Genomic DNA, 114789 nt, shown 5'->3' with positions numbered 1-114789 from the left:
GAGAGCGAGGTCATCTCCAAGGTCCTCTACCCCAACGATCACTTCCAGGCGGGCAAGGAGCTGCGGCTGCGCCAGCAGTACTTCTTCGTGGCCTGCTCCATCGCGGACATCGTGCGCCGCTACCTCAAGAAGCACGACGGCTTCCGCGAGTTCCCCAAGAAGGTGGCCATCCAGCTCAACGACACGCACCCGGCCATCGGCGTGGCGGAGCTGATGCGCGTGCTGGTGGACGAGCAGCGGCTCGCGTGGGACGAGGCCTGGGGGCTCACGCAGCAGGTGTTCGGCTACACGAACCACACGCTGCTGGCCGAGGCGATGGAGAAGTGGCCCGCGTCCATCTTCGAGAAGCTGCTGCCGCGCCACCTGGAGATCATGTACGAGATCAACCACCGCTTCCTGCGGCAGGTGCAGATCAAGTACCCCTTCGACAACGAGCGGCTCGCGCGCATGAGCCTCGTGGAGGAGGGCCCCGAGAAGAAGATCCGCATGGCCCACCTGGCGGTGGTGGGCAGCCACAGCGTGAACGGCGTGGCGGCGCTTCACACCGACCTGCTGCGGCGCGACGTGCTCACCGACTTCGCGCAGATGTTCCCCGAGCGCTTCAACAACAAGACCAACGGTGTGACGCCGCGGCGCTGGCTCCTGTGGTGCAACCCGCGCCTCAGCCGCCTCATCTCCAGCCGCATCGGCGACGGGTGGGTGACGGACCTGGACCAGCTGGAGAAGCTCGCGCCGCTCGCCGAGGACGCGGCCTTCCGCAAGGCGTTCCGCGAGGTGAAGGCGCTCAACAAGCAGGACCTCGCCCAGCACGTGCAGGAGATCAGCAGCGTGGTGCTGGACCCGAAGGCCATCTTCGACGTGCAGATCAAGCGCCTGCACGAGTACAAGCGCCAGCTGCTCAACGCGCTGCACATCGTGACGCTGTGGGCGCGCGCGCGCAGAGACCCCTCGAGCATCGTGCACCCGCGCGCCTTCATGTTCGGCGCGAAGGCGGCCCCGGGCTACCACCTGGCCAAGCTCACCATCCGCCTCATCAACGGCATCGCCGAGGTGGTGAACAGCGACGCGGGGAGCACCGGCGTGCAGGTGGTGTTCCTTCCCAACTACCGGGTGAGCCTCGCCGAGCGCATCATCCCGGCGGCGGACGTGAGCGAGCAGATCTCCACTGCGGGCATGGAGGCGAGCGGCACCGGCAACATGAAGCTGATGCTCAACGGCGCGCTCACCCTGGGCACCCTGGACGGCGCGAACGTGGAGATCCGCCAGGCCGTGGGCGACGAGAACTTCTTCCTCTTCGGCCTCACCGCGGACGAGGTGATCGCGAAGAAGCGCGCGGGCTACAACCCGCGCGAGGTGTACGCGCAGAACCCCGACCTCAAGGAGGCGCTGGACCTCATCGCCGAGGGCTTCTTCTCGCCCGAGGACAAGGGCCTCTTCAAGCCGCTGGTGGACAGCCTGCTCGAGGAGGACCGCTACCTGGTGCTCGCCGACTTCGCCGCCTACGCGCAGAAGCAGGAGGAGGTGGCGCGCGCCTACTGCGACCCCGACGCCTGGACGAAGAAGGCCATCCTCAACGTGGCCCACGCGGGCCGCTTCTCCTCCGACCGCACCATCCAGCAGTACGCGGAGGAGATCTGGCGCCTGAAGCGGACCCCGGTGCTCTAGCCAGGGCTACTGCAGGTCGCCGAGCTCCGCGAAGACGCGGGTGTGGTAGGAGTCCACCAGGCGCGGTGCCTCGCACGCGAGGTACTGCCCCTGGCAGCGCTCGCGCAGCAGGGCGTTCGCCGTGAAGAAGGGATCCTTGGCGAGCCCTGCGGCATCCAGCAGCAGGCCGCCGAGCAGCGCGAGGTCCAGCGCCGGGTAGCGCAGGCCCTGCACCGGCCAGTGCAGGGCGCGCAGGTGGTAGTAGGTCGCGCGGCGCGCGTCCGGGACGCCCTCGTGCGGCGGCAGTGAGAGCCCCTCCAGCGCGCCTCCGAACGAGGGCTGGTGGTCGCCGAAGTGCAGCAGCAGCGTGGGCCTCCCGCTGCGCTCCAGCACGGACTCCAGCTCCGAGAGCGCTCGGTCCGAGTCCTCGAGCCGCGAGAGGTAGTCCGCGAGGGCGCGCTGCTGGCGCGCATCGAGCGGGCTGCGCTCGAGCGCGTGCGCGTAGGGAGGTGGGCGGTCGCCGTGGGCCTCCCCGTGCGGGCCGTGCTGGCGGATGGTGAGCAGGTAGAGGAACAGCGGCCGGCCACCGCCATGCGCGCGCTCCTGCGCCGCGATGCGCGCGAAGGCGCGGACGATCTCCGCGTCCGTGGAGGTCCAGCTCAGCCCGCTTGCCTCCCCGTCGTAGGAGGCGTCGAAGCCGTAGGCCGCGTAGGCCTGCGCCGCGTTGAGGTAGCTCGCCGGGGTCGGGTACACCGCGACCGTGCGGTAGCCCTGCGCCTCGAGCGCGCGCGGCAGCGAGAAGCGGATGCGCGGGGCGAGGTTGAAGGGCGCGTAGATGCCCGCCGGACCTAACGAGCTGTGCACGAGGCCCGTGAGGAAGGTGAACTCGCTCGTCCACGTGCCGCCGCCCCAGGTGTGCACGTTGAGCAGGCCCTCGGAGACGGTGCGCGCGTCGGGCTGGAACATGCGCCGCTCGCACACGGGCTCCGAGCAGAAGCCCAGGGTGCGCGGGTCGAAGGTGCTCTCCTCGAGCACCACGACGAGGTCGGGCAGGGGTCGCCTCGCGGGGGGCTGCCCGGGAGGCTGCGTCCAGGTGAAGGCCCCTGCGGCGTCCGGGGCGTAGGAGGGCGGCCGCGGCTGCATCGCGCGGAAGGAGATGGCGAAGCTGGCGAAGGGGCTGCGCTCCTGCATCAGGTCGTACGGGTCCTTCGCGTGCACCGAGGCGAACGGGCCCGTGGGCGAGAGCGCTTGCTGCAGCCCGAGCATCCCCAGGAGCGCCACGGCCGCGCGCAGCGGCGCGCGCCCGAAAGGGCGCCCTCGGTCGTGGCGCCAGAAGCCGGCGAGCACCCATGGCAGCGTCAGGAGCAGCGAGAGCCACAGCGTGAGCAGCGATGGGTAGTGCACCAGCGTGCGCAGCAGGTCCGCCCCCGCGAGGTAGCGCAGGTCGGGCGCGAGCAGCGGCAGGGCGAGGTACCTGTACTTGAGCCACGCGGCGAGCCCCAGCACCCCCATCAGGAGCGACGTGAAGGCGACCGCGAAGACGGCGCGGCCGGTGAGCGCGGCGAGGAGCAGCGCCAGGCTGACGCACAGCCCCGTGGCGAAGGCCTTGGCCTCGTGCGCAGGCTCCTGCAGCGGGCCGAGCCAGAGCGCCAGCGCGAAGAGGAGCAGCGCCGCGTACGCCATTCGTCTGTCGCCGCGCGGGGGCCGCTCCATGGGGGAGCGGCAGTAACCCGCGGGGCGAGGCGGCGTCAAACGGGGCACGGTGGGGCGGAGCTATCCCCACCCCGGCCCGGCGTCGACAGTGACCCGGCTTCGCCCAGCACCCTCACCCCGACCCTCTCCCAGAGGGAGAGGGAGGACGCGGGTCAGGCCGCGTTGAGCCAGGACTCGTAGGCGCGGAAGTCGTAGTCGCGGCCGAGGAAGTCCTTCACCAGGAGCGCCGCGTCCTTGCTGCCGCCCGGCTCGAGCACCGCACGGCGGTAGGCCTGCGCGGGCCCCGGCTCCATCAGCCCCTTGTCCTTGAAGACCGTGAAGAGGTCCTTCGCGATGACGAGGCTCCACATGTACGTGTAGTAGATGGCGCTGTAGCCATCCAGGTGGCCGAAGCTGAGGTGGAAGTACGTGCCCTCCAGGTACGGGAAGGGCGTGTACTTGCCCTGCAGCTCGCGCACCAGCGCGGTCGCATCCAGCCCCTTCGGGTCTCGCCGGTAGAGCTCGAGGCTGAGCGCCGCGTAGAACATCTGCTGGCGCACCCACAGCCCCTTGCCGAACTCGTCCGCGCGCTTCATGCGCTGCACCGTTTCCGCCGGGAGCGGCTCGTTCGTCTGGTAGTGGCGCGCGAAGGTCTGCAGGCTGCGCGCATCCCAGGCCCACTCCTCCAGCATCTGGCTCGGCGCCTCCACGAAGTCCCACTCCGTGCGCACGCCGGACAGGCCCGCCCACGGCGTGTGCCCCCCGAAGATGTGGTGCAGCAGGTGCCCGAACTCGTGGAAGAAGGTCTCCACGTCCGAGTGCTGCATCAGCGCGGGCTCCTTGCCCGGCTTGGGGAAGTTGCACATCAGCACCGCCTCGGGGAGGCGGCGCTGCGCCTTGCCCGTGGCCAGCGTGAACTGCGCCGCGTGCTTGTACTTGCCGTCCCGCGGGTGCATGTCGAGGTAGAAGCGGCCCAGGGGCTTGTCCCCCTGCAGCACGTCGTAGGCCTCCACGTCCGGGTGCCACACGGGCGCGTCCGCGAGCTTGCGCAGCTGCACGCCGAAGAGGCGCGAGGTGATGCCCAGCACGCCCTCCTTCACCCGCCCGTACTCGAAGTAGGGCCGCACGCTCTGGCTGTCGAAGCTGTACTGCTCGGCCTTCACCCGGTCGTCCAGGTAGGCCTGGTCCCAGGGGTCCACGCGCTCGGCGCCCGGGTCCTCCTGGCGCTTGCGCGCGAGCAGCGTCTCGTAGTCGCGCTGGCTGCGGGCGAGCGAGGCCTGGGAGATCTTCTCCACGAAGTCCGCTGCCGCCTTCTCGGTGCGGATCATCTTGTCCTCGGTCGCGTACGCCGCCCAGTTGGGGTAGCCCAGCAGCGTCGCGAGCTCGTGGCGCTTCTGCACCAGGCGCTGCAGCACCTCCTGGTTCTTGGGAAAACCGCGCTGGCGGTTCGCGCGCCAGAGCAGCTCGCGCGCCGTGTGCGAGCGCGCGTAGGTCATGAAGGGCACGAGGTCCGGGTAGTCCGTGGTGATGCGCACCGTGCTGCGCTCGCCCGGCTCGTGCGCGCGCACGTAGTCCTCCGGCAGCCCCTCGAGCTGCGCGGGCGTGAGCTCCACCGCGCGCACGTCCTCCTGGATGTTGCGGCTGAACTCCTGCCCGATGCGCACCAGCTCCTCGTTGAGTGCCTTCACGCGCGCGCGCGTGGCCTCGTCGCGGTCCACGCCCGCGCGCCGGAAGTCGCGCAGCAGGCGCTCCATGTACTTCTGCGTCGCGGCGTCCTCGCGCGAGACGTCGAGCGAGGCGAGCACGTCGTAGAGGCCCCGGTCCAGGGCGAGGTCGGTGGCCAGCGCCTCGAGCTCCTGCTCGGCGCCCTCGGCCGCGGTGCGCATGGCCTCGTCCGGGTGGCTGTGGCGCACCACGCTCGCGCGCGCAGAGGCGTCCGAGAGCGCCGCCACGGCCTCGTCGTAGAGCTCGAGCGCCTCGCGGGCCGCGCGCGGGGTGGGCAGCGCCTTGAAGCGCGCGATGCCCGTGCGGGTGGCCTCCATGGCCTCCTGGCTCGCGCGGGTGAACACGTCCGGCGGGCAGGTGACGAGGCGGGCGGCGTCGGCGGGGGCGGTCATGCGGTGGCTCCTCGGGCAGGGGTGGGCCGGCCGCGTAAAGCTAATGCGCGCGCGTCAGGTGGCACCCGGAAAAGGCGGGGCGCCCCCTGCGCATTGTTCTCCCGGACGAGGGGCGGGCGTGGATGCGCCGCCCCAGGGCAAGGGAGGACGCGGTTACATCCCCAGCGCCTGCATCATGGAGCCCGAACCCAGCAGCGACTGGCCGCCGTCGCAGACCATGATGGCGCCCGTCACGTAGGACGCCGCGGGCGAGGCGAGGAAGAGCGCGAGGTTCGCGATGTCCTCCTTCTTCCCGAAGCGCTGCAGCGGCAGCAGCGCGCGCAGCTTCTCGTGGCTCTCCTCGCTGGGAGCGAGCCGGCGCATGCCCTCGGTGTCGTCGATGGGGCCGGGGACGATGGAGTTCACGCGCACGCCGGTGCCGCCCCACTCGATGGCGAGCGTGCGGGTGATCATGTCCACGCCCGCCTTCGCCGCGCACACGTGCGCCTGCATCGCCATGGGCAGGTAGGCCTGGGGCGCGGAGATGTTCATCACGCTCGCGCCCGGCTTCTTCAGGTGCTCGAAGGCCGCGCGGCAGGCGTTGAAGGTGCCCAGCACGTCGATCTCCAGCACCGCGCGAAAGCCGTTGGAGGACATGCCCAGCGCGGGCGCGGGGAAGTTGCCCGCCGCACCGCACACGAGGATGTCCAGCTCGCCGTACGCATCGCGCGCGCTCTGGAAGGCCTTCTCCACCGCGGCGTAGTCGCGCACGTCCGCCGCCACGCCCATGGCCGTGCCGCCCAGCGCCTGCAGGCCCTTCACCGCAGCCTCGAGCTTCTCCACGTTGCGGCCGTTGATGACCACCTTCGCGCCGGCGCGCACGAAGGCCTCGGCAATGCCCAGGTTGATGCCGGAGGAGCCGCCGGTGACGAAGGCCACCTTGCCCTTCAGGAGGTCGCTGCGGAACACGCTGCTGCTGTCGCTCTGGCTCGTCTGGGTCTGGCTCATCGTGAGGTCACTTTCCCTGGAAGTTGCCGGGCCGGCGCTCCGCGAACGCGGCGAAGGCCTCGGCGAGGTCGTGCGACTGCAAGAAGGCGGCGTTCCACACCGCCACGTAGCGCAGGCCGTCCTGCACGGACTTGTCCGCGCCGTACTCGAGCACCTGCTTGATGCCCTGCACCACGAGGGGCGGGTTCGAGGCGATGGTGCGCGCCGTCTCGCGCGCGTGGGCGAGCAGCGCCTCGGGGCTCTCGTGCACGCTGTTGACGAGGCCCATCTGCAGCGCGCGCGCCGCATCGAAGTCGCCGCCGGTGTACGCGAGCTCGCGCGTGGCGCCCTCGCCGATGATGCGCGGCAGCCGCTGCAGCGCGCCGAGGTCCGCGGTGATGGCCACCTTCACCTCGCGCAGGCTGAAGCGCGCGTCCTTCGAGCAGATGCGGAAGTCGCACGCCGCGATGAGGTCCATGCCGCCGCCGATGCACCAGCCGTGCACCACGGCGATGACGGGCTTCTTCATCCGCGAGAGCCCCTCGGTGGACTGCTGCATGCGGCCGATGAGCTCGAGCAGGCGCGTGCGCTCGGCGGCCTGGTTCTCGCCGGAGAGCAGCGGGCCCAGCTCCTCCATCATGCCCAGCAGGTCCAGGCCGTAGGTGAAATGGGCGCCCTCCCCGCGCAAGAGCACGCAGCGCACGGCGGGGTCCGCGTCCAGGCTCGCGAGCGCCTGGGGCATCTCGCGCCAGAAGTCCGGCCCCAGGGCGTTGCCCTTGCCGGGGCCGCGCAGCACGAGCTCGGCCACGCCGTCCGCCCGGCCCTCCGAGCTCCGCTCCATCCGCAGTGAGGTGAAGCCTGCGTCGCCGCTGGTGCCCATCTGAGCCCTCCGCCGAAGAGGTGGGCGACTCGACCACAAACGACGCGGTGCGTCTATGACGCGAAACGGCCCGGCTCTCCCGAGGGAGAGACCGGGCCGCCCGCTGCTGCGTGAGGTTCTAGCGGCTCGCGCTGATGCGCAGCGCCTTGCGCGCGACAGCCTGGGTTCCGGTGTCGATGGAGCCCGGCGGGAAGAAGGCGAAGAAGCAGGCCTCACGCACCGTGACGTCGTCGCCCGGGTCGCAGGCGGCCAGGTCGGCGTCCGTGGGTCCGCCGTTGCTCTGGAGGTTGGAGCAGGTGAGCTTGCCGAAGGCGCAGTCGAGGACCTCGCCCACGATCTTGGCCTCGTCCTCGGTGCAGGCGGTCTTCGTGCGCGTCTCGCACGCCTTGTCGTCCACGAGCTCCTCCAGTTGGTCGTCCGAGGGCGTGACCGACCCCGGCTCGCACTTGGCCGCAAGCTTCACGGAGTCACGGAGGGCATCACCCGCCTGCTCACAGGGGCTGCTGCTGCCACAGCCCGTCACCAGGACCACTGCGGCGACCGCCCCGAACAACGTCTTCATCGACTTCATGTGTCTTGCCCCTCCACAAGGTCCGTTCCTGCCCGGGCGGACCGATGAGTGGCGGACAGTACACGCAAAGCGGCGGGACACGAAATCCCCGTAATCCTACAGGGGCGTACCTCGGGCAACAGGGCTCTCGGAGGCCCGGGCGCTTTGCGGTATGCAGCGGCTCCATGGCACGCGAGATCGTCATCTGGCCCCACAAGGTGCTCACCACCCCGACCCAGCCGGTCACCGACTTCGGCCCCGCGCTGGAGAAGCTGCTCGAGGAGATGGACGCCTCGATGCGCGAGGCGGAGGGCATCGGGATCGCGGCGAACCAGGTGGGCGTGCCGCTGCGCTGCGCGCTGGTGGGGCGCGAGGACGGCACCTTCTTCGAGATCGTGAACCCGCAGATCCTCTCGCGCGAGGGCGACGTGAAGTACGAGGAGGGCTGCCTCTCGGTCCCCGGCGAGTGGGAGAAGTGCCCGCGCAAGGAGCGGGTGAAGGTGAAGTACCAGGACAAGACGGGCGCCTGGCAGGAGCTGGAGGCGGAGGGGCGGCTCGCGCACGTGCTGCAGCACGAGATCGATCACCTGGACGGCCACGTCTTCGTGGACCACCTCTCCAGCCTCAAGCGCACCCTCATCCTCGAGCGCATGCGCAAGCTGCAGAAGCAGCAGGCGCGCAAGTAGACTGTTCCCCGGCTGACGCTTCGCCCCGGTAGAGTGGCGGCGCCACACGCTCGAGGGGGACGCGGGATGAGCTGGATACTGGGGCTGCTCGGAGCACTGCTGGGCTTCGCCCTTTCCGAGAACCACGACCTCGCCTCGGCCCTGCTGGGCTTCGGGGTGTGCTGGATGCTCGTCACCCTGTCCCGGGTGCGCGACCAGCTCGAGCACAGCGAGGAGGCGCACGAGCAGACCCGCAGGGAGCTGCGGGACCTGCGCGCCGCCCTGAAGCGCGCAACGGCGCTCGCGCCGTCCCCGGAGGCCGAGCCCGGCGCGCCGACGGCCGTCCCAGCCGCACCGCCGCCGGAGCGCGAGGTGCCGCTGCCGCCTGCGGGTGCAGCGCTCGCCCCGCCCACCACCGGAGCGCTGCCTCCGGCCGCGGCGCCGCTGGCCGCCGAGGCGCAGCCCCCTGCCCTGCCGCCCCGTGCGCCGGCGCCGCCCCCTGCCCCGCCGCCTCCGAGCGAGCCGGGCTGGGACGAGCGCGCGCTGAGGGCGGTGCAGGCCTGGTTCACCGAGGGCAACGTGCCGGTGAAGGTGGGCGTGCTGGTGCTCTTCGCGGGCGTGGCCGCGGCGCTGCGCTACGCGGCGGTGCAGGGCTACTACACCTTCCCCCTCGAGCTGCGGCTCGCGCTCATCGCCCTGGCGGCGCTCGTCGCGCTGGGCTTCGGCTGGCGCGAGCGGGTGCGGCGGCCCGCCTTCGGCCTGAGCCTGCAGGGCGGCGCGCTGGGCGTGCTGCTGCTCACGGTGTTCGCAGCGTTCCGCCTCTACGGGATGCTGCCCCCGGCGGCCACCTTCGCGATGGTGCTGGTGCTGGTGGCGGGCGCCGCGGCGCTCGCGGTGCTGCAGCACGCGCAGGCGCTTGCGGCGCTGGGCTTCCTCGGCGGCTACCTCGCCCCGGTGCTCATCTCCACGGGCAGCCACAACCACGTGGCGCTGTTCTCGTTCTACGCGGTGATGAACGCCGCCGTGCTGGCCATCTCCTGGCGCGAGAGCTGGCGCGCCCTCAACCTCATCGGCTTCGCCTTCACCTTCGGCGTGGGCGCGGCGTGGGGCGCGCGCTTCTACCGGCCCGAGCACTTCGCCACCGTCGAGCCCTTCCTCATCCTCTTCTTCGCCTTCTACGTGGGCATCGGGCTGCTCTACGTGCTGCGCCAGGCGAAGCACCCGCGCCCCTGGGTGGATGGCACGCTGGTGTTCGGCACGCCCCTGCTCGCCTTCCCGCTGCAGGCGGCGCTGCTCAAGGGCCAGCCGCTCGCGCTCGCCTTCAGCGCGCTCATCGTGGCGGTGCTCTACGCGGGGCTGGTGGTGCTGCTGCACCGCCGCCACTCCGAGCGCCTGCTCGCGGAGGCCTACGGCGCGCTCGCGCTGGGCTTCGCCACGCTCGCGGTGCCGCTCGCCTTCTCCACCAGCACCACCACCAGCCTCTGGGCGCTGGAGGGCGCGGGGGCCGCATGGCTGGGCCTGCGGCAGCGGCGCTGGGTACCGTGGCTGGGCGGGCTCGCGCTGCAGGCCTTCGCGGCCGTGGCCTTCTGGGTGAGCGTGCTCAACCCGCCCGTGGGGCCGGACTGGGCCGAGTACACGCAGCGCGACTCGACGCTGCTGCTCAACGGCCACTTCCTCGGCGCGGCGATGCTCGCGCTCGCAGGCTTCGTGCTCAGCCGGCTGCACGACCGGCACCGCCCCAACGCGCACCTCGGCCTGCCGCTGCTCCTGTGGGCCACGGCGTGGTGGCTGGGCGCGGGCGCGCACGAGGTGGACTCGGCCACGGCCTCCGTGGGCGGGTGGAACTTCGCGCTCGCCTTCCTGGGCTTCACGCTGCTCGCGGCGGCCGCGCTGCGCGGTCCCCTGGACTGGGTGCGCCTCGAGCTGCTCGCGGCGGTGGCGGCCGTGGGAGGCCTGCTCGCGGTGCCCATCGCGGCGCTCGCGCTGGGCGCGCCCTTCGACCGCTCCGCGCTCTGGGGCTGGAGCGCCTTTGGCGTGGCGAGCGTGGCAGCGCTGTGGCTGCTGCGTGCGCGCGCGGGCTGGGCCTCGCACCTCGTGCACCTCGCGCTGCTGTGGACGCTGGCGCTGGGGGCGGGGCTGCAGCTGCGGCACGAAGTGGCGCGGTCGCTCGCGCTCGGCAACGGGTGGCGCTTCGCCGCACTGGTGCTTCCGCTCGCATTGCTCACGCTCGCGCTGTGGCGCGCGCCCGGGGCCGCCGCCTGGCCGCGCGCGCCCCTCTTCCCGCGCTACCGCGCAGGCTGGTTCGCGCCGGCGCTCGGGCTCATCGCGCTCGCGTGGGGCGTGGGCCTCTTCCTCGAGGGCGCTGCCAGCCCCCTGCCCTACCTGCCGCTGCTCAACCCGCTGGAGCTCGCGCTGGTGGCGCTCTCGGCGCTCGCCGTGGCGTACGTGCATGCCGAGGGCGGCGCCGCGTGGCCTGCCCTGCGCCGCGCCCTGCCCTTCCTCGCCTTCGCGCTGGTGAGCCTCGCCACGCTGCGCGCGGTGCACCACCACCACGGCGAGCCCTGGGGCCCGGAGGTGCTGGACTCGGGCTTCGCGCAGACCTGCCTCACCGTGGTGTGGAGCCTCGCGGGGGTGGCGGCCTGCGTGCGCGCAAGCCGCCACCGCAACCGCCCGCTGTGGCTGGGGGGCGCGGTGCTGATGGGGCTGGTGCTGCTGAAGCTCGTCACCGTGGACCGCCGCTACATGGGCAACCTCGAGGGCATCATCTCCTTCCTCGCCGTCGGCCTGCTGCTGGTCGGGGTGGGCTACTTCGCGCCCTCGCCTCCGCGGCGCGAGAACCTGGACACGCCATGACCCGCCTCTCCGCCGTCCTGCTCCTCCTGGCCGCAGCGCTCGCACAGGCCTCCGAGCCGGAGGACTTCGCCCGCCAGTGGCCCGTCTCCGCGCAGGAGGAGGGGGCGTATGCGGTGGAGCTGACGCCGGAGGTGTATGCCCAGGCGCGCCAGCCGGACCTCTCGGACGTGGCCGCCTTCGACGCGAAGGGCGAGGCGCTCGCCTTCGGGCCCATGCCGGCCGCCTACGTCCCGCCGCGCGGCACCTGGCGCCCCGCGCGCTGGTTCCCCCTTCCGGCGCCGCGTCCCGGCTCGGGCTCGGGCTCGGGCTCGGACGATCTGCGCGTGCTGGTGAGGCGCTCGGCGCAGGGCGAGCTCACGCTGGACAGCTCGGTGCGGCGCGGGCGCGGCGAGGAGGCGGACGGCCGCGACCTGCTCATCGACGTGCAGGGTGGCGAGCAGCAGGTGGACGCGCTCGCGCTGGACTTCGCCCCGGATGCGCCCGCCTTCAGCGCCGAGGCGCGGGTGGAGGCGAGCGACGACCTGCGCAGCTGGCGCACCGTGGCGAGCGGCGTGCCGGTGGCACTGCTGCGCCAGGGAGACCAGACGCTGCTGCGGCGCCACGTGGAGCTCTCGCCCGGCCCGGCCACCTACCTGCGGGTGCGCGTGAGCGGCGAGGGCGCGGCGCCCGCCGTGCGCGGCGTCCAGCTGCGCCTGCGCGCCCCGGGCGCGGTGCCCCGGCCGCAGTGGCTGGAGGCGCGCTTCGTTCAGAAGGACGAGCGCGGCGGCTACGTGTACGCGCTGCCCGCGCGCGTCCCCGCCGAGCAACTGGACGTGCAGCTGGGCGCGGACAACGCCGTCGCGCACCTGAGCGTGCAGAGCCGCGAGGGCGAGGACGCACCGTGGCGCCCGCAGGCCGCGATGACCGCGTTCCGCCTGCGCGGCGCGGGGCTGGAGCTGGTGAACGAGCCCGCGGTGCTCGCCCCTACCCGCGAGCGGCAGTGGCGCCTGCAGTCCACGACGCCGCTCGCGCGGCCGCCGGTGCTGCGGCTCGCCTACGTGCCGGAGCGCTGGCTGCTGCTCACCCACGGCCCCGCGCCCTTCCGCGTGGTGGCCGGCAGCGAGCGCGCCCGCCGCGACGACTACCCGCTGGACGCGCTGGTGGCGCAGGTGCGCGCGAAGTACGGCCCCGAGTGGGAGCCGGTGCGGGCCACGCTCGGCGCCTCGGAAGCGGCGGGCGGAGAGGAGGCCCTGCGGCCCGTGCCCAAGGGCGGCGCGCGCACGTACGTGCTGTGGGGCGTGCTGGTGCTCGGGGCGCTGGCCGTGGTGGCGATGGTGCTGCAGCTGCTCAAGGCGCCGCCGCCGGCTCGCGGGTAACGCAGCGGGGAGGCCGCTTCCCTCACCCTTTCCCTCTCCCAGGGGGAGAGGGAAAGGGTGCGCTCACTGTGTTCGGCAAGAAGCTCAGCCGAGCTCGGCGACCTTCATCCCGAAGAGCTTGTCCACGGCGAGCAGCAGCTCGTCGCTCACCTGCACCTTGAGCGCGGTGGAGCCGATGAGCGCCTCGGCCTCGTTGGCGAAGAGCACGGTGACGGCGACGGGGGTCGCGCCCGCGTGCTGCTTGGCGAGGTTCGCGAGCTTCTCCAGGCGCGGCTCGGTGAGCAGGTCCGCGGGAATGCGCAGCTCGAGGCGCTTGGTGCGCTTCTCGCGCACGGCCTTGAGGCTCTGGATGTCGTCCACGATCAGCTCCGCCGTGGGCGTCTCCTCGTCGCGGTTGTTGATCTGCACGGTGCCGCTCACCAGGATGGGATCGTCGCTCTTGAGCAGCTCCTCCCACTGCTCGAAGCCGGGCTTGGGGCCCTGCTTGCCCCACTTGCCGTCCTTGCCCATCACGCTGCGGGTGCCATCCTTGCCGGGGAAGCACACCAGCTCGATGGAGCCAGAGAGGTCCTCGAGCGTCACCCAGGCCATGCGCTTGCCCGTCTTGGTGGGGCGCTCGCGCATCGCGGCGACGATGCCCGCCACGGTCATCTTCTCGTCGCGCCGGGCGCGCTGCACCGCGGTGATGGGGCGCGCGTAGCGCTTGAGCTCCTTGTCGTACTGGTGCAGCGGGTGGCCGGACACGTAGAAGCCGATCGCCTCCTTCTCGTAGGCGAGCCGCTCCTTCTCGGTCCACTCCTCCACCTGGGCGTAGTCGTTCTGCACGGCGGCCGCGGCGGCGCTGCCGCCCAGCATGCCGAAGAGGCTCACCTGGCCGGCGGCGCGGTCCTTCTGACTGCTGCTGCCGCGCGACATGGCGCGCTCGATGGTCTCGAAGAGCTGGCGGCGCGGGCGCTTCTCGAAGTCGAAGGCGCCGGCCTTCACCAGGGCCTCGAGCACCTTGCGGTTCACGCGCCGGCCGTCCACGCGCTCGCAGAAATCGAAGAGGTTCTTGAAGGGGCCGTTCTGGCGCGCCTCGAGGATGGACTCGATGGCGCCCTCGCCCACGCCCTTGATGGCGCCGAGGCCGAAGCGGATCTTCCCCTCGACCGCGCCGAAGGCGAGGTCCGAGAGGTTCACGTCCGGCGGCAGCACCTGGTGGCCTGCGGCGCGCGCCTCACCGATGTGCAGCACCACCTTGTCGGTGTTGTCCTTCTCGCTGGTGAGAAGGGCCGCCATGAACTCGACGGGGTAGTGCGCCTTGAGCCAGCCGGTGTGGATGGTGATGAGGCCGTAGGCGGCCGAGTGGCTCTTGTTGAAGCCGTACTCGGCGAACTTCTCCATCAGGTCGAAGATCTCGCCGGCCACCTTCAGGTCGACGTTGTTCTTCGCGCAGCCCTCGAGGAAGCCGGCCCGCTCGGCCTGCATGACCTCGGCCTTCTTCTTGCCCATCGCGCGGCGCAGCAGGTCCGCGCGGCCCAGGCTGTAGCCTCCCAGCACCTGGGAGATCTGCATCACCTGCTCCTGGTACACGATGACGCCGTACGTGTCCTTGAGCACCGGCTCGAGCGCGGGGTGCGGGTAGCTGACCCTCTCGCGCCCGTGCTTGCGGTTGATGAAGACGTCCACCATGCCGGAGTCCAGGGGACCCGGGCGGTAGAGCGCGCCGGCGGCGATGACATCCTCGAAGCAGCTGGGCTTGAGCTTCATCACCATCTCGGTGAAGCCGCTCGACTCCATCTGGAACACGCCCGCCGTCTCGCCGCGGGCCATCAGCTCGAAGGTCGGCTTGTCGTCCAGGGGGATCTGGTGGCGGAGGATCTTCTCCTCCTCCTTGCGCCCGCGGTTGATGAGATCCAGCGCGTGCTGGATGACGGTGAGCGTCTTGAGGCCGAGGAAGTCGAACTTCACGAGGCCGGCGGCCTCGACCTCGTCCTTGGCGAACTGGGTGATGAGCGTCTTCTCGCCCGGGGGCTGGTAGACGGGGACGAACTCCCAGAGGGGCTTGTCGGCGATGACCACGCCGGCCGCGTGCATGCCGGCCTGGCGGTGCAGGCCCTCGAGCGCGAGGGCGATCTCGAGCACGTCCTTGGTGGTGACGTCCTTGCCCTCGATCTGCGCGAGCGCCGCGGGCTTCTCGATCATCTCCTTGAGGCGAGGCTCCATCTCGATCGCCTCCTTCAGGGTGATGTTGAGCACCTCGGGGACCAGCTTCGCGATGCGGTCACCCTCGCTGAAGGGCAGGCCGAAGACGCGGCACACGTCGCGCAGCACGCTCTTCGCCTTGAGCGAGCCGAAGGTGATGATCTGCCCGACGTTCATCTCGCCGTACTTGCGGCCGACGTACTTGATCACCTCGTCGCGCCGGTCCTGGCAGAAGTCGATGTCGAAGTCCGGCATCGAGACGCGCTCGGGGTTGAGGAAGCGCTCGAAGAGGAGGTTGTACGGGATGGGGTCCAGGTCGGTGATGCGCAGCGCGTACGCGACGATGCTGCCCGCGCCCGAGCCGCGGCCCGGTCCCACCGGGATGTTCTGCTGCTTCGCCCAGTTGATGAAGTCCTGCACGATGAGGAAGTAGCCGCTGAACCCCATCTTCTGGATGACGCCGATCTCCAGGTTGAGGCGGGCGAGGTAGGCGTCGCGGTCCACCGGGTAGTTCAGCTCGTGGAAGCGCTCGTGCAGGCCCTTGAAGGCGAGCTCCGCCATGAAGCTGTCCGGGGTGTGGCCGTCCGGGACCTTGAAGGTGGGCAGCATCGGCTTGCCCAGCTTGAGCTCCACGTTGCACATCTCGGCGATGCGCTGGGTGTTGTGCACGGCCTCGGGCGTGTCCCGGAAGAACTCGAGCATCTCCTGGGGGCTCGTGACGTAGAGCTTGTCCGTGGAGTGGCGCATGCGCTTGCCGTCCGCGAGCGTCTTGCCGCTCGCGATGCACATGAGCAGCTCGTGCGCCTTGGCGTCCTCGCGCTTGATGTAGTGCGCGTCCGCGGTGGCCACGAGCGGCACGTCGATGTCGCGGCTGAGCTGCTTGAGGTTGGTGTTCGCCTTCTCCTGCTCCTCCATCCCGTTGCTCTGGATCTCGAGGAAGAAGGAGTCGGGCTCGAAGATCTCCTTGTACTCGAGCGCCGCGCGGCGGGCGTGGTCCATGTCCCCACGGAAGGCGGCGCTGGTCACCTCGCCGCCGAGGCACGCGGTGAGCCCCACCAGGCCCTTGGAGTGCTCCTTGAGCACCTGCTTGTCCAGGCGCGGGTGGTAGTAGAAGCCGTCCATGTACGCGGTGGACGAGAGGTAGCGCAGGTTCGCGTACCCCTCCGCGTTCTTGGCGAGCAGGATGAGGTGGTTGGCCACCTTCTCGGTGCGGTCGCCGCGGCCCTTGGGGCCTGCTACGTAGGCCTCGAGCCCGATGATGGGCTTGATGCCCGCATCCTTCGCCTTCTTGTAGAAGTCGATGGTGCCGAACATGTTGCCGTGATCCGTCACGGCCACGCTCGTCATCCCCTTCTCCTTCACCGTCTTGATGAGGTCCTTCATCCGGATCGCCCCGTCTAGGAGCGAGTAGAGGGTGTGAAGATGGAGGTGCGTAAAGCTCATGGTCGAAAGGTGAGGCGGCGAGGGAGGGTCCGCCACCCTAACGGCGGCGTCTGACCCCCGCAAATCGGCGTCCCGGGGGCTTCCGGGCAGGCGACGGCGGGTCGCGGAAGCTAACCTTCGGGGTGCCTGGGATCGAGCAGATCCCGCGCCTCCTTCACCCTGCGTCCCGCCCCTCCCGGCCCCTGCGTGTCCCCCTCCCTCCGCCCTCCCCTGCCGCTGCCCCGCGCGGCCCTGCTCGGCTGCAGGGCGGGGCTCTGCGCCCTGCTCGCGCTCTACACGGCCTGCGCGGTCTTCAACATGCGCCTGGGCTACCAGGGCAACGAGAGCGCGCTGCTCAATGCGCTCGTCTGGAACGAGTGGCGCTCCGTCGTGCTGTGGCAGGTGGGCCGGCTCCTGCTCGCCTACTCGCTCGTGGGGCTCGTGAGCGGCGCGCTGTTCGGCCTGGCCGTGGGGCTGCGCTGGCCGCGCCGTGGCGCGGTGCTCTGGGCGGGCGCGCTGGGGCCGCTGCTCCTGGACGCGCTGCTGGTGGCGGCGGACATGGCCCAGCACCCCCACCTCTACGCGGCGACGCTGTACGGGCGCGGCGGTGCGTGGGCGGCGCTCCTGCGGGGGCTGAGCGGAACGAACCCGTGGCTCTTCCGGGCGCCCGCGCTGCTGCTCGTGCTCGCGCCCCTCGTGGCCCTCGCGGGCGCAGCGCTGCGGCGGCTGCGGGTGGCGCCGCGGCCCGGGGTGGCGGCCGTCTCGGGCGCGCTCGCGCTCGGGGCGCTGCTCTTCGGCGTGCACGGAGCCGCGCAGCTGCGCACGGCGCAGGCCACGCGCGCGCCCGAGCGCCCCAACCTGCTCATCCTCGCCTCGGACGGACTGCGGCCGGACCACCTCTCGGGCAACGGCTACGCGCGCCCCACCTCGCCGAACCTGGACGCGCTGATGGCCCACGGCACGCGCTTCAGCGACGCGGTGGTGCAGCTGCCGCGCACCGCGCCCTCGTGGGCCACGCTGCTCACCTCGCGCTGGGCAGGCGCGCAGCCGGTGCGCCACACGCTGGTGGATGCCGCCGCGCGCGAGGCGCGGCTGCCCACGCTGGCCACGGCGCTGAGCGCCGCGGGCTACCGCACGGTGGCGCTCTCCGACTACGCGGGAGACCTCTTCAGCCGCTTCGCCTTCGGCTTCGACGAGGTGCAGGCGCCGGGCTTCGACTTCCCGGGCCTCATCCGCCAGCGCATGCTCATCACGCACGTGGCGCTGCTGCCCTTCACCGCGCTCGTGCCCTCGCTCTTTCCCGAGCGCGAGCAGTTCCCCGAGCTCACGGACCCCTCTCCCCTGCGCGCACGGGCCCTGGACGCGCTCGGGCGCCTCGATGCGCGGGGCGAGCCCTTCGCGCTGCTGCTCTTCGCCTCCACCACGCACTTCCCCTACGCCGCGCCCTGGCCCGAGGAGGGGCGCTTCGTGCCCGAGGGCTACCGCGGGCCCTGGCGCTTCGGGGCCACGCCGCAGATGGAGGTGGACCCGCAGCGCGCGCCCGCGGGCCCCGAGGACGTGGCCGCGCTGGTGGGCAACTACGACGCGGGCGTCGCCGCCTTCGACGCACTCGCCGGAGACGTGCTCGCGGCGCTCGAGCGGCGCGGGCTCGCCGGGCGCACGCTGGTGGTGCTGCTCTCGGACCACGGCGAGCACCTCATGGAGGTGCCGGGGCGCGGCCAGGGCCACGGCGAGCACCTGTGGGGCGCGGAGTCCCTGCGCATCCCCCTCGCACTGCGGCTGCCGGGGCGCGTGACGGAGGGGCGCACCGTCGCGCAGCGCGTGCGCTCGCTGGACGTGGCGCCCACGCTGCTCGCGCTCTTGGGCGTGGGCGCGCCGGCGAGCTTCCAGGGCCGCTCCCTCGCACCGCTGGTCGCGCCCGGTGCAGTGCAGGCGCTGCCGGATGCGCCCGCGCTGCTGGAGACCGACGTCTGGTTCTCCGACCGCGACGGCGAGCCCTACCAGCGGCTGCGGCTGCCCTACCCGTGGGTGTACGAGACGGCGCGCGTGGAGCCGCCCCGCGGCGACATCGCGCTGAAGCCCGCGTGGGAGGAGACGGTGGAGCGCGCGAAGCACCGCGGCCTGTACTGGGGCCGCTGGAAGCTGCTCGAGCTGCCCACGCCCGCGGGGCTGCAGCTGCAGCTCTACGACGTGCAGGCAGACCCCGAGGAGCGCGTGGACGTGGCGGGCGCGCACCCCGAGGTGGTGGCGCAGCTGCGCGCGCTGCTCGCCCGGGAGCGAGTGCGCGCGCAGCCCTCCGCGCCGTAGCGCCTACGCCTAGTTCTTCTCGGAGGAGCCCGAGTCGCGGTGCGGGGTCGCGCCCTGCGTGCCCGCGGCCGGCTGCGCGGAGCCGCCGGTGTCCATGCGCCACACGGGGCTCGCGGCCTGGTTCGAGCTGCCGGTCTGCTCCTGCAGCTGCTTCGCGGCGGGGCCGGCCATGGTGCCACTGCCCGGCACGGTGCCCGAGCCGCCGGTGCCGGGCGGCAGGACCTTGATCTCCTGCTGCAGCTTGCCGTCGCCGAAGCTCTCGAAGGGCTGCGCGTGCATCTGCGCGTGGCGACGGTCGTTCAGGCTGCCCCCCGCGTCCTCCTCGTGCTGCAAGCAGCCACTGCTCGCGACCCCCAGTGCGAGCAGTGCGCCCGTCCAGACCGTCCTGCGCTTCCCATGCGTGGCCACGTTCGCCTCCCGGGTTCGTGGGTCCGTTTCGCCCCTGTGACAGCGGCGGACCGCCTGCCTCCAGAGATGCGCACGGAGCACGCGTGCGTCCGACGGGTACCTCCGGGCCGAGTGGCACCCAGGCGAGCAGACGCGCGCAGGAGGTCGCACCTGCGCTGCGATGTTCCGCGCCATCACCGCTGCTCATCGCCGCGCGATCGATCCCATTTCTGCGATGCACTTTCCCAAGACTGCACACGCTTTCTTTGTTCAAAGAGGGGAATGCGGGCGGTCCGCAATTGTCTGTGCGCCGCGCCGTAAGTGTCTCGACGGCCGAGCCGGTATGTCCCCCGCGCAAGGCCGTTCATGCGGCACGAACCGCGGGGGTCACGAGCCTCTGCACCTTTCTTGCTTTGGAAGTCCCCAGTCGTCCCCAACTCCCTAGGAGCATCCACATGCGTCGCATCCTCGTTGCTGTTGCCGTTGCCGCGTCCTTCGCCACCGCCTGCGCTTCCGGTCCCCAGGTCTCCAGCTCGCGCGGTGGCAACGCCACCCTGCTCGGCGTGGTCGCCGTTCCCGAGTCCGCGCAGGGCCAGGCGAACGCGTGCGACGGCCTGGGCATCACGGCCGCTCTCGCCGAGGACAGCAACATCCTCGTGGGCCGCGCGGTGGTGCGTCAGAGCCGCGGCCGCTGCTCGTACCAGATCTCCGGCCTGCCCTCGGGCCAGGAGCTGAAGCTCAACGTCCAGGCCCCCGCGAGCTGGACCTGCGCGAACGGCTCGCAGGTCACCGTGGCCCCGAACGACACCGTGAAGCTGAGCAACATGGAGAGCCGCAACCGCGACCTGAGCGCGGCCTGCTCCGCGAGCTAGTCGTACCGGTCGTCTTCGCAGTCACTTCAGTGCCCTGAGCGCGCGTGCGCGGAGCGCCCCCGAGCGGGTGCTCCGCGCGTGCGCGCTCGCGTTTTTGCAACACGGTTGCGCCGCGTGCCGCGCGCGGGCTCCTCGCTGCCAGCGCCGCTGCCGACGTCCTCGCTCTCGGGAGGTTCCGGCACCTGCGGCGCGGCGGGCAGTCCCGCGGGGAGCCCCATGGGGCTGTAGTAGCGGCGCAGCCAGCGGCACAGCCCGTCCAGCCCCGGGAAGAGCACGCGCTCGGTGATGTTGGCCTGGTCCAGCTTGTCGCGGATCTCCGCCTTGAGGCGCGCGGGGATGAGCAGCTTGCGCACGCCCATCCGCTGGTGCGCGAGGAACTCGTCGATGCGCCAGGGTGCCCCGTTCATCACCGAGAAGAGCGCGAACTGGTTCACGATGCGCTCGTCGAGCGAGGGCGGCTCGAAGAAGAGCACGAAGGGCTTGCGGGTGAGCTGGTCGAAGCTCCCCAGGTCCGTGGCGGCCGCGTGCAGCATCTCGGCGGTGAACACGTCCGCGCCCTCGCGCTGCAGCTGGCGCTTGAGCGCCGCGGGCAGCGCCCTGTTCGTCACCCGGTAGTCCACGCACCACACGGCGCCCTCCACGTCGTACTGGGCCGGGTCCTCGGTGAGGAAGTGCAGCGCCACGTAGGGGCTGAAGGTCCAGTCCAGGAGCCGCGTGGGCAGGCCGTGGTGCTGCGCGAGCGCGAGCCAGTCCCACACCGAGTAGGAGCGGTCGTCGGCGCGGCCGCGCGCGTACTTGCGGAAGGCGCGCAGCAGGTCGCGCTCGTGGCGCGCGAAGTTGCCGCCCAGGCGCACCAGCGCGGTGGACAGGTCGTGCTCGCGGTCCGGCACGCCGCGGAAGGCGTAGCTCGGGCGGTAGCGCCCCAGGGCCTCGTTCCAGGAGCCTTCGAAGAGCTGCTCGTGCAGCTGGCCCCAGCTGTCCACCCGGATGGCGTCCACGCAGGCGAAGATGTGCAGTGCGGTGCCCCGGACGCACGAAGGGCCCGGGCGCAGGCGGGAAGCCTGTGCACGGGCCCTCGGGGTGCAGGCGGGCGGGTTGCGGGCGCTCGCTCAGGCGGCGGCGCGCGCCTCCACGTGCGGCTCGGGGTACACCGCACGCTGCGGGGTGGCGATCTCGATGAGGCGCGCGGCCGCGAGCACCTTCATCACCTGCCAGGTAGGATCCAGCTCCCAGCGGCGGGCGGCGAAGTTGGGGCTCATGCCGAACTTGTGGTGGTTGTTCTGGAAGAGCTCGCCCATGCAGAGCACGTCCATGGGCAGGGTGTTGCGCGACTTGTCGCCGTTGTCGAAGTTCTGGTAGCCGTACTTGTGCCCCGCCCAGTTGACGATGGCGCCGTGCACCGGGCCCATCACGAAGTGGATGGGCAGCAGCGCGAACTGCCACGCGGCCGTGTGGAAGTGCACGTAGAAGGCCGTGTACAGGCCGATCCAGACGAGGCGCATCACCCAGCTCTGGCCGAGGGTCTGGTCCACGAACTTCCACTCGGGGTAGCCCCCGAGGAAGCGTGCCTCGGGCTGCTTACGGCCGTAGGCGTAGTCGTCGTAGGTCTTCTTGGTGCGCAGCATCATGCGCAGCGCGTCCTTGTGGAACCAGGGCGAGTGCGGGTCGCGCTCGGTGTCGCTGAAGGCGTGGTGCTCGCGGTGCAGGATGGCGTAGCCGCGCGGCGACAGGTACGAGGAGCCCTGCACGAGGTACGTGAGCAGGTGCATCACCTTCTCGGTGCGCGGCCCCATCGTGTACATGCGGTGCGCCGCGTAGCGGTGCTGGAAGAAGCTCTGGAAGAAGACGCACAGGATCCAGTGCGCGACGAAGAACGTGAGGATGACGGCCATGGCGGTCTCTGGCTCCTGAGTCGAGGTGGCGAGAGAACCACTGCGCCGGTCATGGCATTGTCACGGGTGCGCACGTGAGCTCGCCTGCCTGCCCAGCTCCGCTTCAACCCCCGTTGCCTTTCTCATAAACCCGCGGAATGGCTCGGCGCGGCATCCTCCCGCGGGCGCCCGGCGTGGTTAGGGTGCAGGGGTGAACTACGACGTCTACGCCGAGCGCATGCGGGCGCACGCCCGCGAGGCCGAGGTCAGCGAGTACGGGCGGGTGCGGGAGCGGGGCCGCGACTATCCGCTCCTGCGGCTCACGGTGCCCGGGGAGCGCTGGCTCGTCATCACCTCGGGCTTCCACGGGGAGGAGCCGGCGGGGCCGCTCACCCTGCTCGAGCACTTCGCGGAGGTGGCGGCGTACGCGCGCGAGCGGCGCGTGGGGCTCAAGGTGTACCCCTGCATCAACCCCTCGGGCTTCGAGGCGGGCACGCGCTACAACGCGAGCGGCGAGAAGCCCAACAACGACTTCCTGCGCTACGAGGTGCAGCCGGGGGTGTGGAAGGGCGAGCTGTACGGCGCAGACCAGCCCCTGCGCCACGTGCTCTACGACGGCGGGCCCCAGGAGACGCGCGCGGTGCGCACGGAGATCGCGCGGCTGCCGGCGCCGGCGGCCGCGCTGGACATCCACCAGGACAACTACCTGGGCGGGGTCTGCACCTACGCGTACACCTTCGGGGACAAGGGGGCGTACCGGCCGCTGATGCGCGCCGCCAGCGCGCACGCGCGGGTGATGGGCGGCGAGCGCGTGGACGAGCACAACGTGGCGGACGCGGACGGGCTGGTGGAGTTCCACGACGGCAGCGTCACGGACTACTTCATGCGCCTGGGCGTGCCCTACGCGGCCGCGCTGGAGACCACCACCGCCACGCCCCTGGCCGCCTGTCATGCGGTGAACCTGGTGTGGATCCGCGGCTTCATCGACCTCGCGGCGCGGGGGGCAGGCTAGGCCCGGAGGCCCGGGGTGGACTAGAAACCCACCCATGGCCCCCTTCCTCCCCTCCCCGTCCCCGTCCGTGCCCCGGCGCCTCGCGAGCGCCCTGGGCGCCGCAGCGCTCGCGGCGGCGCTGGGCGCCTGCGCCTCGCACGCCCCCGCGCCGAGCACCCGCTACGCCCTGGGCGCCACGCGCGCCGAGTACCGCGACTACACGCGGCCCGGGCAGTCCATCTGCGACGCCGAGCCGCGCTGGCTGAGCGAGGAGCTGGGCGGGGTGAACACCCTGCTCTCGCGCTTCCTCGAGGCGACGGCGGAGCGCCCCGACGGCGCCGAGGCCCAGGAGGCCGAGCGCACCGCGCTGCTGGAGGAGGCGAGCCGCACGCTCGCGCCCGTGGTGGAGGTGCACGGCAAGAACCTGAAGGCGCTGCAGTCCTGCTCCTTCAAGGGCTCGGGGCTGTTCCCGGCCATTGCCCAGAAGGGCAACGAGCTGGTGCCGCAGGCGCAGCAGCGCCTCGCGGACGCGCCCAAGCTGCTCGCCGCCGCCGCCCTGCAGCGCGTGCGCGAGCGCTGGGTGCTGGAGGCCCCGCAGCGCGAGGCCACCGCGCGCCAGACGTGGTGCCCGCCCAAGCCGGTGGTGGGCACGACGGACCTCTTCTTCGCCCGCCGCTCGCTCGACGGGCGCACCGAGTGGCTGTTCTGCGACGGGCACATCGTGGAGCAGCTGCCCGGCGGCGAGCCCGCGCTGCACGCCCCCGAGGGCCTCAGCCGCCGGGCGCAGCGCAAGGTGCAGCCGGCGAAGTACCTGCAGGCCGCGCGCAACTTCCCCGAGACGGAGATGGACGTGCCTCCGACCTCGGTGCCCAAGACCGCGCCCTCCGCGCCGGCCGCCTCCGGCGCCTCCACGCCGTAGCGCCGAAGTCGCCCCGCGCGCCTGCCGGGCGAGCGTCCGGCGGCCGATGGCGCCACGGGATGTCGTCCCGCAGGGCTCCTGCCCTGAAGGCCAGCCCCGCGTCCCCCGGGCCCGGGCACTGCCTAGCCTTGGTGGATGGTGCGCCCGCCCCACCCCCGCGACGACGCGCCTGCGCCGCGCGGCGCGGGCGACGAGGCACCGGACGAAGAGGCGCTGGTGCACCTGTTCCCCGGGCTGGACCGCAAGGCGCTCGGGGCCTTCTTCACGCCAGCGCCGCTGGTGGAACGCACCCTCTCGCTCGCGCTGGCTCACGTAGGAGAGGGGGCAGGGCCGCTCGCGGTGGTGGACCCGGCCTGCGGCGCGGGCGCCTTCCTCGCGGCGGCCGCGCGCCGCCGCCCGGACGCGCTCCTGCTGGGCCTGGAGCTGAGCGAGCCGGTGGCGCGGGTGTGCCAGCGCCGCGTGCCCTCGGCGTGCATCCACGTGGGCGATGCGCTGCGCGAGGACCTGGACCGGCTGCTCGCGCAGGTGCCCGCGGGGGCGCGCGAGCTGTGGGTGACGAACCCGCCCTTCAACGGCACCTCCGCGCTGCTGCACGACCCCGAGGCCTACGCCCGCCTGCGCGCGCTGCTGCCGCGCGCCCTGCCCCCGGGTACCAGCCTGCGCGACGACTTCGCCTTCTTCCTGCTGCGCGCGGCGCACCGGCTCGCCACGCACGCGGGCGCGCTCGCCTTCATCACGCCCGCGAGCCTCCTGGACGCGTTCCTCTACGCCCCGGTGCGCGCCGCGCTGCTCGAGACGCTCACCCTGCGCGAGGTGGTGGACCTGGGCGCGAGCGCCTTCCACGACGTGCAGGTGCACACCTGCATCAGCGTGTGGACGAGCCCGCGCGAGCGCCTGCAGCCGCCGGTGCGCGGCGCCGGCGCGGGGGCGCTGCAGCCGCGGCCCCCCGAGTGGCTGCTCACCCCGGTGTCCGCCGATGCCGAGCAGCTCGAGCGGCACTGGCGCGCGGTGGGCGAGCCGCTCACGCAGCTGGTGCCGGTGAGCCTGCCGGGGGTGAAGACGCGCTTCGACGAGCTGCTCGTGGACGCGGACCCCCAGCGCCTGCTCGCGCGGCTCGAGGAGTTCGCGCGCACGCCGCCCGAGGGGCTCCCGGACTTCGCCGAGCGCCACGCGCTGCCCACTGCGCTCCTGCCCAAGCTGTGGGCGCTGCGCGCAGGGCCTCCGGTGCAGGTGGACCCGCGCCACCTGCGCCCCTTCTTCCGCTACCGCGGCGCGCACCACCGCGGCGAGGTTCCGCCCGGGGCACGCGCCTGGTGCTACCTGGACCGGCGCCTCATCCCGCGCGGGGACCACCGGCTGCGCGGGCCCTACGATCCGCACGCGGAGGCCGTGAAGCTGCTCTTCAACGTGCGCGAGCTGCCCCTGTCCGCGGCGCTGCTGGAGGAGGCGGGCTGCGTGCACGATCACCGCCACGCCCGCTTCGCCCCGCTGCAGGTGCCGCTCGCGGTGCGCGAGCGCGGCCTGAAGGTGACGCGCGGCGCGCTCGATGCGTCGGCGCTGGGGCCGCTGGTGCCCAACCTCTCGCCGCGCGGGCTCGCCTGGGCCGAGCGCCTGGGCGGCCCGCGCGAGGCGTTCCGCGCCATCGTCCGCTTCCTCAACGGCCCCGAGGTGCAGGAGCGCTGGGCTCCCGTCTTCGGGGCCACCCGCATCGTGCCGGTGCCCCTCGAGTGAGGGAGCGTGCGGCAGCAGACCCCACCGCGCGCAAGACAGTGGGGGCTTTCGCGCGCTTGCGCTAAGCGAGAGGCCGCATCCACACCCGCAGTCCCCGGAGGTCTCATGAAGACGCCTGCCCTGCTCTGTGCCACCGCCCTGCTCAGCTTCGCCGCGCCCGCGCTCGCCCAGTCCGCGGACGGCGGGACAGCCAGCACCTCGAAGGCCGACGAGGGCACCCGCGTGGAGCTGAAGGACGCGCAGGGCAAGAGCGTGGGCGAGGTGACGCTCACCCAGACGCCCTCGGGCCTCATGCTGCGCGGCAACCTCCAGGGCCTGCCCCCCGGCACGCACGCCATCCACTTCCACGAGGTGGGCAAGTGCGAGGCCCCCTTCACCAGCGCGGGCAGCCACTTCAACCCGACGAAGCACGAGCACGGCCTGATGAACAAGAAGGGCCACCACGCGGGCGACCTGCCCAACTTCACCGTGGGCTCGGACGGCAAGGCGCAGTTCGAGGCCGTCACGGATGCGCTCACCCTGGGCAAGGGCAAGAACAGCGTGATGGACAAGGACGGCACCGCGCTCGTCGTGCACGCCAAGGCGGACGATCACATGAGCGGCCCCGCGGGCAACGCGGGCGACCGCATCGCCTGCGGCGTCATCGAGTCGAAGTAGGCGACGCGAAGGAGCCGGCGCGAAGCCGCGCCGCCGCTACACGTAGCCGAAGCGGCGGCGCAGGAACCACTCGCCGCCCAGCAGCGCCACGAGCGCGGCCAGGTAGTACCAGCGGTCCCAGAGCGGGCGGTCCTTCGCGCGGCCCACCTCCACCACCGGAGGGTCCAGCAAGGGCAGCTCGGGCAGGCCGCCGGAGGGCAGGCTGAAGCTCTTGCCCCCGGTGGCCTCGGCCACGTCGCGCAGGAGCGCGGTGCGCACCGAGGCGTCCGAGAGCTCGGGGCCCACCGCGCGCACGGCCACCGCGTCCTCGCCCTTGCCCAGGTCCTGCTCGCCCTTCTTCGCGCTGGCCACGAGCTTGTAGGCGCCGGGCGCAGGCGGGGCGAACTCGAGGCGCACCCCGCCGTCCGGCCCGGTGGTGCCCGTCTGCACCGCCACGGCCTTCTGCGTGGCCACCGCGACGAGCTCCACGCGCACCTGCGCCCCTTCCGCGGGCTGGTAGTCCGGCAGCCGCGCCGCCACCACCACGCCCACGGGCTTGCCCGGCTCCACCGAGGGCGGGTCCGCGGTCACCTTGAGCGTGGTGAGGTCCGGGTCGCGCACCAGCCAGCGCAGGGCGTTGCCCCAGAAGCGATCGTAGGCGCGAGAGGGGCTGCCGTTGCGGTGCGCGGTGAAGCTCCAGTACCAGCTCGCGTCGGTGGCCACGGTGAGCGCGCGGCCGCGCCCGTAGTCCCAGACGGCGACGAGCGGCGCGTTCTTGCCGCCGGCCGTCTGGAAGGGGTGCTCGAGCAGCACCGTGGCGCCGCTCTTCGCGCGCGTGACGTTGGCGCCCGGGATGGGGGGCAGCTCGCCCCAGGCGCTCTCGGTGCTTGCGGCGCCACTTCCCAGGGCCGTCACCGGGTGGCGCAGGCCTTCCGGCGTGAGGCGCGGCTTGAAGGGCTCGGGGTTCGCGGGGCCCGCGGCCTCCACTGGCAGCACCTGGTTGAGCGTGGGGAAGCTCGCGCGCCCCTCGCCCAGCACGCTGTCGCCGCCGATCATCACGAAGGCGCCGCCGTCGTGCACGTAGCGCTCGAGGTTGCGCTCGTACAGCGCGATGGACAGCTGCGGGTCCACGTAGCCGAAGTTCTGGAAGATGACGACGTCGAAGGTGGAGAGCTTCGTGTCGAAGATCTCGTCCATGGGGAACGGGATGAGCGAGAGCTCGCGCTCCTGGTTCACCACGCCCGGGTCGTCCGAGACGGTGCGCAGGATGTAGAAGGATACGAGGTCCACGTTCGCGTCCTGGCGCAGGAGCGCGCGCAGGTAGCGCTCGTCCCACGAGGGGCGGCCCACCACCAGCAGCACGCGCACGCGGTCGCGGATGACCTTGAGCGTGAAGGAGCGGCTGTTGTTCTCGCTCACCACCTCGTCCGGGAAGGTGGGCACGGTGACGGTGTAGACGAAGCGGCCGGTCTGGTCCGGGGTGAAGGTGAAGGTGACGCTCTTCACGTCGTCCGGAGAGGTGAGGCGCACGGTCTTGCTCGCCACCGTCTTGCCCTCCTGGCTCAGCACCACCGGGATGTCCTTGCCGGAGAAGCCGCGGCCCCGCACGTCCACCTCCACGCTGAGCGAGTTGCGCACGAAGGCGAAGTCGTCCGCCTTCACCCGCTCCACCGCGAGGTCCTTGAGCGCCTCCTGCCCCACCGCCACCGTGGACACCGGCACGCCCAGGTCCTTGAGCGCCGCGCGCGCGCGGCCGTTCACCCCTTGCGCGAGCTCGGCGTTGTCCGCGCCGTCGCTCAAGAGCAGCACGCCGCCGAGCTTGCGCGAGCCCTGCGAGCCCGCCGCCGCGGCGCGCAGTGCGCCCAGCAGGTCCGTGCTCCCGCCGCGCGGCGGCTCGCGCCCCACCGCCTCCGCGCTGGTGGGGCTGAGCTCCGGGTCGAAGCCGTAGACCTCCACCGTGTAGCGATCCTGGAGCGCCTGCAGCCCGGGCGCCGCGCGCCGCAGGAAGGCGCTCGCGGCCTGCGCGCGCGTCTGCCCGCCGGGCTCCGCGGGAAAGCCCATGGAGGCCGAGCGGTCCACGAGCACCGCGAGCCGGTTCTTCATGCGCGCCACCTGCAGCTGGCGCACGCCGGGCTCGAGCAGGAAGAAGAGCGCGGCGAGCCCCGCCGCGAGCCGCAGCGCCCAGAGCGCCACGCGGCGCGCGCGGCTGGGCTCGCGGCGCACGCCCCACGCGGCGAGCCCCACGCCGAGCGCGAGCCCCAGGACGAGCAGCCCGAGCGCCCAGGCGGGCAGGGGCGAGAGGCTCACGAGCTTCCAGGCGTTGAAGGAGGGGGCGTTCATCGGGTGCGCGCGCGGGGGGCGGCGCTAGCGGCGCTTGTTGAGGATGAGGGGCAGGTGGACCGCGTCGTCCTTGTAGTCGAGGCAGAGCGCGTACATGCAGATGTTCACGCCGACGCGGAAGGCGAGCTCGCGCTGCGGCTCGCCGCCGGGGCTCACGTCGAACTCGTAGTCGCCGCCCTCGCTGCGGCTCCACGCGCCCGCGAGGTCGTTCTGCGAGTAGAGGACGGCGGCGCGCTTGCCCAGCTGCGCCGCCTCCAGCTGCGGCTTGTGCAGGAGCCGCCCGGGAGCGGCGTCCAGGAGGAAGAAGGACTTGAAGACCACGTGCTCGCCCGGAAGCGCGGCGAGCGGGCTCTGCGGGAGCACCCGGGCCATCTCGCGGCGGAAGGACGCGTCGAAGCCGTCCCCGTCGCTGCCGTCGTTCGCGTCCGCGAGCATGAAGCCGCCGAAGGTGAGGTAGCGGCGCAGGTTCTCCACCTCCGCGCCCGAGAGCGGCGGAAAGCCCCCCTCCCCTCCGAAGTAGAGGAAGGGGTACTCGAAGAGCTTGGGGCTGGAGAGCGCGAAGGGGCGCGCGTCCGTCACCACCTCCACCGAGGTGCGCCGCTGCAGCTCCCAGGCGAGGCGGCGCAGGCCGGAGAGCCGCGTGTCCCAGCGCCCGCCGTGCTGCGCGACGGCGGGGATGAAGCGGCTCGCGTCCCCGAAGGCGCGGGCGCGCAGGGGCGCGAGCGCCGCGAGCGCGGCGGAGCCGAGGAGCAGGTGTCTGCGGGAGAGGGGCCGCGCGCTCATGCGGGGTCTATATACCGTCCGCGCGCGGCTGCATTCCCCGAGTTCTCCGGGGGCCCCGCGCCGCCTGGCCACCGCCGGACACCGCGGCGCTCCCCTAGCCCTTGGGCTCGGCCACGAGGTCGAAGTCCGGGATCTGCTCGCGCATGTACTCGCGCATGCGCCCGATGAGCGCGGCCTCGATCTGCCGGGCCCGCTCGCGGCTCACCCCGTACTTGTCCCCGATGTCCTGCAGCGTGAGGGGCTCGTCCGCGGTGAGGCGCTTCTCGAAGATGAAGCGCTCCTTGCCCTCGAGCGTCTGGGCGAAGGCGGCGAGCTTCTCGCGAAACAGCGCCTTGAGCTCCTCGCCGCCGAGGCGCTCGTCCGCGGGCTGGGCGCTGGAGGGCAGGAGGCGGTCCGCGCGGGTGCCCTTCGCGTCGTCGCCCAGGGGCGCATCCAGGCTGAGCTCGTCGTTGCCCAGGCGCTGGTCCATCTCCACCACGTCCTGCTCGCTCACGCTGAGGCGCTCCGCGAGCAGCTTGGGGCTCGCTTCGAAGCCCTCGCGCAAGAGCTTCTCCTGCTCCTGGCGCAGCTTGAAGAAGAGCTTCCGCTGGGCCTCGGTGGTGCCCAGCTTCACCATCTTCCAGTTGTCCATGATGTAGCGGAGGATGTACGCGCGGATCCACCACGCGGCGTAGCTCGAGAGCTTCACGCCGCGCTCCGGGTCGTACTTCTTCACCGCCTGCATCAGCCCGATGTTTCCCTCCTGGATGAGGTCCAGGAGCGAGAGCGGGTTGCGGTGGTACTCGTGGGCGAGCTTCACCACCAGGCGCAGGTTCGAGGCCACCAGCCGGTAGGCCGCCTGCACGTCCCCCGTCGCGCGCAGGTGCCGCGCGAGCCGCAGCTCCTCGTCGCGGCTGAGCAGCGGGTGGCGCGTCACCTCCGCCATGTACGCCTGCAGCGGGTCCTTGCGGGTGAGCCCCGCCTCCGGCGCCCGGGCCAGCGCCGTCACCGGGGGGATGCTCAGGTCGCCCTCCAGCTCGGCCTCGGTCTCCTCCAGCTCCTCGGGCGCGGGCTCCAGCGCCTCCGGGTCCAGCGCCGCCCCGGTCTCCTCGCCGGTCTCGTCCGCGTCTGCCGCGGCGGCCCGCTCCCGCTCGGCGGCAGGGGCCTTCTTCGCCCGCGGCGCGCGCTTTCTGGGGGCCTTGGAAGGGGCCTGGGAAGTCGGGGTTTTGGTTCTCTTCCCTCCAATCGCCATGCGGGTTCCTTAGCGCAAAGTGTTGCCGTTGTTGCCAGAGGGTAGCGCGGAGGCTATGCCCCTGCCTGATGAGCGACATTCAAGATCCGACCCCTGGCGAGGGCGCCGACGGCGCGCCCTCCACCCGCCCCGCCGAGTACATCGCGGACATCTCCTTCGAGGAGATGAACCTCTCCGAGCCCCTGCGGCGCGCGATCGCCGAGGCCGGCTACACGAACCCCACCCCCGTGCAGTCCAAGGCCTTCGGCCCCGTGATGGCGGGGAGGGATCTCATCGTGCGCAGCAAGACGGGCACCGGCAAGACGGCCGCGTTCGGCCTGCCGCTGCTCGAGAAGATCTCCGCCGAGGACCGGGGCGTGCGCGCGCTCATCCTCTGCCCCACCCGCGAGCTGGCCATGCAGGTGGCCGAGGAGCTCACGCGGCTCGGGAAGTACAAGGGCGTGAAGGTGGCGGCCATCTACGGCGGCGCCTCCATGAAGCAGCAGGAGGACGCGCTCGAGGAGGGCACGCAGATCATCGTGGGCACCCCGGGCCGCGTGTTCGACCACATCGGGCGCGGCAACCTGAAGCTGGACGGCTGCCGCTTCGCGGTGCTGGACGAGGCCGACGAGATGCTCAACCAGGGCTTCTACGAGGAGGTCACGCGCATCCTCGACCGCTGCCCGAAGGACCGGCAGGTGCTGCTGTTCAGCGCCACGGTGCCCAACGACATCCAGCGCCTCATCGCGCGCTACACCACGGATGCGGAGACGCTGCTGCTCTCCGGTGACGTCTTCACCGTCGAGCACATCCACCACATCCGCTACAACATCAGCGAGGCCTTCCCCAAGCCGCGCAACCTCATCTACGTGCTGGAGAGCGAGGAGCCGCAGAACGCCATCATCTTCTGCAACACCCGCGACGACACGGCGCTGGTGACCGCGGTGCTCAACCGCAACGGCTTCGACGCGGAGCTGCTCAACGGCGACCTGCCGCAGAAGGAGCGCGAGCGGGTGATGGCCAAGATGAAGCGCGGCGAGGTCGCCTTCATGGTGGCCACGGACATCGCGGCGCGCGGCATCGACATCAGCGGCCTCGAGTACGTCATCAACTACTCGCTGCCCGAGGACGCGGCCGTCTACCTGCACCGCGTGGGGCGCACGGGGCGCATCGGCAACAAGGGCACCGCGATCAACCTGTACAGCGGCCGGGAGCTGGCGACCTACACCACGCTGGAGAAGAAGTTCGGCATCAAGTTCGAGCAGCGCACCATGCCGGCCCCCGAGGAGGCGATGCGCATGTGGAGCGAGCGTCACATCCGTGAGATCCGCGAGGCGGCCGGCGGCGCCGTGAGCGAGGGCTACTTCCCGCTCGCCTCCCAGCTCAAGACCCGGCCCGACGCGGACGACCTGGTGGCCTTCCTGCTCAAGTACTTCTTCAGCCACACGCGCATGGAGAAGGCCAAGGCGGCCGCCGAGGCCGAGGGCCGCCCGGCGCCGGAGCCCGGCTTCGTGCGCAGCGAGGGCCGCAAGGAGCGCGAGCGCCCCGGCCGCGGCGAGCGCGGTGAGCGCGAGCGCGGTCCCCGCAGTGAGCGCGGCGAGCGCTCCGAGCGCAGCAGCGAGGCGCCTCGCGCGCCCCGCGCGGAGATGGGTGAGCGCGAGCGCCGCCCGCGCCGCGACGAGCCCCGCCGCGGCGCAGGCCCCAGCGCGCTGGACGCCGCCCCCGGCGAGGCGAAGCTCTGGGTGAACCTGGGCACGGCGGATGGCCTCGGGCCCGGCAGCATCGCGACGGCGCTCGAGACCGCGGGCGCCCCGGTGGACAAGGTGCTGCGCGCCGAGCTGCGCCCCACCTTCGCGTACGTGTTCGTCGCCGAGGCCGACTCGGCCGCCTTCGAGGCGCTCAGCGGCAAGACGCACGGCACCAAGACGCTGAAGGTGGAGAAGAGCCGGCCGCGCGGCGAGCGCGACCCCTCGCGTCCGCCCCGCTCGCCCGAGGCGGAAGCCGGCCAGGCGAAGCTCTGGGTGAACCTGGGCACCGACGACGGCCTCGACGAGGCCTCCTTCGTGAAGGCGCTCGAGGCGGCCGGCGCCCCCGCGGGCCAGGTGCAGAAGAGCCTGCTGCGCCCCGCGTACGGCTACGCCTACGTGGCGGACGCGGACGCGGGGAGCTTCGAGGCGGTCACCGGCAAGCTGCACGGGAGCAAGCCCCTCAAGGTGGAGCGGCACCGCCCGCGCCCGCCGCGCGAGGAGCGCGGAGGCCGCGAGCGCGGCCCCCGCAGCGACGCTCCCCGCGCCGAGGCCACTCCGGAGCAGCCGGGCCAGGTGCGCCTGTGGGTGGGCCTCGGCCGCCAGGACGGCCTGGACGAGGGCAGCCTCACCCAGGCGCTCGAGACCCTGGGCGCGCCCGCGGGCAAGGTGCAGCGCCTGGAGCTGCGCCCCACCTACGCGTACGTCTTCGTGGCCGAGGAGGACGCCGCGGGCTTCGAGGCGCTGCACGGCAAGAGCCACGGCGAGCGCACGCTGAAGATCGAGCGCGCGAAGCGCCGCTAGCGAAGCGCTACGGGCGCGGCGCGCGCTGCGAGGCGCGCCGGGCCCGATGGTAGTGCGCGGCGCACAGCGCCCGCGCGAGCACCGCCCGGCTGCAGCCGTCCTCGGTGCAGCGCGCGGCGGCCCGCGCCGGGTCCTCCCCTGCCCCGCCCGCTGCTGCGGGCGCGAAGAGCAGCTCGGCCAGCGCGAGCAGGCGCTCCAGGTCCGCGGCGCCGAGCGCGCGCGTCCTCACGAAGGCGAGCAGCCGCGACTCGGCGGCGGCGCGCGCCGCGTCCTGCGCGTCCGGGGGCGCCCCTGCAGCCTCCAGGAAGAGCTCCGCGAGCGGCAGCCCGAGGGCGCTCGCCACCTGCAGCAGCGTGTCGTAGCTGGGACTGCGCTCGCCGCGCTCGAGCTGGCTCGCGAAGCTCACCGAGATGCCGCAGGCCCGGGCGAAGTCCTCCTGGGTGAGCCCGCGCCGCTCGCGCAGGGTGCGGATGCGGCGCGCGAGGCCTTCGCGCGCGGCGGGCCCTGCGGGGGCGGCAGGACGGCCGCCTGCCCTGGGGGCATGGCGGGGCTCGGGGCCGGCAGGGGGCGTGGGGCGCATCGCGCGGGCCAATGTAGCGCAGCCCTTCTGTTAAGGTCCCCGGACCATGCACGCCGCCGAGGCAACCAACTACTACTTCCGCAAGGCCGCCCGGATCATGGACGTGGGCGAGCGCATCGAGACGCTGCTCGCCACGCCCCTGCGCGAGGTGAAGGTGCAGGTCTCCATCGAGCTGGACTCCGGGGAGATCGGCACCTTCATCGGCTACCGCATCCAGCACGACAACAGCCGCGGCCCCATGAAGGGCGGCCTGCGCTTCCACCCGCAGCTGGACGCCGCGGAGGTGGAGAGCATGGCGTCCCTGATGACGTGGAAGACGGCGGTGGTGAACCTGCCCTACGGCGGCGCCAAGGGCGGCATCACCTGCGACCCCAGCCGCATGAGCCTGCGCGAGCTGGAGCGGCTCACGCGCAAGTTCGTGGACCAGATCCAGGACGTCATCGGGCCCACGCGCGACATCCCCGCGCCGGACATGAACACCAACCCGCAGGTGATGGCGTGGATCTTCGATCAGTACTCGAAGTTCCACGGCCACTCGCCCGCGGTGGTCACCGGCAAGCCGCTGGACCTCTATGGCTCCAAGGGGCGCGAGGCGGCCACCGGCCGCGGCCTGCTCTACATCTGCCGCGAGGTGATGCGCGACCTGGGCCTGCCGCTCAAGGGCACCCGCTTCGCGCTGCAGGGCTTCGGCAACGTGGGCAGCCACACCGCGCGCCTCCTCTGGGAGGACGGCGGCCTCATCGTCGCAGTGGGCGATGCGCTGGGCGGGGTGAAGAACCCCCAGGGCCTGGACGTGCCCAGCCTCTTCGAGCACGTGAAGCGCACCGGCACGGTGAAGGGCTTCGCCGGAGGCCAGGCCTGCACGAGCGACGAGGTGCTCACGGCGGACTGCGAGGTGCTCGTCCCCGCGGCGCTGGGCAACGTCATCACCCGCGAGAACGCCGCGGCGGTGCGCGCGCGGCTCATCGTCGAGGGCGCGAACGGCCCCACCCACCCGGAGGCCGACGAGATCCTCGAGCGGCGCGGCGTGCTGGTGGTGCCCGACATCCTGGCCAACGCGGGCGGGGTGACGGTGAGCTACTTCGAGTGGGTGCAGAACCTGCAGCACCTGTCGTGGGACGAGGAGCGCGTGAACGCGGAGCTCGAGCGCACCATGAAGGAGTCCTACGAGCGCGTGGCGCAGATCTCCCGCTCGCGCAAGGTCACCCTGCGCACCGCCGCCTTCATCCTCGCCATCGGGCGCGTGGGCAAGGCCACCGTCCTGCGCGGCATCTGAGAGCCCCCTCTTCCCCTGGAGCCTTCCGCATGAACGCCACGCTCGCGCAGCAGGTGCAGGGCAGCGCCCTCTTCGAGGGGCTGAGCCCTGCGCAGGTGGAGCAGCTGCTCGCCATCGCCGAGGAGGCCGAGGTGGCCCGCGGCCGCGCGCTCTTCGAGGAGGGGGCGAGCGGCGACGCGCTCTACCTCGTGCTCTCGGGTGAGCTGGAGATCCTCAAGAAGGACGCCGCGGGCGCGCAGCTGCCGCTCGCGCGGGTGGGGCCCGGGCAGGTGCTCGGGGAGATGAGCCTTCTGGGCGGCAGCGCGCGCCGCAGCGCCACCGCGCGCGCCCTGGGCGAGGTGCGCCTGCTGCGCCTGCCCACGGCACGCTTCGCGCCCCTGCTCGCGCGCGACGAGGTGCCCGCGCTCAAGCTGGTGCTCAACCTGGCGCGCGTGATGAGCCGGCGGCTCCTGCAGATGAACGAGAAGCTGGTGGAGGGCCAGGGCGCGCGCCGCGAGGAGCTCAGCGCCTTCCAGAAGGTGCTCAGCGACTGGTCGTTCTAGGTGCGATGACCTGCGCGCGATGACGCGCCGGGTCAGCCCGGGGCAGCCGGGCCGGCAGGGGGTGGGCCGGGTGCTGTGGGCTTTCCCGCCGGCCGCACTTCCGTTAAGGCATCGGCCGCCACCATGGTGACCCTCCACGACATCCGCACCGCCCAGGAGCGCATCTCGGGCGCGGTGCCGCGCACGCCCTGCCCCCGCTCCGACCAGTTCTCGGACCTCACCGACGCAGGCGAGCTGTACTGCAAGCTCGAGAACCTGCACCGCACGGGCGCCTTCAAGGAGCGCGGCGCGCTCAACAAGCTGCTCACGCTGAGCGCGGAGGAGCGCGCGCGCGGCGTCATCGCGGCGAGCGCCGGCAACCACGCGCAAGGGGTGGCGTACCACTCCGGGCGCCTGGGCATCGGCGCCACCATCGTGATGCCGGAGCAGACGCCGCTCATCAAGGTGACGCGCACGCGCGAGTACGGCGCGCGCGTGGTGCTGCACGGGGCGAACTTCGACGAGGCCTACGCCGAGGCGCTGCGGCTGCAGCGCGCCGAGGGCCGCGTCTTCGTGCACCCCTTCGACGACGACCTGATCATCGCGGGCCAGGGCACCGTCGGCCTCGAGCTGCTCGAGCAGGTGCCGGGCCTGGAGCTGGTGGTGGTGCCCATCGGCGGCGGCGGGCTCATCTCCGGCATCGCCTGCGCGCTGAAGGAGACGAACCCGGCCATCCAGGTGGTGGGCGTGCAGACGGCAGCGCTGCCCAGCATGAAGGCCTCGTGGGACGCGAAGAGCCTCGTCACCGTGCCGGCGAGCAGCACCATCGCGGACGGCATCGCGGTGAAGCGCCCGGGCGAGCGCACCTTCGAGCTGGTGCGCCGCTACGTGGACGACGTGGTCACCGTGGACGAGGAGGAGCTCTCCAACGCCATCCTCCTGCTGCTCGAGCGCGAGAAGAGCGTGGTGGAGGGCGCGGGCGCGGCGGGGCTCGCGGCGCTCATCCACGGCAAGGTGCCCCAGGCGCGCGGCAAGCGCACCGCGCTGGTGCTCTCCGGCGGCAACATCGACGTGAACCTGCTCAGCCGCATCATCGAGCGCGGCCTGCTCAAGGACGGGCGCAAGGTGCGCCTGGTGGTGCGCGTTCCGGACCGCCCGGGCAACCTCGCCAAGCTCACCGGCGCCATCGCCGAGCTGGGGGCGAACGTGATGGAGATCCACCACAGCCGCTCCTCCACCAAGGTGGGCCTCGGCGAGGCCGAGGTGGAGGCCACGCTCGAGACGCGCGGCCGGCCGCACATCGAGGAGCTCAAGAGCACGCTCGCGCAGCGCGGCTGGCGGGTGACAGAGGAGGGCTAGGGCGAAGGCGCCGGAGCCCTGCGCTGAGCCATACTGGCGCGCGTGCTCCCGCTCCTGCTCTCCCTGCTGCTCGCGGCCACGCCGCCCCCCGCGCCCGCGCGCGCCGAGGCGCTCGCCCGCTCGGGGCGCTGGGACGCGCTCTACCTCGCGTACGCGGCCGTGAGCCCGGAGCGCTATGCGCCGAGCGAGCGCACTGCCCTCTCACGGGCGCTCGCGCGCGGCTGCGCGGCGGAGCTGCGCAACGATGCGGTGCTGGCCTCCGCGCTGGGCGAGCGCGCCGCGCGCTTCGAGCCCACGGCCGCGGCGCTGCGCTGCCTCGCGCGCGCGGCGCTCGCCACCGAGCAACGGGCCGCGGCCGAGTCCGCCCTGCGCGAGGGGATGCGGCGCCACCCGGGGGACGGCGGCTTCGCGCTCGCGCTGGGGGAGCTGCTGCAGAGCGAGGGAGACGCGGCGGGCGCCCGCGCTGCGCTCCTGCAGGTGCCGGCGGGCAGCCCCGAGGCTGCGCGCGCGAGCGCCCTGCTCGCCGCGGCGCAGGCCGCAGAGGCCGAGGGCGTGGAGGCCTCGACTGCGGCACCCGAGGGCCTGCACGTGCGCGAGTCCGGCCGCTTCGTGGTGCGCTACCTCGACCGCACCCGCGACTTCGGCCAGCGCGCCGACTACGAGGGGCGCTGCGTCGCGGCGCTCGAGGAGGCGTACGCGCACACCCGCAGCCTCCTGGGCCGCGCGCGCGAGGCGCCGGTGGACGTGCTCTTCCTCACCCGCGAGCAGTTCGCACGCGCCCACGGCCCGCAGGCGGCGCGCAGCATCGCAGGGCTGTATGCCGGCGGCGCCATCCGCATCAACCAGGCGCTGGGCGACGCAGGCGAGCTCACGGCCGACACCCGCGCGACCCTGGTGCACGAGTACGTGCACTCCGCGCTCGACGAGCTCGGCGGAGGCGCCGGTGCGCTGCCCACCTGGCTCAACGAGGGGCTCGCCGAGTACGTGGAGTGGCGCTACCTGGGCAGCGATGCGCCGCCGCGCCCACTCGCCGCGCGGCTCGCCGCCGCCGCGCGCGCGGGCACCCTGCCCTCGATCGGGGCCATGGCCCACGGAGCGCTGATCGCGCAGGGGGACCCGGGCCTCGCCTACGCCCTCTCCGCGCTCGCCGTGCGCGAGCTGCTGCGCCAGGAGGGCCCCGCGCGGCTGCTCACATTGGTGCGCGAGGTGGGAGAAGGTCGCCCCTTCGATGCGGTGCTACAGGCCCGTTACGGACGCAGCGTGGCGTCGCTCGACGAGGAGCTGAAGTCCGTCCTCTCGCGAAGGTGACGAGCGAGCGAGCGCGGGACTGCGGCGCGAAGTTTATTCCTGCCGAGGACTCCCCTACACTCGCGCTTCTTAAATTTGCGCTGCGACTGGAGGCTGCTTCTGCCCCGGCCGCAGCAAGGTGACGGATGTCCGACACGCGTGCCGTGATGAGAGAGTTTCGCTTCCTCGACGAGAAGCGGAAGCTGGGGAGCCTGTCTCCGACGGAGGAGACGCGCTGGCACGAGCTGCGCGCGCAGCTCGGCGCTCCCGAGGCACCGCAGGCCGCCGCAGCGAATCCCTACGCCGCCTATCCCCAGGGCTACTGGGGCCAGGACGGGCAATGGTACGCGTACCCCGCGGCCTACCCGCCCGGCGCCTACGCCCCCGCGCATGATCCGCACGCCGCGGCCTACGCCCAGCAGGTCTACGCCCAGCAGGTCTACGCGCAGCAGCAGCAGCAGCAGCAGCACTACGCCCAGGATCCCCACGCCGCCTACGCCGCCGCCGGCAGCTACGACCCGAACGCCCAGGGCTACGATCCCGCCGCCTACGATCCCAACGCGGCCGCCTACGACCCCAACGCCGCCGCCTACGATCCGAACGCCTACGCCGCCTACGCCGCGCAGTACGGCCAGCAGGCCTACGCGCAGCCCTACCCCGCGCAGGGCTACGATCCCACGGCCTACGGCTACGCCCCGGCCCAGTACCCGTACGATCCCAACGCCGCCTATGCGCAGCAGCAGCACCCGGGCTACGCGCAGGGCTACGCAGCGCCCTACCCCGCGGACCCTGCGGCCTACGCCGCGTACGCGCAGCAGCAGCAGCAGCTCGGCTACGGCGCGGACCCCGCAGCGCAGCAGGCCTATGCGCACGAGGCCGACGCCGCCCACGCAGGCGCCGAGGACTTCGAGCTCCCGACCTACGCCGAGCCCCAGCCGCTGACGGCCGAGCGCGCGCCCGAGGCTCCGGCCGCGGCGCCCGAGCTGCCTCTCGTCGAGCTGCCGATCGAGGACGTCTACGAGGTGGCCGAGGGCGACGTGCAGCCCGTGGAGACCTCCGGCGCCGACAGCTCTTTCGTCGAGATGCAGGCCGAGCCGGCCGCGCTCGCCGAGGCCTCCGAGCCGATGGCGGAGCTCGCGGCTCCCGAGGCCGGCCACGCGGACCTCCTCGCAGCTCAGCAGGATCCTGCCCTCCCGGCGCCGGACGCACCGGGCGCGTCCGAGCCCGTGGCGCCTGACGCGTGGGACGCAGCGCCCGCAGTCCCCGTCACCGACGAGGCCCCTGCCGAGGCGCTGGACGTTGCCGAGCCCGTTTCCTCCGAGGCCACCGAGGGTTGGGAGAGCGCGGCGGCTGCGCAGACCGACGTGCCCGCCGAAGCCGCTCCGCTCGGGGAGACGACGAGTGAGGAGTCCGCTGCGCCTTCGATGCTCGCGGAGGCAGAGGCGCACGCTGAGCCCCTGAGTGCGCAGGCCTGGGAGCCCGCGACCGAGGTGACTGCGGCCGAGGCCCTTCCGCTTCCGGGCGCCGAGCCCGTGGCCCAGGGCTGGGAGGCATCGAGCGACGAAGGCGCTTCCGAGCCCGTGGCCGAGCAGGGCTGGGAGCCTGCGACGGAGGCACTCGCGGCGACCCGCTCGCTCGAGTCCGCCTCGGATGCAGCCGAAGTCGAGGCTGCGCCCGCACAGGATTGGGCGTCCGTGCAGGACGGGGCGCCCAGCGCCGAGCTCGAGGCCGCGCAGCTCTCGGAGCCCGCCGAGGCCGTTGCCGCCGACGCATGGCAGGCCGCGGAGCCCGAGCTCGAGGCCGCGGCAACGGAAGTCGAGGCCGTGCCGGAGCAGCGTTGGGAAGCCGCTGCGCCCGAGGCCGAGGCGACGCCTGCTCAGAGTTGGGAAGCCGCTGCGCCCGAGGCGGAGGCGACGCCGGCTCAGCGCTGGGAGGCCGCTGCGCCCGAAGTGGAGACTGCTCCTGCGCAGAGCTGGGAGACCGCCGCTCCTGAAGTCGAAGCCGCGCCCGCTCAGAGCTGGGAGGCCGCAGCCCCCGAGCTCGAGGCGGTGCCCGAGGCCGAGGCAGTCGCTGCCCAGGGCTGGGAGGCCGCAGCGCCCGGAATCGAGACCGTCGCCGCACCGAGCGCGGAGTCCGCACCGCTGCAGAGCTGGGAGGCCGCGGAGGCGTTCCCGGCAGCCGCGCCGGAGCAGCAGTGGATGACTGCGAGCGCAGCGCCGCTGGCCGACGAGGTGTCGGGCACGGAGCACGCGACGCCCGCAGAGCTCTCTGCGTCGCACGACGCCCTGCCTCTCTCCGACGAGCCCGCGTCGGATCTGACCGCGGAGCAGTTCACGCAGGCCACGCAGTGGGACGCGGAGCCGCTCGCGCCCGAGCTCACCGCAGCGTCGCCGCTGCAGGCCGAGGACGTGGCCGAAGCAGCGCCCTCCGCTCCGGTGAGCGCCGAGGCGGTGACCGCGCCAGGCCTCGACGCCATCTCCGTCGAGGAGGCTGCTCAGGAGCTGCCCGCCGAGCCCATCGAGCTCGATGAGACCGCGGAGGTGCCGCTCGACGCGGCGAGCACCGTGGCGCCCGTGGAGGGTGACCTCGAGCTCGCGGCCGCGCCGGAACCTGCGCTCACCGAGGACGTGGAGCTCACCGACGCGAGCGCCCCTGCGGCCGAGGCCGCGCCGGCGCAGTCCGCGTTCGCGGCTCCGGAGGACGGGTTCGAGCTCACCGAGGAGGAGCCCGTCGCGCTCACCACGCCGGCGCGCGCGCCGAGCCTCGAGCTGTCGGACGCGGAGCTGAGCATCGACGAGGCGCCCGCTGCACCGAGCAGCGAGTCCGCCTTCGAGGTCGTCGAGGCGCCGCCCGAGGCGCTCGCGAGTGCCGTGTCCGCGCTCGAGCTGCGTCCCCTGCGCGCCGTCGCGCCCGCCGAGCTGCAGGCGCAGGCGGCGACGCCCGCGGGCAGCGAGGCGCCGCCCGAAGCGCTCGGCGTGCCTGCGAACGAGGAGACCTTCGACCTCAGTGGCCAGCCCGAGGATTCAGTCCCCCTGGCCACTGCGGGCGAGTTCGTGGGCTACGGCGACGTGGCCTCTGCCGAGGCGGCTTCGCCCGAGGCACCGTCCGCGGCCCCGGCCTTTGCCGAGGGCGACGTGCAGTCCGGCGAGCTCGCGAGCTTCGTGCCGCCCGTCGAGTCCATCTGGAGCGACGCGCCCGCGGCAGAGCAGCCGGCGCTCGCGCCCGAGGCGCCCGCAGCCGAGGCCATCCCGGAGGCCGTGGAGGTCTCCTCCGAGTGGGCGTCCCCTGCGCCCGAGGCGCAGGACGCGCTGTCCGTCGACGTGGCCGAGGAGTGGAGCGACGCGCCTGCAGCGCAGGCCGCGGCCGAGCCGCTCGCCGAGGCCCCCGTGCAGCAGGGCTGGGCCCACGAGCCCACGCCTGACTGGAGCGCCGAGGCGGAGTCCGCACCGGCCGAGGTGCCGCTGGCCGAGGGCCACTGGTCCGCGGCGCCGACGCCCGAGTGGGGCGCGCTGCAGCCCGAGGAGTCCGCTGCCGCCGCAGTCGCCGAGGCTCCCGCCACCGCGACGGCGGAGGCCGACGCCGACGCCCTCCCGATGCTCGAGGTGATGGAGGCGGAGGTCATCGAGGACGCCGTTCCGCTCGAGGAGGAGCCCGTCGCTGCCGAGCAGGCGCCTTCCGCACTGGAGCCTGCCGCTGCCGCCGCGTGGGAGAGCCCGTCTACGGACGCACCGGCCGAGGCCGGCACGTCCGAGTGGAGCGCCGCGCCCGCGCAGCCCGAGCTGGGCAGCGAGAGCTGGAGTGCAGCGCCCGCCCAGCCCGAGGCCGAGCAGTGGGGCTCCGTGCCCACGCAGGGTGCCGAGGGGTGGAGCGAGACGCCGGCGCAGCCCGAGGCCGCTGCCGAGCAGTGGAGCGAGGCGCCCGCGCAGGCCGAGCCGGTCGCCGAGCAGTGGAGCGAGGCGCCTGTCGAGGCCGAGCCGGTCGCTCAGGAGTGGAGTGCCGCCCCTGCGCAGCCGGACGCGCAGCAGTGGAGCGACGCCCCTGCGCAGGTGGAGGAGGTCGCCGCGCAGTGGAGCGACGCCGCTGCCGGGTCCGAGCCGGTTGCCCAGGAGTGGAGTGACGCGCCGGTGCAGGCCGCTGCCCCGGAGTGGAGCGCCGCGCCCGAGGCAGGCCCCTCCGAGTGGAATGCTGCGCCCGCGCAGACCGAGGCGAGCGCGGAGGCGTGGAGCGCCGCACCCGTCCCGCCGGACGCCGCCGCGGAGTGGAGCGCCGCACCGGTCCAGGCCGAGGTGAGCACCGAGGGCTGGAGCGAGGCGGCTGCGCAGCCCGACCTGGCCACCGAGGCTCCGGCCGCCGAGGGTTGGGCCGCGCCGCAGCAGCCCGAGCTGGCCACGCCCGAGTGGAGCGCGCCGGTCGAAGAGCAGCCGGCGTACGACGCGGGCGGCTGGAGCGCGGCCGCGCCCGAGAGCGCAGAGGTCGCGCCCGTCGAGGTGTCCACGGACTGGAGCAGCGCCGAGCCGGCTGCCCCGGCCTGGGGAGCCCCGCCCGCGGGCGGCTGGGACGCAGAGCCTGCTCCCGCGGTGCAGGCCGAGAGTGCGCCGGCCGTCGAGGAGCCGGTGCTGGAGCCGGAGCTCGAGGAGATCGAGCTGGTCGAAGAGGCCGTGGAAGCGGCCGTCGAAGAGCCTGCCGCGCCCGAGCCCGTCCCTGCCCCCGTCGCGGTCGCCGAGCAGGCGCCCGCAGCGGCCTGGGTCTCCACGAGCGTGCTGCCGCAGGCGACCGCGGCGCTGCAGGCCGCGGCCCTCTCCTCGCCCGCGAGCACGGCTGCGCAGGTGTCCCCGGAGGCCGTGGCCTCGCTGGGCCTCTCCTCGGCGCCCTACAGCCCCGAGCTCGAGGACGAGGTGCCGCTCTTCGACGTCCCGGACGCCGTGCTGGGCATGCCCGACGCGCTCACCCCGCTCTCCTTCGTCGAGGGCGAGCACCGGGTCATCGTCCACACGGTGGAGGGCCAGGTGAAGCGCGGCACCATCCGCGACGTGGACCTGCTCGACGAGGTGGTGGCGCTCGAGCAGCAGACGGGCTTCACTCCGGAGCGCATCCCCACGCGCCGCATGAAGGCCATCTTCTTCATGCTGCCCACGGGCAGCCGCCAGCCGGCCGCCGCGGGGCAGAAGGTGCGCGTCACCTTCACCGACGGGCGCCAGGTGGCCGGCTTCTCCACGGACCACAAGACCGCGGGCAACGGCTTCTTCATCACCCCGGCGGACAACCGCACCAACACCGCGCGCATCTTCATCTACCGCTCGAGCGTGCACGCGGTCGCTGAAGGCTGAAGCCGCGCTGCAGACACGACGAGGGGGCCGCTCGCACCAGGCGAGGGCCCCCTCTTCGCTTCCCGGGCGCCGTTGCGCGCGCCCGTACCGGCACTACTTCGCGGGCGTCGCGGGCGCCGGGGTGGCCGGCTTCGCAGTGCCCTTGGTGGTGTCGGTGGCCTTGGCGGCGTCGGCGGCCTCGGGCTGCTGCTGGGTGAGCTCGAGGTTCAGCGTCACGGTGACCTCGTCACCCACGACGGCGCTGCCGTCCTGCATCTTGTTGTCCCACTTCAGGTCGAAGGCGTGGCGGCTCAGCGTGGTGACGGCCTTCGCGCCGCGCTTCACGTTGTTCCACGGATCCTTCACGGTCTGCGCGGGGGCGGTCACGTCGAGCACCACCGGCTTGGTGACGCCGTGCATGGTGAGGTCGCCCGTCACCTTGAACTTGTCCTTGCCGGCCTTGGCCACCTTCGTCGACTTGAAGGTGATGGTCGGGTACTTCGCGACGTCGAAGAAGTCCGGGCTCTTCAGGTGCGCGTCGCGCTTGGGCTCGCGGGTGTCGATGCTGGTCGCGTCGATGGTGGCCTCGATGGAGGACTTGCTCGGGTCCTTGTCATCGAGGGTGATGGTGCCCTCGGTCTTGCCGAACTGACCATTCACCTCGGAGACCACGAGGTGCTTCACGGTGAAGTTGGAGCTGGAGTGGGTGGAGTCGATCTTCCAGGTGGTGGTCGCGGCCATCGCAAAGCCGGGGGCGAGCGCGAGGACGAGGGCGGCGGACTTGAGGTTGAGCTTCATGTCGTTCTCCAGGGGTTGAACTGAGCTGCGGGGAAAGGGACTGCGGTGAGGGCGCCGGAATTCAGTGGTCCAGCGCGAAGCTGCGCAAGGAAAGACTTCCGTACTGGATGCCTTCGTACACCGGGCGCGGGTGGTCTCCGGGGAGCGCGGCCCCGAGGGTGAAGAAGAGCGGCAGCAGGTGCTCGGGGCTCGGGTGGGCGAGCGCGGCGCCGGGCGCCTGCTCCCAGTCGTCCAGGGCCTCGAGGTCCTGCGCGGCGATGCGCTCGGCCATCCAGCTGTCGAAGGCCTGCGCCCAGGGCATGGGCGGGGCGTCCGGCCCCGAGAAGTCGATGCGCCGCAGGTTGTGCACCAGGCCGCCGCTGCCCACCAGGAGCACGCCCTGACGGCGCAGGGGCGCGAGCGCCTCGCCCATGCGGCGCACCTCGCCCGGGCCCGCGCCGCGCGGCAGGCTCAGCTGCACCACGGGCACCTGGGCCTCGGGGAACACGTGCAGCAGCGGCACCCAGACGCCGTGGTCCAGCCCGCGCGAGGGCTCCAGCTCCGCGGCGAGCCCGCCCGCGCGCAGCAGCGCCGCGGCCGCCTCGGCGAGCGCAGGCGCGCCCGGGCAGGGGTAGCGCACGCGGTAGAGCGCGTCCGGGAAGCCGCCGAAGTCGTAGATGAGGCGCGGGGCCTCGGTGGCGGTGAGGCGCAGCGGGCCCGAGACCTCCCAGTGCCCACTCACCACCAGGAGCGCCGTGGGGCTGCCAGCCTGGCGACCGAACGCCCCCAGGGCATCGGTGTACGCGTCGTGCGCGAGCGCCGCCGTGGGCGCGCCGTGGGAGACGAAGAGCGCCGGCGCCACCGCGCCCTGCCCCGCTCCCCGCTCCGCTGCTCGCGTCGTCGCCATCGTGGGCGCTTCCTAGAGCAACCTCCGGGCCACACTCCAACCCACTGTAAACACTGGCTTCGAGCTCGCCGCCGTGGCAAGGCGACTCTCACATTGATAGAAGGATCGCTCACTTTGAGCGAGAGGTGGCGGCGGATGAAGCGGCTGGACCTGGACCTGCGCGAGCTGCTGGAGGTGAACCCGGCCGGGGGACGGATGAGCCTCGCGGGGCAGCGGGTGCTCCTGATGGACCCGGTGGCGCTGGGGCTCCTGCGCAAGGAGCTGATCGGCCTGGTGGGCCTGACGCCTGCGCGCGGCACCCTCACCCGCCTGGGCTACGCGCACGGCTGGCGCACCGCGGAGGCGCTGAAGGACGCCTTCCCCTGGGAGAGCGAGCGCGAGTGGCGCACGGCGGGCGGGCGGCTGCACACGCTGATGGGCCAGGTGCAGCTGGAGCGGGTGCCGCGCGGGCCCGAGGACGGCCCGGAGCCCTTCGCCGAGGCGCTGTGGCACGACTCGTACGAGGCCGAGCAGCACCTGCTGCACCTGGGGCGCGCCGAGGAGCCGGTGTGCTGGAGCCTCACCGGCTTCGCCTCCGGCTACATGAGCTTCTGCAACGGCCGGCCCATCTACTGCCTGGAGACGCACTGCGTGGGGAAGGGGGACGCGCACTGCCGCGTGCTGGGGCTGCCGCAGGAGGAGTGGCCGAAAGAGCTCGCCGACCAGCTGCGCTTCTACGAGACGCAGTGCATGGAGACGCAGCTGGCCAGCGTGACGGAGGCGCTGAAGGACGCCGAGCGACGCTTGAGGGTGAAGCGCCAGGCGCTCGCGCGCGTGTCCGGCGTGAAGGAGGACCCGGCGGGGATGGTGGCGCGCACCGAGCGCATGCAGCAGGTGCTGGGGCTCGCGCGGCGCTCGGCCCGGGTGGACTCCACGGTGCTCGTCACCGGAGAGAGCGGCAGCGGCAAGGAGCGCATCGCGCGGCTCATCCACGACGAGTCGTCGCGCAGCGCGCGCGCCTTCGTGGCCGTCAACTGCGCCGCCGTCACCGAGAGCCTGCTGGAGAGCGAGCTGTTCGGCCACGCGAAGGGCGCCTTCACCGGCGCCACGCACGACCGGCCCGGCCTCTTCGAGGCGGCCCACGGCGGCACCCTCTTCCTCGACGAGGTGGGCGAGGTGCCGCTCGCGATGCAGGCGAAGCTCCTGCGCACGCTGCAGGAGCGCGAGGTGCGGCGCGTGGGCGAGAACCAGAGCCGCAAGGTGGACGTGCGCATCCTCGCCGCCACCCACCGCAACCTCCTGGATGAGGTGGCCGCGGGGCGCTTCCGCCAGGACCTCTACTACCGGCTGCGCGTCATCGAGCTGAAGGTCCCGCCGCTGCGCGAGCGGCGCGAGGACCTGCTGCCGCTCGCGCGCCTGCTGCTCGCGGACGCGAGCGAGCGGCTGGGCCGGCGCGTGACGGGGCTCACGCCGGCGGCCGCGGACCAGCTGCTGCGCTACGCGTGGCCGGGCAACGTGCGCGAGCTGCAGAACGCGCTCGAGCGCGCGGTGGCCCTGTGCGAGGGCACGCGCGTGGAGCCCGAGGACCTGCCGGAAGAGGTGCGCGCCGCGCCCCCGAGCCTCCTGCCCGGCGAGGGCGCGCCGCAGCGGCTCGAGGACATGGAGCGCGCGTACATCCTCGCGGTGCTCGCGCAGAACGAGGGCAACCGCGCGCACACCGCCGCGCAGCTGGGCATCGGTCCCGCGACGCTCTACCGCAAGCTCAAGGCCTACGGGCAGGCGCAGGACGCGTAGCGCGCGATGCGCTGGAAGAGATGACGCACCAGAACTTGCGTCGAACCTGAACCGACCCTCAGATGCGGCGCGTCGCGGATTGACTCCCCTCTCCTCCGAACCTCTCAGCCCGCGCAGGACAAGAGCAGCCGTGAACCAGGACCCGGGCGAGAAGCCCCGCAGTACCTCCAGCAGCAGCCTGCGCGGCGCCGACAAGCGGCGCACCCCGCGGGTGAGCGTGAACCTCACCGCGCACTGCCGCATCGGCACCCGCTTCATCCGCGACCCGGTGGCGGACCTCTCGCTGGGCGGGCTCTACCTGCGCACGCACGAGCCGGCGCGCGAGGGCACCCCGGTGCGCGCGGCGCTCGCCCTGCCCTCGCAGGACGGGCCGCGCTACCTCACCCTGGTGGGCAGCGTGGCGCGCGTGGACACCGACCCACGCGGCCACGCGCAGGGCCTGGGCGTGGCCTTCGCCGAGGAGCAGATGGCCGAGCAGGACCGCGCCCATCTCGGGGCGTTCATCGCCGAGCGGCTCGCCGCGGTGGCGTGAGCCCGGGCCCGGGCTAGTTCAGGTACTGGTCGCGGTCCGGCTTGTTGCGGTTCACCACCCGCAGGTGCTTGGGCCGCCCGGTGAGCCGGCGCTGCAGGCGCTTGTGGTTGAAGCGCAGCCAGAGCGTGCGCGGGCTGCCGCCGCGCACGTAGAGGAACGCGAGCGCCATGCCGAAGAGGTCCGGGAGCACGAGCCAGATGCTGCTGAACGCGGCGTTGAGCACCACGAAGCCCACACCCACGGCGGCGAGCCCATTGCCGGTCATCGGCAGGCCCCAGAAGTTCGCCTGCCCGCGCCCGATGTACAGGCCGTAGCCCACCCAGAGCACGGAGGTCATCACCGTGCCACCCGGGAAGGGCACGCCGAGCAGCGGCGTGAAGAGCAGCGCCACGGCCACGGTCAGCAGGCCCGCGAGGGCCGTGCAGCCCACCGCCAGGATGAAGAGTCGCCGCGAGCCCAGGCTCATCTCCAGCGCGCCGCCGATGCTCCAGGTGATGAGCACGCCGAAGATGACGCCGAGCGGGCTGGTCTCCACGAAGGCGTAGGTGAGGGGCTGCCAGAGCCGCAGGCCGTAGAGGAAGGACGCCGGGCGCAGGATGAGCAGGTCGCCCGCGGCGCCGTGGGTGAGCGCCACGAGCACCGAGCCCACCACCAGGCCCACCGCGAGCTTGGCCGCCATGGTGTCCAGGCCCACTCCTCCGCCGAAGCCTCCGAATCCTCCGCCGCGCATCGGTCGCATCCGTGTACGTCCTCTCGCCCGCTTCACGGGTGCCACAGCCCCCGGGGGTCCCCCCAAGGTGGTGGACCCGACGCCTGGGTGCAACCACTTCGCGCGGCCCGTGTTCCCGGGGCGCTCGTCACCGGACGCACGAAGGGCGCCCCCCGCACCGTGCGGAGGACGCCCTGGGGCCTGCGGCCAGAGGCCAGCGCTAGCTGCGCTGGCGGTAGAACAACGTGATGGTCAGGCAGTGGAACTCCTTGTCGGAGGACTGCGTGACGATCTTGTCGACGATCTCGACGTTCGGGTTGTCCTTGATCCACTTGGTGATGTTCTCACCCATGTTCTCGCGGTCACGCGCCAGCGTGGTGCTGAACACCTTGATGCCCGAGAAGACTGGTCCACCCATTCCGACCCTCGATGTAACCCGTGATTCCGGACGTTTACCGTGCCTTCCCGCGAGCGGCAAGGAACTGGGTGCAAAAACCGCCCGGGGGTGGGCCTAGCGGCCGGCCTTGCGGGCCTGGCAGGCGACCTCGTCCTTGCACGAGGGGCCCAGCCCCTCGGGGTGCGGACCCAGCGGCGCCTTGTCGCTCTCCTCCACCCCGCACAGCACGCACTTGCGCTTGCGGTTGCGGCGCTCGGCGCGGCGCTGCTCGGCGATCTCCTTGGCCCGCTCGCGGGCCGACTTCCCATCCACCTCGTTGCTCATCTCAAGCACCTGCTCGGAAATCAGAAAAGTTTGGGGGAGCGTCCAGAGGACCCCGGAGGACCCTCAGAGGGCACTTCAGAGTGCTTCGACGAGCACCGCGATGCCCTGGCCGCCGCCGATGCAGGCCGAACCGATACCATAGCGGGCGCCGCGGCGCTTGAGCTCGTAGAGCAGCGTCATGGTGATGCGCGCGCCGCTCGCGCCCAGCGGGTGGCCCACGGCGATGGCGCCGCCGTTCACGTTGGTGTGCTCGCGCGGCAGGCCCAGCTCCTTCTCCACCGCGAGGTACTGGGGCGCGAAGGCCTCGTTCACCTCGAAGAGCTCCACGTCCGAGAGCTTGCACCCGGCGCGCTCGAGCAGCTGGCGGATGGCGGGCGCGGGGCCGATGCCCATCACGCGTGGATCGCACCCGCTGATGCCCCAGTTGACGAGCCGCCCGAGCGGCTGCAGTCCACGCTTCTCGGCGAAGCTGCGGGTGGCCATGACCATGGAGCCCGCGCCGTCGCAGATGCCGCTGGCCGCGCCCGCGTGCACCACGCCGTCCTTCTTGAACACCTTGGGCAGCTTCTTGAGCCCCTCCACGGTGGTGTCCGGGCGGTTGTGCTCGTCGCGGGAGACCACGGTGTCGCCCTTCTTGCCCTTGAGCGTGAGCGGGGAGAGCTCCTGCGCGAGCCGGCCCGCCTCCTGCGCCGCGGCGAAGCGCCGCTGGCTGAGCACCGCGTACTCGTCCACTGCGTCCTGCGAGAGGGCGTAGTCCACCGCGAGCTGCTCGGCGGTGAGCGCCATGGCCTGGCCGGTGTAGCTGTCCGTGAGGGCGCTCCAGAGCATGTCCTCCATGCCGCCCTTGCCCAGCGGGAGGCCGAAGCGCGCGCCGCGGATGACGTGGGGCGCCTGGCTCATGCTCTCGGTGCCGCCGGCGAGCACGCACTCGGCCTGGCCGGTGATCATCTGCTCGGCGGCGGTGACGAAGGCCTGGAAGCCGGAGCCGCACAAGCGGTTCACGCCGAGCGCCGGCACGGGCACCGGCACGCCGACCTTGAGCCCCACGTGGCGCGGCAGGTAGATGGCGTCCGCGCTCGTCTGCACCACGTTGCCGTAGACCACGTGCTGCACGTCCTCGGGCGCCACCTTCGCCTGGGCCAGCGCCGCGCGGGCGCTCTCCACCGCGAGCTCCGTGGCGCTCAGGTCCTTGAGCGCGCCACCGTAGGTGCCGAAGGGCGTGCGCTTGCCCGACAGGAAGTAGATCTCTTCGCTTCGCGACGCGCTCTTCATGGCTCGGCCGGGCCTCCGCAGAGGGGTGGAAAAGGGCCCCTTTTCCTAGCGGGAGATGCCCGGCAGTGCACGCGCGAAAGGAGGCGTTCGTCCGGCATCCGGACGAGGGGGCTCAACCTGCGGAGATTGCAGGCTGATTCGCGCAGGCCTCCCGCGGACTCCCCCGCGCGGGCGCGCCGCCGGCAGCACGAGCCGGCTGGGCGCGCACGCACGGAAGGTGCGCGCTAGTCCTCGACGAAGGCCTTGAGCCGCCCCAGCGCGTCCGCCCACTGCTGCGAGAGCGCGTCGAGCGAGCGGCGCGCGCCGGCGAGCGCCTCCGGGCGCAGCGCGTAGAGGCTCTCGCGTCCGTGGCGCGCGGCCTCCACCAGGCCCACCTCCTCCAGCACCCGCAGGTGCTTGGTGATGGCCTGGCGGGTGACGGCCGCGCCGGCCGCGAGCTGGGAGATGGAGAGCGACGGGCCCGCGCTCAGCTTGCCCACCAGCGCGAGCCGCGTCTCGTCCCCCAGCGCGGCGAACACCGGAGCGTGCGCGCGCAGGCGGCGCGCGAGCAGCTCGCCGCTACGGCTTCGCGCCGACATGGGCGGACTCCACGTGCGCCTGGACGTTGCGCACCTGCTGCGCCCAGCCGCCCGCGTTCATGCGGAAGGCCTCGTCGCGGCGGCCCGGGGGCAACCGGTCGAAGCCGGACTCGGTCACCGTGAGCAGCACGGAGGAAGTGCGCGGCTCGAGCGTGAACTCCACCAGCGTGGGCGGCTCCTTCGAGTAGTCCACCTTGGGGTCCACCGCGTACGGGTGCCAGGTGAAGGAGAAGAGCCGCTCGGGCTCCATGCGCTGCACCTGCACCTCCATCACCAGGTGCTCGTAGCCCGGGTGGGTGATGTGGCCGCGCGTGCGCTGGCCGGGGACGAAGGGCGCCTCCAGCTTCACCCGGAACCACTCGCCGAACTCCCGGTGGTCCGTGAGGGCGCGCCACACGCGCGCCGGGGTGGCCTTCAGCTCGATGCGCTGCTCGATGCGATCCGTGCTCGACGGGCTCACTGCGTTCGACGGGCTCATGTGCAACCTCCGGGTTGCCCAATAACCCGGGCGCAGTGAACATGCAACCTCCGGGTTGCATCCCAGCCCTCGGGCACGCGCACGGGCTCCAACGCCGCGCCGCGGGCGCGCTAGGGTGGCGCCCGCCATGACCCTTCGTCCCCTCGCCCTGCTCCTGCTGCTCTGCCTCGACCTCACCGCTTGCAAGCGCGCCTCCGAGCGCGAGGAGGAGGAGGCCGAAGAGCGCGAGCGGGAGCACGCGGCGAAGCTCACCGAGGTGGCACTGGTGCCGATGTCCATGTCCGAGCTGCCGGAGCTGACGGCGGCCGCGCCCGCCGTGCAGCAGCACTTCCCCGGCCTGCGCGTGCGGGTGGGGTCGCGGCGCCTGCTCGCCCCCGCGGCGCGCCCCAAGGGCGGCGCCACGCAGGCGAGCGCGGAGAAGCTGTTCTCCACCAGCACCGGCGCCCCGGGCGACGTGTATGTGGTGGAGGAGGACCTGCGCACCCAGCAGCGCGAGCACGTGTTCTCCGCGCACGACGCCGAGACCTCGCGCGCCGTGGTCTCGCTCTCGCGGCTGCGCGACCCCGCGGGTCAGCCCACCCAACCGGGCGCGCCGGTGGATGCCGCCGCGCGCGCCCGCGCCACCGCGCGCCTCGAGTTCCAGCTCACCGCTGCCGTCGCCCAGCTGCTCGGGGTGAGCGCGCCCTGTGGCACGCGCGAGTGCGTGCTCGCCCCCGTCGAGGACGTGCGCGAGATGGACGCGCGCGGCACGCACCTGTGCGCGGCGCACCAGCAGGAGGTCACGAAGCAAATCAAGACGCTCGCGGGACCAGGGCAAAAATGACCCTCCCGGGGGGCATTTGCACGACCAACGATCACCCCACTACAGTCCCGGCCCCGCAGAACTGCAGAGCTGTGAAATTGAACCTGTAGGGGGTCCAACTTGCCAGGGCAGAAGCGAGTACTCGTCGGCTTGATCGCCGGCGTCAGCGTGACGGCAGCAGGCGCAGGTGGAGTGGCTGCGTACAACCAGTGGCGCAACCCCGCGGTGCGGGCGCAGCCCACGGACTTCGAGAAGACGGGCGATGCGGAGATGCCCTTCCGCCTCAAGCCCAACCTGGCCAAGCTGCGCCTGGAGGCGATCCGCGGCGAGACCGGGGAGAGCGAGAAGGGCGAGTGGGACGACGCGCGCATGCGCCAGATGGCGATGCGCAACTACTACGGCGAGCAGACCGCGCCGCTGCGCCAGCAGCTGGTGCGCACCGCCGCCCAGGAGGCGCTGCGCTGGAAGAGCACGCTGCCCGCGGCGCTGCGCCAGCGCAACGGCGTGGCCGAGCCCGTGGCGGGCGCGCTCGCCGGCCCCGGCAAGGCGTGGGTCAACCTGGGCCCCACCGATGCGAACTACGAGTCCAACGGCGTGGAGTACCTCCAGGTCGACTCGGGCCGGCCCACCGGCATCGAGGTGGACCCCACCAACCCGGACATCGTCTACTCGGCCACCTCGGGCGGCGGCCTCTGGAAGACCTTCAACTTCGGCGCGAAGAACCCCACCTGGTACCCGGTGACCGAGGGCATCGGGAACCTGGCGATCGGCGCGCTGGCCATGGACCACGCGAATCCGCAGGTGCTCTTCCTCGGCCTCGGTGACGCGTTCGACACCGCGGGCGGCCAGGTCATCAAGACCACCAACGGCGGCTCCACCTGGTCCGCGCCGGTGCAGGTGAGCGGTCAGTACCCGGCCGGCACCCTGGGCTACACCACCCCCATCCCGGTGGATGCGGCGCGCTTCCGCTCCCTGGCGGTGGACCCGGCCAACTCCAACCTGGTGCTGGCGGGCACGGACATCGGCCTCTTCCGCTCCACGGACGCCGGCGCCACCTGGGCGCTGGTGGACCTGCCCAACGCGAGCCCCAGCGCCGAGGAGGTCTGGTCGGTCGCGTACACGGGCCAGGTGGGCGGCGTCTCGCGCTGGGTGGTGAGCGGCGTGGACCTGGGCACCGGCGTCGGTGACATCTGGCTCTCCACGGACGCGGGCGCGAGCTTCACCTCGCGCAGCAACGTGGCGGGCGGCGTGCCCGCCGTGACGGGCGGCGCGGGCCGCATCGACGTGGCCGCGGGCAGCGCGAAGGCGGACCCCGCCACCACCGTGCTCTACGCGCAGGTGGCGAGCCTGCCGGGCGACGCGGGCGTGGACATCTGGCGCTCGACGGACGGCGGCCAGACCTGGGTGAGCGCGTGGGGCACCCTGCGCAACCCCACCCTCGTCACCCCCTGGGGCAGCAACTACTGCGACACCCAGGACGTGCAGCACGGCCAGGCCTGGTACAACCAGGCGATCGCCGTGGACCCGCGCGACGACAAGCGCGTGGTGATGGGCGGCAACTACTGCAGCATCCGCACGCTGGACGGCCTGGCCGCGAGCCCCGTCTGGGAGAACATCTCGCACTGGCTGCCCGCGGGCGCGGGCGGCACCACGGCCGAGGGCCGGCTCGCCTACGTGCACGCGGACTGGCACACCATCCGCATCGCGACCAGCAAGAACGTGTTCGGCACGCCGGTCACGATGGTGATCGCCGGCACGGACGGCGGCCTCTTCGTCTCGCGCGACGCCTTCACCCCGGGCCCCATCGACGACACCACGGTCACCTGGGACTTCCCCAACCGCGGCATCGTCAGCCACCTCTTCTACAACCTGGGCACCGGCGACACCGCGATGGGCACCCAGGCGGTGGTGTTCGGCGGCCTGCAGGACAACGGCACCCGCTTCCGCGACAGCGCGAGCCAGCCCACGACCTTCAACCAGGTCGTCGGCGGCGACGGCTTCGGCGCGGCGGTGGCCGAGACCCCGGGCGACAGCGTGTACTGGGGCTCGCTCTACTACACGAGCTCCACGGTCTGTGACCCGGACCACTCGGACTGCAACCGCGGCGAGAACTGGTACTACTACGGGCCCACGGACGACTACCCGTCGCTCATCTGCCCGGGCGACAACGTGGCGAACCAGTTCATCACCCGCCTGCAGCCGGCGCGCGCGGCCACGGCCGCCACCGGCCCCGGCGTCTACACCGTGACGGACCTCGGCGTGTGGCGCTACCGCGGTGACCCCTTCGCGGCGGGCGCGGGCAGCTGGGAGATGCTCGGCAACCCGGCAGACACCACCACCGCGGGCGCCTGCGCCCCCGGCGGCGCGGTGAACCGCAACCTCGGCGTCGCGGCCACGCAGGACGGCCTCATCGGCGTGGCGCTCAGCGGCGGCCGCTTCCGCGTGACGAGCAACTGCACCCTCACCACCCCGGCGAGCCAGTGCACCTGGACGCGCACCAACCCCATGGGCGCGGACCTCAACGGCAACGGCACGGTCGACGCGAGCGAGCGGATGACCTCCACCTCGAGCATCGACTTCCCGCCGGGCCCGGTGGCCGGCAAGCAGCCCGGGGACGTGTTCGTGGTGGCCAGCGTGACGCCCTCCACGGCAGACGGCGCCCCGGTGCCGGACGCGCTCGGCCGCCTCTTCATCACCGAGAACCGCGGCGCCACCTGGCGGCCGCTCAAGGGCAACGGCACCTCCGACCTGCCCAACCTGCCCATCGACGTGGTGCGCTACGACCCGAGCGACCTGAGCAACCAGACCCTGTACGTGGGCAACGCGCTCGGCGTGTACCGCACCACGGACGGCGGCCAGACCTGGGAGCGCTTCGGCCAGGGCCTGCCCATGGTCTCGGTGCGCGACATCGTGGTCAGCAAGACCGGCTCCTTCGTGCGCGTGGCCACCTTCGGCCGCGGGCTCTGGGAGATCTACCCGTCCGCCACCGCCGAGAAGGGCGTGAACGGCAACGGTGACTTCGACCGCAACCTCGTCATCGACTTCAACGACGTGCTCGCGGCCGCCAACCGCACCGGCACCAGCCCCGCCACCACGAGCCAGCCCTACTACGACTGGAACATGGACCTGACGGGCACGGTGAACGGCATCGACGACGCGGACCTCGCCGCCGTGCTCACGCACGTGGGAGGCCGCCCGTGACCGCGACGCGACGCCCCTCTTCCAACTCCAGCCTCCACCGGGAGTCCCAGATCTTGCGTTACCCGTCTGCAGTAGTTGCCTCGCTCCTCCTCGGCCTGGCGGTGCTCGCCGGCTGCGGAGGTTCCGACTCGAACAACACCCTCGCCGTCACCTCCCAGCCCGGCGACACCGTGGCCGGAAAGGAGTTCTCGCTCACCGTCACCGTGCGTGACGAGAAGGGCAAGACCGTGGAGGACGCCAAGGGCGAGGTGGAGCTGTCGCTCGCCAGCGCTCCGGCAGGCGCCACGCTCTCCGGCGTGACCCACCGCGCGCCCACCAAGGGCGTGGCGGTGTTCAGCGGCCTCGTGCTCACCCAGGCGGGTGAGGGCGTGGTGATCAAGGCCACCCAGCAGGGCCACGAGGCGAGCACCAGCGCCTTCAAGGTCAGCGCGGGTGCGGCCGCCGCCGTGACGCTCACCGGGACCACGACCCCCCTGGACGACGTCTCCATCGGCCAGGAGCTGCCGGTGCTGCACGTCCTGCTCAAGGATGCGTACGGCAACCCGGCGACCGGCGCGAGCGGTGCGGTCAGCGTGACGCTGATCGACGTGAACCACACCGGCGCCACCCTGAGCGGCACGCTCACGGCACCGGTGGTCAACGGCGAGGCCACCTTCGCGGACCTCGCGGTGGACAAGCCCGGCGACTACCAGCTGAGCGTGGTGGGCGGCACCCTCACCGCCTCCAAGACCGAGGCCTTCAACGTGAAGGACGGCCGGCTCACCTTCGCGGCGCAGCCCGCCGCGAGCGCCGTGGCCGGCACCTCGCTGGGCACCATCAAGGTCGAGGCCCGCAACGGCGCGGGCAAGCTGGACACCAAGGCGCAGGGCGAGGTTGCCCTCTCGCTCGGCAACGCGAACGGCGCCGAGCTGCAGGGCCTCACGACGGCGCCCTTCGTCTCGGGCGTGGCCACCTTCCGGGGCCTCAGCGTGGAGAAGGCCGGCACGGGCTACACGCTGAAGGCGACCGCGAGCGGGCGCGCGAGCGGCACCAGCACCGCGTTCGACGTGACGGCCGCGGCCGGAGTGACCGCGAGCCTGACCTCGACCCCGGCGGGCGCCGTGGCCGGGGTGGCGTTCACGCCGGTGGTGACGGCGGCGGTGGTGGATGCCTTCGGCAACCCCGCCGATGCGGTGGTGAAGCTCTCGGTGGCCAGCGCCCCCGAGGGTGGCACCCTGCAGGGCACCCTGTCCCAGGCGAGCAGCGGCGGCGTGGCCACCTTCACCGGCGTGAGCGCGCGGGTGGCGGGGAGCTACACGCTGCAGGTCGCCATCGGCTCGGGGGCCCCCTCGGTGGGCAGCGCCTTCGAGGTCTCTGCGGCGGAGGTGGCCCAGGTCGTCGCCACCCGCGTGCCGGCCTCCTCCGTCGTGGCGGGTCAGAGCCTCGCGCTCTCCTACCGGCTCGAGGATGCGTTCGGCAACGTGGTTCCCACCGCGCAGACGGTGACGCTGTCGCTCGTCGGCGGCCCCTCGGGTGCGCCGCTGCACGGCACCCTCACGGCGAGCTCGAGCCAGGGCGTGGCGAGCTTCTCGGACGTGTCCCTGTCCCAGGCCGGCACGGGCTACGTGCTGCGCGCCGCGGTCAGCGAGACCGTGTACGCGGACACCTCGGCCTTCGACGTGACGCCGGCGGCTGCCACCCAGGTGGTGTCCTCCAGCGGCCCGCCGAGCGAGGTGGGTGCGGGCCGTCCCTTCGACGTCGCCTTCACGCTGAAGGATGCGTTCGGCAACGTGGCCACCGCCGAGGCGGGCTCCGTGGCGCTCTCGCTCGTCGGGGGCCCTGCGGGTGCGGCCCTGGGCGGCACGGTCGCCGTTCCCGTCTCCAACGGGACCGCGACCTTCGAGGGCGTGTCGGTGAGCGACGTCGGCACCGGCTACGTGCTGCGCGCGACCTTCGGCAGCCTCCACGGTGACACCGCTGCCTTCGCGGCGGTGCCCGTCCCGGCGGCCGAGGTGCTGGCCGCGCGGGCGCCTCCGGCGGAGGTGGTGGTGGGCCGTCCCTTCGACGTGTCCTTCACCCTGAAGGATGCGTTCGGCAACGTGGCGGCCACCGAGACGCGCGAGGTGACGCTCTCGCTCGTGGGCGGCGCGGCGGGCGCGAAGCTGGGCGGGACGCTGACCGCGACCCCGGACAAGGGCATCGTGACCTTCACGGGCCTGACCGTGGACACGGTGGGCACCGGCTACACGCTGCGCGCCACCCTCGGCGACCTGCACGGGGACAGCGCGGCGTTCTCCGTGGTGGCGTCCGGCCTCGCCTACACCGCGCCCAGCACGGGCTCGGTGCGCCTGGTGACCAACCCGGCCTCCACCGCCTCGCACCTGGTGCTCGACCTGGTGGCGAGCGAGGCCCTGACGGGCTTCGGCGTGGGCTTCAACCTGCCGGTCAACCCGGCCACGGTGCGCCTGGCCAAGTTCACCCCGGGCACGGTGCTCAACCCCGGCAAGGCCCCGATGGCGGCGCTGGCGAAGCTGCCCGCGTCCGGCCCGATGAGCGGCACGCTCGTCGCGGTGCAGAGCCAGAAGGCAGGGGGCAGCGGCGGCGTCCCGGATGACACGGTCATCCCGGCCGGCACGGTGCTCTTCTCCGTCGCGCTGGACCTGCAGCCGGGCATCACCACGTCCAGCGTGGTGTTCGACGGCGCGGCGCTCAGCAGCAACACCGCGTTCGATGCGGCGCTGCGCGACCACGCCGGCAACACGGTGGTGGGCCGCGCGGGCTTCGGCATCGGCAAGCTCGAGGTGCTCGGCGCGCCGTAGCGCCGGGCTCCGTCTCACCTCCGGGGCCGCCTTGCTCCGGAGCCTCTCACCCGAGGGGCTCCGGGCGCGGGGCGGCCCCACCCTTTTCGGGGCTCAGGCGAAGTGCAGCGCACCCACCGCACGCAGGGAGCCCACCTGCTCACCACGCGTGGTGCGGAGGGCGGGCTCCGCGTGGTGGGCGAGCGGGGCGAGGTCCAGCGCGAAGCGCTCGCCACTCCGGGCCATCAGCTCCTTCAGCACGTGGAGCAGCGCGGGCGGGGCGCAGCGCATGTCGCCGTCCTCCACCTTGAGCGCGATGCCCAGCCCCAGGGGCACCACCACGGCGCTGTAGATGCCCTCGGCGCCCACCTTGGCGAGCACGCTCCCGCGCGCGAGCGCCATCAGCTCCGTACACAGGCGCCCGGTGCCCGCCACGAGCTCGGGGTGGGCGGCCATCGCCTCGCACAGGCGCTGCGCCGCGGGCTCGGCCGAGGTGCCGAGCCGCGCGTAGGCGAGCGCCATGGCGTGCAGCGGCACCCCGAAGTTCACCGCCGTGCAGCCGTCCACCGCGAGCAGCACCTGCTCGCGCGGCACGTCCGTCCAGCGCGAGAGCTCGTCCAGGATGCGCTCCTGCAGCGGGTGCCCGCGCCGCTCGTAGCCCTCGAGCGGCCAGCCCCGGTGGCGCGCGAGCGCGAGCATGCCGGCGTGCTTGCCCGAGCAGTTGCTCCAGTGCGGCGTGGGGGCCACGCCCTCGCGCGCCGCCGCGTCTGCCACGGCCTGCGACAGCGGCGGGTGCGGCCCGCAGGCGAGCTGCGCCTCGGTGTTGCCCGCGAGCTGCAGCATGCGCTGCGCGAGCGCGCGGTGCACCGGCTCGCTCGAGTGCGAGGCGCACGCGAGCGCGAGCTCGCGCGGCCCGAAGCCGTACGCGTCCGCGGCCCCGTCCTGCACCAGCGGCAGCGCCTGGAAGGCCTTGCAGGCGGAGCGCCAGAAGGTGACCAGGCCGGGGTCTCCCGCGCTCGCCACCCGCCTCCCCCGCGCGTCCACCACCGCCACGTGCACGCGGTGCACGGACTCGCGGTGACCGGAGCGGGTGGACTCGATGCTGAGCGGCGGGGAGAGCTGGGACATGGTGGCCCGCGCCATAGCACGCGCGCCGCCCGCCTGCCTCAGCGCGTACTGCCCTCCCCGAGCGCGCGGCGCAGGCGCTCGCCCGCGCTCGCCACCAGCTCGAGCAGGTGCCCGGCCTCGCCGCGCTCCGAGAGCGAGGCCAGCGTCTCGCCGGTGGCCGCGTCCTGCACGCGCACGTCCAGGCGCAGGGGGCCCGCGTCCCGGTCCGGGCCGGCGCCGCTCGCGAGCAGCAGGTAGGTGCCGCTCACCACCAGGTCCACGCCCGCGCGCGCGTGCAGCTGCTGCAGCTGGACGCGGCCGGGCTCCAGGCCTGGCGGGGGAGTAAGCGGGGCCAGCGCCTCGCCCGGAACGGTGCGCAGGCGCGGCGCGGCGGCGAGCTCCATGGCGAGCAGCTCGCGCAGCGCGGTGGACAGCCACTGCGCCTCGTCGCGGCCGGAGAGGTTGCGAAAGCCCAGCACCGCCACGGCGCGGCGGGCGGCGGCGGGCGCCGGGGCGTACACCTCCGGCTCGTCCGGGACGGGGGCGGCGTCGCGGCGCGCGGCCACGCCGAGTCCCCCGCCCACCAGCGCGAGCCCCGCGGCGAGCGCGCCCGCGGCAGGCAGCAGCCAGGGGCGGCGGGGCGCGGGGCCCTCGAGCGCGCGAAGCAGCGCGTGCCCGCTCTGGAAGCGGCGAGCGGGGTCGCGCTCGAGCAGGCGCAGGACGGCGTGCTCCCAGCGCCGGTCGAGCCCGGGCACGTAGCGGCGCGGGCTGGGCGGCGGCTGGCGCAGGCGGCGCATTGCGGTGGCGAGCGCGGAGGTCTCGCGGAAGGGCCGCGCGCCGGTGAGCAGCTCGTAGAGCACGATGCCCAGCGCGTAGAGGTCCGTGGCGGGCGTGATGGGGCCGCCCTCCAGCTGCTCGGGCGCCATGTACGCGGGCGTGCCGATGAGGTCTCCCGTGCGCGAGACCGAGGAGGTGTCGCGCGCGTGGAGGCTTCGCGCGAGCCCGAAGTCGGTGAGGACCACGCGCAGCGCGTCCTGACCGTCCGGCTCGAGCACGAGCAGCACGTTGCTCGCCTTGAGGTCGCGGTGGATGACGCCCGCGGCGTGCGCGGCGCTCAAGCCCGCCACCATCTGGCGCACCAGGGGCAGCGCGTCCTGCGTGGACACCTGCCCCTCGCGGCGCAGCAGGTCGTCCAGCGTCTCGCCCCGCAGGAACTCCATGGTGAGGAAGGGGCGGGCAGCCCCCCCGCCGCGCGGCCGCGACAGCCCCACGTCGAAGATGCGGCACACGTTGGGGTGCGTCACCCGCCGCGCGAGCTGCACCTCGCGCCGGAAGCGCTCCACCGCGCCGTCCGCCTCGGCCGCTTCCATCGGCAGGATGACCTTGAGCGCCACCGTGTCCTGCAGCTCCAGGTCCAGCGCCTCGTAGACCTCGCCCATCCCGCCGCGCGCCACGCGCGAGAGGATGCGGTAGCGGCCCGCCACCTCCTCGCCCACCGCGAACACCGCCAGCGCCGGGTCCGGCGGCCGCTCGCGGGTCGCCTCGCTCAAGGGGTCGATGTCCCCGGACTCGCGGCCGCAGACCTCCTCCGTCGGCCCCTCCGTGGGGCCTTCGAGCGCATCCCACGTCGCGTCCGGCGCCTTCGGCGAGGGGGGAGCAGGCGGTCGGGAGTCGCTCACGCGGAGGGCTCGGCGGAAGGTGTCCAGAGGGGGAGAGGCGGGAAGCCCGCGGAGTGTAGGCGGGCCCCTGCGGGCAAAGCCAGACAGCGGCGCGGGTTTTTCCCGGGTCACTGGACCTCCGGGCAATGGTCCGGGGATGTGCAGCGGTGCGCCCGGCTGTTCTTCCCCCAGCACGGCGCACCCCCAACCCGCCCCTGGGGTTGTAGGGTGCCGGCCACCTTTCCAGCGTTCCCACCCTCCTCCCGAGGTACCCCGCGTGATCAACGCCTTCCCCCGCGTTCCCCCGCCCAAGAACGAGCCGGTCCTCTCCTACGCCGCCGGGACCCCCGAGCGCGCCGAGGTGCAGGCGGCCCTCAAGCGCATGGCGGCCGAGAAGATCGAGATCCCGGTCATCATCGGCGGCAAGCACGTGCGCACCGGCAAGACGGACGAGGTGCGCATGCCGCACCGCCACAGCCACGTGCTGGCCACCCTGCACGAGGGCGACGCCGCCATCACCCAGCGCGCCATCGAGAACGGCCTCTCGGTGAAGGACGAGTGGAGCCGCATGCCCTTCCACGCGCGCGCGGCCATCTTCCTGCGCGCCGCCGAGCTGCTCGCCACCCGCTACCGGCCCATCCTGAACGCGGCCACCATGCTGGGGCAGAGCAAGACGGCGCACCAGGCGGAGATCGACGCGGCCTGCGAGTCCATCGACTTCCTGCGCTGGAACGTCCACTTCGCCGAGCAGCTGTTGATGCAGCAGCCGGAGGCGGCGCCGCAGAACTGGAACATGACGGACTACCGCCCGCTGGACGGCTTCGTCTTCGCGGTGGCCCCGTTCAACTTCACCTCCATCGCGCTCAACCTGCCCACGGCGCCCGCCATCATGGGCAACGTGGTGCTGTTCAAGCCCTCGAGCACCGCGGCCTACAGCGCCTGGTACATCATGGAGCTCTTGCGCGAGGCGGGCCTGCCGGACGGCGTCATCAACATGGTGCCCGGCGACGGCCCCACCATCGGCAACGTGGCGCTCACCCACCCGCAGCTGGGCGGCGTGCACTTCACCGGCTCCACGCCCACCTTCCAGTCGATGTGGCGCACCGTGGGCGAGAACATCGCGCGCTACAAGCAGTACCCGCGCCTGGTGGGCGAGACGGGCGGCAAGGACTTCATCTTCGTGCACGCCTCGGCGGCGGACGACCTGGACGCCGTGGCGACCGCGATCGTGCGCGGCGGCTACGAGTACCAGGGCCAGAAGTGCTCCGCCGCGAGCCGCATCTACGTGCCGCAGAGCATGTGGCCCAAGCTCAAGGCGCGCCTGCAGGAGTTCATCTCGGAGCTCCGCATGGGCGACCCCACGGACTTCCGCAACTTCATGGGCGCAGTCATCGACGAGAAGAGCTTCAAGCGGACCAGCGCGTACCTGGAGCTCGCGAAGCAGGGCGGCAGCGAGGCCAGCATCGTCGCCGGCGGCGACGCCGACCGCAGCGAGGGCTGGTTCGTGAAGCCCACGCTGGTGCAGCTGGAGAACCCGCGCCACCGCATCATGCAGGAGGAGATCTTCGCCCCCGTGGTGGGCCTGCACGTCTACCCGGACGCGAAGTTCGAGGAGACCCTGCGCGAGGTGGACCAGTCCGCGGCCTACGCGCTCACCGGCGCCATCTTCGGGCGCGACCGCAAGGCCATCGAGACGGCGATGGACCTGCTGCGCCACGCGGCCGGCAACTTCTACATCAACGACAAGCCCACCGGCGCCGTGGTGGGCCAGCAGCCCTTCGGCGGCAGCCGCGCCTCGGGCACCAACGACAAGGCCGGCTCGATGCTCAACCTGGTGCGCTGGACCAGCCCGCGTACCATCAAGGAGAACTTCGTGCCGCCCACCCGCGTCCCCTACCCCTACCTCGACAAATAGCGGGGCGCGCCCATGGTCACCCTGGTGGAGGGCCCCTCCCGGGCCGAGATCGTCCCCGAGCGCGGCGCGCTCGTCTCGCGCTTCAGCGTAGCGAGCGAGCCGGTGCTCTTCCTCGACGAGCGCACGCTCGCGGATCCGAAGAAGAGCGTGCGCGGCGGCATCCCGCTGCTCTTCCCCAGCCCCGGCGTCATCCCCGGCGGGAAGTACGCGGTGGACGGGCGCGAGGTCTCGATGCGCAAGCACGGCTTCGCGCGCGACCTGCCCTGGACGCTGGAGGCGCAGGAGGCAGACCGCGCCGTGCTGCGGCTCGAGAGCAGCGAGCAGACGCGCCGCGAGTTCCCCTGGGACTTCGAGGCGCGACTCTTCGTGCGGCTGCAGGGCCCGGCGCTGCACCTCGCCTTCCAGGTGAAGAACCGGGATGCGCGCCGCATGCCCCTGCACCTCGGGATGCACCCCTACTTCTACGTGCCGCAGCCGCAGAAGGCGCACGTGCGCATCGAGACGGACGCGACGCGCGCCTTCGACAACCTGCAGGGCCGCGAGCGCCCCTTCCAGGGCTTTCCCCTCGAGGACCCCGAGGTGGACCTGCACCTGCTCGACCACTCGCCGCACGGCACCGTCGTGCACCGCGGGCAGGGCCTGCGGCCGGTGCGCCTCGCGTGGAGCCCGGAGTTCCACACGATGGTGGTGTGGACCCTGGGCGGGCGCGACTTCGTCTGCGTGGAGCCATGGACGGCGCGCGGCGGCGCGCTGAAGACCGGCGAGGGGCTGCTGTGGCTCGCGCCCGGAGAGACGCGCGCGCTGCAGCTGAGCATCGCGGTGTAGGCAGTCCGGGCACCCCCGAAGCGTGGAATAATCCCGCGCTCGAACCGTCACGCGGGGTGCCATGAATCGAGTCCTTCCGTGGAGTGCCCTCGCCGTCTCGCTCGCCGCGCTCGCCGTGACGCTGCTCCGGCACGAGCCGCCGCCCCCTCCGCCCGGGACCGCTGACGCGGTGGAGGGCCCCACCCGCGCGCAGTTCGACGCGTACGCACGGCGCGTGGAGGCGCTCGAGGTGACCACGCTCTCGCTCGCGCGGCGGGCGGCGGCGCTCGAGCACGGGATGACGGGGGCACCGGGCGCAGCGCCCGTGGGCACGGGCGCGCAGGTGCCCGCGGACGCGGCGGCGCTCGCCGAGCAGGTGCAGCAGCTGCGCGCGGACGTGCAGGGGCTCATCGTGGGCGAGTCCATGAACAGCCCCGAGGGGCGCGAGCAGCTCAAGGCGGCCGTCGTCGCCGCGCAGCAGGAGCTGATGCAGGAGCGCTTCCAGTCGCGCCAGCAGCAGGCGACGCAGGCGCGCCAGGAGCGGCTGCAGCGCTTCGTCCAGGAGGCGCGCCTGAGCGGCAGCCAGGAGCGGGAGCTCACGCGCCTGCTGGACACCGAGGCCCAGAAGCGCGAGGCGCTCTTCGCCCAGCGCCAGGCAGGCGCGGGTGGCGACGGGCAGCCGGTGCGCGAGCAGATGCGCGCGCTGCGCAGCGAGACGGACGCCGCGGTGGGCCGCGTGCTCGACGAGAGCCAGCGCGCCGCCTACGAGCAGATGCGCCGCGAGGAGCGGCCCGGCGGCGGGCGCGGCCGCTTCGGGGGTGGCGAGTCGGCGGCGCCCTCGCCGTAGGGGCTCAGCGCCTTCCCGGCCGCAGCAGCTGGTAGCCGTTCGCCGGCTGCACGTTCTCCAGCTCGAGCACCAGCTCGCCCGTGGGCAGCTCCCAGTAGACGTCCATGCGCGCGTTGTCGACGGTGTTGAGCCGCCGGTACGAGAGCAGCGGCTCCCACGTCACGCCGTCCAGGCTGCCGTAGAGGTAGGCGTTCTCCGCGCCCGGCGGGTAGATGTCTCCGCCCGGCTCGCGCGTGGCCCCGATGACGAAGCCGCCGCTGCGCACCGTATGGCCCGAGTAGCTGGGGCCGGGGAGCTGCGCGAGCACCGTGTACACGCCGGTGGGTGAGAGCCGCCCGATGGCCGGGCGCTCGGGCAGGAAGGAGATGTCCTGCCCGAAGATCAGATCCCCGTTGGGCAGCACCTCCGCGTCCACGATGATGCCCTCCTGCCCGGTAAGCAGCGTGGTCCAGGTGCGCCCCGCGTCCGTGGAGCGCAGCGTGGCGCCCTGCGGCGTCGTGTCCCCGAAGTAGATCCACAGCGCGCTGCGCGCAGGGTCCGCCCGCAGGCCGTGTGCGTGGCGGTGCCCGTTGAGCGTGGCGCGCACGCTCCAGGTGGCGCCGTTGTCGGTGCTCGCCCAGACCCGGATGGGCGTCGCCTCACCGGTGAAGGTCTGGTACTCCGCCCAGTACACGGTCCCGTCGAGCTCGGCGATGCTGTGCGGCGTGAGCATCCGGTACACCCCCGCGCTCAGCACCTCGCTCCAGGTGCGCCCGCCGTCCGTCGAGCGCGAGAGCCAGTGCGAGCTGCTGCGCTGCGTGTCCGCGATCAGCGTGCCGTTGGAGAGCACCGCCAGCTCCTTGAAGCTGCTGCCGTTCGGGTGCGTCCCGCGCAGGGTCCAGGTGCGCGCGTTGTCCGTGCTCGCGTAGAGCCGCGACTCCGACTCGCCGAAGCGCGTGGCGTAGGCCGTGCCGCTGCCGTCCACGCCGAGGAAGTTGAAGCGCGTCTCGGTGAGCGTCACCGACAGCGTGAGGCGGGTGCCCGTGCCTGCGTCCGGAACGCCTGCATCCGGCGACGTCCCGGCGTCGGGCGAGCCGGCATCTGGCACACCCGCATCCGGAGTCCCCGCGTCCGGGACGCCTCCGTCCGTCGGGGGCGGTGCGCCGCCGAGCGAGGTGAGGACGAAGTCGTCGAAGACCACGCCCGCGCGCAACGTCCACAGGCCCGCGTAGCCCGCCGTGCCCAGCGCACTGCTGGAGCTGTCCGTCACCTGCAGCCGCACGCTGCCGTTCACCGAGGCGGTGAGCTGCACGGGCCCACTGCCCGAGGCGCTGAGCTTGAGGGTACCGCCCGTGCTCGCGGAGGCGAGGCCGCTCGAGGCCGTGCCGAGCACGGTGCTCGTGCCCCCACGGAAGCGGCGAATCTGCACGCTGTTGTCCGAGCGCAGGACGAGATCGTACCGGTCGCCGGTCGCACCGGCCGTGGGCGAGCGCAGGTACACGCCAGCCTCGGACACGCCGAAGCTCGTCACCAGTGCCTGCACCTCGCAGTCGCGGCAGCTCGCCCCGAGCGCGGCGAGCTGGTCCGCGCCGTCGAGGTCAGATGCAACGTTGTTGCGATAGAGGAACCACAGCCCGCGCACTGCCTGCCAAGAGGTGCCCAGGCTGGTGCGCGTGAAGTCGTCGGAGAACAGCACGCCGCCAGGGCCTGGAGCGCCCGCGTCGGGTGTCCCTGCATCCGGCGCTCCGGCATCGGGGAGGCCCGCGTCGGGTGCGCCTGCATCCGGCAGCCCCGCATCGGGCACGCCTGCGTCTGACGACCCTGCGTCCGGGGCGCCCGCATCAGGCGCTCCCGCATCCGGCACGCCGGCGTCCGGCGGCCCTGCGTCCGGGGCACCCGCGTCCGGCAGGCCCGCATCAGGAGTACCGGCATCGGGAACTCCGGCATCGGGAAGACCTGCGTCCGGCACTCCAGCATCGGACGCTCCTGCATCCGGAACGCCCGCATCCGGAACGCCCGCATCCGGAACGCCCGCATCCGGCGTACCGCTCGTGCCCTCTATCCAGAGCCGGAAGGCATCGAAGACCACGCCCGCGCGGTTCGTCCACAGGCCGCCGTAGCCCGCCTCGACGAGGGCGCTCGGTCCGGTGTCCTCGGTGCTCACCCGGGGCACGCCGTTCACCGCGAGCACGAGCGACACGGGCGCGCTGCCCACGGCGCTCAGCGAGAGCTTCGCGGGCGTGTCCAACGCGGCGAGGCCACTCGCCGCCGAGCCGAGCACGGTGACCAGGCCCGCGCGGTGCCGATGGACCTGCACGCGCCCATCTCCCAGCAGCACCGCGTCGTAGCGGTCATCGGGGCGCAGCGCCGGCGCGCGCAGGAACAGCCCCGTCTCGGGCACTCCGAAGCCGAGCACGGTGGCCTCCACGCGGCAGTCGCGGCAAGTGGCGCCGTTGGCGTAGGCTTGGTTCCCGGAGTCCCGGTCCGAGGCCGCCCGGCCGTCCGTGAAGTACACCCCGCTCACCTGCGTCCACGCAGACCCCAGGCTCGCCGCGTTGCGGCCGAAGTCATCCGAGAGCAGTAACGTTCCGGCAGGCGGAGGCGGGGGCGCACCCGCGTCCCCGGCGCCCGCGTCCGGCATGCCCGCATCCGGGCTGCCCGCATCGGGCGAGCCCGCATCCGGCGTGCCGCCGTCCACCTCGGGGGCGAGCGCGTCGCTGAAGGCATAGAGCTCGTTGCCGCCCACCCCGGCGTTCGCGGTGTTCGAGTAGACGCAGGGCACGGCCACGCCCGCGGGCAGCACTTCCACCGCGGCCGGGTAGCCCTTCCACGTGGCGCTGCCGTCCAGCAGCACGGGGGCGGAGAGCACTCCGCTCTCGAGCACGCGCTCCTCCAGGCGGAAGCTGGTGTCGGTGAGGGCGCGGTTGGTGCAGATGACGAGCCGCGAGCCCACGCGGGTGATCGCCGGCTGGGCGGCCCACTCGCCTGCGAACAGCACCGTGCGCGGGCCGAAGGAGGTGCCGTCGAAGTAGCGGTGCAGCAGCACCTCGCTCTCGTCCTTGTAGACGAGGTGCATCCCGCCCTCGGGCGTGGCAACCGCCGAGAGCGCGGCGCCGTGGTAGATGGCCTCGGGGAAGGCCTGCGTGCTCGGGCCCCAGCTGCCGGGCGCGGCGGCGTCCTCGTGCAGGCGGAAGCGCGAGGCCGTGCCTCCGCTGTCGTGCATCCCCCACAGGGCGATGAGGCGCTGGCCCAGGTGCAGCAGGCGCCCGCCGCCGCGCCGCGGAAGGCTCGCGAGGTCTGGCTGCGCGGCGAAGGTGTGCCCGCCGTCCGTGCTCACCGAGAGCACCACGCGGCTGCCGCCTCCCGACTCCAGGCTGAAGGCCATCACCCACAGCCGCCCGAGCGAGTCGCGCGCGAGCTGGCCGCGCGCGTAGCCGGTGCTGCTGGAGGTGGAGTCGAAGACGCGCACGGCGGGCTCGGGCTGGAAGCCGCGCGTCTCCGGCACGTAGCGCCACCACTGGAAGAAGACGTCGTGGCGCGTGGAGCCGGTGAAGTCCGGGCCCTCGTAGGAGTAGACGAGTGCCACGTCGCGGCCCACCACGAGCAGGTCCGCGCGGTCCGTGTGGGTCGCGTCGTTCTGGATGGGGTCCGCGAGCGACCAGGTCTGCCCCTCGTCGTCGCTGCGGTAGAAGACGAGCCCGTGGCCGTCCACCCCACCCTGCTGCAGCGCGAGCAGCCAGATGGCCGCGCCGTCTCCGGGGTCCACCCGCACCACGTGGCGCTGCGCAGGCAGCGTGAGGGCGTTGCCGTCCGAGATGCGGGCGAGCGTGGAGGGTGACGCAGCCAGGACGCCGGCGAGCGCGAGGGCCAAGAGGGGCATGAAGGGAGTCTCCGGGGCGCAGCCCGGAAGGTGGGGGGCCGGGCAGCCTGCGGGCACTGCCCCTTCGGCCGAGCCCTGGCGCCACTTCCCGACAGTGCCCTATCCTCGGGCCTCGCGCGCCAGGGGGGCCCGGGAGCGCTCCTTCCACCCCCGAGGCCATGGCTCCCCCCGCACGCATCATCTTCGGCAACACCTTCGCGGGGCTCTACCGCCACGTCGCGCCGCAGGTGCCCGGCGCGACGCTGGACCGGCTGCGCGAGCGCGGCGTGGACTTCCGCCGCCCGGTGCTCCCCGCCTACCCCGCCGAGCTCTTCGTGGTGACGGTGCAGGAGCTCGCCGCGGCGCTGCACCCGCAGCTGCCGCAGGCCGAGGCCCTGAGGCTGCTCGGGCGCGCGGTGCTGGACGGCTACCTCGCCACCCCCATCGGGCGGGCGGTGCGCGGGGTGGCGCGGCTGATCGGCACGCGGCGCACGCTCCTGCAGATGAGCAAGAACTTCCGCAGCTCGGACACCTTCACCCAGACGCGGCTCACCGCGCGCGGCGAGCGGGACGTGAGCCTGTGGCTCAACGACGCGCTGGGGATGCCCAGCTACTACCGCGGCTTCTTCGAGGGCGTGGTGGAAGGCTCGGGCGGCACGCGCGCGCAGGTGGAGGTGGAGAGCTACGCGCCGCCGGAGGCGACCCTGCGCATCCGCTGGGAGGAGCGCTAGTCGAGCGGGGGCAGCCCGCCGAGCGCGCCGTGCAGCGCGTCTGCGGCGTGCCCGTCGCGCCCCACGCCGAAGCGCGCGCGAGAGGCGGTGAGCAGCTGCCAGGCATAGAGGCTGTCCGCGAGCGCGCGCGCCACCTCGCCGTGCGCGTGGAGGACGCGCGCCTGGGTGTCCACGAGCCGCGCGAGGATGCGCACCTGCTCGGGGTGGCTGAACAGCCCCGTCACCGAGCGCGCGTCGAAGCGGGTGAGCACGTCGAACTCCATGCCCAGCGCCGCGAGGCAGGCCTCGCGGATGCTCTGCAGCGCGGGGCCCGGCTGCTCGGCCGCGGGCGCCTCGGCGAGCTGCGAGGCGTGGCGGCCGAGCGCGCGCACGGCCTGCAGCACGGCGTCATGGCGGGTGAAGGGCATGGGTCACCCACAACAGGCGAAGGAAGAGCCAAAGTCCAGCTAGCGCAGGCGCCGCCAGACGCTCGCGCACACGCCCAGCACGAAGAGCGGGATGGCGAGCGTGAACCAGCGCCAGTCCCCGGTGAGCAGGAGCACCGCGTTGTCCAGGAGCGCGGTGGCCGCGTACACGCCCACCCCCCAGCGCCTCAGGCGCCACAGCCCCGCCACGGCGAGCAGCGTGCCGCCGGCGCTCGCGAGCAGGTAGGGCCAGAACAGCGGGCCCACCTGCTGGGCGAGGTCCCCGGTGAGCCCCAGCGCGAGCGCGCTGGTGGCCGCGAGCGCGCCGACGGCGCAGAGCAGCGTGAGGCGCAGCGGGCGCTCCCCGCCAGGGGGCGGGAGGCTCGAGCGGAAGAGGGGCTCGCTCATGCGTGGCTCCCAGGCTCCCCAAACGGCGACGCGCGCCGCCCCCGGGAGGGAACGGCGCGCGCGCACGGACTCAGGAAGCTCGCGGACTACTTCGTCGCGGGCTTGGGAGCGGCCTTCGGGGCGGCGGGGGCCTTGGTGCCCGGCTTGCCCGCGGCGCCGGTGGGCTCCGCCTTGGGGGTGGTGATGTCCACCAGCTCCACGTCGAAGAGCAGCGTGGCGCCGCCGGGGATCTGCGGCGGGCGGCCCTGGTCGCCGTAGGCCACGTCCGAGGGGCACACCAGCTGGGCCTTGCCGCCCACCTTCATCTTGGCCACGCCCTCGGTCCAGCACTTGATGACGGCCTGCAGCGGGAACTCCGCCGGCTGGCCGCGCTTGTAGGAGCTGTCGAACTCGGTGCCGTCGATGAGGGTGCCCTTGTAGTGCACCTTCACGGTGTCGCTCACGGCCGGCTGCGCGCCGCTGCCCGCCTGCTTCTCGATGTAGAGCGCGCCGCTCTCGGTCTTCTGCGCGCCCTGATCGTTCGCGTGCTGGGCGAGGTAGTCCTGGCCCTTCTTCTTCTCGGTCTCGCTCTTGGCGCCCATGCGCGCCTGGGCGAGCTGGTTGATCTTGGGCCCGTAGGTCTCGAGCTCCACCTGGGGCTTGGCGCCGGTCACGCCGTCGGAGAGGCCCTGCTGCACCTGGGCGAGCTCCTCCTTGGTGAGGTTGAACACCCCGAGGCGGCGGGCCTCGACGAGGCCGATGGCGTAGAGGGTCTTCTGGTCCTCGGTCTGGGGCGCACCGGCGGAGGCGGTGGCGCCACCGGAAGAGGAGGAGGCGCCCTCCTTCTGGCACGCCGCCAGGCTCAGCAGTGCGGCAAACAGCAGGCTCTTGCGCATCGTCGTCACCTCGTCACGTCAGGAGAAGGGGAACTGCGAAAGCAGGGCCGAGGGCTTAGCGGGCCTTCGGCTCCAAGGGAAGAGCACAGTGTCGAAACCGGAAACTCAGGGAGCGGGGGTGATGTCCCCGGAGGCAGCGAGGCGCTTGGCGCGCTTGCGCTCGATCATCCACACCGCGAGCAGGCCCAGCTCGTAGCAGAGGATCATGGGGCCGCCCATGAGCGAGAGGTTCACCACGTCGCCGGTGGGGGTGATGATGGCGGCGGCGATGAGGCAGACCACGAAGGCGTGGCGCTGGTACTTGAAGAGGAAGCGGCTGTTGACCACGCCCACCACGCCCAGCAGCGCCATCACGATGGGCATCTCGAAGATGACGCCGAAGGCGAGGATGAGCAGCAGCACGAGCGAGAGCTGCTCGTTCATGGTGAGCATGGGTCGCGTCCAGTTGAGCTGGTCGTAGCGGGCCTTGCCGCTGGCGAGCTCCTTCTGCAGGCGCCACACGCTGGAGATCTCCTCGCTGCGCGTGGGGGCCGCGCCGGCGAGCAGGCTCGCCGAGGCATCGAGCGCCTTGGCGGCGGCCTCCAGCTGGCCGCGCCCGTAGGCCTCCACGGCCTCGGCGTGGTGCTCGGTGGCCTGGCGCAGCACGCCGCGCGCAGGCGGGCCGAAGCCCACGCTCGCCGCGTCCAGCATGCGCCCCAGCGCGTCGATGCGCGCGGGCATCTCCACGTCCAGCGTGGGCACCAGGCCGGGCTCCTCGAGCTGCCCGTCCCCCGCGGCGGTGAGGGCCGCGCTGGTGCTCTTGGCGAGCTGGCCGGCGCGCTCCGTCTCGCCGATGCGCAGGAAGCGCAGCGCTTCGTCCCCGTGCAGGCGCGCCGTGTCCAGGCGCTGCTCGAGCGCGCCGGTGCTCTCCTCGTTGAGGAGGAACTGGAACATCGAGGGCAGCACGCCGTAGTAGCAGAACAGCCCGCCGATGAGGAACGCGAGCGAGCCGAGCAGCACGAAGGGCGCGGCGAAGCGCCGCTCCTCGACGTAGAGCCCCGGCGAGACGAAGCCCCACAGCTGCCAGAGGATGACCGGCGTGGTGAGGAACACGCCGCAGTACACGCCCACCTTCATGAGGACGTTCAGCTCCTCGATGCCGGAGGTGTAGACGAGGGCGCGGTTCTCGGGGGGCAGCGCCGCGAGCACCGGGCGCATCAGCACGCCGAAGATGGGGCGGGCGAAGATGAGGGCCACGACGCCCAGCACGCAGACGGCGATGACACACTTGATGAGCCGCGAGCGCAGCTCCGTCAGGTGCCCCGCGAGGCTCATTCGGAATTCAGGATTCACGGGGGCTCAGATCTCGTCGCCGGAGGGCGGGCGCTTGAGCGCGTTGCGCGCGATGGTGCCGGGCACCGGCTGCAGCCGCGGCAGCTCGGGCTCCGCGCCGGGCTCCTTCTCCGAAGCGGGCGCGGCGAGCGCGGCGGCGGCCGCCTCGGGGGTGAGCGGCTCGAGCGCCTGGGTGCGCGCGACGCTGGGGTCCAGGGGCGGCCGGTCCATGCCCAGCAGGGGCCCGGACTCCAGGGGCTCCGGCGCGGGAGCCGCAGCAGCGGCGGCGGCCGCGGCGAGCGCGGGGGCCGCCTCGAGCGGCGCAGGCGGCAGCGCGGGCAGCGGGAAGGCGGCGGGCGCAGGAGGCGTCGCAGCCGGAGCCTTGGCCGGGGGCTCCTCCCGCGCGAGCTCCTGGTCCATCCGGTAGAACTCGCGCTCCAGCGTGCCGCGCACTTCATCCGTCTGGCGGCGGAACTCGCGCATGAACTTGCCGAGGCCTCGCGCCAGCTCCGGCAGCCGCTGTGGCCCGAGGATGATGAGGGCCGCTACGAGAATGAAGACGACTTCGCCCGCGCCGACATTGAACATGAGGTGGGCTCCCGGGAGGGGGGTGGGGCTCGGGAGTCAGGGGGTTATCGCGCCCAAGTCCCCCCAAGGCAACCACGCGATGCGCCGCCGCCGTGGGAGCAGCCGGGCAGGCGGGCGCGCCGCCCCCCCGCCTGCTTTTCGGGCTTCGGGCGAGTTTCAGGACCGGGGGCGGCCGGAACCCGCAGCGCGCGCCGCCTCGAGCCGGCGCACCCGCCGTTCCACCAGGAGCAGCAACGGGGCCACACAGGCGGTGAGGACGATGGACACCCACGCCACCCGCCCCACCCCGCCCAGCCGCCCATCCGGCAGGTCGGTGAGCAGCTGCGAGCCGAGGAAGGCCCCGCTCGCGGAGGCGAGGTGCTGCACCGCAGACTGCAGGGACATGAAGCGCGCGCGCACCGGGTTCTCGGGCACGCGCGAGGTGAGGGTGTTGTAGGCCACGTTGCGCGTGCCCATGGCGAGCATGAAGGCCATGAAGAGCAGGGGCACGGGCAGGCCGCGCGGGTAGTGCAGGAAGAGCAGCGCAGTGCAGGCGACCACGAGCACCGTGCCGGCGCTGCCCACGCGGAAGGAGCCGAGCCGGTCCACCAGCGGCCCCATCACCCGCAGCGTGGCGAAGCTCACCACCCCGCCGAAGAGGTACACCTTCCAGAGGCTGGTGACGGGGTAGCCCAGGTTCTGCGCGAGGTAGGCGGGAAAGTTGGGGATGACCACGAAGCCCGCGGCCATGGCCGTGGCGGTGAGCGTGTAGCTCAGCTGCACCTCGCGCCGGCCGAGCAGCGCGCGCAGGGGCACCCGCGCGCGCGGGCCCTGCGCGAGGTGGCCGCGCAAGGGGGGCAGGAGCAGCACCGCGCCCAGCACCACGAGGAGCCCCAGCCCCGCCACGCTGAAGAAGGGCAACCTCCAGCCGCCCAGCTGCGCGGCCTGCAGCGCGAGCGGCACGCCCACCACGCTCGCCACCGAGAAGGCGCCCATCACCGCGCCCAGCGCCCGGCCGCGCCGCTCCACCGGGATGACGTCCGCGATGATCGCGTAGGCGAGCGAGGTGGCGGGGCCACCGAACACGCCCGCGAGCACGCGGGTGGCGACCAGGAAGGTGAGCCCCGTGCTGAGGCCCCCCGCGGCGGTGCACGCCACCAGCCCCGCCATGGCCAGGCCCAGCGCGCGCCGCCGGTCGAAGCGGTCCAGGAAGTAGCTGCCCACGAAGCCCGCCACGCTCGCGGCCGCGGTGTAGCTGCCGGCGAGCAGCCCGATGTGGCTCGCCTCCACCCCCAGCCCCTTCACGAAGAAGGGGCCCAGGGGCGTCACCATCACGAAGTCCAGGATGTTGACGAACTGCACCGCGCCGATGAGGAACACCACGGCGCGCTCAGAGGGAGAGCGCGGCATGTCGGGGCGCCGGCGCTACACGCGGAAGCGGCGCACCTCGGCGCGCAGCACTTCGGCCTGCTTCTGCAGGCCGTCGATGGCCTCCTCGAGCTGGCGCACGCTGCGCGTCTGGTGCTCGCTCACGCCCTTGATGGCCTCCACCGCCTTGAGCACCTGGCCGCTGCCCTCGGTCTGCTCCTTCTGGGCGCGGTTGAGGTGCGTCACCATCTCGTTGATGTTGGCGATGGAGCGGGTGATCTGCTTGCTGCCGTGCGCCTGCTCCTGGCTGCTGCGCTGCACGTGCGCGGTGATGCTCTTCATCCGCTCCGCGCTCTTCATGATCTGCTCGCCGCCCTTGGCCTGCTCGTTGGAGGCGGTGGAGATCTGCTGCACGGTCTCCGCGATGCGCTGGATGGCGGCCGTCACCTGCTTGCTGCCGCGCGCCTGCTCCACGGTGGCGTTGGCGATGGCCTTCACCATCTGGGTGCTCTTCTGCGCGCTCTCGTTGATCTTGCGCAGCGCCCCTTCCGCCTCGCGGCCCAGCTTCACGCCCTCCTCCACGTTCTTCACGCCCTGGTTCATCACGCTCACCGCGTTGCGGCTCTCCTCCTGCACGCCGCGGATGAGCTCGGCGATCTCCTTGGTGGAGGCGCCGGTGCGCTCGGCGAGGTCCTTGATCTCCTCTGCCACCACGGCGAAGCCCTTGCCGTGCTCGCCCGCCTGCGCGGCGATGATGGCCGCGTTGAGCGCGAGCAGGTTCGTCTGCTCGGCCACGTCGTCGATGACGTTGAGGATGTTGCCGATGGCGCTGATGCGCTTGCCCAGGCTCTCGATGACGCTGGAGGCGGTGCGGCTCGTGTCCTTGATGCGGTCGATGCCGGTGAGCGTCTTCTGCAGCGCCTCCACGCCCGTCTGCGCGTCCTCCTTCACCTGCTCGGAGAGGCGCGCCGTCTCGTCCGCGTTGGCGCCCACCTGCCCGATGGAGGCGTCCATCTGGCTGATGGAGGCGCTGGTCTCCTCGGTCGAGGTGTAGAGCTCCTCGATGTTCTTCGCGACCTCCTTGATGCTGAAGATCATCTCCTCGATGGCGCTGGTGGTCTCCTCCACGCTCGCGGCCATGGCCTGGACGTTCTCCGCCACCTGGTCGTTGGTGGCCGCCATCTGGATGATGGAGGAGCTGCTCTCCTCGGCGCTCTGGTAGAGCACCTCCACGTTGTCCGCGATGCCGCGCAGGGAGGCCATCATCTCCACCATGGAGGTGCTGGTCTCCTCCACGCGTGCCTGGATGGTGCCGGCGCCGCTGGACACCGTGTTGCCGGTGCGGCTCAGCTGCTCGATGACCCCGGCCACGCCCTCGCTCACGCCGCGCACGCGGCCCAGCGTGTCGCGCAGGCTCTGCCCGATGCGGTTGAGCGCCTCGGCGAGCGCGCCCAGCTCGTCGTCGCTGTCCGCGTCCACGCGGCTGGTGAGGTCCGCCTCCGACAGCTTGCGCGCCACCATCATCATCTTGTCCAGCGGCTCGAGGATGAAGGCGCGGCTGAGCAGGAAGACCAGCAGCAGCGTGAGCGCGAGCCCCACGATGAAGGCCACGAATACCACCGTGCGCAGGCTTCCGAGCACTCCGGACAGCGCCCCGTGGTCCACGCCCACCGAGAGGTAGCCCACCCCGCCGGGGGCCGCCGCACCTGCCGCATCCGCGGCGTCGGTGCCCGTGAGCGGCTCGGTCACGACGCGCGGCGCGCCGCGCTGGGGCAGCGTGCGCGGGAAGCGCTGCAGGCGCACCTGCTCGAGCTGGTCGGGCACGTCCGCGGGCCCGCGGCGCGTGCGCACGAGCACCCGGCCGTCCGGCGAGAGCAGCGCGAGGAAGTCCAGGTCCTCGTCGCCCGCGATCATCTCGTCGAGCAGCGCGGCGGTGCGTCCGTCCGGAGGGCGTCCGGCGAACGCGCGCACGGCCTCCTGGGCCTTGGCGCGCGCATGCGCCACCTGCCGATCCTGGAGGAACTGCTCCACCTGGGCCGGGATGTACAGGAAGAGGGCGCCCAGCACGAGCACGAGGGCGAGCGAGAACGCCCCGAAGATGGCGCCCCGGAGACCGGGATTGAGCAGTCGACGCGACAAAGCCCACGGACTGTAGGAAGCAAGCACCCGCGAGGGCAAGAAAGCGGGTCCCCTCCCCTGTTCTATCCTCCGGTGAGCCCCATGCCCCACACCCTGCTCCTCTCCGACCCCCTCTTCGCCCGCCACGACCCGGGTCGCGGCCACCCCGAGTGCCCGGCGCGCCTGGAGAGCATCCACGCGCTGCTCGCGCGCGCCCCCGTGCAGGGGCTGGTGCTGGAGGCGCCGCGCCCGGCGCTCCCCGCCGAGCTGCAGGCTGCGCACGCGCCCGCGCTGCTGCAGGCGCTCGCCGGGCTGCGCGGCCGCAGCGCCCAGCTGGACCCGGACACCGGGATGTGCCCGGACAGCTACGACGCCGCGGTGCTCGCCGCCGGCGCCGCCGTGGGCGCGGTCGAGGCGGTGCTCCAGGGCCGCGCGCGCAACGCCTTCGCCTTGGTGCGCCCGCCCGGCCACCACGCGGAGCCGGGCCGCGCCATGGGCTTCTGCCTCCTCAACAACGTGGCGGTGGCGGCCGAGGCCGCGCGCCGGCTCGGCGCCGAGCGCGTGCTGGTGCTCGACTGGGACGTGCACCACGGCAACGGCACCCAGGCCTGCTTCTGGGACCGCCGCGACGTGCTCTACCAGTCCGTGCACCAGTTCCCCTACTACCCGGGCACGGGCGCGCCGTGGGAGGTGGGCGCGGGTGCGGGCCAGGGCTTCACCGTCAACTGCGGCCTGCCCCCGGGCTGCACGGACGCGGACTACGGCGCGGTGTTCCACGGCCTGCTGCTGCCCGTGGCGCAGGCCTTCCGGCCCCAGCTGGTGCTGGTGAGCGCGGGCTTCGACCCGCACGAGGACGATCCGCTGGGTGGGATGGTGGTGACCGAGCGCGGCTTCGCAGCCATGTGCGCGAGTGCGCGCGCGCTCGCCGAGGAGCTGTGCGACGGGAAGCTGGTGCTGCTGCTGGAGGGCGGCTACAGCCTCTCGGGCCTCGCGCGCAGCGTGCACGCCTGCCTCGAGGTGCTCACGGGGCGCGGGGACGGCTTTCCGGACGGCGTGTCGCGCGCGGCCGCGGCGGCGCTCGCGGAGTCCCGCGCGGCGCTGCGCCCCTACTGGCCCACGCTGGGCGCGAGCTGAGCGGAGACGCCGCCCGCGGGGATGCCCAGCACCTCCTGGGCGAAGTGGAAGATGCGCTCGTTGAGGCGCTGGAAGGCCTCGAGAGGGTGGCGCCCCGCGCGGTCCGCCGCGTCCTCGACCTTCTCCTTGCAGCGCAGGTCGCGGCACAGGTACATGCCCGCGCGCCGCCGGTTGGTCACGTCCACCGTGAGCAGCCCCACCTCCAGGTTGGAGCCGAAGGTGTGGCACCAGTCGCACATGTTCGCGCCCGGCTCCTGGCTCGGCTGCACCTCGCGGCGGAAGATGACGCCCACGGGCTTGCGCGTGCCGGGCGCGCCGAACACGAGGTACACGCGCGCGCCGCTCGTCTCCGTCCAGACGAGGTAGTCGCGCACGAAGTGCGGGAAGCGCACCTCGGCAGGCATCTCGATGAGCCGGCGGTCCCTCGGCCGGAAGGCCTGCACCAGCGCTTGGTCACTCTCGATTCGAAACACGTGCCTCTCCTTGGCGAACCTTGCCCACTAACGCGCCGTCCCGTGAGCCGCGCGGCGTTCTGCACCCGGCTGCCTGCCCGCAGGGCGAGGGTGCCCGAGCGCCCCTCTCCGTCTACGGCGCCCTGCCCTCCTCTCCTGCCCCGCGCACCGCCGTGAGCAACAGGTCGTACTTGCCACCGAGGAAGGTGCGAAAGCCGTGCTGGTGCAGGTAGCGCCGGTAGAAGGCGAGATCCTTCGCCAGCAGCGAGAGGTCCGGCTCGCGCAGGTTCCTCACCCGCGTCCCGTAGACCACCTCTCCATCGCGAAAGCGCGAGTTGGGCAGGCCCAGCACCAGGGCGCACGCCGGCTCGACGTGCTGCTGCACCAGGCGGCGCAGCAGCGCCTGCCCGTCCAGCCCGGGGCTCTGCAGCGTGCCCACCGAGAGCACCAGGTCGAAGCGGCCGAGGGACGCGGGCAGGTGCGCGAGGTCCACGTCGAGGAAGAGGTGGCGCGGGTCGGGGAAGCGCGCGCGGGCCTCCGCGAGCGCGCTCGCGCTGTGGTCCACGCCCACGAAGGCGAGGTCCTCGCGCGCGGGCTCGAGCCAGGAGAAGGCCGCGAGCTCGTCGCCGCGGTTCACGCCCAGGTCCAGCACGCGCGCGCCCGGCCGCAGCCGCACGCGCCCGAGCGCTTCCAGCAGCGGCAGCAGGAAGCCCGGCTCCTCGAGCTTCTGCACCCGCGCGAAGGCGGACGCGGCGCCATAGCGCTCGTGGCGCGGCCCCGCCTCGCCCCCGCCGTGGAAGGCCGCCTCCGCGCCGAGCCGCTCGAAGGTGAGGCGCACGTGAGTCGCGTCCAGGGCGCGCGGGGTGAGGAGCCGGCAGCCCAGGCCTTCCGCGAGGTCCACCCATGCGCGCAGCGAGCGCGCGACGAGCTCCCCCTGCGGGCCTGTGCGTTCGCCGGCGTAGAGGCCGCGGCCGAGGTCCGGGTCGGGCACCTCGATGAGCACCCGGGGCTCGCCGCGCGCGAGCGCCTCGCGCAGGTGGCGCACGATGAGGGCGAGGGGCTCCGCGTGAAAGCGCATGGGCCTTGGAGCCTACGGCATTGCAGCGCCCGTGGGTGGGCAGGGACCCCGCAGGCCGCGGGGTGCGGCGCGCGTGCACGGCATGCTACGAGTGGGGGATGCACCCGCTGCGGCTCTCCCTGGCCCTCTTCCTGTGCTGCGCCCTCTTCGCAGGCTGCGCTGCCACCCGTTCGAGCACCACCTGTCCCGCCGAGCACGGCGCGACCTGGCGCGAGCTGCGCAGCGAGCACTTCCGGCTGCGCACGGATCTGGAGTCGCAGGAGGCCGCTCGCGCGCTCGTGCAGCTCGAGCGCTACCGGCGCGCCGTCCTGCTGGACTGGGTGCAGCACTTCGACCCGCCGGGCACCACCGACGTGGTCCTGCTGCAGGACTCGAGGGCGCTCCAGACGCTGATCGGTCGGCGCGCGCTGTGGGCGGGCCGCGTCACCCTGGACGGTGCAGAGCTGCTGCTCTCGGCAGATCAGCTCGCGCGGCTGGACGAGGTGGGCAGCAGCACCACGCTCAGCCCGCTGTACGTGCTGGCCTATCCCCTCACCTGGCAGGCCATGCCCGCCGAGCCGCGCTGGCTCGCCGAGGGACTCGCGCGCTACGTGCAGACGGTGCAGCTGGAGAAGGGCGGGCACGTCACCCTCGGAGATCCCCAGCGCGCTGCGCTCAAGGCGCTGCGCGACTACGGCCGGCTGCTGTCCATCGAGCAGCTCTGGCGTTGGGGCGTGCATGCGCCCGAGCACGCGGGGGCCTCGGCCTGGCTCTGGGTGCACTACCTGCTCAGCGCCCAGCCCCAGCGCTTCTCGGACTTCCGCACGCGGCTGCACCACGGCGAGGAGGCGTATGCGGCCTTCCAGGCAACCTTCGCCGGCGTGGATTGGAACCAGGAGCAGCAACGGCTCGCGGCCTACGCGATGAAGGGCGACTACCGCATCGTGCGCACGGAGCTGCCGGAGGTGTTCGTGGATCCCCAGCTGCGACGGATGGAGGATGGCGACGTGCATCGGCTGCGCGCCGAGCTCGCTGCGTGGAGCGGCCAGGGCGCGGCGGCGCACCAGCAGCGGGTCCGCGAGGAGGCGGCGCTCGCGCAGCAGCACGACGCCGCGGGCTTCTCCACGCGCTGGCTCGCCGCCGCCGCGCGGCCCGTCGCGGAGCGCCTGGATGCGGCGCGCCAGCTCGCACGCGACTTCCCCCAGGAGGCGGAGGCATGGCAGCTGCTGGCCGACATGCTCGAGCTGGCCGATGGTCCCGCCGGGGAGCGCGCGGAGGCGCTCACTCGAGCGCTGGCGCTCGCACCCCAGCTCCCCCACACGCTCAACAGCTACGCGTGGTACTTCGCGAACGAGGGCGCTGACGCGGCCCGCGCACTGGAGCCGGCGCGCACGGCGATGCGGCTCGCGCCCCACCACCCCTACGTCGTGGACACCTACGCGCTCGTGATGGCGAAGCTGGGGCACTGCGAGGAGGCCCGGGCCCTTCAGCGGCGGGCCCTCACCCGCATCACGCAGGGAGACCCCTCTGCCCCCCGGATGTCGATGCGGCTCGAGGACTACGAGCAGCGCTGCAAGCCCGCGGGCACTGCGACCACCGCGAGCCCGTAGCGCGGGCCGCGACCTACCCCCGCAGCTGCGAAGGCGTGACGCCCAGCACGCGCCGCAGACAGCGTGCGAGGTGGCTCGGGTGGGCGAAGCCCGCCTCGAGCGCGACCTCCGTGACGCTCTTGTGTCCCTCGCACAGGAGCACCCGCGCGCGCTCCACGCGCCGCTCCAGGACGTAGCGGTGCATGGGCTTGCCCACCGCGTTGCGGAACAGCGCCTTGAAGTGCGAGGCGCTGAAGCCCGCGACGCCCGCGAGCTCGGCGAGCGTGAGGTCCTGGTCGAGGTTCGCCTCCACGTACTCGAGCACGCGGCGCAGGCGCCACGGCGGCAGGGCGCGCCGCGCCTCGGGGGGCGGAGCACTCGCGTGCGACTGCAGCGCGAGGAGCCGTGCGGCGAGCGCCGCGGCGAGGCTGTCCGCGAAGAGCCGGCCGCCGGGATACGCGTCGCGCTCCTCCGCCTGCATCATCCAGCCGATGCTCTCGATGCGCGGGTCGCGGATGTGGATGGAGGGCACGAGCGCGGCGTCCTGCGCGCCCACGCCCATGGCCTCCGCGGTGTCCCGCAGGAGCGCGGGCGAGAGCCGCAGCAGCAGGGACGTCGCGGGCTGCGACAGGGTCCAGCGGGTGCTCGAGCCCCCGGGCACGACGCAGAACTGACCGTGGAGCCGCACACCCTGCCGCTCCGCGCGGCCCGCGCGGTAGGAGACCGGAACGGGCGCGCCCACGTGGAGGCAGAGCACGTGCCGCGCGTCCACCGGCGAGTCGAAGCGTCCGGAGGGCACCGGCGAGGTGAGCACGTCCAGGCCCGGCAGGTCGCCCAGGCCCTCGCGCGAGAGCGCGGCGGGCGGTGCGGGGTAGCAAGAGGGTCTGCTCATCCGACGCTCCTTGGACGCGGGAGACACCACACTGCACCGCTCCGGAGCCCCCCGCAATGGAACCGGAATTCATCCGCCCGTGCTCGGCGCCGGCCGCCCGTGCGCGCGGGGCCCGGGGCCGCGCTCCTACCGTCTCTCGTGCACCCTCACGGATGGCTGGAGACTCCCGATGAAGCGAAGAGACTTCCTGCAGCTCACCGGCGCCGCCCTCGCGGCGAGCGCCGCAGCCCCCCTCCTCTCCTGGGCAGACGCCCGCTCGCCCACGCCCCGCCCAGCGCGGCTCCCGCCGCTGGATGCCGCGGGGTATCGCGCGGCGCGCCGCTTCGCGAAGCTGCCCTTCGGGCGCATCGCCTACGTGGAGCGCGGCGCGGGAGCCGCTGCGCTGTTCCTGCACGGAGCCCCGCTCAACGGCTTCCAGTGGCGCGGCGCGCTCGAGCGGCTCTCCGCGCACCGGCGCTGCATCGCACTGGACTTCATGGGGCTGGGATACTCGGAGGTCCCCGAAGGCCAGTCGATCGCGGCCGGGGCCCAGGCCACCATGCTCGAGGCGCTGATGGACGCGCTCGGCGTGGCGAAGGCGGACCTCGTCGCGAGCGACAGCGGCGGCGCCGTGGCGCAGCTGTTCCTGCTGCGCTACCCCGAGCGCGTGCGCTCGCTGCTGCTGACGAACTGCGACGTGGAGCCCGACAGCCCTCCGAAGGGCGTGCAGCCCGTCATCGAGATGGCGCGCGCGGGGACGCTCGCGGACGCCACGGCGAAGTGGCTGAGCGACAAGGCCCTGGCGCGCTCCACCTTCGGCGCGGCGGTGTTCCACGACCCGGCGCGCTTCGCGGACGAGACCATCGAGTACTACGTGCAGCCGCTCGTCAGCTCGCCCTTGCGAAGGCGGCAGTACCACCAGTTCCACCTCGCGCTGGCGCCGAACCCTCTCGAGGGCATCGAGGCGCAGCTGCGCCGCAGCACGGTCCCCGTGCGCATCGTGTGGGGCGCGAGCGACACCATCTTCTCCCTCGCGGACGCCGACTACCTGGACCGCACCTTCCCGCGCTCGCAGGGCATTCGCCGCGTGCCCGAGGGGAAGCTCTTCTTCCAGGAGGAGTTCCCGGACGTCATCGCGGAGGAGGCGCGGCGGCTGTGGAGGGTTGCGGGCCCGTGAACCTTTCGTGTCCCTCCGATTTGACCCGGAGATGATGACTTTCTAGCTTTCGTGGCCATCTCCCCGCCTGGATGGTCATGCGCTCCTCCCGCCTCGCTGCGCCGCTGTGCCTCGCCCTGCTGCTCTCCGCCTGCCTCCCGGACGCGCCCGCACGCGCCCCCGATGCCGGCACCGAGGGAGGCCCCGAGGTCGTCGTCGTCACCCCGGACGCGAGCGTCCCGCCCGGCTACCCGGACGTGGGCACCCCGGATGCGGGCCACCCGGACGCGAGCGTGCCGCCCATGACGGAGGACGAGGTGCGGGTGACGAACCGGGTGCCCTACCTCTACGACAATTCGGAGCGCTACGAGGTGCTCTCGAATCCGGTCGAGGTGCTGGTGCCCGCGCCGGACGGCGGCTACACGCGCCTCGCGAGCACCTCGCTCGGGATCGGCATCGCCTCGGTGCACGGGGTGCCTGACGCCGGCGGCTACCTCGTTCGCAGCGGCAACAGCTACGTGTACACGAGCGCGCGCAGCGTGAACCGGGGTTGGGCTCGCCTCGAGCGCCAGGGGGTGTCGTACTCGGGGGTCTCCATTGAGGGTTCGGGCCCCGGCGTGAGGACCGCGGAGCTCACGCTCGAAGGGCTGAGCCCGTGGAACGAGGGCGGCGCCGTCGATGATTTCGAGATGGTGGGGCTGGAGACGGGCAGCACCGCGCAGCTGGCCTTCAATCCTCAGCCGGCCACGGGCGCCACCTCCGTCTCCCATGCGCCGGCGGACATCTTCCCGGTCACGAGCGCCTCACTGCCGCACTTCGACCCAACGCTCGACACGCTCACCCTCGTGCAGCGTGCGGCCCAGAACGTGGGCACCTCCGGCATCGCGATGGTGGCACGCCGTGCGGGGACGGTCGCAGCGCCCTCCGTCGCTGACAGCGGACCGCTGCGTCTGGGCATGAGGCTCGAGGAGATGCCCCAGCGCTCCGTCACCCTGGACCTTCGCAGCAGCGCCTTCCGCGCGCTGCGCGCGCAGGTGCACCCGGACGCCGAGCTGGAGGGCATGCAGTTCGACGTGACCCCCGCCGCCTACGGCATCCACCCGGAGTACGGCTGGGTCGGCTACTCGGGCGAGCTCTTCTCCTACTACGAGACCGCGCCGGACGCGCCGGACCTCGCCGCCACCTTCAGCTACGGCAATCCTTATCCGTCCAGCTGGGCCGAGGTGGGCGGCGCGTCCTGCCTCTACCGGGTGCGGCTCACGCTGCCGTCGGGCAGCCAGCACTTTCTCTACCGCAGCATCGGCGGCTCGGACCTGCTCGCGAACGTCGTCGGCGCGCCGATCGTCCCCACGCTCTCCCCGCCTACCGACCTGCGCGTGGATGGCCTCCCGGCCACGGCCTCGCAGACGCTCGCGAGCCTCACGCCCACGCTGAGCTGGGGCGCGCCGACCACCGGGACCCCCACCGCGTACCGGCTCACCCTCTACCGTCTCACCGAGCCCTCTCCGGGAACCGTGAGCCGAACCACCGCCGGGCAGGTGGACCTGCCCGCAGAGCTGCGCTCGCTGCGCCTGCCCGCGGGCATGCTCCAGCCTGGCCGCCACTACGTCTTCGTGGTCACCGCGATGGACGTTCCCACCTGGGACCTCGCCCGCCGGGAGACCCAGCAGCGCCTGCCCGGGCAGTTCGCAGACGCCGTCACCGGCCTCCTCAGCGCCCCCTGAGCCGCCGCGGGGCGCGGCCTATCCGAGCTGCTCGGCGAAGAGCGCCGTGAGCCGGCGCCAGTGCCGCGCATCCGCGTCCGCGTCGTACACGGCCGTGTCGGCCATCGCGTAGCCGTGCCGCTTGCCGCGGTAGAGCTCGAGGCAGTAGTCCACGTGCGCTGCGCCCAGCGCCTGCGCGAGCGCGGCCTGGTGCTCGGAGCTGAAGCCCTGGTCCTCATCTGCGGCGCCGAGGTAGAGCGCCGCCTTCACCTGCCCCGCGAGCCGGTGCGGGCTCTCGGGCGCATCCGTCACCAGGCCGCCCGGGTGGAAGGCGGCGGCAGCGCGCACGCGCTCCGGGTGCATCGCGGCCGTGAGGAAGGCCATGCGCCCGCCCATGCAGTAGCCGGTGAGCCCCACCCGGTCCGCGCGGACGCGGGGCTGCGCGGCAAGCGCGTCCAGGTACGCGGCGCTGTCCATGCGGATGCGCTCCGGCGTGATGGAGTGGATGAGCGCCATCAGCCGCGCGCGCTCGGGCGGGTGGCTGAAGGCATCCGTGGCGAAGGGCGGGAAGTCGCCCGCGCGGTAGAAGATGTGGGGCAGGAGCACGACGTAGCCCAGCCCCGCGAGCCGCTCGGCCATGGCGTGCGTCGCCGGGCGCACGCCGAAGGCATCCGGGTAGAGGATGGCGGCGGGGCGCGCGCCCGCGCCGCCGCGGTAGAGCCAGGCGTGGGCGGTGCCGTCCGCCGTCTTGATGTCCAGCTCGGTGCGCTCGGTGCTCATGGTGGTCCTCCCGGAAGGGGAAGGCGACCAGAGCGGAGCGCGGCCGTGTGCGCCACCTCCGCGTGCACGGCCCTGTCGGGCGGTGCACGCGCCTGCCCCCTCAGCGGGCGCGCTGGCTGACGGCGACGCTGGCGAGGATGAGCGCGCCGGCGGTGAGCATGCTCGCGGTGGGCGCCTCGCCGAGCAGCAGCCAGGACCAGGCGAGGCCGAACAGCGGCACGAGGAAGGTGACCGTGAGCGTGCGCGGTGCGCCCACGCGGGAGATGAGCCGGAAGAAGAAGGCGTACGCGAGCCCCGTGCACAGCACGCCGAGCAGCACCGCGCTCACCCACGCGCGGGCCGAGACGGGCGCCGAGGGCCACTGCGCCACGGCGAAGGGCGCGCACAGGAGCGCTGCGCCCAGCTGCGTGCCGGCAGCGAGCGCCACCGGCGGCAGGCCGCTGAAGCGGCGGCGGATGAGGTTCGCGCCGATGCCGTAGCACAGCGAGGCGAGCACCCCGGCGAGCGCCGCGAGCGTGGAGGCGTTGCCGTGGGTGCGCCCGCTCGCGAGCACCACCACGCCCGCGAAGCCGGTCACCAGCGCGAGCGCGCGCCGGGCGCTGATGCGCTCTCCGAAGGCGGCGAGCGCCACCAGCGCCGTGAACAGCGGCGCCATGCTGTTGGCGATGGCGCCGATGCCCGCCGGCGCCCGCTGCGCCGCCCAGGCGAAGAGGGCGAAAGGCAGGGCCGAGTTGACCACCCCGAGCAGCGGCACCTGCCAGAGGTGCTTGCGCGAGAAGGCGCTGCGCTGGTGCCACACCAGCGGCAGCAGCACGGAGGCCCCCAGGGCGAGGCGCAGCCCCACCAGCGGCAGGGGCCCGAACTCGGGCGCGGCCACGCGCATGAAGAGGAAGGAGCCGCCCCAGATGGCGCCGAGCACGGTCAGCTCCACGGGGGTGACCCAGTCGCGCGGAGACGCGGCGGCAGGAGCAGCAGTGCAGGCAGCGGAAGGCATCGCGGGGACCGACATGGCACGCACCTCTTTCGTGGGTGGTGCAGATGTGCCGTTGAAGTCGCCGCCTCACAAGCGCATCGTTTGGGAGGCAGACCCAAACCGGATTTGAGGCTCGAGCATGTCCCTGCGTGCGCATTGGCTTCCCGCGCTCGGCGCCTTCGAGGCAGCCGCGCGCCACCTGAACTTCGCCCGCGCCGGCGAGGAGCTGCACCTCACCGCGAGCGCGGTGAGCCACCACGTGCGCCGGCTCGAGGAGATGCTGGGCGTGGTGCTCTTCCGCCGCCAGGCGCGCGGCGTCGCGCTCACCCCCGAGGGGCAGCTGCTCGCGGACGCCACGGGCGGCGCGCTGGGAGAGCTCAACGCAGCGTTCACGCAACTGCACGCCTCGCGCGAGGAGCCGCGGGTGCGGGTGAGCGTGCTGCCCTCGCTCGCGCGCTCGTGGCTGCTGCCGCGCCTGGGGCGCTTCACCCAGGCCCACCCGAAGCTGCGGCTGGTGGTGGACGCGGACCGGGGCGCCGCGCGCTTCGAGGACGGCGGGCCGGACTTCGCCTTGCGCTACGGCCGGGGGCCCTGGCCGGGGCTGGTGGCGCGCTTCCTCATGGACGACGTGCTCTTTCCCGCCGCCTCCCCGCGCCTCGCGGGCGTGAAGCGGGTGCGCACGGCCGAGGACGTGGCCGCCCTGCCGCTGGTGGACGACGTGTCGCCGCGCTGGTCGGAGTGGTTTCGCGAGGCGGGCGTGCGGGGCTTGCGGCCCGAGGCGGCGCACACCTTCAGCGACTCGGCGCTCGCGCTGGACGCGGCCGCGGCGGGGCTGGGCGCGGTGCTCGCGCGCCAGCGCCTCGCCGCCGCGTACCTGGAAGACGGCAGGCTCGTGCGGCTGCCGGGGCCCAGCGTGTCACTGGGCCTCGCCTACTACGTGGTGTACCCGCCGCACCGCGTGCCGGGGGCCGCGGCGCAGCGCTTCATCGCGTGGCTCGAGCGCGAGGCCCGGGCCGAGGGGGCCGTCCCCTAGCCGCACACCCGCAGGCCGGTCGCGTTGCACACGTCCTGCGGCTGCATGCGCAGCAGCTGGGTGAAGTCCGCGTAGCGCGGGCCACCCAGCGGGCGCTCCGGGGTGGGCGCGGCGATCTCCGAGCGCAGGAACGCGGAGAGGCTGGTGTGGTCCAGGTCCGCGGGGCGGTCCACGGTGTCCAGCGCGCGCGGGTTCGTGAGGTGCAGGAAGGTGCCGGTGGTAGCGGCGCGCTCGGGGGTGTGGCGGGTGTCCGTCTCGTGGCGGTGGCAGCCGCCGCAGGTGTTGAGCGCGAAGGCGGTGCGCAGCGCCGGGTCCACGGTGCGCCCGTCCGCCGTGGTGAAGGTGCCGCCCGAGCCCCAGGCCGGCAGCCCCGTGCCCACCAGCGTGGAGTTCGCGAGCATCTCGGGCGGCAGGCGGTGCGTGTTGGAGAGCACGGCGTCGCGGTTGGCGAGCAACACCTCGGCGAGCTGCTGCGAGCGCTCGAGGGTGCCGCGCGGCGGGAGGTCGAACTCGCGCGAGGGCTCGAGGTTCACGGTGTGCTGCTGCAGCAGCCCCGTCTCGCGCGAGAGGTGGAACTCGCGCAGCTCCCAGATCTGCGGCGGCAGGCTGGGGGACACAGTGCGGCTGCCCAGCAGCGCCACCTCGTTGGTGCGCAGCTGGTTCAGCGCGCTGCCGTTGGGGCGGCGCAGGTCCATGTCCGGCCCGCTGAAGCCCGCGGTCACGGTGCGCAGCAGCGCGTTGTACGCGGGGCCGAAGGGCAGCGCGCCCAGCAGGTGCCAGCGCTGCGCCCAGAGCAGCGTCTCGAAGCGGTGCGAGACGGGCAGCGAGTACTCGAAGATGACGGTGAGCTTCTGCGGGGTGGGCGTCGCGTCCGCGATGAAGGTCATGCCCTCGGGCGTCTGGCTCAGGGTGGGGCCCACGGCCTGGAACACGAAGCGCCCCTCGCCGCCGATGGCCGTGTCGTCACCCGCCACGATGCGCAGGTCCGGCCGGTTCACGATCGCGATCAGCTGGAAGGGCGCGCGGCGGAAGTCCAGCACGCAGGTGTCGTCGCTCTCGGGGCCCGCGCTGCAGCCGCTCGCGAGCTTCCAGGGCTCGAGCACCACGGTGCGCATGGTGGCGCGCGGCGCCGAGGCGCGCACGCTGGTGCTCGGGGACTGGGCGCTCTCCCAGCTCTTCAGCCACTGCACGGTGAAGCGCGAGGCCGCGCGCGCATCCCCGCGCTGGCCGCGCGGCAGCATGTTGTGCACCAGGCGCCCGAAGCTCCACGCCCCCTGCGGAGAGAGGCCGTCCGGGTGGGCCGGGTCGAAGGTGGTCTCCACCGGGCTCTCGAGGACGGAGCGGTCCGTGATGACCAGCTCCTTGCCCGGCACCACCGCGCGCTGCAGCTCCGCCTCGGAGGTGGCCCGCACGTCGCTGCCGGCCGCGCCCGGGTCCGTCTGCAGCGCGCTTCCGGGTTCACAGCCGCCCAGCCACAGACCTGCGAGCACCGCCAGGACACACCCGCGCTTCGACTCGAACATGCACTCCCCCCTCGTGAGGAGGGGGAACGTAGGCGAAGGTGCGAGACGGTGGGAAGCCCCCCTCCCCCCTTCGCGGTTCAGGCGGAGGCAGCGAGCGCCGCGTCGATGGCGGAGCGCAGCCGCGGGTCGCTCGCCTCCACGTCCGGCGCGAAGCGGCCGAGGATGCGCCCGTCGCGGCCGACGAGGAACTTCTCGAAGTTCCACAGCACCTCGCCCGGAGGGCTCGTCGCGATGCCGTAGCCCTGCAGCCGCTGGCGCATGGGGCCCTCGCCCGTCGCCTGCGGCGCGGCCTGCGTGAGCTCGCGGTAGAGCGGGTGCTTGTCCACACCGACGACGCTGATCTTCGAGAAGAGCGGGAAGGTGACGTCGTAGGAGCTGGAGCAGAAGGTGGCGATCTCCTCCTCCGTGCCGGGCTCCTGGCCGAGGAAATTGTTCGCCGGGAAGCCGAGCACCTCGAGCCCCTGCGCGCGCTTCTCGCGGTAGAGCGCCTCGAGCCCCGCGTACTGCGGGGTGAGGCCGCACTTCGACGCCACGTTGACCAGCAGCAGCACCTTGCTGCGGTGGGCGGCGAGGCTCGCGGGCGCACCGTCGATGCGCGTGAGGGGGATGTCGAAGAGGTTCATCGGCGGGACTCCTTCAGGTGAGCGCGCCCGAGCAGGCGCGCGGGGTCGAGTGGCCTCAGGCGGCCACCGGAGGACGGCTGCGCGCGCGGCGCTCGCGCAGCACGGCGAGCGCGGCGGCCCCCCAGAGGCTCAGTGCGGCTGCGAAGCCCGACACTTGCGGCCCCAGCGGCGGAGCGAGGAGGAAGCCGGCAGCCGAGGCCGCCAGCAGCGCGGCGCCGAGGACGTAGAAGGGCCGGAAGGTCATGGCGAACGCAATGGGGAGGAAGTGCAGGCCCACCACCAGCGCCATCGCCGGCAGCAGCAGCTCGGGGTGCCCCAGGTTGTCGACCACGTTGGCGGCGACGAAGATGCCCACCCCCTCCGCCGTGCTGCTCCACAGGATGGCGCGCCCCGCCCGGGCCGAGTGGGTCAGCCCCGGGCCGGGAAGCCGGCTCGCGGTCCGCGCGGCGAGCGCGAGGGCGGCGAACACCGCGAAGGGGGCCGCGAGCGAGGGCCCGCTCCACCCCCGCTGCGAGTGCAGGGTCAGCGCCGCGAACACCGCGCCGAAGAAGCTCATGATGACTGCGCCGACGGCACCCATGGGGTCCTCTCCTCTCAGGCGAGCGGAAGCTCGAGCACGAAGCGCGCACCCTGTCCGGGCTCGCTGTGGACCTCCAGGCTTCCGGCGTGGGCCTCGGCAATCTGCCGGCTGATGTAGAGCCCCAGCCCCAGGCCGCCGATGTTCCGCGTCGCCGCGGCCCGCTCGAAGCGCTTGAAGATGCGCTGCCGGTCGCCAGCGGCGATGCCGGGCCCCTGGTCCTCGACGGCCACCTGGCTGCGGCCGCCCTCCTGGTGCACCCGCACGCGCACCGGCTTGCCCTCGCCGTACTTGAGCGCGTTGGAGAGCAGGTTGTCGATCACCTGGGTGAGCCGGAGGCGATCTCCCTGCACGCGCGCGTCCGCCTCGACCTGGAGCGAGAGGGGCACGCCCGCGGCGGCGAACTTCTCGCCCATCTGGTCGAGCGCGTCCGCGACCAGCTCGCGCACCGACAGCGGCTCCAGCGTCATGGTGAGCCGGCCGCTGACGATGCGCGAGACGTCCAGCATGTCCTCGATGAGCTTCTCCAGGCGGCGCAGCTGGCGGGTCGCGACCTCGAGCCGCTTGCCGAGCGCCGGCGGCAGGGTGGCCGCGGTGCTGCCGACGCCCCTCTGCGCGGTGGCCGCCTGCAGCTGCAGCTTCATCGAGGTGATGGGCGTCTTGAGCTCGTGCGAGCAGACGCCGAGGAACTCGTCGCGCGCGGCGATCGCCTCCGTGGCCCGCTGGTACAGGCGCGCGTTCTCCACCGCCTGCGCCGCCTTGCTCGCGAGCTGCTTCGCGTAAGAGAGGTCCTTCTCGTCGTAGCTGCGCTTCGTGCCCGCGAGCAACAGCGTGAGCACGCCCAGGGTCTGGGTGCGCGCCACCAGCGGGACGCAGATCATGGAGTGCAACCCCGTGGCGGCCATGGTGCGCGCGTGGGCATCGCCGCGCGAGAGCTCGGCGACCTGCATGGGGTCCACGCGCGGGAGCAGCAGCGGCCTCGCCTCGAAGAGCGCCCGCGCCGGGGGATGCTGCAGGTGGTCCCGGCCCGGCGCGTACCGCACGACCTCTGCCGCGAGCGGCTGCTGCGCCGGGTCCGCGACGACCACCTCCGCGCGGCGCACCGTGCCGTCGTCCTCGAGCAGGTCGACGATGCACCAGTCCCCCAGGGCCGGCACCGCGAGTCGCGCCAGCGCGGACAGCGTCTGCGGGTGGTCGAGCGACGCGGCGAGCACGTTCCCCGCCTCGGAGAGGAAGGCCATCATCCGCTCGGCGCGGCGCTTCTCCCGGATGTCGCGCACGAGGCTCACGGAGCCGAGGACGGTGCCGTCCGGGGTCCGCACCACCGACGTGGTGGTCTCGGTGAGGATGGGGTCGCCCGTGCGGTGGCGGTAGTGGCGCTCTGTGGGGGCGGAGGCGTCTGCCTCCCCCTGCCCTGCGCCCCCGGAGCCGTCCGCCTCGTGCTGGATGAACGCGAGCGGCTTGCCCACGAGCTCGGCCGGGGCGTAGCCCAGCAGCGCGCACGCCGCGGGGTTCACGAGCACGATGTCCCGGCTCGCCGAGGCCATCACCACCGGCTCGGGCAGGTGCAGGAACACCGCCTCGAACTCCGCGCTCTTGCGCAGGATGAGGGCCTCGGCCTCCTTGCGCTCGGTGATGTCCTGGTGCATCAGCACCAGCTGCTCGACGCGGCCGGCGTCGTCCTTCACCGGGTAGAGGAAGCCCTCGACCCAGCGCGCCCGGCCCTCCATGCCCTGCTCGGTCGCATCGTAGAGGGCGGCCGGGATGTGGCAGTTCTCGCCCTGCAGCGCGCGGACGAAGTAGGGGGCGATGCCCTTCTCCTCCAGCTGGGGGTCCTTCAGGATGTTGTAGCTGCGCAGGATGAAGCCCTCGACGATGGCGTCGGGGATCTTCCACAGCGCCTTCCACGCGGCGTTGACCTGCAGCGTCCGGCCGTCCCGGTCGATGAGCTGCATGCTCATCGGCGCGCGCTCGAAGAGCGTGCTCAGCCGCCGCTGGGTCTCGGCGAGCGACTCGCCCTGGTGCTGGAGGGTGACCCGGAGCTCATCGGTGAGCGCGCTCAGGTGCTCGATGAGCCGGGAGGAGGCGGCGAGGTCATGCATGATCTCCGGCCACTATCCCCGGTCCCCCCCGCAGCCGCCACCCCGACTGCGGCGCCCGCGCGGTGTGTCCGATGGTGGGCGCTCGCGCCCCCGGTGGCCGAAGCCTCAGGGTGCGCGCGGGGCGGCACCTGTGCGCAGGCGCAGCAGCAGCCCTGCCGCGACAGCGGAGAAGGCGAGCCCCGAGACCGCGAGCGACAGGTGGATGTTGGTGAGGCTGCCCAGCAGGCCCACCGTGAAGCCGCTGAAGGTGCGCAGCCCCATCGCGGACATGCTGAAGAGCCCGAGGACGCGGCCCCGGATGTCGTCCGGGGCGTTCAGCTGCACCAGCGCCTGCGTCATGCTGCTGAAGGAGAGCTCGAGGAAGCCGGCGACGAAGAGCACGGCGACCGCCAGGGGATAGGAGCGCATGGCGGCGAAGGTGGCGAGTGCGACGCCCCAGAGCAGCGCCAGCCCCAGGGCGGAGGCGGGCGTCATCCGCAGCCAGCGCCCGCGGGCCTCCAGCAGCACGCCCGCGAGCAGCGCCCCGGCCGCGTCCGCGCCCAGCAGCAGCGTGTACGTGAGGCCCGGGTCCGCGTGGCCGAGGTCCTCCGCGAAGCCGGGCATCTGGGCCTGGTAGCTGTTGCCCACGAAGAAGGATGCAGCGCCCGCGAGCAGCACCATGCCGCCCACCACGGGCAGCCCCCGCACGTCGCGAATGGTGTGCAGGATGTCCGCGAGCCCGCGCACCGCGCGGCGCGGCGCGGGCGCGGAGCTGGCGCGGAAGTGGCGGCCGTAGGGCGCGCGCACGAGCCACAGCAGCAGCGGCAGGTAGAAGAGCGTGTTGAGGAAGATGCCGTGGGTGGGCCCCAGCGTGCGCAGGATGAGGCTGCCCACGCCGGGGCCGATGAGCACGCCCAGGTAGCGCGCGGTGGCGTTGAGGCGCACCGCGCTGGCGAGCGAGGCCGGGCCGACGATGTCGTAGAGCAGCATCTGGCTCGAGGTGCTCCACAGCACGCCCGCGCAACCGTGCAGCGTGAGCAGCGCCATGGCGTGCCAGAGCTGCAGCGTGCCGGTGGCGAAGAAGTAGCCCCAGCCCACCGAGGCGCCGATGAAGAGCACCATCCCCGCCTGGATGAGGCGCCGCGAGTCGAAGCGATCGTTGAGCGCGCCGACCGGGACCGAGAAGACGAGGAAGGGCAGCCAGTGCGACACGACGGCGAAGCCGCCGAGCGCCGCCGAGTGGAACTTCTGGAACGCCACCCAGTAGCTGATCACGTGCTCGATGTTGTCCGCCATCATCGCCAGCATGAAGGTGGCGAGGAAGGTGGCGTAGCCGCGGATGCGCAGGGCGCTGGTCGGAGGAGCGGTGGTCGAAGGCGCTGTGGAGCTGTCGGAGGGCATGGTCGGAGGCCCGGGAGCCTCGCACACCGCGGGCGGCGCCCGGGCTCCAATCCTGCGCTTTCCACAGTGTCCGCTCCGTGAGCGCCCGCGGCCCTCCGGCGCGCGCGGCACCGGGCCCGCGGAGTAGCGTCGCGGCCGCCACGCCCGGGGCCTGCTCCGGGCCCGCCCCGAGGCTCCGATGCCCTTCTGCCGCCTGCCGCGTGCCTGTGCCGCCCTCCTCCTGCTCCTCGCCGCGGCGCCGGCCTCCGCGGCCGCCCCCGCGGCGCCCGAGCCTCCGGGCTACACGGCGCTGCTGAAGCTCTTCGAGGAGTGGCGCAGCTTCGTCGAGCCCGCGCGGGTGGGCGACGTGCCCGACTACCGGCCCGCTGCCATCGCCCGCAAGGCAGCAGGCCTGCCCGCGCTGCGCAAGCGCCTGGAGGCCCTGGACACGCGCGGCTGGACGCGCGCGCAGCAGGTGGACCTGAAGCTGGTGCGCGCGGAGATGAACGGGCTGGACTTCGAGCTGCGCGTGCTGCGGCCCTGGGCGCGCGACCCCGCCTTCTACGCCACCGTCTTCTCCGAGCAGAGCGACACGCCTGCGCACGAGGGGCGCTCGGCGCTGCCCGCCATCGAGCTCTGGGCGCATGCGTACCCGCTTCCGGCCGCGGACCAGGGCGCACTCGCGCGGCAGCTGGAGGCGGTGGCCCCGCTGCTCGTCCAGGCGCGCGAGAACCTGAAGGACGGCGACGCGCGCGAGCTGTGGCTGCACGGCGCGGGGCCGCTGCGCGAGCAGGCCCACGCGCTCGCGGAGCTGGAGGCGGGCACGCTCTCGGTGCACTCGGCCACCGGCACCCGCACCGCGAGCCTGGAGGGCGCGACCCCTGCCCTGCGCGCGGCCGTGGCGCACGCGCGCACGGCGACCGAGGAGTTCGCCCACTGGGTGGAGGCCCAGGCGCCGCGCAAGAAGGGCCCCTCCGGCGTGGGGAAGGAGAACTACACCTGGTACCTGCGCAACGTGCACCTCGTGCCCTACACCTGGGAGGACGAGGTGGCGCTCCTGCGGCGCGAGCTCGAGCGCGCGCACGCCTCGCTGCGGCTCGAGGAGTACCACAACCGCGCTCTGCCCCCGCTCGAGCCCGCGGCGAGCCCCGAGGCCTTCGCGAAGCTCGAGCAGGACCGGCTGGAGAAGTTCGTGCGCTTCCTCACCCGGACGGGCCGGGTCATCCCCGAGCGGCCCTACGTGCGCGCGGCGCTCGCGGCGCAGCTGGGGCCCTGGGTGCCGCCGGACAAGCGCAACTTCTTCCTCCAGGTGACGCACCGCGAGCCCATGCTGCTACTCGCGCACCAGTACCACTGGCTGGACCTCGCGCGCCTGCGCGACGAGCCCCACGCGAGCCCCATCCGCCGCGTGCCCTCGCTCTTCAACATCTGGGACAGCCGCGCGGAGGGCTTCGCCACCGCCTTCGAGGAGCTCACGATGCAGGCGGGCCTCTACGACGACAACCCGCGCGCGAGAGAGCTCGTCTGGGTGATGCTCGCGAACCGCGCCGCGCGCGGGCTTGCCTCGCTCTACGTGCAGGCCAACGCGCTGACGCTGGTAGAGGCCGGGCAGCTGCAGCAGCACTGGACCCCGCGCGGCTGGGCCCCGGCAACGAGCGAGCTGACGGCCACCGAGCAGCTGCTCTACCTGCGCCAGCCGGGCTACGGCACCAGCTACGTGTCCGGCAAGGCGCTGGTGGACCGGCTCATCGCCCAGTACGCGCGCGAGCACGACCCCGCCCCCTTCGACCTGCGCGAGTTCATGGCGCAGTTCAACGACGCGGGCCTGCTGCCCGTGAGCCTCCTGGAGGAGCAGCTCACCGAGCACCCCGCGCCCGCGGGGCCCTGAGCTCCGGAGCGGGCGCGCCTCAGCGCCAGCGCAGCGCGATCACCGTCTGCGGGGCGCCCCTCCAGCGCTCCTGCGTGGAGCGCGCCGTCACCTCGCGGGCGCCGGCGCGCTCGAGCAGCTGCTCGAAGAAGCCCATCGCCTGGGTGGACGCGGCCTCCTCGGCCACCGCCCCCATCTGGTAGTCGATGACGAGGTCCGCCCCGCGGTCGCTGAGGTTGCGCACCTCGAGCGCGGGGTAGTCGAAGAAGCTCTGGCGCAGGACGTGGAAGCGCATCAGCGACTCGCGCGGGTCTCCGGGCGCGAGCAGGCGCGGCTCTGCAGCGAGGATCCAGTCCACGCTCGCGCGGCCGAACTCGCGCACCAGCGCGAGGTCTCCTTCCGCCAGCACGTTGAGGATGGCGAGCCCCAGCCGCTCGAAGCTGTCCATCGGGTACCAGGCGCCCGGCTCGACGCGGCTCTGCAGCAGCGCGAGGTCCTCGGGCAGGAGCCGCTCGGACCAGTCCACGTCCTTGCGCAGCCGCAGCATGCGCACGTAGTCCACGAAGAGGGTCCCCTTCACTTTTCGATTCAAGGCGGATCCCCTCAGGCAGCGAAATGACGCGCACACTGTAGCGCGACGTGGGGCACGGGAAAGGTGGGACCCTGTGCGGGGAGATGGCGGTGGAGCACACATGCGCCGGGCGCGAGGTGTCGCGCACGGTCGTTCGCGAGCGCACGCCCGCGCGCGCACCTGCTCGTGGAGCCCCGCGGCCGCCCCTTACGCTGCCGCGCCATGCTCGCCCTCCTCCTCGCCGCGACCCTCGCCGCCACTCCCCCGCCCGACCTCTACGTGGAGGCCGGCCAGCTGCTGGACGGCAAGGGCGCGCCGCGCTCGCACGTGACGCTGCGGGTGCGCGACGGGAAGGTGGCCGAGGTCGGCGCGGACCTGCCCATCCCGGCCGGCGCGCGCGTCATCGACCTCGGCAACCGCACGGTGCTGCCGGGGCTGGTGGACGCGCACACGCACATCGCGCTGCACGCGGGCGACTACGACGGCCAGGTGCTGCGCGAGACGCCGGAGCTGCGCACGCTGTGGGCCGCGGCCAACGCGCGCAAGACGCTGGAGAGCGGCATCACCACCCTGCGCGACCTGGGCAACGAGGGCTCGGGCTTCGCGGACGTGGCGCTGCGCGACGCGGTCGAGAAGGGGCTGGTACCCGGCCCGCGCATCGTGGCGGCCATCCGCCCCATCACCAGCACCGGGGCCTACGGGCTCACCGGCTACTCGCCGTACCTCGCCGTGCCGCCGCTCTCCACCAGCGCGGACGGCGTGGGCGAGGTGCGCAAGGAGGTGCGCCGGCTGCTCTCGCAAGGGGCGGACGTGGTGAAGATCTACATGGAGTCCTACGAGAAGCACGAGCTGCGCCACGACATCCTCACCGGGGCGATGAACTACTCGCGCGAGGAGCTGTCGGCGCTGGTGGAGGAGGCGCACCGCGGGCACGTGAAGGTGGCCGCGCACACCTACAGCGACGCGGCGGCGCGCCTCGCCATCGACGTGGGGGTGGACTCCATCGAGCACGGGCTCTACCTCAGCGAGGCGACCTTCCGGCTGATGGCGCAGAAGGGGATTTTCTACGTGCCCACGCTGCTCGTGTACGAGATGTGGCGCGACGGGGAGATCTTCGCGCCCGTGTCCCCCGAGCAGCGCACGAAGCTGACCAACACGGTGAAGGAGCACACGCTGAGCTTCCAGCGCGCGCTGAAGACGCCGGTGCGCATCGCCTTCGGCAGCGACACCTTCGAGCTGCCCGGCACCAACGCGCGCGAGCTGGAGCTGATGGTGAAGTACGGCATGCGCCCGCTGGACGCGCTGCGCGCGGGCACCGCCGGCTCCGCGGAGCTGGTCGGGCTCTCCGAGCGCATCGGCACGCTGGAGCCGGGCAAGGCGGCGGACCTCATCGCGGTGGACGGCAACCCGCTCGAGGACATGAAGGCGCTGCGGCGCGTGGTCTTCGTGATGAAGGCGGGCGAGGTGTACCTGCAGCAGCCCTGAGCCGCCGCGCTACAGCGCGCGCTGCTGCGCCATCCAGCGCTCGCTCGCGACGAGCTGCCGCGCGGCGACCGGGTGGTGCAGGGCGCGCAGGGCCTCGCGCGCCTGCAGCAGCAGCTCGCGGCCGCGCGCGCGGTCCTCACCGGTAGCCCACAGCGCCTGGCCGAGCGAGAGCTGGTGCAGGGCGCGCTCCACCGTGCCCCACTGCTGCTGGCCGCGGCCCGCCTCGGCGCTGCGCAGGTGGGCGAGCGCCTCGGGGGCGCGGCCCAGCGCGAGCAGCACCGGGGCCACGCCGTCGTGCACCGCGAAGAGCGAGGCGAGCGCATCGCCTCCGGCCTTCTCGAGCAGCGCCTGCGCGCGCCCGTACGCCGCGAGCGCCTCGCGCTCGCGCCCCGCCGCGTGCAGCACCTCGCCGAGGCAGCTGTAGGCCTCGGCGGTGTCGGGCGTGCCGGCGCCGAAGCGCTTCTCGTAGAGCGCCACGGCGCGCTGCATCTCGCGCTGGGCCTCGGCGTGGGCGCCCGCGTCCGAGAGCGCGAGCGCGGCGTTGAGGGTGAGGGAGGCGAGCATGGGGTGGTCCGCGCCGAAGTAGCCCCGGTAGATGTCCGCCGCGCGCCGGTGCAGGGCGAGCGCGCGCTGGGGCTCGCCCTTGCGGCGCAGCACGATGCCCAGGTTGTCCAGGGTGGCGGCGAGGTCCTGGCTCTTCGCCCCGCGCGTCTTCTCCAGCAGCGCGGCCGCGCGCTCCAGGTGCACCTGGGCCTCGTCCAGCCGCCACAGCTCGATGAGGATGGCGCCCATGTTCAGCTCCACCAGCCCCACGGGCGCGCTCTGCGGCCCGAAGGCCTCCTCGCGCACCCGGAGCACGCGCTCGAAGACGGCGCGCGCGCTCTCCAGCTCGCGCTTCTTCCAGTGGATGGCGCCCAGCACGTTGAGCAGCTGGGTGTTGTCCGGGTGGGCGGGACCCAGCAGGCGCTCGAGGATGCCGATGCCGCGCTTCACGCGGGCGCTCGCCTCGTCCAGCTGCCCCAGCTCGCGCTGCACGTGGCCGAGGTTGCCCAGCGTGATGGCCGTCATCCGCTCGTCGCCGGCCTCCTCGTAGTGGCCGAGCGCCTCCTCGAAGAGGGGCTTCGCCCGGGCGAACTCGCCGCGCCGCGCGGCCAGCATGGCGAGCGCGCGCTCCACCCCGGCGTGCAGCCCCGGGTCGCGGCCCACGCGGGCGGTGGTGACCGTGAGCGCGTGCACGAGCTCGTCGGTGGCCTCGCGCCGCTCCTCCTTCTGGGCCATCAGCTGCACGAGCCGGCCCCAGGCGCTCACCAGCAGCCGGTCGTCGCGGGCGCGGCCCGCCGCGAGCGCCGCCTCGCGCAGGGTGGCCTCCACCTCTTCGGGGGGGCGCAGGTCCGCGCCCAGCTGCCCGCGGGCGAGCAGCGCCTCGGCCACCGCGGGCACGTAGCCCAGGGCCTGCGCCTCCTTCGCGGCCGCCTCCGCGCGCGCGTAGCCCTCGCTCAGGCGTCCCAGCGCCGCGAGCGAGGAGGCCGCGCTCAGCTCGCGCCGCAGGGCGTCCAGGCGCGCGCGCGCCGCGTCTCCCGGCGGCGGGGGCAGCGCGGAGCGCAGCGCCTCCGCGTCCGCGCACACCGCGACGGCCGGCAGCCCGGAGGCCGCCTGCGGCGCCTTGTCCAGCATGGCGGCGTCCGCGTGCTGCAGCAGTCCGGTGAGGGCGCGCAGGTCCTCGCGGCGGCGCTCGAGGCACTGCATGCGCAGGTCCAGCAGCTCGGCGCTCTGCTCCTTGCGCACGGCGGTGGCCTCGCAGGCCTCCGCGTACATGCCCGTCCACGCGCCCGCGTAGCCGTCCAGCAGCTGCGCCACGTGCCGCGCCGTCTCGGGAGCGTAGCTCTTGCCCGTCTCGCGCAGGGTGCGCTCCACGGCCGCGCGCACGCCGCCGTCCCACACGCCAGCGAGCTTCGCGGGGCCGCCGCTGCACACCTGGGCGCTCTTGCGCGCGCTCTGCACGCCGAGGCCCACCAGCAGCAGCGCGAGCAGCGCCGCCGCGAGCAGGCCCGAGCGGGTGCGCCGCCCGGTGAGGGCGCGCTCGAGCCGGCCGAGCAGCAGGTCCAGGGAGGCGTGGCGCGCGGAGGGCTCCACCGCGAGCCCCGTCTGCACCAGCGCGCGCACGGCGCCCGGCACGCGGGAGGAGGCGGGCACGGGCTCCACCCGGCCCGAGAGCACCGCGTCGCGCAGCGCCTCGGGCTCGCGCGGGGCGAAGGGCCGCTGGGCGTACAGCCCCTCGTAGAGCGCTGCGCAGAAGGCGAACTGGTCGGCGCGCGCGTCGAGGTCGAGGCCGCGGTAGTGCTCGGGAGCGATGTAGCCCGGCGTGCCGAGCACCCGCCCGCGCCCGGTGTGCAGTGGCCCCGTGGACGCGTCCGCCGCGCTCCGGGCGCCGGGTGGCAGGGGCTGCGCGAGGCTGCCGGTGGGCTGCACCAGCCCGAAGTCCGTCACCCTCACGCGCCCGTCCGCGCCCACCAGCACGTTCTCGGGCTTGAAGTCGCGGTGCACCAGGCCCTTGTGGTGCGCAGCCGCGAGGCCGCGGCCCGCGTCCACGAAGACGCGCAGCACCTCGCGCCAGGCGCGCGGGCGCTCCCTCAGCCAGGCGCGCAGCGTCTGCCCCTCCACGTACTCCATGGCGAGGAAGAGCTGCTCGCCCCAGAGCCCCACCTCGTACACCGTGACGACGTGCGGGTGGCTCAGGCGCGCCATCGCCTGCGCCTCGCGCAGGAGGCGCGCGCGGCCCTCGTGGGTGGCCTCCGCGCCCCACGCCTCGGGGTGCAGCAGCTTCAGGGCCACGCGCCGGTCGAGCTGCGGATCGTACGCCGCGTACACCCGGCCCATGCCGCCCTGCCCCACCGGGTGCAGCACGATGAAGCGGCCCACCGCGGCGCCGGGTGCGAGCGCCTCGGGCGCGGGCGCGGCGAGCGGCGCGGCCGCGGCCGACGCGGGCAGCGCGGAGTCCAGGTGGCCCAGCGCCGCGAGCAGCTCGCGGCACGCCGCGCACCCGTCCAGGTGCGCCGCGGCGCGCTCCCGCTCGGCGGCCGGGAGGCGCTCCGTGCCGAGCGCGGCGAGGGTGTTCTCATCGAGGCAGGGGGAGGGCTGCGGCGACATGGTGCTCCGGGAGGGACCCTCCGCATCCTCGCACGCCCGGCGCACATTGCACGCGTCGGGCCCCACGCTGGGCCAGACGATGTGGGTGCGCCGCCCAGGCCGAGGAGGCCCCTGTCCCTCTCGGCTCGCCCCTCGCGCTCGCAGGGGCTGCCCGTCCATGGCGCTGCCCCTCCCGCCTCGATCTGCTTCCCGCCCGCCCCTGCGGATGGGAGGCTCCCGCGGCAGTTTCACTCGCGGGGACACGCCATGGACTACCGGACGGCGCTGGTGACGGGAGCTTCGAGCGGGCTGGGGCGCGGGCTCGCGCTGTGGTTCGCGCGCAAGGGCGTGCGCGTGTATGCGGCGGCGCGGCGCAGCGAGGAGCTCGAGGCGCTCGCCGCGGAGGCGCGCGCGGCCGGCGGCAGCGTGGAGCCGGTGGTGCTGGACGTCTCGCGCACCGAGGAGGTGCTCAGCCGCGTGCGCGCCCTGGATGCCGCCTGCGGCGGGCTGGACCTGGTGGTGGCCAACGCCGGCGTCGGCGAGGCCACCCCGGCGCGCGCGCTCGAGTGGGAGAAGGTGCAGCGCACCATCGACGTGAACGTGACGGGCGCCGCCGCCACGCTGTGCGCAGCGCTGCCGCAGATGCTCGAGCGCGGGCGCGGCCACCTCGTCGCGGTGGCGAGCCTCGCCGGCTACCGCGGCCTGCCGGGCAACGCCGCGTACTCGGCCTCAAAGGCCTTCCTCACCACCTTCACCGAGAGCCTGCGCGTGGACCTGCAGGGCTCGGGGGTGCGCGTGACCTGCCTGCACCCGGGCTTCGTGAAGAGCGCGATGACGGAGAAGAACCGCCACCCCATGCCCTTCCTGCTCGAGACCGAGGCGGGCGTCGCGCACATGGCGCACGCCATCGAGGCGGGGAAGCGCGAGTACGCCTTCCCCTTCCCGATGCGCCACGCGCTGCGCCTGGTGAAGGTGCTGCCCAATGGCCTGTTCGATGCCATCGGGCGGCGCGTGAAGCGCTGAAGCGAGGGGGGGCGCGAGCTGCGCCCGGCACCCTCACCGCGGCCCTCTCCCAGAGGGAGAGGGAGGACGCGCCCTACGGGATGCTCATGATGTCCGCGGGGTTCACCGTGCCGCTCACCGTGGCCTGCTCGGTGGGGCCGGTGCCCTTCTTGAACCACATGTCCTTCACGCCCTTGGTGGCGCCCGCGGCGGCGATCTGCCCGGTCTTCTCGTCGATGCGCAGGCGCTCGAGCTCGAAGGACTCCGGCGGATAGAACTCGCCCTGGGGCTTCGCCGCGAGCGCGCGCTTCATGTAGCTCAGCCACACCGGGAGGCTCGCGCGGCCGCCCGTCTCGAAGCGGCCGAGCGGGTGCGGGTTCAGGTCGTAGCCCATCCACGTCACCGTCACGAGGTCGCGCGTGAAGCCGGCGAACCAGGTGTCGAAGGAGTCGTTGGTGGTGCCCGTCTTGCCGGCCGCGGGCTTGCCCAGCTTCGACGCCGGGGCGCCCGTGCCCTCCTGCACCACGCCGCGCAGCAGGCTGGTGAGGATGAAGCCGGTCTCCGGGGCCATCACCTGCTCGCCCGGCTCGTAGAGGCGCGCGTAGCCGGCGGCCACGCGGTCCTGCAGCGGGGCCCAGGCGTCATCGAACGCCGTGTGGTCCTCGAGCGTGCGCCCGAAGCGGTCCTCCACCTTGCGCACGTAGTAGGTGGGCTTCTTGCGTCCGTAGCGGTTGAAGGTCGCGTACACGTTGGCCAGGTCGTACGGGTACATGCACGAGGAGCCGAGCGCGGCGCTGAAGTCCATGTTCATGGGCGTGCTCATCCCGAGCCGGCGCGCCCACTCCGCCATGTTCTTCACCCCCACCGCGGCGAAGGTCTTCACCGCGGGGATGTTCATCGAGTTGATGAGCGCGGTGCGCAAGAGCACGTCACCCTTGAAGTCCTCGCCGTAGTTCTCCGGCTTCCAGGCCACCTTGTTGTCCGGGTCGTGCTCCACGATGGGCGAGTCCACGATGACGGTGGCCGGCGTCCACCCGAGCAGCTCGATGGCGGCCGAGTACACGAAGGGCTTGAAGGTACTGCCCGGCTGGCGGCAGGCCTGGAAGGCGCGGTTGAACTCGTTCGCGTCGAAGTCGTAGCCGCCCACCATCGCCGTCAGGTACTGGCGCTGCGGGTCGATGGAGACGAGCGCGCTCTGCAGCTCGGGCTCCTGCTCCAGGCGGAAGAGCGGGAGGTCCTCGGGGGTCTCGGCGTCCAGCTTGCGGTCGAACTGCTCGCGGTCGTCCGTGAGGTCCTTCTTCTCCACGTGGCGCAGCACGAGCACGTCGCCCACCGAGACGACCTTCTTCACGCTGGTGAGCATCAGGCCCGGGTAGTAGCCCTCGGGGTTCACCTTGCGCGCCCAGCGCATGCCGAGCAGCGGGAGGCGGCCCTTGTAGGGGCCCACCTGTACGATGGAGCCCTTGCCATCCTCGTCCACGCTGGTGACCAGGCCCACGTACAGCTTGCCCAGCTCGAGCTTCTCCTCGCCCATCACCTTGCGCGAGCGCTCGATGAAGGCCTTGCGCTCGGCCTCGGTGGCGAGCTGCTGCGCGGGGCCGCGGTAGCCCTGGCGCTTGTCCACCTCGAGCAGGCCGGCCATCACCGCCTCCTGGGCCGCGCGCTGGCGCTCGCTGTCCATGGTGGTGAAGACCTTGAGGCCTTCGGTGAGCAGGGCCTTGTTGGTGTAGCGGTCCACCACGTCCTTGCGCACCTGCTCGACGAAGTAGGGGGCGAACTCGTGGAACACGTCCTCCACGGGGTACACCTTCACCTCCTCGTCGCGCGCGGCGTCGTGCTCGGCCTGGGTGATCATCCCCTCGTCGAGCATGCGGCGCAGCACGTAGCGGCGGCGGCGCTTGGCCTCCTCCGGGCGCAGGAAGGGGCTGTAGCGGCTGGGCGCCTGCGGCAGGCCCGCGATGAGCGCCATCTCGCCCAGGGTCAGGTCGCGCACGTCCTTGCGGTAGTAGTTCTCCGCCGCGCTCTGCACGCCGTAGCTGTGGTGCCCGAGGAAGACGTTGTTGAGGTAGAGGTAGAGGATCTCCTCCTTCGTCAGCGCCTGCTCCAGCCGGTGCGCGAGGATGGCCTCGCGGATCTTGCGCTTGGCCGTCTTGGCCGTGGCCTCCTTGAAGCCCTCGGCGCTGATGAGCACCGCCTTCGCGGTCTGCTGGGTGAGCGTGGAGCCGCCCTCCACGCGGCCCCCCAGGCCCAGCTTCTTGAGCGCCGTCTTCGTCACGGCGCGCGCCGTGCCGAGCACGTCCACGCCGTGGTGGTCGAAGAAGCTCGAGTCCTCGGAGGCGATGAAGGCCTGCACGAGCCGCTTGGGGATGTGCTCGTAGGGCACCACCTTGCGCCGCTCGCTGTAGAACTCGCCCGCGAGCACCGCGTCGTCCGTGTAGACCTCGGTGACGATGGGCGGCCAGTACTCGTCCACCTTGGGGATGGCGGGCAGGTCGCGGCTGAAGACGTAGTAGATGCCGAGCACGGCGATCAGCGCGGCGGTGAGCCCGGTGAGGGCGAGCCAGCCGGCGGTCATGGCCAGGCGCGTCTTCCAGGAGCGCTTCGGCGGCACGCCCTCCAGCACGAGGCGGGAGTGCTTGCGGTCGGTCGTCTTCGGGTCAGGGGTGCTCATCAGGCTTGCTCGGGAACTCCAGCGCGGCGCGCTTCAGGACGTCTAGCAGCTCAGGCGGCAGGGCCGCCTCGACGCGCACCTTGCGGCGGTGCTCGGGGTGGGGAAATTCGATGAACTCGGCGTGCAGGAAGAGGCGCTTGAGGCCCCAGCGGGCCCGCACGTCTCGGTTGAAGGCAAAGTCGCCGTACTTCTTGTCTCCTGCGACGGGGTGACCAACAGCCGTCAGGTGCCTTCTTATCTGATGAGTGCGCCCGGTCTCGATGGTGCAGGAGAGGAGCGCCGCCTCGCTCGACTGCTTGACGACCTTCCAACGGGTGACGGCCGACTGCATGTTCACCCCTCGACGGGCCTTGGACTCCCCCGTCTGCTGGTGCTCGGCGAGCGGCAGGTCGATGACGCCCGAGGGCCTGGGCATCTTGCCCTTCACCAGGGTGAGGTAGCGCTTGAGCGGGTGCCCGTTCGTGAAGAGGTCGGTGAAGTGGACCATCGCCGGGCGGCGCTTGGCCACGAGGATGACCCCGCTCGTCTCCCGGTCCAGGCGGTGGGCGGGGCTCGCGGCGAAGTCGTTGCGCACCGCCTTGGGCCCCAGGTAGGCGCGCACGTAGTCCACGAGCGTGCCCCCGGTGATGCCGCTGCCGGTGTGCACGGCCATGCCGCTCGGCTTGTCCACCGCCATGATCCAGTCGTCCTCGAGCAGGATGGCGAGCTCGGAGGGGTCCACGGGCGGGGGCGGAGGCTTTGGCCGCTCGCGCTCGTCCGGGCGGGTGGCGAGCGTGAGCTTCTTCTCGTCCCCCCAGATGGAGAGCACGTCGCCCAGGGCGAGGTCCTGCTCGGGTTGGGCCCGCTTGCCGTTCACGCGCACCTTCTTGGTGCGCACCATCTTGAACAGGTGGCTGACGGGTACGTTGGGCAGGCGCTTGCGCAGGAACTTGTCCAGCCGCATCCCCGCGCTGTCTTCGTCGATTCGGAACTCGATCATTTGACTGGCGCAAGGACCACACCACACCCATAAAGTCGGGTCCATGCCGAAAGCCCCCACCATCGAAAAGCTCCTGCAGAACGGCAGTGCCGAGTGGAACAAGCTGCGCAAGGCCGGCCAGGTGCCCACCGAGCACACCGGCGCGACCTTCGCGCAGCTCTTCTCCGCCAACGCCGACCTCTCCGGCCTCGGCCTCGTCGGCAGCGAGTGGGAACGCTGCGACCTGTCCAAGGTGAACTTCCGCGGCACGGACCTCTCCAACGCCTACTTCCACGGCGGGCGCCTGCAGGACTGCGACTTCCGCGGGGCGAACCTCGAGGGCGCGACCTTCGAGCGCCTGAAGCTGCTGCGCTGCGACTTCACCGGCGCGAGCGGCCTGGACGCGCTGGAGATGGACGAGGTGGACATGGACCGCGTGGTGGGCCTGGACGGCGAGGAGGCCCCGCCTCCGCCCCCTCCCCCCGCGCAGGGCATCACCGCCTTCACCCGCGAGCAGCGTGAGAAGGCGCTGGGCATGAGCGCGGCGGCGGCCGCCGGCGGCGAGGCGCAGCCCGCGGGCGAGGAGCTGCCGCCCTTCAGGCCCCAGGACCCGCCCGGCAGCCTCTTCTTCCGCGGCCTGAAGCAGCTGGGCGCCCCGCCCCTGTGGGCGCTGGACGTGCCGGGCCTGCGCCCGCTGCTGCCCCAGCGCCTGCCGCCGGGCAGCACCCTCGAGACGCTGTACCGCGAGGCGGTGAAGACGCGGCTCGAGAACAAGAAGGCCTCGGTGGACCCGGGCGCGGTGGAGCGCGCGCAGAAGGCGCTGCGGCTGGGCTCGAAGGAGGCCAACGTCGCCGCCATGTACCTGCGCGAGGTGGGCGTGCTGCCCCAGTTCCGCTTCTCCGCGGCCAAGGCGCTCAAGGACAGCTTGCGCCAGGAGCTGGAGGTGGACGACCTCACCGGCAGCATCGACCCGCGCACCACCGGCGCGCTGCTCGAGCTGCGCCTGCCGCACGACGTGCTGGAGCTGCTGCCCGAGGCGCGCCGCCGCCTCGCCGCCGCCCAGCTCTACTCGAGCCTGCTCGAGGCGGGCTTCACCCCGGAGAACAACTGGGAGGAGGCGCTGGAGAGCGCGGACGCGGCGCTGGAGCTCGCGAACCAGGCCACCGGCGAGGACCGCGAGGCCCTCTTCACCGGCTTCCAGACCTACGCGAGCCTGCCCGAGGAGGCGCGCCTGCGCCGCCTCGCGTACCTCGCCGAGGGCGTGGCGCACCTGGAGCTGCTGGGCCGGCTGCCCGAGGGCATGGAGCCCGCGTGGCTCAGCGGCCCCGAGGTGCGCGAGTGCCACGACAAGGAGATGACCTTCATCCAGGCGCTGCGCGCCGAGGACATCCCGGCGAAGGTGCCCGCGCTCGCGCAGGCGGAGCTGGGCGTGCCCGAGGGCCAGGTGCCGGAGGAGAGCGAGGGCGACCTCTTCATCCACCTGCGCTGCGACGAGTGCGGCAAGGAGAAGCTCATCGTCCAGTCGCCCGCGGAGTAGCGGGTGCTGGGAGGGGTGAGGAAAGCGGGCTCCTACCCCTTCCTCACCGCTTCCACCTCGAACAGCTCCTCCGTCCCCTTCGCCACGGCATTGGCAGGAGCCACGGCGGGCAGCGAGTAGACGACGGCCGGGGGCAGCTGCACGCGCACGGCGTCGCCGGCGCGGATGCGCCCCTCGCGCTCCACCCAGCCCACGAGCCCGCGCCGCTGGTGCGCGGCCTTCACGAAGCGCGGGGCGAGCCCCACGCGCTCGGGGTAGTGCGCCTCGATGACCTTGCCGGGGCCCTTGCAGGGCAGGTTCTCGGCGTCCATCACCAGGGTGGCGTCCTCGGGGAAGTGCAGGCGGCTGCCGGGCGGCAGCTGCGTGAGGCGCGGCAGGCCCGCGAGCTCGAGGTTCGCGCCGAGCCACGCGGCGAGCACGCGCGGCAGGGCGAGCGCGTCGGCCACCTGCTGCAGCTCCTCGCTGGACACGAGCGACACCTGGCGCGTGTTGCGGATGGGGGCGCCGCGCGGGTACCACGGGGTGCGCACGTCGGCGGCGCGGGTGAGGCCCGAGTGGCGGTCTCCCACGAAGCCCTCGAAGGTGACCTGCACCTCGGGCACCTCGCGGGTGGCGAGGTGCTTCGCTTCGGTGCCGAGCAGCAGGCGGACGGTGCGGGCGTGCAGGAGCGTGGGCATGCGGGAGTCCGCGCACTCTAGCCCCTTCCACGGATGCTGCGCGCGCACGCGGCTGCTGCCCGCCTGCCTGTCCTGCGGGAGGAGGCCGGGGCCACTTCTCACCCGGCGCCCGCGGTGCGATGGTCGCCCCCTCGCGCGCACCCTCTCACCCGATGACGATGACGTCCTCCACGCCCCCCGGCCCCTACGCGCACTTCGACGCCTTCAGCCAGCCCACCCTCGTGGTGCGCGCGGGCGAGGTCGTCTACGTGAACCCGCCCCTGCTCGCGCTGCTGAAGCGCCCGGCGGAGCAGGTGCGCGGGCGGCCCGTGTGGCAGCTGCTGGGCAGCGAGGACGAGGCCTCGGTGAAGGAGCGCTACCAGCGCCGCATGCGGGGCGAGGCGGTGCCCACCACCTACGAGGTGGGCATCACGGTGGGCAGCGGCGCGGCGCGGCAGGTGGAGCTCACGCTCGAGCGCGTGGGCGAGGACGTGGTGGTGTTCGCGCGCGACGTGACGGAGCGCGCGGGGCGGCGACAGCGCATGCTGGAGCTCGCGCGGCTGGGCACCTCGCTGCCCACCACCGCGGCCACCGAGGAGGCGGTGCTCGAGCGGCTCTTCGCCGGGCTCGAGGCGCTGGGGCTCGCCTTCAGCTACCTGGTGCCGGTGGCGGGCGGGCGCGCCCGCATCGTGCGCGCGTGGACGCCGGCAGGGGTGCAGGGGGACTTCGAGAGCGGCACGGGCCACGCGCTGGAGGGGCTCGAGGGGCCGCTCACCCCGCAGCTCGCGCGCGCCTGGGCCGAGGGCGCGGTGTACGCGGACGACTACGCGCTGGAGGCGGCGCAGTTCGTGGACGCGCCCCACGCGCAGTTCACCCGGGAGCTGCTGCTGCGCCGCGGGCAGGTGCACTTCATCGTCGTGCGCGTCGACGTGGAGGGGGCGCCGCGCGCGCTCCTGCGGCTCGCGGGGCGCTGGCTGCGCGCCGAGGACCTGCCGATGCTGCGCCTCTTCGGCGCGCAGGTGTCCACCGCGCTCAACGCGGCGCGCGCCATCCAGCACCTGTCCGAGCGCAACACGGCGCTCGCCGCGCTGGACCGGCTCGCCACCGCGGCCGCCGCCGCGCCGGACCCGCAGGGCTTCTTCGCCACCGGCCTGAGCGAGGTGCGCGGGCTGCTCGGCTGCACCGGCGCCTCGCTCTTCCTCGTGGCGCGCGGTGCGCGGTCGCTGCAGCTCGCGCACGCGGAGGGGCCGGGCCTCGAGACCCTGGGCGCCATCCACCAGGTGCCCATCGAGGGCACGCTGATGGGCGAGGTGGTGCGCGACGGCACCGCGCGCGTGGTGGACCGCGACGTGGCCGAGGAGCCGGTGCGCAGCATGCTCGCGAAGCAGGGCCTGCGCACGCTGGCGCTCATCCCGCTGCAGCTGCACCGGCGCGTGGTGGGCACCCTGAACCTGGCGTTCACCCGCGCGCGCACCCTGAGCGCCGTGGAGCTGGAGACGCTGCACGCCATGGGCGCGCACTTCGCCGCGGCCGCCCACTCGCACCGGCTGCTCAGCGAGCTGCGCGGGCGCGTGGACGAGCTCAGCCTGCTCAACGACGTGGCGCGCGGCCTCTCCACCCTGGAGCCGGTGGCCCAGCTCACCCAGGCGATGGAGCGGCTGCTGCCCACCTTCGAGATGGACACCGGCGCCGCCTTCCAGCGCGAGGGCGAGGAGCTGGTGCTGGTGGCCCACCGGGGGCTCTCGCCCACCACCGCGTTCCGGCTCGCGCGGCTGCGCAACGGCACGGGCCCGGCGAGCCTCGCGGCCCGCACGGGTGAGATCGTGGTGGTGGACTCGCTCGAGCAGGTGGACCCGGGGGCGCGCAAGTACCTGGAGGTGGACGGGCTGCAGGCGGTGGCGGCGGTGCCGCTCGTCGCCAAGGGCGAGGCGCTCGGCGTGCTCATGCTGGGGCGGCGCCGCGCGGCGGGCCTCACCCCGCGCGAGCTCGAGCTCTTGCGCAGCGTGGGCGCGCAGCTGGGCGTGGCGCTGGACAGCAGCCGCCTCTTCCACGAGGCGCGCCGGCGCGCCGAGGACCTGGCCATCGTGCACGAGGTGGGGCGCTCGCTCACCGGCACGCTCGAGCTGCAGCAACTGCTGGACCGGGGCGTGGTGAACCTGGCGCGCATCGTGGACGCGCCGGACGCGTACCTCTTCCTCGCGGACGCGGGCGGAGAGCGCCTGGAGATCCGCGCCGCGGCGGGCGACCACCCCGAGCTGGTGGGGCTCTACCTGCCCGCGCAGCCGCCGGACAGCTCGCTGGTGGCGCGCGTGTTCCAGACGCGCGAGGGGGCGCTGGTGGAGGACGCGCGCACGGACCCGCGCGTCAACCCCGCGCTGCGCAGCCGCGAGCTGGGCCTGGGCTACCTCGCGCTGCCCTTGGTCGTGCGCGAGCGCACCGTGGGCGTGGCGGTCATCAGCGAGACGCGCCACACGCGCCGCTTCACGCCCCAGGAGGTGGAGCGCGCGGCGGCCGTGGCCAACCAGCTCGCGGTGGCGCTGGACAGCGCGCGGCTCTACGAGGACCTCAAGCGCAGCTACGCGGAGCTCGCGCGCGCCCACGCGCAGCTGGTGCACACCGAGCGGCTCGCCGCGCTCGGGGAGCTGTCCGCGGTGGTGGCGCACGAGGTGAGAAACCCCCTGGGCGCCATCTTCAACTCGGTGGCGAGCCTCAAGCGCCTGGTGGGCCCGCAGAGCCCCACCCTGCCCCTGCTGGAGATCGTGGGCGAGGAGAGTGAGCGGCTGAACCACATCGTGAACGACCTGCTCGAGTTCGCCCGCCCCGCCCAGCCGCAGCTGCGCGCGGGCGCACTGGTGCCGGTGCTGCAGGACGCGGTGACGGCGGCGCTCGCGGAGGCAGAGGGGCCCGTGCAGGTGGAGTGGCAGCTCTCGGAGGGGCTCGCCCCGGTGCCCATGGACGAGCGCCTGCTGCGCCAGGCGCTGCTCAACCTCGCGCAGAACGCGGTGCAGGTGATGCCGCAGGGAGGCCGGCTCCACGTGAGGGTGGCCGCGCAGCCGGGCCCGCGCGAGGGCGTGTGCGTGGAGCTCACCGACTCGGGGCCGGGGGTGCCGCCCGAGCTGCGCACGCGCATCTTCGAGCCCTTCTTCACCACGCGCGCCCAGGGCACGGGCCTCGGGCTCGCGCTGGTCAAGCGCATCATCGAGAGCCACGCGGGCAGCGTGGAGGTCACGTCCGCGCCGGACGGCGGTGCGCGCTTCCGCGTGCTGCTGCCCGTGGCGCACCCCGCGCGCGAGAGCGCCCCGCTCTCCACCGAGGTGCTCGCGCGCGCCGGCGGCAGCAGCGCTCCGCGCGGCTGAGGCGCGCGTCCCTCCCGCGCAGCCCGAGTGGCGCCTCAGCCCTCCGCGAGGGGCTCCGCTCCCAGTGGGCCGGTCGAGACGTCGTGCAGCACGGCCCGCAGCTCCCGGGCACGCCGCACCCCGAAGTGCTGCTCGAACTGGGCCTGCGCCTGCTCCCAGTACCTGGCCGCGCGCGCCTGGCGCGCGGCGCCCTCGCGCGTGACGTGCAGCTCGCGGCGGCGGCGGTCGGTCGCGCCCGGGCGGATGGTGAGCAGGCCATCGCGCTCGAGCGGCAGCACGTTGCGCCCCAGCGTGGTGCGGTCCATCACCAGGTCGGCGGAGAGCTCCTGGATGGTCATCGGCCCGCGGCGCACGAGGCGCGTCAGGAGGGAGTACTGCGTGGTGCGCAGCCCCGTGGGCGCGAGCACCGAGTCGTAGTGCTGCGTCACCCGGCGCGCCGCCTGCCGCAGCGCGAGGCAGTTGCACACGGTGGCCGACGCCTCGTCCCCACTTCGCGTTGACATGGTCCCCATCCTCTCCTATTGCGTGCATATACACCTAATTCTCCTGGAGGCTTCCCGTGGCGGCTCATCGCGTCCTGCTGGTGCACAGCGGTGGCCTCTCCTCGCGCCAGTGGCGGCGGCTCGGCGCCGAACTCTCCGCGGACTTCGAGGTGCTCGCGCCGGACCTGCTCGGCTACGGGACGGCGGGCGCCTGGCCGCCCGGGCGCCCCTTCCACTTCCACGAGGACCTGGCGCTGCTCGAGGGCCTGCTCGAGGCGGGGCCCGCGCACGTGGTGGGCCACTCCTACGGCGGGCTGCTCGCGCTGCAGCTCGCGCTCTCCCGCCCGGACGCGGTGCGCTCGCTCGCACTCTACGAGCCCGTCGCCTTCGGCATCCTTCAGCCGGGCCCCGGTGCGACGGACGAGGACGCGGCCGCGCTGGAGGCCCTGCAGCGCGTCCCGATGCGCTACGCGCCGGATGCGGACGGCGTGGACGAGGCGTGGCTGCGGGGCTTCGTGGACTGGTGGAACGGGGCGGGCGCGTGGGACACCATGGCACCGGAGGTGCGCGCGAGCTTCCGCGCCGTGGGCTGGAAGCTCTCGCAGGAGGTGACCACGCTGGTGGCGGACCGCACGGATGCAGCCAGGTACGCGCAGGTGCAGGTGCCCACCCTGCTGCTGGGAGGGGGCCGGACACCCGCGACCGAGCGCCGGGTGCTTGCGCGGCTCGCCGCGGCCCTGCCCCACGCGACGCTGCAGCTCTTTCCGGAGCTGGGCCACATGGGCCCGGTCACCCACGCGGCGCAGGTGAACGCCGCCATCGCCGCGCACCTGCGCCACTGCGCGGCCCTTCCCTAGTCCCCCGAGCGAGGCCTCCCGATGCGCCCGTCCTTCCGGCTGCACTACGCCTGGGTCGTCGTGGGCGTGGTGTTCCTCGTCCTGCTGTGCGCGGCCGGGGTGCGCTCCACGCCCAGCCTCTTCATGGTGCCCCTCGAGCAGGAGTTCGGGTGGAGCCGGGCGCTCGTCTCCGGCGCCGTCTCGGTGAACCTGGTGCTCTACGGCCTGGTGGGCCCCTTCGCCGCCGCGCTGATGCAGCGCTTCGGCATGCGGCGCACGATGCTCGCCTCGCTCGGGATCATCTCGGTAGGCGTGGCGCTCACCCACCTCATGCGCGCGCCGTGGCAGCTCGTCGCCTCCTGGGGCGTGCTGGTGGGGCTGGGCACGGGGACCACGGCGATGGTGCTGGGGGCCACCGTGGTGCAGCGCTGGTTCAGCACGCGGCGCGGGCTGGTGATGGGCATCCTCACCGCAAGCACCGCGACGGGGCAGCTGCTCTTCCTCCCGCTGCTCGCGGCGCAGGTGGAGCGCCACGGCTGGCGCGCGGTGTCGCTCGGCATCGCGCTCGCGGTGGCGCTGCTGGTGGTGCCGGTGGCCCTGCTGGTGCGCGACCACCCGTCCGCCCTCGGCCTGCGCCCCTATGGCGCCGCGCCCGGCCCCTGGGAGGAGCCGCCCGCGCCGGCCAATCCCGTGCGCCATGCGCTCGACGTGCTCGCGGCCTCGGCGCGCCGCCGCGACTTCTGGCTGCTCGCGGGCAGCTTCTTCATCTGCGGAGCCACCACGAACGGGCTCGTGGGCACGCACCTCGTGCCCGCCTGCCACGACCACGGCATCCCCGAGGTGCGCGCCGCGGGGCTGCTCGCGCTCATGGGCGTCTTCGACCTGGTGGGCACCACCGCGAGCGGCTGGCTCTCGGACCGCTACGACAGCCGCTGGCTGCTGTTCTGGTACTACGGCCTGCGCGGGCTCGCCCTGCTCTACCTGCCCACGGCGTTCGGGCTCTCGCTCTTCGGGCTGCCGCTCTTCGCCGTCTTCTACGGCCTGGATTGGATCGCCACGGTGCCGCCCACCGTGCGGCTCACGATGCAGACGCTGGGCGCGGAGAGCGGCCCCATCGCCTTCGGGTGGATCGTCGCCGCGCACCAGGTGGGCGCAGGCCTCGGCGCGCTCGGGGCAGGCATCATCCGCACGCGCGTGGAGACGTACACGCCGGCGTGGATCGCCGCGGGGCTCATCTGCCTCGGCGCGGCGCTCGTCGTGCTGCGCATCGGCCGCGGCGCCGGGGAGGCGCCCGCAGCAGGGCCCGCTACTGCAGCCAGGTGAAGGTGCTCCTCTTGCCGCCGAAGAACAGCCAGAAGGTCGCCTCGTTCCAGACGAGCACGTCGTGGCCTCCGTCCGTGAGCACCAGCGTGGTGGTGTTCGTGGCGTCGAAGAGCGCTTCGGTGCTCGAGCCGTTGGAGGGCACCTGCAGCAGCTGACCCGCCGCGCTGCAGTTCGCGCCGTTCACGGTGAGCAGCGACTTCGGGGAGCCCGTCTTGTTCACCAGCTTCACGCTCGCCTTGTTCGGGGGCAGCCCCGAGTCCTCGGTGAGCAGCTGGAAGGTCCGCTGCCCCGGGCCCGGCTTCGTGTACACGGCGAAGACGAACTGGGTGCGGCTCGGGTCCGTGTTCCGGGTCTGCAGCATCCCGGCGACCAGCGAGTGCACGTCCTCGAGGTCCGGCGGCGGCGAGCCGATGGGCGCGAAGCTCGGGCAGTTGGGCATGACCAGCGGCGCCGGCTTGATCCAGAACAGCGTCACCTTCTGGGTGGCCACCGTGGCGCCGAAGGAGTTGGTGGCGCGCGCGCTCACGTCCAGGCGCAGCATCGCGAAGCTGCCGCGCAGGGGTCCCACGTCCAGCTTGGTGGTGACGAGGCGCTCGGGCAGCGCACTGCCCCCGGGCGCCGCCGCGCTGTCCAGGTTGCTGTTGCGCGGCGAGGGCAGCCCGAGCTGCTGCAGGGCACCGTTGGCCATGCTGCCCGTGCCGTCCACGAAGATCTCGATGTTCCTGCACCCCACCGTGGCGTCCCTGCAGCGGGCCGAGAAGGAGAGCTCCTCGGTGCCGCTCAGCTCCGCGGGAAGCGCGGTGTCCCAGCCCTTGCCCGTCACGGTGGCGACCTTCCCCGAGGGTGGGACGATGTCCAGGGTCACCGTGGGCGTGCTGTTCGGGTTCTGCGTGGGGACGGAGACCTGCTTCGCCGGGCAGCCCAGGGCTGCTGCCGCGACGGCGAGCAGGGAGAGGAGCGGAGCGGAAGGGCGCATGCGCCATGCTGCGTCCGGGCGCGCACGTGAGCCATTGCCCAGGAGGGTGAGGGCAGGGCCCGGTTGCGAAGCGCCGTTTCGCTCTGCGGCACGCCGGGCACGTGTGGCGGACCCTCGGACCGGGGCCCCTCGTGCGCGCGGGCCCCGAGGGCTTGTAGCGTCTCGGGGCATGGGCCACGAGACCTCGCAAGAGTCGCTGCAGGCGCCAGAGGGGATGCCCCGGCGCGGCTTTCTCAAGAAGGGCCTGCTGGGGGGAGCGGTGCTCGCGCTCGGAGCCACCGGGCTCGCGCTGCGCCCGGGGCGCGAGCTACCGCTGCCGGCCGAGGGCCTGCGGGTGCTCTCGGCGCGCGAGTACGCGGTGGTGGAGGCGCTGGTGCGGCGCATCGCGCCTGTCACCACGGGCTTTCCCGACCCGACCCGGGACATCCCCACGGCCCTCAACGTGGACCGGCTGCTCGCGACGAGCGACTCCACGGTGGCGAAGGAGCTGAAGCAGCTGCTCGGCCTCTTCGAGAATGCGCTGGGCGGCCTGCTCTTCGGCGGTCGCGTCACCCCCTTCACGCGGCTGGAGGGCGCCGAGCAGGACCGGGTGCTCGCCGAGTGGCGCGACAGCGCGCTCGCCGTGCGGCGCACGGGCTACCTCGCGCTGCGCACGCTGGTGCTGGGCGGCTACTACGGCGACCGCCGCGCGCAGCTCGCCACCGGCTGGCCGGGGCAGCCTGCCGGGCTCCACGACCCCAGCGCTCAGAAGTGGAAGGGCGAGGGGCCGCGGCCCCAGAGCAACGGCTCTCCGCCCCCGGGCCTCTACGCGTCGAACCCCCAGACGAAGGAGGAGCGATGAGCGCGCACCCGCAGGGCCGCATCCTGACGGCCGAGGACCTCACCCAGGGCACGGAGGTCGAGTGCGACGTGTGCGTGGTGGGCAGCGGCGCGGGCGGCGCGGTGGCGGCGCACCTGCTCACCGAGCGCGGCCTGCGCGTCGTCCTGCTCGAGGAGGGCGGCTACTACACCCGCCGCGACTTCAACCAGCGCGAGGAGTGGGCCTACCCGCACCTGTACCAGGAGATGGCCAACCGCTCGACCGACGACCTGTCGATGAGCATCCTCCAGGGCCGCAGCGTGGGTGGCGGCACCACCGTCAACTGGTGCGTCTCCTTCCGCACCCCCGAGCGCATCCTCTCGCACTGGCGCGACGTGCACGGGGTGGAGGGGATGACGAGCCAGGAGCTGGGCCCGCACTGGGACTGGCTCGAGCGGCGCCTGCGCATCGCGGAGTGGCC

Annotated in this window: 87 protein-coding genes (2 of these 87 only partly in view); 39 read left to right on the top strand and 48 right to left on the bottom strand. The window is 73.2% G+C overall.

What is annotated here, in order from left to right:
- On the top strand, nucleotides 1–1665 hold the 3' portion of the coding sequence (locus tag FGE12_RS20010; RefSeq protein ID WP_153868121.1) for a glycogen/starch/alpha-glucan phosphorylase. 849 nt of this gene lie to the left of the window's left edge; only the last 1665 of its 2514 coding nucleotides appear in the window; its start codon lies off the left edge, out of view; it ends in the stop codon at nucleotides 1663–1665.
- A gap of 6 nt (nucleotides 1666–1671) precedes the next feature.
- Here the strand turns inward: FGE12_RS20010 and FGE12_RS20005 are convergent, their stop codons facing one another.
- The 5 genes from FGE12_RS20005 to FGE12_RS19985 form a co-directional block, all read right to left on the bottom strand.
- Nucleotides 1672–3357, bottom strand: coding sequence for a sulfatase-like hydrolase/transferase (locus FGE12_RS20005; protein ID WP_153868120.1), 1686 nt, complete (start codon nucleotides 3355–3357; stop codon nucleotides 1672–1674).
- 152 nt (nucleotides 3358–3509) lie between these two features.
- Nucleotides 3510–5453: a M3 family metallopeptidase gene (locus tag FGE12_RS20000; protein WP_153868119.1), complete on the bottom strand. Its 1944-nt coding sequence runs from the start codon at nucleotides 5451–5453 to the stop codon at nucleotides 3510–3512.
- 153 nt (nucleotides 5454–5606) lie between these two features.
- A complete protein-coding gene (locus FGE12_RS19995) occupies nucleotides 5607–6440 on the bottom strand; it encodes an SDR family oxidoreductase (RefSeq protein WP_153868118.1) in 834 nt (277 codons plus the stop codon).
- A 7-nt stretch (nucleotides 6441–6447) separates the two neighbouring features.
- On the bottom strand, nucleotides 6448–7299 hold the full coding sequence (locus FGE12_RS19990) for a crotonase/enoyl-CoA hydratase family protein (RefSeq protein ID WP_153868117.1): 852 nt from the start codon (nucleotides 7297–7299) through the stop codon (nucleotides 6448–6450).
- Between the two features lie 118 nt (nucleotides 7300–7417).
- Nucleotides 7418–7870, bottom strand: coding sequence for a hypothetical protein (locus tag FGE12_RS19985; RefSeq protein WP_153868116.1), 453 nt, complete (start codon nucleotides 7868–7870; stop codon nucleotides 7418–7420).
- Between the two features lie 164 nt (nucleotides 7871–8034).
- Between FGE12_RS19985 and def the strand changes: the two genes are divergently transcribed.
- From def to FGE12_RS19970, 3 genes are all read left to right on the top strand, one after another.
- Nucleotides 8035–8535: a peptide deformylase gene (gene def / locus FGE12_RS19980; protein WP_153868115.1), complete on the top strand. Its 501-nt coding sequence runs from the start codon at nucleotides 8035–8037 to the stop codon at nucleotides 8533–8535.
- A gap of 66 nt (nucleotides 8536–8601) precedes the next feature.
- Nucleotides 8602–11367, top strand: a complete 2766-nt coding sequence (locus FGE12_RS19975) for a DUF2339 domain-containing protein (protein WP_153868114.1) — start codon at nucleotides 8602–8604, stop codon at nucleotides 11365–11367.
- The gene (locus FGE12_RS19970; RefSeq protein ID WP_153868113.1) at nucleotides 11364–12722 is read left to right on the top strand and encodes a DUF3999 family protein; all 1359 of its coding nucleotides are present in this window, start codon (nucleotides 11364–11366) and stop codon (nucleotides 12720–12722) included. The genes FGE12_RS19975 and FGE12_RS19970 overlap by 4 nt, the downstream gene beginning before the upstream one ends.
- A gap of 84 nt (nucleotides 12723–12806) precedes the next feature.
- Here the strand turns inward: FGE12_RS19970 and dnaE are convergent, their stop codons facing one another.
- Complete coding sequence (gene dnaE, locus FGE12_RS19965) at nucleotides 12807–16349, bottom strand: DNA polymerase III subunit alpha (protein ID WP_153868112.1); 3543 nt, start codon at nucleotides 16347–16349, stop codon at nucleotides 12807–12809.
- A 186-nt stretch (nucleotides 16350–16535) separates the two neighbouring features.
- Here dnaE and FGE12_RS19960 point away from each other — a divergent pair, with 186 nt between their 5' ends.
- The gene (locus tag FGE12_RS19960) at nucleotides 16536–18635 is read left to right on the top strand and encodes a sulfatase (protein WP_370459078.1); all 2100 of its coding nucleotides are present in this window, start codon (nucleotides 16536–16538) and stop codon (nucleotides 18633–18635) included.
- Nucleotides 18636–18644: 9 nt separating this feature from the next.
- On the opposite strand, the gene FGE12_RS19955 is transcribed toward FGE12_RS19960, so the two are convergent.
- The gene (locus tag FGE12_RS19955; RefSeq protein ID WP_194798091.1) at nucleotides 18645–18968 is read right to left on the bottom strand and encodes a hypothetical protein; all 324 of its coding nucleotides are present in this window, start codon (nucleotides 18966–18968) and stop codon (nucleotides 18645–18647) included.
- 509 nt (nucleotides 18969–19477) lie between these two features.
- Between FGE12_RS19955 and FGE12_RS19950 the strand changes: the two genes are divergently transcribed.
- Nucleotides 19478–19894 carry a hypothetical protein gene (locus tag FGE12_RS19950; protein ID WP_153868110.1) on the top strand — a complete coding sequence of 139 codons (417 nt, stop codon included), beginning with the start codon at nucleotides 19478–19480 and terminating at the stop codon, nucleotides 19892–19894.
- Nucleotides 19895–19920: 26 nt separating this feature from the next.
- Here FGE12_RS19950 and FGE12_RS19945 read toward each other — a convergent pair whose 3' ends face one another.
- The gene (locus FGE12_RS19945) at nucleotides 19921–20892 is read right to left on the bottom strand and encodes an FRG domain-containing protein (protein ID WP_194798090.1); all 972 of its coding nucleotides are present in this window, start codon (nucleotides 20890–20892) and stop codon (nucleotides 19921–19923) included.
- Nucleotides 20893–21003: 111 nt separating this feature from the next.
- Nucleotides 21004–21786, bottom strand: a complete 783-nt coding sequence (locus FGE12_RS19940; RefSeq protein ID WP_153868108.1) for an acyl-CoA desaturase — start codon at nucleotides 21784–21786, stop codon at nucleotides 21004–21006.
- Between the two features lie 190 nt (nucleotides 21787–21976).
- On the opposite strand from FGE12_RS19940, the gene FGE12_RS19935 reads away from it, so the two are divergent.
- From FGE12_RS19935 to FGE12_RS19920, 4 genes are all read left to right on the top strand, one after another.
- Nucleotides 21977–22777 (top strand): hypothetical protein, encoded by an 801-nt coding sequence (locus tag FGE12_RS19935; protein ID WP_194798089.1) that lies wholly within the window; start codon nucleotides 21977–21979, stop codon nucleotides 22775–22777.
- 34 nt (nucleotides 22778–22811) lie between these two features.
- A complete protein-coding gene (locus FGE12_RS19930) occupies nucleotides 22812–23675 on the top strand; it encodes a hypothetical protein (protein ID WP_228530936.1) in 864 nt (287 codons plus the stop codon).
- A 135-nt stretch (nucleotides 23676–23810) separates the two neighbouring features.
- A complete protein-coding gene (locus FGE12_RS19925) occupies nucleotides 23811–25406 on the top strand; it encodes an N-6 DNA methylase (protein WP_153868107.1) in 1596 nt (531 codons plus the stop codon).
- Nucleotides 25407–25511: 105 nt separating this feature from the next.
- Nucleotides 25512–26063 carry a superoxide dismutase family protein gene (locus tag FGE12_RS19920; protein ID WP_153868106.1) on the top strand — a complete coding sequence of 184 codons (552 nt, stop codon included), beginning with the start codon at nucleotides 25512–25514 and terminating at the stop codon, nucleotides 26061–26063.
- Between the two features lie 36 nt (nucleotides 26064–26099).
- Here FGE12_RS19920 and FGE12_RS19915 read toward each other — a convergent pair whose 3' ends face one another.
- From FGE12_RS19915 to FGE12_RS19905, 3 genes are all read right to left on the bottom strand, one after another.
- Nucleotides 26100–28382, bottom strand: coding sequence for a glutamine amidotransferase (locus FGE12_RS19915; protein WP_153868105.1), 2283 nt, complete (start codon nucleotides 28380–28382; stop codon nucleotides 26100–26102).
- A gap of 24 nt (nucleotides 28383–28406) precedes the next feature.
- On the bottom strand, nucleotides 28407–29165 hold the full coding sequence (locus FGE12_RS19910; protein WP_153868104.1) for a DUF4159 domain-containing protein: 759 nt from the start codon (nucleotides 29163–29165) through the stop codon (nucleotides 28407–28409).
- A gap of 94 nt (nucleotides 29166–29259) precedes the next feature.
- Nucleotides 29260–30396, bottom strand: coding sequence for an RNA polymerase sigma factor RpoD/SigA (locus FGE12_RS19905; RefSeq protein WP_153868103.1), 1137 nt, complete (start codon nucleotides 30394–30396; stop codon nucleotides 29260–29262).
- A 68-nt stretch (nucleotides 30397–30464) separates the two neighbouring features.
- Here FGE12_RS19905 and FGE12_RS19900 point away from each other — a divergent pair, with 68 nt between their 5' ends.
- Nucleotides 30465–32924 carry a DEAD/DEAH box helicase gene (locus FGE12_RS19900; protein WP_153868102.1) on the top strand — a complete coding sequence of 820 codons (2460 nt, stop codon included), beginning with the start codon at nucleotides 30465–30467 and terminating at the stop codon, nucleotides 32922–32924.
- A 7-nt stretch (nucleotides 32925–32931) separates the two neighbouring features.
- Here the strand turns inward: FGE12_RS19900 and FGE12_RS19895 are convergent, their stop codons facing one another.
- Nucleotides 32932–33504 (bottom strand): helix-turn-helix domain-containing protein, encoded by a 573-nt coding sequence (locus FGE12_RS19895; protein WP_153868101.1) that lies wholly within the window; start codon nucleotides 33502–33504, stop codon nucleotides 32932–32934.
- Nucleotides 33505–33550: 46 nt separating this feature from the next.
- Between FGE12_RS19895 and FGE12_RS19890 the strand changes: the two genes are divergently transcribed.
- The 5 genes from FGE12_RS19890 (at nucleotide 33551) to FGE12_RS19870 (ending at nucleotide 43274) form a co-directional block, all read left to right on the top strand.
- Nucleotides 33551–34780 carry a Glu/Leu/Phe/Val dehydrogenase gene (locus FGE12_RS19890; RefSeq protein ID WP_153868100.1) on the top strand — a complete coding sequence of 410 codons (1230 nt, stop codon included), beginning with the start codon at nucleotides 33551–33553 and terminating at the stop codon, nucleotides 34778–34780.
- Between the two features lie 29 nt (nucleotides 34781–34809).
- A complete protein-coding gene (locus FGE12_RS19885; protein WP_153868099.1) occupies nucleotides 34810–35322 on the top strand; it encodes a Crp/Fnr family transcriptional regulator in 513 nt (170 codons plus the stop codon).
- Nucleotides 35323–35397: 75 nt separating this feature from the next.
- Nucleotides 35398–36660 carry a threonine ammonia-lyase gene (locus tag FGE12_RS19880; RefSeq protein WP_370459077.1) on the top strand — a complete coding sequence of 421 codons (1263 nt, stop codon included), beginning with the start codon at nucleotides 35398–35400 and terminating at the stop codon, nucleotides 36658–36660.
- Between the two features lie 42 nt (nucleotides 36661–36702).
- Entirely contained in the window at nucleotides 36703–37968 is a 1266-nt protein-coding gene (locus FGE12_RS19875; RefSeq protein ID WP_194798088.1) for a hypothetical protein, read from the top strand.
- A gap of 125 nt (nucleotides 37969–38093) precedes the next feature.
- Nucleotides 38094–43274 carry a hypothetical protein gene (locus FGE12_RS19870; RefSeq protein WP_153868096.1) on the top strand — a complete coding sequence of 1727 codons (5181 nt, stop codon included), beginning with the start codon at nucleotides 38094–38096 and terminating at the stop codon, nucleotides 43272–43274.
- Between the two features lie 93 nt (nucleotides 43275–43367).
- Here FGE12_RS19870 and FGE12_RS19865 read toward each other — a convergent pair whose 3' ends face one another.
- Together FGE12_RS19865 and FGE12_RS19860 are read right to left on the bottom strand one after the other, a co-directional pair.
- Nucleotides 43368–44051 carry a YceI family protein gene (locus tag FGE12_RS19865; RefSeq protein WP_153868095.1) on the bottom strand — a complete coding sequence of 228 codons (684 nt, stop codon included), beginning with the start codon at nucleotides 44049–44051 and terminating at the stop codon, nucleotides 43368–43370.
- A 61-nt stretch (nucleotides 44052–44112) separates the two neighbouring features.
- Nucleotides 44113–44937 carry a dioxygenase gene (locus FGE12_RS19860; RefSeq protein ID WP_153868094.1) on the bottom strand — a complete coding sequence of 275 codons (825 nt, stop codon included), beginning with the start codon at nucleotides 44935–44937 and terminating at the stop codon, nucleotides 44113–44115.
- 135 nt (nucleotides 44938–45072) lie between these two features.
- Between FGE12_RS19860 and FGE12_RS19855 the strand changes: the two genes are divergently transcribed.
- Both FGE12_RS19855 and FGE12_RS19850 read left to right on the top strand, forming a co-directional pair.
- On the top strand, nucleotides 45073–46710 hold the full coding sequence (locus FGE12_RS19855; RefSeq protein ID WP_153868093.1) for a sigma-54-dependent Fis family transcriptional regulator: 1638 nt from the start codon (nucleotides 45073–45075) through the stop codon (nucleotides 46708–46710).
- A 130-nt stretch (nucleotides 46711–46840) separates the two neighbouring features.
- On the top strand, nucleotides 46841–47242 hold the full coding sequence (locus FGE12_RS19850) for a PilZ domain-containing protein (RefSeq protein WP_194798087.1): 402 nt from the start codon (nucleotides 46841–46843) through the stop codon (nucleotides 47240–47242).
- Between the two features lie 13 nt (nucleotides 47243–47255).
- On the opposite strand, the gene FGE12_RS19845 is transcribed toward FGE12_RS19850, so the two are convergent.
- The 6 genes from FGE12_RS19845 to FGE12_RS19820 all read right to left on the bottom strand — a co-directional run bounded on the left by FGE12_RS19845 (nucleotide 47256) and on the right by FGE12_RS19820 (nucleotide 51000).
- Nucleotides 47256–47972: a rhomboid family intramembrane serine protease gene (locus FGE12_RS19845; protein WP_370459076.1), complete on the bottom strand. Its 717-nt coding sequence runs from the start codon at nucleotides 47970–47972 to the stop codon at nucleotides 47256–47258.
- Nucleotides 47973–48171: 199 nt separating this feature from the next.
- Nucleotides 48172–48369, bottom strand: a complete 198-nt coding sequence (locus tag FGE12_RS19840) for a hypothetical protein (RefSeq protein ID WP_153868090.1) — start codon at nucleotides 48367–48369, stop codon at nucleotides 48172–48174.
- Nucleotides 48370–48462: 93 nt separating this feature from the next.
- Nucleotides 48463–48672, bottom strand: a complete 210-nt coding sequence (locus FGE12_RS19835; protein ID WP_153868089.1) for a hypothetical protein — start codon at nucleotides 48670–48672, stop codon at nucleotides 48463–48465.
- A gap of 75 nt (nucleotides 48673–48747) precedes the next feature.
- On the bottom strand, nucleotides 48748–49944 hold the full coding sequence (locus FGE12_RS19830) for an acetyl-CoA C-acetyltransferase (protein ID WP_153868088.1): 1197 nt from the start codon (nucleotides 49942–49944) through the stop codon (nucleotides 48748–48750).
- A 224-nt stretch (nucleotides 49945–50168) separates the two neighbouring features.
- On the bottom strand, nucleotides 50169–50522 hold the full coding sequence (locus tag FGE12_RS19825) for a helix-turn-helix transcriptional regulator (protein ID WP_153868087.1): 354 nt from the start codon (nucleotides 50520–50522) through the stop codon (nucleotides 50169–50171).
- Entirely contained in the window at nucleotides 50503–51000 is a 498-nt protein-coding gene (locus FGE12_RS19820; RefSeq protein WP_153868086.1) for an SRPBCC family protein, read from the bottom strand. Before FGE12_RS19820 ends, FGE12_RS19825 begins: the two co-directional genes overlap by 20 nt.
- A gap of 127 nt (nucleotides 51001–51127) precedes the next feature.
- On the opposite strand from FGE12_RS19820, the gene FGE12_RS19815 reads away from it, so the two are divergent.
- From FGE12_RS19815 to FGE12_RS19805, 3 genes are all read left to right on the top strand, one after another.
- Nucleotides 51128–51823: a hypothetical protein gene (locus FGE12_RS19815; protein ID WP_153868085.1), complete on the top strand. Its 696-nt coding sequence runs from the start codon at nucleotides 51128–51130 to the stop codon at nucleotides 51821–51823.
- Nucleotides 51824–51952: 129 nt separating this feature from the next.
- A complete protein-coding gene (locus FGE12_RS19810; protein WP_153868084.1) occupies nucleotides 51953–55003 on the top strand; it encodes a hypothetical protein in 3051 nt (1016 codons plus the stop codon).
- Between the two features lie 53 nt (nucleotides 55004–55056).
- Nucleotides 55057–57801, top strand: coding sequence for a hypothetical protein (locus tag FGE12_RS19805; protein WP_153868083.1), 2745 nt, complete (start codon nucleotides 55057–55059; stop codon nucleotides 57799–57801).
- 93 nt (nucleotides 57802–57894) lie between these two features.
- On the opposite strand, the gene FGE12_RS19800 is transcribed toward FGE12_RS19805, so the two are convergent.
- Nucleotides 57895–58908 carry an asparaginase gene (locus tag FGE12_RS19800; protein WP_194798086.1) on the bottom strand — a complete coding sequence of 338 codons (1014 nt, stop codon included), beginning with the start codon at nucleotides 58906–58908 and terminating at the stop codon, nucleotides 57895–57897.
- 38 nt (nucleotides 58909–58946) lie between these two features.
- On the bottom strand, nucleotides 58947–60566 hold the full coding sequence (locus tag FGE12_RS19795) for a serine/threonine-protein kinase (RefSeq protein WP_153868081.1): 1620 nt from the start codon (nucleotides 60564–60566) through the stop codon (nucleotides 58947–58949).
- Between the two features lie 256 nt (nucleotides 60567–60822).
- Here FGE12_RS19795 and pruA point away from each other — a divergent pair, with 256 nt between their 5' ends.
- From pruA to FGE12_RS19780, 3 genes are all read left to right on the top strand, one after another.
- The gene (gene pruA, locus FGE12_RS19790; RefSeq protein ID WP_194798085.1) at nucleotides 60823–62460 is read left to right on the top strand and encodes an L-glutamate gamma-semialdehyde dehydrogenase; all 1638 of its coding nucleotides are present in this window, start codon (nucleotides 60823–60825) and stop codon (nucleotides 62458–62460) included.
- Between the two features lie 12 nt (nucleotides 62461–62472).
- Nucleotides 62473–63285 carry an aldose epimerase gene (locus tag FGE12_RS19785; RefSeq protein WP_153868079.1) on the top strand — a complete coding sequence of 271 codons (813 nt, stop codon included), beginning with the start codon at nucleotides 62473–62475 and terminating at the stop codon, nucleotides 63283–63285.
- Between the two features lie 61 nt (nucleotides 63286–63346).
- Complete coding sequence (locus FGE12_RS19780) at nucleotides 63347–64111, top strand: hypothetical protein (RefSeq protein ID WP_153868078.1); 765 nt, start codon at nucleotides 63347–63349, stop codon at nucleotides 64109–64111.
- A 4-nt stretch (nucleotides 64112–64115) separates the two neighbouring features.
- Here the strand turns inward: FGE12_RS19780 and FGE12_RS30395 are convergent, their stop codons facing one another.
- Nucleotides 64116–67970, bottom strand: a complete 3855-nt coding sequence (locus FGE12_RS30395) for a sialidase family protein (protein WP_228530934.1) — start codon at nucleotides 67968–67970, stop codon at nucleotides 64116–64118.
- 158 nt (nucleotides 67971–68128) lie between these two features.
- Here FGE12_RS30395 and FGE12_RS19770 point away from each other — a divergent pair, with 158 nt between their 5' ends.
- Nucleotides 68129–68680, top strand: coding sequence for a DUF2378 family protein (locus tag FGE12_RS19770; RefSeq protein WP_153868077.1), 552 nt, complete (start codon nucleotides 68129–68131; stop codon nucleotides 68678–68680).
- Here the strand turns inward: FGE12_RS19770 and FGE12_RS19765 are convergent.
- The 7 genes from FGE12_RS19765 to FGE12_RS19735 all read right to left on the bottom strand — a co-directional run bounded on the left by FGE12_RS19765 (nucleotide 68677) and on the right by FGE12_RS19735 (nucleotide 75752).
- Nucleotides 68677–69087, bottom strand: a complete 411-nt coding sequence (locus tag FGE12_RS19765) for a hypothetical protein (RefSeq protein ID WP_153868076.1) — start codon at nucleotides 69085–69087, stop codon at nucleotides 68677–68679. The two genes, FGE12_RS19770 and FGE12_RS19765, sit on opposite strands and share 4 nt — an antisense overlap.
- Before the next feature lie 39 nt (nucleotides 69088–69126).
- Nucleotides 69127–69492, bottom strand: coding sequence for a hypothetical protein (locus tag FGE12_RS19760; protein ID WP_153868075.1), 366 nt, complete (start codon nucleotides 69490–69492; stop codon nucleotides 69127–69129).
- Nucleotides 69493–69578: 86 nt separating this feature from the next.
- Nucleotides 69579–70367: an FKBP-type peptidyl-prolyl cis-trans isomerase gene (locus FGE12_RS19755; RefSeq protein WP_153868074.1), complete on the bottom strand. Its 789-nt coding sequence runs from the start codon at nucleotides 70365–70367 to the stop codon at nucleotides 69579–69581.
- A gap of 105 nt (nucleotides 70368–70472) precedes the next feature.
- A complete protein-coding gene (locus tag FGE12_RS19750) occupies nucleotides 70473–71681 on the bottom strand; it encodes a twin-arginine translocase subunit TatC (RefSeq protein ID WP_153868073.1) in 1209 nt (402 codons plus the stop codon).
- A gap of 24 nt (nucleotides 71682–71705) precedes the next feature.
- On the bottom strand, nucleotides 71706–72266 hold the full coding sequence (locus FGE12_RS19745; protein ID WP_153868072.1) for a twin-arginine translocase TatA/TatE family subunit: 561 nt from the start codon (nucleotides 72264–72266) through the stop codon (nucleotides 71706–71708).
- Between the two features lie 156 nt (nucleotides 72267–72422).
- Nucleotides 72423–73655, bottom strand: coding sequence for an MFS transporter (locus tag FGE12_RS19740; RefSeq protein ID WP_153868071.1), 1233 nt, complete (start codon nucleotides 73653–73655; stop codon nucleotides 72423–72425).
- A gap of 15 nt (nucleotides 73656–73670) precedes the next feature.
- Nucleotides 73671–75752 (bottom strand): methyl-accepting chemotaxis protein, encoded by a 2082-nt coding sequence (locus tag FGE12_RS19735; protein ID WP_153868070.1) that lies wholly within the window; start codon nucleotides 75750–75752, stop codon nucleotides 73671–73673.
- An 81-nt stretch (nucleotides 75753–75833) separates the two neighbouring features.
- Here FGE12_RS19735 and FGE12_RS19730 point away from each other — a divergent pair, with 81 nt between their 5' ends.
- Complete coding sequence (locus FGE12_RS19730) at nucleotides 75834–76865, top strand: histone deacetylase (protein ID WP_153868069.1); 1032 nt, start codon at nucleotides 75834–75836, stop codon at nucleotides 76863–76865.
- Here the strand turns inward: FGE12_RS19730 and FGE12_RS19725 are convergent.
- Nucleotides 76838–77338 (bottom strand): FBP domain-containing protein, encoded by a 501-nt coding sequence (locus FGE12_RS19725; RefSeq protein ID WP_194798084.1) that lies wholly within the window; start codon nucleotides 77336–77338, stop codon nucleotides 76838–76840. The two genes, FGE12_RS19730 and FGE12_RS19725, sit on opposite strands and share 28 nt — an antisense overlap.
- 112 nt (nucleotides 77339–77450) lie before the next feature.
- Entirely contained in the window at nucleotides 77451–78395 is a 945-nt protein-coding gene (locus FGE12_RS19720) for a class I SAM-dependent methyltransferase (RefSeq protein WP_153868068.1), read from the bottom strand.
- 98 nt (nucleotides 78396–78493) lie between these two features.
- Here FGE12_RS19720 and FGE12_RS19715 point away from each other — a divergent pair, with 98 nt between their 5' ends.
- Nucleotides 78494–79984, top strand: a complete 1491-nt coding sequence (locus FGE12_RS19715) for a hypothetical protein (protein ID WP_153868067.1) — start codon at nucleotides 78494–78496, stop codon at nucleotides 79982–79984.
- A gap of 13 nt (nucleotides 79985–79997) precedes the next feature.
- Here FGE12_RS19715 and FGE12_RS19710 read toward each other — a convergent pair whose 3' ends face one another.
- Nucleotides 79998–80855 carry a helix-turn-helix domain-containing protein gene (locus tag FGE12_RS19710; RefSeq protein ID WP_153868066.1) on the bottom strand — a complete coding sequence of 286 codons (858 nt, stop codon included), beginning with the start codon at nucleotides 80853–80855 and terminating at the stop codon, nucleotides 79998–80000.
- Nucleotides 80856–81024: 169 nt separating this feature from the next.
- Between FGE12_RS19710 and FGE12_RS19705 the strand changes: the two genes are divergently transcribed.
- Nucleotides 81025–82011 (top strand): alpha/beta fold hydrolase, encoded by a 987-nt coding sequence (locus FGE12_RS19705; RefSeq protein ID WP_153868065.1) that lies wholly within the window; start codon nucleotides 81025–81027, stop codon nucleotides 82009–82011.
- Nucleotides 82012–82088: 77 nt separating this feature from the next.
- Nucleotides 82089–83714, top strand: a complete 1626-nt coding sequence (locus FGE12_RS19700) for a hypothetical protein (RefSeq protein ID WP_153868064.1) — start codon at nucleotides 82089–82091, stop codon at nucleotides 83712–83714.
- A gap of 18 nt (nucleotides 83715–83732) precedes the next feature.
- On the opposite strand, the gene FGE12_RS19695 is transcribed toward FGE12_RS19700, so the two are convergent.
- Nucleotides 83733–84473 carry a dienelactone hydrolase family protein gene (locus tag FGE12_RS19695; RefSeq protein ID WP_153868063.1) on the bottom strand — a complete coding sequence of 247 codons (741 nt, stop codon included), beginning with the start codon at nucleotides 84471–84473 and terminating at the stop codon, nucleotides 83733–83735.
- A 100-nt stretch (nucleotides 84474–84573) separates the two neighbouring features.
- Nucleotides 84574–85482 carry a DMT family transporter gene (locus tag FGE12_RS19690; RefSeq protein WP_153868062.1) on the bottom strand — a complete coding sequence of 303 codons (909 nt, stop codon included), beginning with the start codon at nucleotides 85480–85482 and terminating at the stop codon, nucleotides 84574–84576.
- A gap of 103 nt (nucleotides 85483–85585) precedes the next feature.
- On the opposite strand from FGE12_RS19690, the gene FGE12_RS19685 reads away from it, so the two are divergent.
- Nucleotides 85586–86479, top strand: a complete 894-nt coding sequence (locus FGE12_RS19685) for a LysR substrate-binding domain-containing protein (protein ID WP_153868061.1) — start codon at nucleotides 85586–85588, stop codon at nucleotides 86477–86479.
- Here the strand turns inward: FGE12_RS19685 and FGE12_RS19680 are convergent.
- The 5 genes from FGE12_RS19680 to FGE12_RS19660 all read right to left on the bottom strand — a co-directional run bounded on the left by FGE12_RS19680 (nucleotide 86476) and on the right by FGE12_RS19660 (nucleotide 92684).
- Nucleotides 86476–88002, bottom strand: a complete 1527-nt coding sequence (locus FGE12_RS19680) for a hypothetical protein (protein WP_153868060.1) — start codon at nucleotides 88000–88002, stop codon at nucleotides 86476–86478. The two genes, FGE12_RS19685 and FGE12_RS19680, sit on opposite strands and share 4 nt — an antisense overlap.
- A gap of 77 nt (nucleotides 88003–88079) precedes the next feature.
- Nucleotides 88080–88625, bottom strand: coding sequence for a glutathione peroxidase (locus FGE12_RS19675; RefSeq protein ID WP_153868059.1), 546 nt, complete (start codon nucleotides 88623–88625; stop codon nucleotides 88080–88082).
- Between the two features lie 55 nt (nucleotides 88626–88680).
- The gene (locus FGE12_RS19670; protein ID WP_153868058.1) at nucleotides 88681–89205 is read right to left on the bottom strand and encodes a hypothetical protein; all 525 of its coding nucleotides are present in this window, start codon (nucleotides 89203–89205) and stop codon (nucleotides 88681–88683) included.
- 14 nt (nucleotides 89206–89219) lie between these two features.
- Nucleotides 89220–91304 carry a PAS domain-containing sensor histidine kinase gene (locus FGE12_RS19665; protein ID WP_153868057.1) on the bottom strand — a complete coding sequence of 695 codons (2085 nt, stop codon included), beginning with the start codon at nucleotides 91302–91304 and terminating at the stop codon, nucleotides 89220–89222.
- Between the two features lie 105 nt (nucleotides 91305–91409).
- Entirely contained in the window at nucleotides 91410–92684 is a 1275-nt protein-coding gene (locus tag FGE12_RS19660; RefSeq protein ID WP_153868056.1) for an MFS transporter, read from the bottom strand.
- Nucleotides 92685–92862: 178 nt separating this feature from the next.
- Between FGE12_RS19660 and FGE12_RS19655 the strand changes: the two genes are divergently transcribed.
- Nucleotides 92863–94551: a DUF885 domain-containing protein gene (locus FGE12_RS19655; RefSeq protein WP_153868055.1), complete on the top strand. Its 1689-nt coding sequence runs from the start codon at nucleotides 92863–92865 to the stop codon at nucleotides 94549–94551.
- 19 nt (nucleotides 94552–94570) lie between these two features.
- On the opposite strand, the gene FGE12_RS19650 is transcribed toward FGE12_RS19655, so the two are convergent.
- Nucleotides 94571–95110 carry a hypothetical protein gene (locus tag FGE12_RS19650; protein WP_153868054.1) on the bottom strand — a complete coding sequence of 180 codons (540 nt, stop codon included), beginning with the start codon at nucleotides 95108–95110 and terminating at the stop codon, nucleotides 94571–94573.
- A 213-nt stretch (nucleotides 95111–95323) separates the two neighbouring features.
- Between FGE12_RS19650 and FGE12_RS19645 the strand changes: the two genes are divergently transcribed.
- Nucleotides 95324–96586, top strand: coding sequence for an amidohydrolase family protein (locus FGE12_RS19645; protein WP_153868053.1), 1263 nt, complete (start codon nucleotides 95324–95326; stop codon nucleotides 96584–96586).
- 9 nt (nucleotides 96587–96595) lie between these two features.
- On the opposite strand, the gene FGE12_RS19640 is transcribed toward FGE12_RS19645, so the two are convergent.
- Nucleotides 96596–99733, bottom strand: a complete 3138-nt coding sequence (locus tag FGE12_RS19640; protein ID WP_194798083.1) for a serine/threonine-protein kinase — start codon at nucleotides 99731–99733, stop codon at nucleotides 96596–96598.
- 246 nt (nucleotides 99734–99979) lie between these two features.
- Here FGE12_RS19640 and FGE12_RS19635 point away from each other — a divergent pair, with 246 nt between their 5' ends.
- Nucleotides 99980–100735, top strand: coding sequence for an SDR family NAD(P)-dependent oxidoreductase (locus tag FGE12_RS19635; protein WP_153868051.1), 756 nt, complete (start codon nucleotides 99980–99982; stop codon nucleotides 100733–100735).
- A gap of 73 nt (nucleotides 100736–100808) precedes the next feature.
- On the opposite strand, the gene FGE12_RS19630 is transcribed toward FGE12_RS19635, so the two are convergent.
- Together FGE12_RS19630 and FGE12_RS19625 are read right to left on the bottom strand one after the other, a co-directional pair.
- Nucleotides 100809–103385: a penicillin-binding protein 1A gene (locus FGE12_RS19630; protein WP_153868050.1), complete on the bottom strand. Its 2577-nt coding sequence runs from the start codon at nucleotides 103383–103385 to the stop codon at nucleotides 100809–100811.
- Nucleotides 103372–104364 (bottom strand): RluA family pseudouridine synthase, encoded by a 993-nt coding sequence (locus tag FGE12_RS19625; protein ID WP_153868049.1) that lies wholly within the window; start codon nucleotides 104362–104364, stop codon nucleotides 103372–103374. The genes FGE12_RS19630 and FGE12_RS19625 overlap by 14 nt, the downstream gene beginning before the upstream one ends.
- A 43-nt stretch (nucleotides 104365–104407) precedes the next feature.
- Between FGE12_RS19625 and FGE12_RS19620 the strand changes: the two genes are divergently transcribed.
- The gene (locus FGE12_RS19620; protein WP_153868048.1) at nucleotides 104408–105880 is read left to right on the top strand and encodes a pentapeptide repeat-containing protein; all 1473 of its coding nucleotides are present in this window, start codon (nucleotides 104408–104410) and stop codon (nucleotides 105878–105880) included.
- 32 nt (nucleotides 105881–105912) lie between these two features.
- On the opposite strand, the gene FGE12_RS19615 is transcribed toward FGE12_RS19620, so the two are convergent.
- Nucleotides 105913–106557, bottom strand: coding sequence for an MOSC domain-containing protein (locus tag FGE12_RS19615; protein ID WP_153868047.1), 645 nt, complete (start codon nucleotides 106555–106557; stop codon nucleotides 105913–105915).
- Nucleotides 106558–106709: 152 nt separating this feature from the next.
- Between FGE12_RS19615 and FGE12_RS19610 the strand changes: the two genes are divergently transcribed.
- Nucleotides 106710–109892: a GAF domain-containing protein gene (locus FGE12_RS19610; protein ID WP_194798082.1), complete on the top strand. Its 3183-nt coding sequence runs from the start codon at nucleotides 106710–106712 to the stop codon at nucleotides 109890–109892.
- A gap of 35 nt (nucleotides 109893–109927) precedes the next feature.
- Here the strand turns inward: FGE12_RS19610 and FGE12_RS19605 are convergent, their stop codons facing one another.
- Complete coding sequence (locus FGE12_RS19605) at nucleotides 109928–110395, bottom strand: MarR family winged helix-turn-helix transcriptional regulator (protein WP_153868045.1); 468 nt, start codon at nucleotides 110393–110395, stop codon at nucleotides 109928–109930.
- Nucleotides 110396–110451: 56 nt separating this feature from the next.
- On the opposite strand from FGE12_RS19605, the gene FGE12_RS19600 reads away from it, so the two are divergent.
- Nucleotides 110452–111231: an alpha/beta fold hydrolase gene (locus FGE12_RS19600; protein ID WP_153868044.1), complete on the top strand. Its 780-nt coding sequence runs from the start codon at nucleotides 110452–110454 to the stop codon at nucleotides 111229–111231.
- Between the two features lie 21 nt (nucleotides 111232–111252).
- Complete coding sequence (locus FGE12_RS19595) at nucleotides 111253–112533, top strand: MFS transporter (RefSeq protein WP_153868043.1); 1281 nt, start codon at nucleotides 111253–111255, stop codon at nucleotides 112531–112533.
- On the opposite strand, the gene FGE12_RS19590 is transcribed toward FGE12_RS19595, so the two are convergent.
- On the bottom strand, nucleotides 112517–113509 hold the full coding sequence (locus FGE12_RS19590) for a hypothetical protein (protein WP_153868042.1): 993 nt from the start codon (nucleotides 113507–113509) through the stop codon (nucleotides 112517–112519). The two genes, FGE12_RS19595 and FGE12_RS19590, sit on opposite strands and share 17 nt — an antisense overlap.
- Nucleotides 113510–113678: 169 nt before the next feature.
- On the opposite strand from FGE12_RS19590, the gene FGE12_RS19585 reads away from it, so the two are divergent.
- Together FGE12_RS19585 and FGE12_RS19580 are read left to right on the top strand one after the other, a co-directional pair.
- A complete protein-coding gene (locus FGE12_RS19585) occupies nucleotides 113679–114350 on the top strand; it encodes a gluconate 2-dehydrogenase subunit 3 family protein (protein WP_153868041.1) in 672 nt (223 codons plus the stop codon).
- Nucleotides 114347–114789: the beginning of a GMC family oxidoreductase gene (locus FGE12_RS19580; RefSeq protein ID WP_153868040.1), read on the top strand. The gene runs 1123 nt beyond the window's last position; the window shows 443 of its 1566 coding nt (coding positions 1–443); its start codon is at nucleotides 114347–114349; its stop codon lies beyond the right edge, outside the window. The genes FGE12_RS19585 and FGE12_RS19580 overlap by 4 nt, the downstream gene beginning before the upstream one ends.

This window comes from Aggregicoccus sp. 17bor-14 (genome assembly GCF_009659535.1).
GTDB lineage: Bacteria > Myxococcota > Myxococcia > Myxococcales > Myxococcaceae > Aggregicoccus.
Note: the sequence above shows the minus strand (reverse complement) of the source record. Positions and strands in the feature narration are given on the sequence as shown.

Coding starts and splice junctions, on each gene's coding strand:
- FGE12_RS20005 (WP_153868120.1), bottom strand. CDS start 3,357: ATGGAGCGGCCCCCGCGCGGCGACAGACGAATGGCGTACGCGGCGCTG.
- FGE12_RS20000 (WP_153868119.1), bottom strand. CDS start 5,453: ATGACCGCCCCCGCCGACGCCGCCCGCCTCGTCACCTGCCCGCCGGAC.
- FGE12_RS19995 (WP_153868118.1), bottom strand. CDS start 6,440: ATGAGCCAGACCCAGACGAGCCAGAGCGACAGCAGCAGCGTGTTCCGC.
- FGE12_RS19990 (WP_153868117.1), bottom strand. CDS start 7,299: ATGGGCACCAGCGGCGACGCAGGCTTCACCTCACTGCGGATGGAGCGG.
- FGE12_RS19985 (WP_153868116.1), bottom strand. CDS start 7,870: ATGAAGTCGATGAAGACGTTGTTCGGGGCGGTCGCCGCAGTGGTCCTG.
- def (WP_153868115.1), top strand. CDS start 8,035: ATGGCACGCGAGATCGTCATCTGGCCCCACAAGGTGCTCACCACCCCG.
- FGE12_RS19975 (WP_153868114.1), top strand. CDS start 8,602: ATGAGCTGGATACTGGGGCTGCTCGGAGCACTGCTGGGCTTCGCCCTT.
- FGE12_RS19970 (WP_153868113.1), top strand. CDS start 11,364: ATGACCCGCCTCTCCGCCGTCCTGCTCCTCCTGGCCGCAGCGCTCGCA.
- dnaE (WP_153868112.1), bottom strand. CDS start 16,349: ATGAGCTTTACGCACCTCCATCTTCACACCCTCTACTCGCTCCTAGAC.
- FGE12_RS19950 (WP_153868110.1), top strand. CDS start 19,478: ATGCGTCGCATCCTCGTTGCTGTTGCCGTTGCCGCGTCCTTCGCCACC.
- FGE12_RS19940 (WP_153868108.1), bottom strand. CDS start 21,786: ATGGCCGTCATCCTCACGTTCTTCGTCGCGCACTGGATCCTGTGCGTC.
- FGE12_RS19930 (WP_228530936.1), top strand. CDS start 22,812: ATGGCCCCCTTCCTCCCCTCCCCGTCCCCGTCCGTGCCCCGGCGCCTC.
- FGE12_RS19925 (WP_153868107.1), top strand. CDS start 23,811: ATGGTGCGCCCGCCCCACCCCCGCGACGACGCGCCTGCGCCGCGCGGC.
- FGE12_RS19920 (WP_153868106.1), top strand. CDS start 25,512: ATGAAGACGCCTGCCCTGCTCTGTGCCACCGCCCTGCTCAGCTTCGCC.
- FGE12_RS19915 (WP_153868105.1), bottom strand. CDS start 28,382: ATGAACGCCCCCTCCTTCAACGCCTGGAAGCTCGTGAGCCTCTCGCCC.
- FGE12_RS19910 (WP_153868104.1), bottom strand. CDS start 29,165: ATGAGCGCGCGGCCCCTCTCCCGCAGACACCTGCTCCTCGGCTCCGCC.
- FGE12_RS19905 (WP_153868103.1), bottom strand. CDS start 30,396: ATGGCGATTGGAGGGAAGAGAACCAAAACCCCGACTTCCCAGGCCCCT.
- FGE12_RS19900 (WP_153868102.1), top strand. CDS start 30,465: ATGAGCGACATTCAAGATCCGACCCCTGGCGAGGGCGCCGACGGCGCG.
- FGE12_RS19895 (WP_153868101.1), bottom strand. CDS start 33,504: ATGCGCCCCACGCCCCCTGCCGGCCCCGAGCCCCGCCATGCCCCCAGG.
- FGE12_RS19890 (WP_153868100.1), top strand. CDS start 33,551: ATGCACGCCGCCGAGGCAACCAACTACTACTTCCGCAAGGCCGCCCGG.
- FGE12_RS19885 (WP_153868099.1), top strand. CDS start 34,810: ATGAACGCCACGCTCGCGCAGCAGGTGCAGGGCAGCGCCCTCTTCGAG.
- FGE12_RS19870 (WP_153868096.1), top strand. CDS start 38,094: ATGTCCGACACGCGTGCCGTGATGAGAGAGTTTCGCTTCCTCGACGAG.
- FGE12_RS19865 (WP_153868095.1), bottom strand. CDS start 44,051: ATGAAGCTCAACCTCAAGTCCGCCGCCCTCGTCCTCGCGCTCGCCCCC.
- FGE12_RS19860 (WP_153868094.1), bottom strand. CDS start 44,937: ATGGCGACGACGCGAGCAGCGGAGCGGGGAGCGGGGCAGGGCGCGGTG.
- FGE12_RS19855 (WP_153868093.1), top strand. CDS start 45,073: ATGAAGCGGCTGGACCTGGACCTGCGCGAGCTGCTGGAGGTGAACCCG.
- FGE12_RS19845 (WP_370459076.1), bottom strand. CDS start 47,972: ATGCGCGGCGGAGGATTCGGAGGCTTCGGCGGAGGAGTGGGCCTGGAC.
- FGE12_RS19840 (WP_153868090.1), bottom strand. CDS start 48,369: ATGGGTGGACCAGTCTTCTCGGGCATCAAGGTGTTCAGCACCACGCTG.
- FGE12_RS19835 (WP_153868089.1), bottom strand. CDS start 48,672: ATGAGCAACGAGGTGGATGGGAAGTCGGCCCGCGAGCGGGCCAAGGAG.
- FGE12_RS19830 (WP_153868088.1), bottom strand. CDS start 49,944: ATGAAGAGCGCGTCGCGAAGCGAAGAGATCTACTTCCTGTCGGGCAAG.
- FGE12_RS19825 (WP_153868087.1), bottom strand. CDS start 50,522: ATGTCGGCGCGAAGCCGTAGCGGCGAGCTGCTCGCGCGCCGCCTGCGC.
- FGE12_RS19820 (WP_153868086.1), bottom strand. CDS start 51,000: ATGAGCCCGTCGAACGCAGTGAGCCCGTCGAGCACGGATCGCATCGAG.
- FGE12_RS19815 (WP_153868085.1), top strand. CDS start 51,128: ATGACCCTTCGTCCCCTCGCCCTGCTCCTGCTGCTCTGCCTCGACCTC.
- FGE12_RS19800 (WP_194798086.1), bottom strand. CDS start 58,908: ATGTCCCAGCTCTCCCCGCCGCTCAGCATCGAGTCCACCCGCTCCGGT.
- FGE12_RS19785 (WP_153868079.1), top strand. CDS start 62,473: ATGGTCACCCTGGTGGAGGGCCCCTCCCGGGCCGAGATCGTCCCCGAG.
- FGE12_RS19780 (WP_153868078.1), top strand. CDS start 63,347: ATGAATCGAGTCCTTCCGTGGAGTGCCCTCGCCGTCTCGCTCGCCGCG.
- FGE12_RS30395 (WP_228530934.1), bottom strand. CDS start 67,970: ATGCCCCTCTTGGCCCTCGCGCTCGCCGGCGTCCTGGCTGCGTCACCC.
- FGE12_RS19770 (WP_153868077.1), top strand. CDS start 68,129: ATGGCTCCCCCCGCACGCATCATCTTCGGCAACACCTTCGCGGGGCTC.
- FGE12_RS19765 (WP_153868076.1), bottom strand. CDS start 69,087: ATGCCCTTCACCCGCCATGACGCCGTGCTGCAGGCCGTGCGCGCGCTC.
- FGE12_RS19760 (WP_153868075.1), bottom strand. CDS start 69,492: ATGAGCGAGCCCCTCTTCCGCTCGAGCCTCCCGCCCCCTGGCGGGGAG.
- FGE12_RS19755 (WP_153868074.1), bottom strand. CDS start 70,367: ATGCGCAAGAGCCTGCTGTTTGCCGCACTGCTGAGCCTGGCGGCGTGC.
- FGE12_RS19750 (WP_153868073.1), bottom strand. CDS start 71,681: ATGAGCCTCGCGGGGCACCTGACGGAGCTGCGCTCGCGGCTCATCAAG.
- FGE12_RS19745 (WP_153868072.1), bottom strand. CDS start 72,266: ATGTTCAATGTCGGCGCGGGCGAAGTCGTCTTCATTCTCGTAGCGGCC.
- FGE12_RS19740 (WP_153868071.1), bottom strand. CDS start 73,655: ATGCCGCGCTCTCCCTCTGAGCGCGCCGTGGTGTTCCTCATCGGCGCG.
- FGE12_RS19730 (WP_153868069.1), top strand. CDS start 75,834: ATGCCCCACACCCTGCTCCTCTCCGACCCCCTCTTCGCCCGCCACGAC.
- FGE12_RS19720 (WP_153868068.1), bottom strand. CDS start 78,395: ATGCGCTTTCACGCGGAGCCCCTCGCCCTCATCGTGCGCCACCTGCGC.
- FGE12_RS19715 (WP_153868067.1), top strand. CDS start 78,494: ATGCACCCGCTGCGGCTCTCCCTGGCCCTCTTCCTGTGCTGCGCCCTC.
- FGE12_RS19710 (WP_153868066.1), bottom strand. CDS start 80,855: ATGAGCAGACCCTCTTGCTACCCCGCACCGCCCGCCGCGCTCTCGCGC.
- FGE12_RS19705 (WP_153868065.1), top strand. CDS start 81,025: ATGAAGCGAAGAGACTTCCTGCAGCTCACCGGCGCCGCCCTCGCGGCG.
- FGE12_RS19700 (WP_153868064.1), top strand. CDS start 82,089: ATGCGCTCCTCCCGCCTCGCTGCGCCGCTGTGCCTCGCCCTGCTGCTC.
- FGE12_RS19695 (WP_153868063.1), bottom strand. CDS start 84,473: ATGAGCACCGAGCGCACCGAGCTGGACATCAAGACGGCGGACGGCACC.
- FGE12_RS19690 (WP_153868062.1), bottom strand. CDS start 85,482: ATGTCGGTCCCCGCGATGCCTTCCGCTGCCTGCACTGCTGCTCCTGCC.
- FGE12_RS19685 (WP_153868061.1), top strand. CDS start 85,586: ATGTCCCTGCGTGCGCATTGGCTTCCCGCGCTCGGCGCCTTCGAGGCA.
- FGE12_RS19680 (WP_153868060.1), bottom strand. CDS start 88,002: ATGTTCGAGTCGAAGCGCGGGTGTGTCCTGGCGGTGCTCGCAGGTCTG.
- FGE12_RS19675 (WP_153868059.1), bottom strand. CDS start 88,625: ATGAACCTCTTCGACATCCCCCTCACGCGCATCGACGGTGCGCCCGCG.
- FGE12_RS19670 (WP_153868058.1), bottom strand. CDS start 89,205: ATGGGTGCCGTCGGCGCAGTCATCATGAGCTTCTTCGGCGCGGTGTTC.
- FGE12_RS19665 (WP_153868057.1), bottom strand. CDS start 91,304: ATGCATGACCTCGCCGCCTCCTCCCGGCTCATCGAGCACCTGAGCGCG.
- FGE12_RS19660 (WP_153868056.1), bottom strand. CDS start 92,684: ATGCCCTCCGACAGCTCCACAGCGCCTTCGACCACCGCTCCTCCGACC.
- FGE12_RS19655 (WP_153868055.1), top strand. CDS start 92,863: ATGCCCTTCTGCCGCCTGCCGCGTGCCTGTGCCGCCCTCCTCCTGCTC.
- FGE12_RS19645 (WP_153868053.1), top strand. CDS start 95,324: ATGCTCGCCCTCCTCCTCGCCGCGACCCTCGCCGCCACTCCCCCGCCC.
- FGE12_RS19640 (WP_194798083.1), bottom strand. CDS start 99,733: ATGTCGCCGCAGCCCTCCCCCTGCCTCGATGAGAACACCCTCGCCGCG.
- FGE12_RS19635 (WP_153868051.1), top strand. CDS start 99,980: ATGGACTACCGGACGGCGCTGGTGACGGGAGCTTCGAGCGGGCTGGGG.
- FGE12_RS19630 (WP_153868050.1), bottom strand. CDS start 103,385: ATGAGCACCCCTGACCCGAAGACGACCGACCGCAAGCACTCCCGCCTC.
- FGE12_RS19625 (WP_153868049.1), bottom strand. CDS start 104,364: ATGATCGAGTTCCGAATCGACGAAGACAGCGCGGGGATGCGGCTGGAC.
- FGE12_RS19620 (WP_153868048.1), top strand. CDS start 104,408: ATGCCGAAAGCCCCCACCATCGAAAAGCTCCTGCAGAACGGCAGTGCC.
- FGE12_RS19615 (WP_153868047.1), bottom strand. CDS start 106,557: ATGCCCACGCTCCTGCACGCCCGCACCGTCCGCCTGCTGCTCGGCACC.
- FGE12_RS19610 (WP_194798082.1), top strand. CDS start 106,710: ATGACGATGACGTCCTCCACGCCCCCCGGCCCCTACGCGCACTTCGAC.
- FGE12_RS19605 (WP_153868045.1), bottom strand. CDS start 110,395: ATGTCAACGCGAAGTGGGGACGAGGCGTCGGCCACCGTGTGCAACTGC.
- FGE12_RS19595 (WP_153868043.1), top strand. CDS start 111,253: ATGCGCCCGTCCTTCCGGCTGCACTACGCCTGGGTCGTCGTGGGCGTG.
- FGE12_RS19590 (WP_153868042.1), bottom strand. CDS start 113,509: ATGCGCCCTTCCGCTCCGCTCCTCTCCCTGCTCGCCGTCGCGGCAGCA.
- FGE12_RS19585 (WP_153868041.1), top strand. CDS start 113,679: ATGGGCCACGAGACCTCGCAAGAGTCGCTGCAGGCGCCAGAGGGGATG.